At 62.1% G+C, this 88036-nt stretch carries 75 protein-coding genes and 5 pseudogenes (1 of these 80 cut by a window edge); 43 read left to right on the top strand and 37 right to left on the bottom strand.

Translation table 11 applies throughout. The features are described 5' to 3' along the window. From SX1_RS07730 to SX1_RS07685, 9 genes are all read right to left on the bottom strand, one after another. Nucleotides 1-2962 (bottom strand): conjugal transfer protein TraG N-terminal domain-containing protein (locus SX1_RS07730; RefSeq protein ID WP_019052521.1); only part of this gene is annotated, 2962 nt, incomplete at its 3' end. An 11-nt stretch (nucleotides 2963-2973) separates the two neighbouring features. Then, a complete protein-coding gene (locus SX1_RS07725; protein WP_019052520.1) occupies nucleotides 2974-4398 on the bottom strand; it encodes a conjugal transfer protein TraH in 1425 nt (474 codons plus the stop codon). 315 nt (nucleotides 4399-4713) lie between these two features. Beyond that, on the bottom strand, nucleotides 4714-4944 hold the full coding sequence (locus SX1_RS07720; RefSeq protein ID WP_019052519.1) for a hypothetical protein: 231 nt from the start codon (nucleotides 4942-4944) through the stop codon (nucleotides 4714-4716). Between the two features lie 47 nt (nucleotides 4945-4991). Continuing rightward, nucleotides 4992-5774: an IS21-like element helper ATPase IstB gene (gene istB, locus SX1_RS07715; protein WP_019052518.1), complete on the bottom strand. Its 783-nt coding sequence runs from the start codon at nucleotides 5772-5774 to the stop codon at nucleotides 4992-4994. Further along, nucleotides 5764-7287, bottom strand: coding sequence for an IS21 family transposase (istA, locus tag SX1_RS07710; RefSeq protein ID WP_019052517.1), 1524 nt, complete (start codon nucleotides 7285-7287; stop codon nucleotides 5764-5766). Before istA ends, istB begins: the two co-directional genes overlap by 11 nt. Before the next feature lie 107 nt (nucleotides 7288-7394). Further along, nucleotides 7395-7718 carry a hypothetical protein gene (locus tag SX1_RS22465; protein ID WP_019052516.1) on the bottom strand — a complete coding sequence of 108 codons (324 nt, stop codon included), beginning with the start codon at nucleotides 7716-7718 and terminating at the stop codon, nucleotides 7395-7397. Nucleotides 7719-7739: 21 nt separating this feature from the next. After that, nucleotides 7740-8048 (bottom strand): type II toxin-antitoxin system TacA family antitoxin, encoded by a 309-nt coding sequence (locus tag SX1_RS07700; protein WP_026149574.1) that lies wholly within the window; start codon nucleotides 8046-8048, stop codon nucleotides 7740-7742. A gap of 40 nt (nucleotides 8049-8088) precedes the next feature. Further along, a protein-coding gene (locus tag SX1_RS07695; RefSeq protein ID WP_086012663.1) for an IS3 family transposase occupies nucleotides 8089-9230 on the bottom strand; the annotation gives its coding sequence in 2 pieces (ribosomal slippage) (nucleotides 8089-8990 and nucleotides 8990-9230; 1143 coding nt in all). A gap of 341 nt (nucleotides 9231-9571) precedes the next feature. Beyond that, entirely contained in the window at nucleotides 9572-10519 is a 948-nt protein-coding gene (locus SX1_RS07685) for an AraC family transcriptional regulator (RefSeq protein ID WP_026149573.1), read from the bottom strand. Nucleotides 10520-10881: 362 nt separating this feature from the next. On the opposite strand from SX1_RS07685, the pseudogene SX1_RS22460 reads away from it, so the two are divergent. Continuing rightward, nucleotides 10882-11631, top strand: a pseudogene (locus SX1_RS22460) (IS5 family transposase); the annotation flags it as partial. 66 nt (nucleotides 11632-11697) lie between these two features. Beyond that, nucleotides 11698-12556, top strand: a pseudogene (locus tag SX1_RS22455) (IS66 family transposase); the annotation flags it as partial. A gap of 209 nt (nucleotides 12557-12765) precedes the next feature. On the opposite strand, the gene SX1_RS07665 reads toward SX1_RS22455, so the two are convergent. The 7 genes from SX1_RS07665 to SX1_RS07635 form a co-directional block, all read right to left on the bottom strand. Continuing rightward, complete coding sequence (locus tag SX1_RS07665) at nucleotides 12766-14091, bottom strand: MFS transporter (protein WP_019052509.1); 1326 nt, start codon at nucleotides 14089-14091, stop codon at nucleotides 12766-12768. A 158-nt stretch (nucleotides 14092-14249) separates the two neighbouring features. After that, the gene (locus SX1_RS07660; RefSeq protein WP_019052508.1) at nucleotides 14250-16124 is read right to left on the bottom strand and encodes a bifunctional sugar phosphate isomerase/epimerase/4-hydroxyphenylpyruvate dioxygenase family protein; all 1875 of its coding nucleotides are present in this window, start codon (nucleotides 16122-16124) and stop codon (nucleotides 14250-14252) included. Next, nucleotides 16118-17080, bottom strand: a complete 963-nt coding sequence (locus SX1_RS07655) for a shikimate dehydrogenase (RefSeq protein ID WP_255209718.1) — start codon at nucleotides 17078-17080, stop codon at nucleotides 16118-16120. Before SX1_RS07655 ends, SX1_RS07660 begins: the two co-directional genes overlap by 7 nt. 101 nt (nucleotides 17081-17181) lie before the next feature. Next, nucleotides 17182-18660 carry a tannase/feruloyl esterase family alpha/beta hydrolase gene (locus SX1_RS22450; protein WP_019052506.1) on the bottom strand — a complete coding sequence of 493 codons (1479 nt, stop codon included), beginning with the start codon at nucleotides 18658-18660 and terminating at the stop codon, nucleotides 17182-17184. Nucleotides 18661-18692: 32 nt separating this feature from the next. Continuing rightward, the gene (locus tag SX1_RS22445) at nucleotides 18693-20270 is read right to left on the bottom strand and encodes a carboxylesterase/lipase family protein (protein WP_019052505.1); all 1578 of its coding nucleotides are present in this window, start codon (nucleotides 20268-20270) and stop codon (nucleotides 18693-18695) included. A gap of 64 nt (nucleotides 20271-20334) precedes the next feature. Next, a complete protein-coding gene (locus SX1_RS07640) occupies nucleotides 20335-22911 on the bottom strand; it encodes a TonB-dependent receptor domain-containing protein (protein WP_019052504.1) in 2577 nt (858 codons plus the stop codon). A gap of 193 nt (nucleotides 22912-23104) precedes the next feature. After that, nucleotides 23105-24475, bottom strand: a complete 1371-nt coding sequence (locus SX1_RS07635) for an IS1380 family transposase (protein WP_019052503.1) — start codon at nucleotides 24473-24475, stop codon at nucleotides 23105-23107. A 345-nt stretch (nucleotides 24476-24820) separates the two neighbouring features. On the opposite strand from SX1_RS07635, the gene SX1_RS22440 reads away from it, so the two are divergent. The 8 genes and pseudogenes from SX1_RS22440 to SX1_RS22435 form a co-directional block, all read left to right on the top strand. Beyond that, nucleotides 24821-25426 (top strand): TetR/AcrR family transcriptional regulator, encoded by a 606-nt coding sequence (locus SX1_RS22440; RefSeq protein WP_157410119.1) that lies wholly within the window; start codon nucleotides 24821-24823, stop codon nucleotides 25424-25426. A gap of 96 nt (nucleotides 25427-25522) precedes the next feature. Further along, nucleotides 25523-26713 (top strand): MFS transporter, encoded by a 1191-nt coding sequence (locus SX1_RS07625; RefSeq protein WP_019052501.1) that lies wholly within the window; start codon nucleotides 25523-25525, stop codon nucleotides 26711-26713. Between the two features lie 330 nt (nucleotides 26714-27043). Continuing rightward, nucleotides 27044-27259 (top strand): annotated as a pseudogene (locus tag SX1_RS07620) (transposase); the annotation flags it as partial. Nucleotides 27260-27341: 82 nt separating this feature from the next. Next, complete coding sequence (gene tnpA, locus SX1_RS07615) at nucleotides 27342-27689, top strand: IS66-like element accessory protein TnpA (protein ID WP_019052499.1); 348 nt, start codon at nucleotides 27342-27344, stop codon at nucleotides 27687-27689. After that, nucleotides 27686-28027, top strand: a complete 342-nt coding sequence (gene tnpB, locus SX1_RS07610) for an IS66 family insertion sequence element accessory protein TnpB (protein ID WP_019052498.1) — start codon at nucleotides 27686-27688, stop codon at nucleotides 28025-28027. Before tnpA ends, tnpB begins: the two co-directional genes overlap by 4 nt. 71 nt (nucleotides 28028-28098) lie before the next feature. Beyond that, entirely contained in the window at nucleotides 28099-29763 is a 1665-nt protein-coding gene (gene tnpC, locus SX1_RS07605) for an IS66 family transposase (RefSeq protein ID WP_019052497.1), read from the top strand. A gap of 17 nt (nucleotides 29764-29780) precedes the next feature. Then, complete coding sequence (locus tag SX1_RS07600) at nucleotides 29781-30026, top strand: hypothetical protein (RefSeq protein WP_019052496.1); 246 nt, start codon at nucleotides 29781-29783, stop codon at nucleotides 30024-30026. Nucleotides 30027-30082: 56 nt separating this feature from the next. Continuing rightward, nucleotides 30083-30708 (top strand): annotated as a pseudogene (locus tag SX1_RS22435) (IS3 family transposase); the annotation flags it as partial. A gap of 213 nt (nucleotides 30709-30921) precedes the next feature. Here the strand turns inward: SX1_RS22435 and SX1_RS07590 are convergent. After that, nucleotides 30922-32214 (bottom strand): IS110 family RNA-guided transposase, encoded by a 1293-nt coding sequence (locus SX1_RS07590; RefSeq protein WP_019052494.1) that lies wholly within the window; start codon nucleotides 32212-32214, stop codon nucleotides 30922-30924. Between the two features lie 153 nt (nucleotides 32215-32367). Here SX1_RS07590 and SX1_RS07585 point away from each other — a divergent pair. The 5 genes and pseudogenes from SX1_RS07585 to SX1_RS07565 all read left to right on the top strand — a co-directional run. After that, nucleotides 32368-32706, top strand: a pseudogene (locus SX1_RS07585) (integrase core domain-containing protein); the annotation flags it as partial. A gap of 49 nt (nucleotides 32707-32755) precedes the next feature. Further along, the gene (locus SX1_RS24790) at nucleotides 32756-33649 is read left to right on the top strand and encodes an AraC family transcriptional regulator (RefSeq protein WP_228227147.1); all 894 of its coding nucleotides are present in this window, start codon (nucleotides 32756-32758) and stop codon (nucleotides 33647-33649) included. A gap of 136 nt (nucleotides 33650-33785) precedes the next feature. Then, nucleotides 33786-34931: a sulfotransferase family protein gene (locus SX1_RS07575; RefSeq protein WP_228227148.1), complete on the top strand. Its 1146-nt coding sequence runs from the start codon at nucleotides 33786-33788 to the stop codon at nucleotides 34929-34931. Beyond that, complete coding sequence (locus SX1_RS07570) at nucleotides 34918-36093, top strand: hypothetical protein (RefSeq protein ID WP_228227149.1); 1176 nt, start codon at nucleotides 34918-34920, stop codon at nucleotides 36091-36093. The genes SX1_RS07575 and SX1_RS07570 overlap by 14 nt, the downstream gene beginning before the upstream one ends. A gap of 106 nt (nucleotides 36094-36199) precedes the next feature. After that, entirely contained in the window at nucleotides 36200-36955 is a 756-nt protein-coding gene (locus tag SX1_RS07565) for an SDR family NAD(P)-dependent oxidoreductase (RefSeq protein WP_019052489.1), read from the top strand. A 9-nt stretch (nucleotides 36956-36964) separates the two neighbouring features. Here the strand turns inward: SX1_RS07565 and SX1_RS07560 are convergent, their stop codons facing one another. The 3 genes from SX1_RS07560 to SX1_RS07550 form a co-directional block, all read right to left on the bottom strand. After that, nucleotides 36965-38455 carry an aldehyde dehydrogenase family protein gene (locus SX1_RS07560; RefSeq protein WP_019052488.1) on the bottom strand — a complete coding sequence of 497 codons (1491 nt, stop codon included), beginning with the start codon at nucleotides 38453-38455 and terminating at the stop codon, nucleotides 36965-36967. Continuing rightward, entirely contained in the window at nucleotides 38452-40074 is a 1623-nt protein-coding gene (locus tag SX1_RS07555) for a GMC family oxidoreductase (RefSeq protein ID WP_019052487.1), read from the bottom strand. The genes SX1_RS07560 and SX1_RS07555 overlap by 4 nt, the downstream gene beginning before the upstream one ends. Before the next feature lie 92 nt (nucleotides 40075-40166). Next, nucleotides 40167-41078 (bottom strand): SMP-30/gluconolactonase/LRE family protein, encoded by a 912-nt coding sequence (locus tag SX1_RS07550; RefSeq protein WP_019052486.1) that lies wholly within the window; start codon nucleotides 41076-41078, stop codon nucleotides 40167-40169. A 348-nt stretch (nucleotides 41079-41426) separates the two neighbouring features. Between SX1_RS07550 and SX1_RS07545 the strand changes: the two genes are divergently transcribed. The 9 genes from SX1_RS07545 to SX1_RS07505 all read left to right on the top strand — a co-directional run bounded on the left by SX1_RS07545 (nucleotide 41427) and on the right by SX1_RS07505 (nucleotide 55842). Further along, nucleotides 41427-43799, top strand: a complete 2373-nt coding sequence (locus tag SX1_RS07545) for a TonB-dependent receptor (RefSeq protein WP_019052485.1) — start codon at nucleotides 41427-41429, stop codon at nucleotides 43797-43799. Nucleotides 43800-43917: 118 nt separating this feature from the next. Continuing rightward, nucleotides 43918-45312 carry a phosphotransferase gene (locus SX1_RS07540; protein ID WP_019052484.1) on the top strand — a complete coding sequence of 465 codons (1395 nt, stop codon included), beginning with the start codon at nucleotides 43918-43920 and terminating at the stop codon, nucleotides 45310-45312. A 296-nt stretch (nucleotides 45313-45608) separates the two neighbouring features. Beyond that, entirely contained in the window at nucleotides 45609-48041 is a 2433-nt protein-coding gene (locus SX1_RS07535; protein WP_019052483.1) for a TonB-dependent receptor, read from the top strand. A gap of 165 nt (nucleotides 48042-48206) precedes the next feature. After that, nucleotides 48207-48455 carry a hypothetical protein gene (locus SX1_RS07530; RefSeq protein WP_019052482.1) on the top strand — a complete coding sequence of 83 codons (249 nt, stop codon included), beginning with the start codon at nucleotides 48207-48209 and terminating at the stop codon, nucleotides 48453-48455. Nucleotides 48456-48828: 373 nt separating this feature from the next. Beyond that, nucleotides 48829-50112: a spinster family MFS transporter gene (locus SX1_RS07525; protein ID WP_019052481.1), complete on the top strand. Its 1284-nt coding sequence runs from the start codon at nucleotides 48829-48831 to the stop codon at nucleotides 50110-50112. An 84-nt stretch (nucleotides 50113-50196) separates the two neighbouring features. After that, nucleotides 50197-51081: a helix-turn-helix domain-containing protein gene (locus SX1_RS07520; RefSeq protein WP_019052480.1), complete on the top strand. Its 885-nt coding sequence runs from the start codon at nucleotides 50197-50199 to the stop codon at nucleotides 51079-51081. Nucleotides 51082-51233: 152 nt separating this feature from the next. Further along, entirely contained in the window at nucleotides 51234-52649 is a 1416-nt protein-coding gene (locus tag SX1_RS07515) for a long-chain-fatty-acid--protein ligase (RefSeq protein ID WP_019052479.1), read from the top strand. Nucleotides 52650-52657: 8 nt separating this feature from the next. Further along, entirely contained in the window at nucleotides 52658-54115 is a 1458-nt protein-coding gene (locus SX1_RS07510) for an acyl-CoA reductase (protein WP_019052478.1), read from the top strand. Nucleotides 54116-54129: 14 nt separating this feature from the next. Beyond that, the gene (locus tag SX1_RS07505) at nucleotides 54130-55842 is read left to right on the top strand and encodes an N-acyl-D-amino-acid deacylase family protein (RefSeq protein ID WP_019052477.1); all 1713 of its coding nucleotides are present in this window, start codon (nucleotides 54130-54132) and stop codon (nucleotides 55840-55842) included. On the opposite strand, the gene SX1_RS07500 is transcribed toward SX1_RS07505, so the two are convergent. The 3 genes from SX1_RS07500 to SX1_RS07490 are packed head-to-tail and all read right to left on the bottom strand — an operon-like array spanning nucleotide 55843 to nucleotide 59724. Then, nucleotides 55843-56910 carry an aldo/keto reductase gene (locus tag SX1_RS07500; protein WP_254908159.1) on the bottom strand — a complete coding sequence of 356 codons (1068 nt, stop codon included), beginning with the start codon at nucleotides 56908-56910 and terminating at the stop codon, nucleotides 55843-55845. A gap of 8 nt (nucleotides 56911-56918) precedes the next feature. Continuing rightward, a complete protein-coding gene (locus SX1_RS07495) occupies nucleotides 56919-58331 on the bottom strand; it encodes an acyl-CoA reductase (protein WP_026149568.1) in 1413 nt (470 codons plus the stop codon). Between the two features lie 16 nt (nucleotides 58332-58347). Beyond that, a complete protein-coding gene (locus SX1_RS07490; protein WP_019052474.1) occupies nucleotides 58348-59724 on the bottom strand; it encodes a hypothetical protein in 1377 nt (458 codons plus the stop codon). 220 nt (nucleotides 59725-59944) lie between these two features. Here SX1_RS07490 and SX1_RS07485 point away from each other — a divergent pair, with 220 nt between their 5' ends. From SX1_RS07485 to SX1_RS07465, 5 genes are read left to right on the top strand one after another with little or no spacing between them, the layout of a single operon-like run. Then, complete coding sequence (locus SX1_RS07485; protein WP_254908160.1) at nucleotides 59945-60319, top strand: limonene-1,2-epoxide hydrolase family protein; 375 nt, start codon at nucleotides 59945-59947, stop codon at nucleotides 60317-60319. 12 nt (nucleotides 60320-60331) lie between these two features. Next, on the top strand, nucleotides 60332-61354 hold the full coding sequence (locus tag SX1_RS07480; RefSeq protein ID WP_019052473.1) for an LLM class flavin-dependent oxidoreductase: 1023 nt from the start codon (nucleotides 60332-60334) through the stop codon (nucleotides 61352-61354). After that, nucleotides 61347-62405, top strand: coding sequence for a class I SAM-dependent methyltransferase (locus SX1_RS07475; protein WP_019052472.1), 1059 nt, complete (start codon nucleotides 61347-61349; stop codon nucleotides 62403-62405). The genes SX1_RS07480 and SX1_RS07475 overlap by 8 nt, the downstream gene beginning before the upstream one ends. Before the next feature lie 49 nt (nucleotides 62406-62454). Further along, entirely contained in the window at nucleotides 62455-63261 is an 807-nt protein-coding gene (locus SX1_RS07470; RefSeq protein WP_017183049.1) for an SDR family NAD(P)-dependent oxidoreductase, read from the top strand. Nucleotides 63262-63304: 43 nt separating this feature from the next. After that, the gene (locus tag SX1_RS07465; protein WP_043145396.1) at nucleotides 63305-63742 is read left to right on the top strand and encodes a nuclear transport factor 2 family protein; all 438 of its coding nucleotides are present in this window, start codon (nucleotides 63305-63307) and stop codon (nucleotides 63740-63742) included. 5 nt (nucleotides 63743-63747) lie between these two features. Here SX1_RS07465 and SX1_RS07460 read toward each other — a convergent pair whose 3' ends face one another. From SX1_RS07460 to SX1_RS07450, 3 genes are read right to left on the bottom strand one after another with little or no spacing between them, the layout of a single operon-like run. Further along, on the bottom strand, nucleotides 63748-64005 hold the full coding sequence (locus tag SX1_RS07460) for a cytochrome C oxidase subunit IV family protein (RefSeq protein WP_019052470.1): 258 nt from the start codon (nucleotides 64003-64005) through the stop codon (nucleotides 63748-63750). 12 nt (nucleotides 64006-64017) lie between these two features. Beyond that, entirely contained in the window at nucleotides 64018-64599 is a 582-nt protein-coding gene (locus SX1_RS07455) for a cytochrome c oxidase subunit 3 (RefSeq protein ID WP_019052469.1), read from the bottom strand. Next, entirely contained in the window at nucleotides 64599-65300 is a 702-nt protein-coding gene (locus SX1_RS07450) for a hypothetical protein (protein ID WP_019052468.1), read from the bottom strand. The genes SX1_RS07455 and SX1_RS07450 overlap by 1 nt, the downstream gene beginning before the upstream one ends. Before the next feature lie 165 nt (nucleotides 65301-65465). On the opposite strand from SX1_RS07450, the gene SX1_RS07445 reads away from it, so the two are divergent. The 4 genes from SX1_RS07445 (at nucleotide 65466) to SX1_RS07430 (ending at nucleotide 68968) form a co-directional block, all read left to right on the top strand. Continuing rightward, entirely contained in the window at nucleotides 65466-65858 is a 393-nt protein-coding gene (locus tag SX1_RS07445; protein ID WP_017183044.1) for a nuclear transport factor 2 family protein, read from the top strand. Next, entirely contained in the window at nucleotides 65855-67228 is a 1374-nt protein-coding gene (locus SX1_RS07440) for a phosphotransferase (RefSeq protein ID WP_019052467.1), read from the top strand. The genes SX1_RS07445 and SX1_RS07440 overlap by 4 nt, the downstream gene beginning before the upstream one ends. 80 nt (nucleotides 67229-67308) lie before the next feature. Beyond that, a complete protein-coding gene (locus SX1_RS07435) occupies nucleotides 67309-68151 on the top strand; it encodes an SDR family NAD(P)-dependent oxidoreductase (RefSeq protein ID WP_019052466.1) in 843 nt (280 codons plus the stop codon). A 34-nt stretch (nucleotides 68152-68185) separates the two neighbouring features. Continuing rightward, nucleotides 68186-68968, top strand: coding sequence for a hypothetical protein (locus SX1_RS07430; protein ID WP_019052465.1), 783 nt, complete (start codon nucleotides 68186-68188; stop codon nucleotides 68966-68968). 4 nt (nucleotides 68969-68972) lie between these two features. Here SX1_RS07430 and SX1_RS07425 read toward each other — a convergent pair whose 3' ends face one another. After that, nucleotides 68973-69605 (bottom strand): glutathione S-transferase family protein, encoded by a 633-nt coding sequence (locus SX1_RS07425; protein WP_019052464.1) that lies wholly within the window; start codon nucleotides 69603-69605, stop codon nucleotides 68973-68975. Nucleotides 69606-69761: 156 nt separating this feature from the next. Here SX1_RS07425 and SX1_RS07420 point away from each other — a divergent pair, with 156 nt between their 5' ends. From SX1_RS07420 to SX1_RS07410, 3 genes are read left to right on the top strand one after another with little or no spacing between them, the layout of a single operon-like run. Continuing rightward, nucleotides 69762-70574, top strand: coding sequence for an SDR family NAD(P)-dependent oxidoreductase (locus SX1_RS07420; RefSeq protein ID WP_255209717.1), 813 nt, complete (start codon nucleotides 69762-69764; stop codon nucleotides 70572-70574). Nucleotides 70575-70590: 16 nt separating this feature from the next. Beyond that, the gene (locus SX1_RS07415; RefSeq protein ID WP_019052462.1) at nucleotides 70591-70971 is read left to right on the top strand and encodes a VOC family protein; all 381 of its coding nucleotides are present in this window, start codon (nucleotides 70591-70593) and stop codon (nucleotides 70969-70971) included. A gap of 59 nt (nucleotides 70972-71030) precedes the next feature. Next, nucleotides 71031-71858, top strand: a complete 828-nt coding sequence (locus tag SX1_RS07410; RefSeq protein ID WP_019052461.1) for an SDR family NAD(P)-dependent oxidoreductase — start codon at nucleotides 71031-71033, stop codon at nucleotides 71856-71858. Between the two features lie 15 nt (nucleotides 71859-71873). Here the strand turns inward: SX1_RS07410 and SX1_RS07405 are convergent, their stop codons facing one another. After that, complete coding sequence (locus SX1_RS07405) at nucleotides 71874-72968, bottom strand: phosphotransferase (RefSeq protein ID WP_019052460.1); 1095 nt, start codon at nucleotides 72966-72968, stop codon at nucleotides 71874-71876. A 141-nt stretch (nucleotides 72969-73109) separates the two neighbouring features. Between SX1_RS07405 and SX1_RS07400 the strand changes: the two genes are divergently transcribed. After that, a complete protein-coding gene (locus SX1_RS07400; protein ID WP_019052459.1) occupies nucleotides 73110-74324 on the top strand; it encodes an aromatic ring-hydroxylating oxygenase subunit alpha in 1215 nt (404 codons plus the stop codon). 67 nt (nucleotides 74325-74391) lie between these two features. Here SX1_RS07400 and SX1_RS07395 read toward each other — a convergent pair whose 3' ends face one another. The 5 genes from SX1_RS07395 to SX1_RS07375 all read right to left on the bottom strand — a co-directional run bounded on the left by SX1_RS07395 (nucleotide 74392) and on the right by SX1_RS07375 (nucleotide 80375). Further along, nucleotides 74392-75540 (bottom strand): protein kinase family protein, encoded by a 1149-nt coding sequence (locus SX1_RS07395; RefSeq protein WP_019052458.1) that lies wholly within the window; start codon nucleotides 75538-75540, stop codon nucleotides 74392-74394. 139 nt (nucleotides 75541-75679) lie between these two features. Beyond that, nucleotides 75680-76822, bottom strand: coding sequence for an epoxide hydrolase family protein (locus tag SX1_RS07390; protein ID WP_019052457.1), 1143 nt, complete (start codon nucleotides 76820-76822; stop codon nucleotides 75680-75682). A 15-nt stretch (nucleotides 76823-76837) separates the two neighbouring features. Beyond that, nucleotides 76838-77932 carry a phosphotransferase gene (locus SX1_RS07385; RefSeq protein WP_017183031.1) on the bottom strand — a complete coding sequence of 365 codons (1095 nt, stop codon included), beginning with the start codon at nucleotides 77930-77932 and terminating at the stop codon, nucleotides 76838-76840. Between the two features lie 3 nt (nucleotides 77933-77935). Beyond that, on the bottom strand, nucleotides 77936-79513 hold the full coding sequence (locus SX1_RS07380) for a phytoene desaturase family protein (protein ID WP_019052456.1): 1578 nt from the start codon (nucleotides 79511-79513) through the stop codon (nucleotides 77936-77938). Nucleotides 79514-79538: 25 nt separating this feature from the next. Beyond that, nucleotides 79539-80375, bottom strand: coding sequence for an SDR family NAD(P)-dependent oxidoreductase (locus SX1_RS07375; protein WP_017183029.1), 837 nt, complete (start codon nucleotides 80373-80375; stop codon nucleotides 79539-79541). A 226-nt stretch (nucleotides 80376-80601) separates the two neighbouring features. On the opposite strand from SX1_RS07375, the gene SX1_RS07370 reads away from it, so the two are divergent. The 3 genes from SX1_RS07370 to SX1_RS07360 are packed head-to-tail and all read left to right on the top strand — an operon-like array spanning nucleotide 80602 to nucleotide 82950. After that, on the top strand, nucleotides 80602-81852 hold the full coding sequence (locus SX1_RS07370) for an acyl-CoA dehydrogenase family protein (protein ID WP_241763637.1): 1251 nt from the start codon (nucleotides 80602-80604) through the stop codon (nucleotides 81850-81852). 17 nt (nucleotides 81853-81869) lie between these two features. Next, the gene (locus SX1_RS07365; RefSeq protein ID WP_017183027.1) at nucleotides 81870-82235 is read left to right on the top strand and encodes a nuclear transport factor 2 family protein; all 366 of its coding nucleotides are present in this window, start codon (nucleotides 81870-81872) and stop codon (nucleotides 82233-82235) included. Between the two features lie 7 nt (nucleotides 82236-82242). Beyond that, nucleotides 82243-82950, top strand: coding sequence for a TetR/AcrR family transcriptional regulator (locus SX1_RS07360; RefSeq protein WP_017183026.1), 708 nt, complete (start codon nucleotides 82243-82245; stop codon nucleotides 82948-82950). A 54-nt stretch (nucleotides 82951-83004) separates the two neighbouring features. Here SX1_RS07360 and SX1_RS07355 read toward each other — a convergent pair whose 3' ends face one another. Next, the gene (locus SX1_RS07355) at nucleotides 83005-83451 is read right to left on the bottom strand and encodes a hypothetical protein (RefSeq protein WP_244917290.1); all 447 of its coding nucleotides are present in this window, start codon (nucleotides 83449-83451) and stop codon (nucleotides 83005-83007) included. A gap of 109 nt (nucleotides 83452-83560) precedes the next feature. Here SX1_RS07355 and SX1_RS07350 point away from each other — a divergent pair, with 109 nt between their 5' ends. The 3 genes from SX1_RS07350 (at nucleotide 83561) to SX1_RS07340 (ending at nucleotide 86750) form a co-directional block, all read left to right on the top strand. Then, on the top strand, nucleotides 83561-84280 hold the full coding sequence (locus tag SX1_RS07350; RefSeq protein WP_255209716.1) for a GntR family transcriptional regulator: 720 nt from the start codon (nucleotides 83561-83563) through the stop codon (nucleotides 84278-84280). Nucleotides 84281-84282: 2 nt separating this feature from the next. Then, the gene (locus SX1_RS07345) at nucleotides 84283-85446 is read left to right on the top strand and encodes an acyl-CoA dehydrogenase family protein (RefSeq protein ID WP_017183023.1); all 1164 of its coding nucleotides are present in this window, start codon (nucleotides 84283-84285) and stop codon (nucleotides 85444-85446) included. A gap of 80 nt (nucleotides 85447-85526) precedes the next feature. Then, the gene (locus SX1_RS07340; protein WP_019052452.1) at nucleotides 85527-86750 is read left to right on the top strand and encodes a cytochrome P450; all 1224 of its coding nucleotides are present in this window, start codon (nucleotides 85527-85529) and stop codon (nucleotides 86748-86750) included. 44 nt (nucleotides 86751-86794) lie between these two features. On the opposite strand, the gene SX1_RS07335 is transcribed toward SX1_RS07340, so the two are convergent. The 3 genes in view from SX1_RS07335 to SX1_RS07325 are tightly spaced (at most 10 nt apart) and all read right to left on the bottom strand, a layout consistent with a single transcriptional unit that may run on beyond the window. Then, entirely contained in the window at nucleotides 86795-87394 is a 600-nt protein-coding gene (locus SX1_RS07335; protein WP_019052451.1) for a malonic semialdehyde reductase, read from the bottom strand. Nucleotides 87395-87404: 10 nt separating this feature from the next. After that, nucleotides 87405-88019 carry a gamma carbonic anhydrase family protein gene (locus SX1_RS07330; RefSeq protein WP_241763635.1) on the bottom strand — a complete coding sequence of 205 codons (615 nt, stop codon included), beginning with the start codon at nucleotides 88017-88019 and terminating at the stop codon, nucleotides 87405-87407. Beyond that, nucleotides 87994-88036 carry the 3' portion of a quinone oxidoreductase family protein gene (locus tag SX1_RS07325; RefSeq protein ID WP_019052450.1) on the bottom strand. It continues 878 nt past the right edge of the window, so the window shows 43 of its 921 coding nt (coding positions 879-921); the start codon falls outside the window, past its right edge; it ends in the stop codon at nucleotides 87994-87996. The genes SX1_RS07330 and SX1_RS07325 overlap by 26 nt, the downstream gene beginning before the upstream one ends.

Below are 88036 nucleotides of genomic sequence, written 5' to 3'. Positions count from 1 at the left end.
AGCCACTGAGGCGGGCATGACCGCCCTTGGCAACCGCGCCAAGCTGGCTCTCGTTGAGCAGGCCCGCCTTCCACATCTGCGCCGCAGTCGCGGGCGTCAGGTTGAGGTTGAAGTCGCCATTCTGGTCCATGGCGATCTGCCGCTTGCTCATCTCGATGCCATTGGCACGCAGCAGCCCCCGCATCCGCGACAGGCGCTCGCGTTCAACGATGCTGGTAATCCGGGCGTTGTGCGCCCGGTCGGCAATGCCATCAGCGCCGCCTTCCGCCATATCGAGCTGGTTACCGCTGGCGTCGGCCAGAGTCCGAATGAAGCTGTCGAGACGGGCGGCTTCACGCGTGGACATACCGGCTGCTTCTGCGCCTTGCGCAAAGCCAAAATTCTCCGATTGCCGCCGCTCTTCGCCGATCCGGGCAGCGCTGCGCGTGCCGTCATGGCCGACCTCACGTTGGGCATCGAGCTTGCCTGATCGTTCGGCAAAGTCGTAGCCGGCGGCCTCCCTGGTTCGACCATAGACCCTTGTGCCCTCACGCGCCGCCTCGGCAGTCATCCCGTCTGCGGTGCCGAGCTCTGTCGCGGCCTTGTAGGTTTCAAGCGCCCCGGCGACCTGGGCCTCATTGCGGCCAGTGGCGCGGGAGAGCTGCGTGATGGCAGACGAGCGCGCTTCGCCGGAGAGGGCGTTAATAAAGGCGATGCGGCGGCTCATCTCGTAAACGGGGAGACCCAGCATGGCAGCGGCGTTGCGCTGGCCTTCATTGCCGCCCGTGCGGTGGGCCTGTTCGGTCGCGACATTGCCGCGCTCCACCCGTGCGACCCTGTCTCCCGCATAGTCGCGGCGCCCTTCCATAGCACCGACCTGCACCTGCGCTGCCGTCAGGTCATTGCGGAGCATCGCCTCCTGGGCGAAGCTATTGGCGATCAGTTTCGCGAACGTCGGATCGGCGCTGGCCTCGGCCACGACGCCGCTCGCCTTGAGTTCGGCATCCTGGGTTCCGTATCCGGCCCGTTCGAATTGTCGGGTGGCCGCCTGCATCATCATGCCATAGGCGCGGGTGTCCCCAAACGCCCGCCACTGAACAAGCCCCTGGGTGAAAGCGCCGAACGCCTTTTCGCCGGCCTCACCCGCGCCAAAATAGCGGGTGCCGAGGGTCCGCAGCGCGTCCTTCTCCGCAAAATTGTGGATGGCGCTGGTAGCCGCTGCTGCTCGGACCGCGCTGATCGTGGCCGGGTCACCCAGGTCCCGGCCATGAAGCGCGGGCGCAAGGCCGCCCATCTCGCGGGCGGCATCGAGCGCGCCAAGCCCCATCGCCGGGCCGCCGGGCGCGCCAGTGCCATGGGATGCTGTGACCGCGCCCGCCGCGCCGAAACTACGGTTGGTGCCGAAGCTCGATCGCTCGCCAAAATCCCCGAAGTTCGACGCTGCGCCACGGCGCGCGCCCGTTCCCATGGCCGAGGCCTGCGCTTCCAGCGCGGAGGCGAGGCCCTCGGAGGTGGACACGCCAGCGGCGGCAGCCGAGCCTTGCGCCTGGACGCCGAGCGACCCGCCGGTGAAGGAGGAGAAGACATTGCCCGAAAAGCGGAAGACGGTGAACACGAACGCGCCAGCCAGGCCCGCCGCCGCGGTGCGGAAGCTCCCGAAGATCGCCAGCGCCTTCATGGCGGAAGAGGGAGCCAGCATCCAGGCATTGGCCGCCAGATGGTTGGACCGCATCTCGGCCAGCACCGCCATCGCTCGTCCGAGGGTTAGCTGGTAGATGCCCGCATCGATGACTCCCCAGAGCGCCACGAACACGAACAGCCCCAGCGCGAAGCTCGCGACCCGAAGGTTGATGGGGGTGAGAATGAACAGGAGGGCGATCGGCATCATGAACAGCATGATCCCGAACACCGTCGCGCGGATCGTCGGCATCCATTCATTGGCGGTCGACATGGTCGCCAGGCCGCCCGCGACCACGGCCCGGTTGGCCATCACCCGCGAGGCCGTCGCCGGACTGTCCTCGAACAACACATCGCCGACACTGGTTCCTAGCAGCACATCGGTGAGGAAGGCCTGGGCGGTGAGCGGCGTGCCCAGCATCATGTCGCCCATTTCGGAGAGGTTGCTGCGGCAGCGCGCGAGCTGGTCGGGCTTGTCGATGTCATAGCCGGTGCGTTGGCAGACCTGCGCCGAATAGCCTTCGAACACGGCAGGGTCGGACAGCCGGTCCGCGATATGCTCCCAGGCCTCGTTGCAGCTGACCGTCGTCCCGCCCTTGTCGGCAGCGGTGAAGACCGTGCTGAACGTCGCTGGCCCCGCCATCGCCGCGAAAGCGGCGGGGAGGTCGGTGCTGGTCCGGAACAGTTGGTCGTCGTCGATCCCGTAGGCGGGCGAGACCCGGGCGACCGGATAGCATTGGCGGACATAATCCTTGATCGTCGCATCGAGAAAGGCGTCGGTCATGGGACCGCGCGGGCTCACCGCATTGAGGAACAGGTCGAAGGCATGGCCGCCCGCACCGAACTCGAGCTTGGCGTGGGGGTCGAGCGTATTGTCGTCGATCGTCTCGGCGAGCGCCCGCTCCATCATGTTGGTGACGCCCGCCACAAGCACAATGAGATTGGGGACATCGCCGACCGGCTGATAGGCATTGCGCACCCGGTCATAGACATGGACGGTGCCGGTGGTCGCAACCAGGCCGACGAACAGGCCGATCCCGACCAGCATCTGGAGGCCGAAGGCGACAAGGCCCATGCCGGTGCCGCGGATCATGGCGAGCACGGCGCCGAGCGCGAGGCCCACCACCGCGACGATCAGCACCAGCGTCTCATACCGGGGATCGGCGAAGATCATCGAGACGAGGCGGAAGGCATCGACCGTCTCGGCAAAGCCGTCATAGGTGTGGAAGCTCGTCTCCAGCGCCAGGGCGGGGGAGGTGATCGAAATCGCCGTCAGGCTGGCGAGGGTGCGGGCAAGGCGTTGCATCGACTGCCCCCTCAGCGGTTGCGGTTGGCGGCTGCGCCGGCCGCATCGCGCGCATCGCGGTCGCGCTGGCGGATCAGGCCCGCATAGCCAGTAGAGAGATCGGCCTGGGAGAGGGCGGCCAGATAGGATTGGCGCATCTGCGCCCGCTGGCGGAGCACCTCTTCGCGCAGATCCCGCAGTTGCTCGATGCCTTTGGTCAGAATGCGGGTCTGGCAGATATTGGCGCTTGTCCCGTCGCTGGCGCCCGCGGCATTGGTGCCGTGCTCGGCATTGGAGAGGGCGAAATCGATGCTGCGCGAAAGATCGTTCAGCATCTGATAGGCAAGGGTCAGCGCAACCAGCTCGTCAGTATCGCCGATCACCGAATCCACCACATCCTGGCGCACGCCCCATTCGAGCATCCGGTAGACCGGCAGGGTGCGGACATTGGCGACGAACTGCCGTTCCTCGGCCGAAAGCGCTGCGCGGGTGCGGATTTTCTCGGCGATGGCGGTCATGCGCTCGCGGGTGAACGCCAGCGCGCCCTTGCCGCCATCCTGGGTGCAGTCGGCGGCGGTCGGTGGCATGGCGAGCGCACGGCGCATCACCCGGCCGCTCAGGAAATCATCGGAGGATTCGGTATCCTGCGCCGCGCAGGCGGGGATCGCGGCAAAGAGCGGCACCTTGTCGGTCGCGTCCCAGCGCATATAGACGTCGCCCACCCGGGCGCGCATGACGCCTGCCCAGTCAGACGCGCCAACGCGCGAGGCGGCATGGGCGAGTAGCGATCCAGTGCGGAAGATGTCGGTCACTTCGGCCGGGCAGTTGGCGAGCGCGTCCTTCAGATCCTCGGTCGGGCTGTTGCCGTTCGCCTGGATCTTCTCGCGGCTCTGCTGATAGCTTTTGGCATAGCCTTCCTTCACCGACTTGTAGCCGGTCATTTCCTCGATGATCCCGGACATATTATCGTCGCCTTTGACGATCTGAACCATTCGATTGGCAAGACGGCAGTCGTTGACCTGGATGGAATTCAAAAAATTGGTGGCCGCCTCCATCTTTGAGATGATGTTGCCCATCTTCTCGTCGAGCGTCTCGAGCAGATATTGAAAGGCGACGGCGGGCGCGGCCTGGAGGATGCTTTCGAGCTTCTGGACGAGATAATCGGGGTCGAGGAAGGACATGCCGCCCAGAAACATGTCGATGCCTCCGCAGCCCGCCTTCACTTTGGGAAGGGTGAGGCTGGTCAGATAATCGCTATGGACATCGATCCGGCCCGACATGCCGCCGGCGGTCACATAGCCGCGGGTCTGGTCCTCGAAACTGCCGGGGCTGGTATAGGTCACATTGTCGAACCAATGTTCGGCCCAGCTTTGCGCATGGGCCGGCGCTGCGGTGAGGCCGCAGGTCGAGAGAAGGGCGATTACGGATAAGGCCGGGCTAGATATGAAGAGGCGCATGGCGGTTTCCCTGGTAAAGAAAGGACAGGAGAAGCCGGCCCGCCATGCGCGGACTTCTCGATATGTGAGGTGGAAAATCCGAGGGATCATCCTCGCAAATTCGGAATAGAGATACGAATTTGAGAGGATGAAGGAGCGCCAGACTAAGCGCGAACCTATTGCATGTTTGCATGAAAGCTCCGCTGCCGCCCTGCTGGCACCACAGCAGGCCGCCAACGTTGCCCAGACAGTCGCGGCTTGTTCGTTGGCGGAGACAGACAGACTGTTCCTGGCTTTGCAGCGATGTCGCGACCGCAGTGGGAGTGAACGGAATGGTCATTGCCTCGCTCGACTGGCCACCCTTGCAACAGGCGCCACGATCCCGGTGAACTTGGCCATGCCCCGTACGCCGACGGCTGGACGCACACCGGTCTGCATCTTGATGCCAAGATAGAGATTGCGCGCGATATTGACCGCATGATCGGTCCCGATCGCCATCGGCAGGGTGCGGCCGCTGTCGGAGACCGGGCTGTTGATTGCCGTTGAGAACTGACCCGGGGTTTTCATCGAGAAGTGACCCACCTTTCGATTATGTTTCGGATGTCAGGGGTGGGTCAAGATGGGGGGTTCTCCTTCCTGGTTTTGGGCCGCTGGGCCGAGCTGTTCTTGAACCGGAAGCTGTCGTTCCCGGTTTCGAGGATATGGCAGTGATGGGTGAGCCGATCGAGGAGCGCGGTTGTCATCTTGGCGTCGCCGAACACGCTGGCCCATTCGCTGAAGCTGAGGTTGGTGGTGATGATGACGCTGGTGCGCTCGTAGAGTTTGCTCAGCAGATGGAACAGCAGCGCGCCGCCTGAAGCGCTGAACGGCAGGTAGCCAAGCTCGTCGAGGATAACGAGATCGGAGTGGGCGAGCCTTGCGGCGATCTGGCCTGCTTTGCCCTGGGCCTTCTCCTGTTCGAGGGCGTTGACCAGCTCGACCGTCGAGAAGAACCGCACCCGTTTGCGGTGATGCTCGATAGCCTGGACGCCGAGCGCGGTGGCGATGTGGGTCTTGCCGGTGCCTGGACCGCCGACCAGCACGATATTGTCGGCAACGTCCATAAACTCGCAGCGATGGAGCTGGCGAACCAGCGCCTCATTGACCTCGCTGCTGGCAAAGTCGAAGCCCGCCAGATCGCGATAGGCCGGGAACCGCGCGATCTTGAGCTGATAGGATACCGATCGCACCTCCCGTTCGGCGGTCTCCGCCTTCAGAAGCTGGGACAGGATCGGGACGGCCGCATCGAACGCTGGCGCTCCCTGTTCCATGAGATCGGTGACTGCCTGCGCCATGCCGTGCATCTTGAGGCTGCGCAGCATGACGATGATGGCGCCGCTGGCGGGGTCATGACGCATGGCGGTTCTCCCCGCGCAGGGCGTCATAGCGTTCCACATTGGCAAGAGGCTCGCTGACCAGTCTCAGTGCCTGCGGCGCCGTGATCGGCGATGTCGTCAGCGGCCTGCCATCGATCAGCCGGTGCAGCAGGTTGAGGATATGGGTCTTGGTCGGAACACCGGCCTCCAGCGCCATGGTGACCGCCATCAGCACGACCTGCTCGTCATGGTGCAGCACCAGGGCAAGGATCTCGACCATCTCCCTGTCGCCGCCAGGTGACCGCAACAGATGGCGCTGCAACCGCAGGAAGGGCTCGGGCAGTTCAAGGAACGGTGCGCCGTTGCGCAGGGCGCCGGGCTTACGCTGAACCACCGCCAGATAATGGCGCCAGTCATAGATGGTGCGCCCTGGCTTGTCGTGGGATCGATCGATAATCCGTTGATGCTCACATAAGATCTGGCCTTCGGCCACGACGAGGAAGCGGTCAGGATAGAGCCGCACGCTCACAGGACGGTTGGCGAACGATGCCGGCACGCTGTAGCGATTACGCTCCAGGTGGACGAGGCAGGTCGGCGAGACCCGCTTGCCATACTCGACGAAGCCGTCGAACGGGCGTCCCATCGGCATCAGGCTTGCCACCTCCTCGGTCCAGGCATCCGCGACAGAACCTGGCTCTATCCCGTGCGGGATATCGTGCCACAGCGCCTTGCAGCGATCCTCCAGCCAGATGTTCAGGGCGTCGAGAGTCTCGGTCTGCGGGACCGGCTGCCATAGCCGATGACGCGCATCCTGAACGTTCTTCTCGACCTGGCCCTTCTCCCATCCCGCTGCCGGATTACAGAACTCGGCCTCGAACAGATAATGGCTGACCATCGTCAGGAAGCGGGCATTGACGGTCCGGTCCTTGCCGCGTCTGACCTTGTCGACCGCAGTGCGCATGTTGTCGTAGATGCCTCGCCGCGGCACCCCGCCCAGCACGCGGAACGCATGATTATGGGCATCGAACAGCATCTCATGGGTCTGGAGAAGATAAGCCCGCACGAAGAAGGCGCGGCTGTAGCTGAGCTTGAAGTGCGCCACCTGCAGCTTGGTGCGCACACCGTCGATGATCGCCCAGTCCTCGCTCCAGTCGAACTGGAACGCCTCACCCGGCGCAAATGACAGCGGCACGAACGTACCCTTGCCACTCATCTGCTGCTGACGGCGATAATCGTCACGCCAGCCTCGGGCGAAGGCCGCAACGCGCCCATAGGAGCCATCAAAGCCCAGGCTCACCAGATCGGCATGGAGCTGCTTGATGGTGCGCTTCTGCTTGCGAGATCGGCCCATCTCTCGCCTGAGCCAGACCGTCAGCCGCTCGACGAACGGGTCCAGCTTGCTCGGCCGCTCCGGCACCTTGAACCGTGGCTCGACTGTGTCCGATCGCAGATACTTACGGACGGTGTTGCGGGATAGACCGGTGCGCCTGGCTATCTCACGGATCGACAGATGATCGCGGTAATGCCAGCGCCGGATGACGCTCAATAATGCCATGTCCAACACTCCATGGTCCCCCGCTCGTCAAAGCCAGGGGCGTGTTCAAACATGGGTCACTTCTCAGCGGAAATTACTGGCCTCCCCGGGTCAGTTCTCAACGGCAATCAACACCCAATACCTTGAAATCTCGCATCGACCGCGAGTCGGGCAACCAGTAGCAACGGCACTTGCTCGGGCATTCCGCGGCGCAGCTTTGCGGATGGCAGCGCCACGCGCTGCTCCATCGCAGTGGTGATCGTGTAGTAGCCGACCACCCTTTGGCGCTGTGCCGCGTCGCACACCACGTAGGTACGCGCCGAATTGCCTTCGCTTGCGAGCGCCCGATCATGCAACCATGCATCGAGCGATTCATGCACGCCATTCGTGAAGTCGTTGACTTCATGTTGTGCGGCCAAGCGCTCAGGCGCGGTGACGCGAATTTCTGCCATGGATCGCTCGCGAACCGACCGTCAGCGTTCCCAGGACGGCTTCCGCTGCATCAGCTTTTTTAGCTGCTCTGACGGCGCCGGGGAAGAATCTAGCGTTGCCAGGAACTGCTCGTGCTGCTCTGCGTCCAGAAAGAACGTGCGCTGGTCCAGGATCGCATCTTCGGCTTCTCGGCGTGCGCTGTCGAGCATGAACTCGGAGAGCTTCTGACCACGTAAAGACGCAGCGCGGGTGAGGATGGCTTTCATGCTTGCAGAGGCACGAATCTGAATGACATCATTCTTGGGCGGTGGAGTACGGCGGGTAGAATGAGGTTGTGCGGTCTGTGCCATGGTTCCAAGCTTTCTTTCAGATTGAGTAGCCCCTAGTTTTCTAGACGCCTTCAGCTTTCAGAATCTGCTGCCGTTCGAACTGGTTGGGTGACAGCATCCCGTTCCTAACCTGCTTGCGCACCGGGTTGTAGAACATCTCGATGTAATCGAACACGTCCTGCCGGGCTTCCTCGCGTGTTTTGTAGGTGCGGCGCCGAATGCGCTCACGCTTGAGCGAGGAGAAGAAGCTCTCGGCGACGGCGTTGTCATGGCAGTTGCCGCGCCGACTCATCGAATGCTCAAGATTGTGAGCCCGGATGAAGGCCGCCCAGTCCATGCTGGTGAACTGCGAGCCCTGATCCGAGTGGATCAGCACCCGTTGCTTCGGTTTGCGCCGCCATACCGCCATGTGCAGCGCCTGCAGCACCGCATCGGTGGTCTGCCTGCTCTGCATCGACCAACCCACCACGCGGCGGGAATAGAGATCAATCACGACGGCCAGATAGGTAAAGCCCTCCAGGGTCCGGATGTAGGTGATGTCTGTCACCCAGGCTCTGTCGGGTGCGGCCACGTCGAACTGGCGATCCAGAGTGTTGTCGACCGCCAGGGACGGCTTGCCGCTATAGTTCCCGGGTCGGCGCTTGTAGCCGACCTGCGCCTTGATACCCGCCAGCCTGGTCAGCCGGGCAACGCGGTTCGGGCAGCAGGTCTCGCCCTGCTCCAGCAGGTCGTCGTGCAGCTTGCGGTAGCCATAGACCTTGCCGCTGTCGTTCCAGGCTTGCCGGATCAACTCTGTCTGTCGAGCATCTTCCTGGGCCCGCGTGCTCAGTGGGCTCTTCTGCCAAGCATAGAAACCGCTGGGCTGGATGCGCAGGCATCGACACATCGATCGAACCCCGAACTGGTCACGATGCTCGGCAACAAATGCGTATCTCACTTTGCATCCCTGGCGAAATACGCGGTGGCTTTTTTTAGGATGTCGCGCTCCTCGGTCACCCGGGCCAGCTCGCGCTTCAACTGGCGGATCTCGGCATCCTTGCTGGCATCCCCAGGCACCACCTTCGCCAGTTGTCGCTTCCAGGCATACAGCGAATGCTGACTGACGCCGAGCCGCTCGGATACCTCCGCTACCGGATACCCACGTTCCGTAATCTGGGCCACCGCATCACGCTTGAACTCATCGCTGAAATTGGACTTCCCCATCGTTGTCTCCTGTCCTCAAAATTAGGATAGAAGGCGTCCAGAAATCTAGGGGCTACTCAGATACCCGATATGTCGATCCGTCATGACAATGTCAATACACGTCGCCGAGGTCGTGGAACCACGATCCAGTCTTACCGACGAACACTGCCCGGCTATCATGAGCGCCCACCTTTATCCAAATCCCTTCTTTCCGGCGCAGTGCAGCTTGAAAGCGCCACGTTGCTGAAAAGGGATGAGGTACAGGCCCTTCGGATTGACGCCGTCCTTGGCGAGACGGTCCTATCTGTCGACCGCACGGCCAAGGTTCTCATCTGCAACAGCGGCCGTCACCATGAAGCGCGCTATTTGCGCGCTGTGCGCAATGTCTCGGAAGGCCGTTCGCCGAAACGCGCCCGATAAGCATTGGAGAACCGGCCCAGATGTACGAAACCGACGTCCAGCGCGATTGACGTAACATTATCGGTTTTGCGTGCCTCCAGGTGCGTGCGCGCTAGATCGAGCCTTAGGTCGCGGACGAATTGCATCGGCGTCGTTGCACGAAATCGCTGAAAACTGTCGAGCAATGTGCGGACAGGGACGCCCGCCGCGCCAGCGATCTGATCCAGGTTCAGCCTTTCGGTGAGATGACTGTGGATAAAGGCTTCGGCACGTTTTACCGCCACTGGCGCAATACTGGATGCCTTTGCTTCCTCAATGCCGTGGCCATGCAACAAGGTTCTGACGAACATGCTTTCATAGTCCGACTGAAGGCGCCTGTCCGTGCGCAGGAGCTCGATGCCGTTCGCATCCCCCAGCATCGACTGCATCAGGCCCAGCCAGGGTTTGAGCGCCGGCTGGCGCAGGTCGATCTGGGACTTCATGGATGGTCGCCCCCCATCGCAAGCCTGCCGCATGACATTCGACTCAACGCGGATGACGAGTTGTTCGCAATCCTCGGAAAATTTCGCTCTAACCGGTGTGCCGGGGGCCAGATATACGCCCTTATCCGGACCGATGCTCGCCTCTTGATCCCACGCTGTTACTCGAGCCTGTCCAGCGAGGCAGAAGATCAGCAGATGATAATCCTCGACGTGATCGATCCTCAGATTGGTGCGGCCAAAGCGGATGGTGCCAATCCCCAGGCCACCGACGGGCAAAAAGTTCATTTCCGCCTCGAACAATTCCGTATCGCCGACCGGATCGAGTTGGTGCGGTTGCATCACCGCCGCTATTCTCGCTCTTGTATCTTCCACATCTCGTGATGTGAAAAGCCTGCATGCCTTATGCTTCGATAGTTGACGACCAATCATGTAGATACCCCGACGAGATTTCTCTGATGCTCCTCATCCTGCTGAACCCCGCGACAGTTCTTTATGAAAATTGCGTGAGTGCTAGGGAACCTTTGAGTCGTCTAAAGTGACCTCCTACGAATATGCACGAAATGGATAGTCCATCAAGTCGTCAGATAGATCTAGATGTCGTAATCGTCTGATTGTCACTGCGGCTTATGAGACTTGAAGCGCGCGGCGAGCTCGGGATCGTCGACAAAATCATTGAGGAATTGGTGCCAGGCCTTGGTCGTGAGACGTGTCTCGCTTAGAGCCTGATCCGAAGGTTGTTAAGCAATACCAGTATGTTGTGATTCACGCCTCTTAGCGAAGAGATGGAGTGAATGGTGGCAGGGACTGGTATTGCCCGGCGGGAGCATAGCCGGGATGGATTGCGATATCCAAGCGATATGACGGATCGCGAATGGCTTTTGGCAGCGCCGTTCATTCCGCCCGCGAATCGAGGTGGTCGGCGGCGTGCAACTGATATGCGCGAGGTTCTCGATGCGATGCTCTACATTGCGGCGAGCGGTTGTGCGTGGCGTCTGCTGCCAAAATGCTTGTCGACGGTGCGACGCTACTTTTACGCCTGGCGGGATGCTGGTCTGTTCGACACGATCAACACGGTGCTGGTAATGAACCTGCGTGAGATTGAAGGGCGTGAGGCGTCGCCCAGCGCCGGGGTGATTGACAGTCAGTCTGTCAAAACCACCGAAGGGGGCGGAATTTCCGGCTTTGATGCAGGCAAGAGGGTGAAAGGCAGGAAGCGCCATATTCTGACTGACACCTGTGGCTTCCTGATCTTCATCCTCGTTCATGCTGCCGATATTCAGGATCGAGACGGTGCCGTTGATGTGCTGGTCGCGATCCGCAAGCGGTTCCCCTGGATGCGGCATATCCTCGCTGACAGGGGCTACGCCGGTGACAAGCTCAGGTCAGCTCTTGCCTCCATGGGGCGCTGGACCATCGAAATCATAAAGCGATCCGACAAGGCGACTGGCTTGGAGGTCTTGCCCTGTCGGTGGGTGGTCGAACGGACTTTCGCTTGGCTCGGTAGGTGCCGTCGTCTCGCCAAAAATTGGGAAAGGTCTATGTAATTGCTCAGGGGGTTGGCAGAAGGAGGTTGCACGGGGGGGGCGAATGCCTGATTTGTCCTGTGCATGCCGCCGCCGCCTCTTCATGTCATGAGCGAAGCCGAGAAGAGCGAGCTTCTGCTCGCGCAGCACGATATGATCGAGCGTATGGCTGCACGGATTTTCGAACTGGAGGAACTGGTCGGCAAGACGTCGAAGAACCCGCATGTGCCGCCCTAGAAGGATGATTTTGGCAAAGGTGGAGGCAAGGGCCGCAAGGCAAAGCCGGGCAAGCGTTCTTCTCGTGAAGGCAAGCATCGCCCACTTGCGGAAACCCCAGACAAGATCGAGCGGGTCATCGCTGCAGCCTGCGGCCATTGCGGAGGCGACGTTTCCGGCCAGACCCAGAGATGGCGGCATCGTTACGATCATATCGACCTGCCGCCGATCCGCCCGGTCGTGACCCGGGTGAAACTGCTGGGTGGGCGCTGCCGGGGATGTGGACACCGTTATCGTGCGCAGGCTCCTGCCGGCATGGAGCCGGGAACCCCGTTTGGACCGGGCATCCGCGCCTTGCTCGCCTGTCTGCACCACAGCCATCATGTCAGTTTCGAGCGCCTGTTCCGCATTGCATCGGAACTGTCCGGCCTGAGCATCTCCCAAGGCGCCATCGCTAACGCCTTCCGGCGAATGGAAGCCGGCATGGCAGCCGCGACCCACGCGATCACCGACAAGGTGCTGACCGCACGGGTCATCGCATCCGACGAGACGACGATCCGCACCCAATGGTATCATCCACTGGCAGTGGGCCTTCCTCTCGAAAGAGGCCGTCCTGCGCAGGATCGCCCCGCGCCGGGCGCGCGGTGTCGCTGAGGAGGTTCTGGGCGGACACCAGCCCGATGTGTGGATCTCCGACCGCTATGCCGGACAACAGGAAATGGGCAAGGAGCGTTCAGCGCCGCGATGGCCTCGTCCGGACCGGTGTTGACGCTGACAATGGCGCCGTAGGTAAAGTTATCGTGTTTGAAATGATGGCTTCGAGCAACTCCACGTTCTCGTCGAGTACCTGAAAGCCCCAGGAGACCTTATCGTGCTATCGGGCCTCTCTTGTGTTATTGTCCCAATATTGCGCGACCGGGCATCGACCGTGAAATTTCATCGCGCACGCTTGCGATAGCTGTTCCATCCGATCGCCACCGTCAAAATGGCCGCAATCAAAGCCGGTATGGCGTAAATCAGGAAGATCGCGGGGATTGGCACATTTGCCTGCATGAGCAATCCACCCGCGATCGGCCCCAGTACCGCGCCGATGCGCCCTACGCCCAATGCCCAGCCAATTCCGGTGCTGCGCATCTCCGCGGGGTAGAGTTCGGCAGCGAGGGCCCAATATCCATTGAAGCCGCCCTGTACTGTCACGCCGATCAGCAGCGCGATCAGCAATACCAAGCTAAGAGGCGAGGCAATGATCCCAAACATGATGAGTGCTCCGGCGGCAAACAAAAGAAAGAAGGCGATCACAGAGGGAAGGCGACCTTGACTTCCGAGCCAGCCGACCAACAAAGTTCCAATGAAGGCGCCTAGATTGTACAGTGCACCGGCCAGAATGGCGTCTTTAATGCTTAGTCCGCGTTCCGCCTCCATTTTCGGGATCCAAGATATAGCAAAATAAAGTACGAAATAGGCCATCGTCACCGCCGACCACAACAAGGCGCTGGTGGTGCCGCGATCATTGTCAAACAGGGCGCGCAGCGTAAAACGCGTCCGACTTCCCTTGGGGACCGGCATCACGGCAAGCGGTTCCAGAGCAAGACGGCGGCGAATGCGGTTGACCCGATCCAGATCGCCTGGTCTGCCTCTGGCGGTGAGGAAGGACACTGATTCCGGCAACAGGATCAGGATTGCGAGCAGCAGTATTCCACTACAGATCCCGATTGCAGCCAACATGGGGCGCCATCCATAAGCAGGCAGGAAGGCAGCAGCACCGAAAGAAACGAATATCGCGCAAAGCGGCCATCCTGCCTGCACGAAACTCACCGCGAGACTGCGCCTGTTCGCCGGCGCGAACTCCGCTGCCAGGGCGGTCATACAAACCCCGATCGTGCCCACACCTATGCCAGTGAGAAACCGAAGAATCATCAGTTCCGGTACAGTTTGGACCGCGGCGGATGCACCGATCGCACCGGTGGTGACAATCAACGAACCGACGATCAGCGCCCGCCGGCCGAAGCGATCGGCAAAGGGAGCCACGGCAAGGCAGCCAATGGCCATGCCGGCAAGACTGGCGCTCAAGATGAGGCCGAGGCTGGCTGGCGTGATCAGCCATTCACGCGAAATGGCCGGCGCGATCAGAGACATGGCGAGGATATCGGCGCCATCGAGCATGCTGAGCAGGAAGCAGCACGCGACCACGGTGACACGAAGCGCCGTCCAGCGTTCGGTACCCTTTTCAGCGGGGATATCCGTAAATACCGCCGGGGCCATCAGAGCGATCCTCGCCCGCCATTGGGGGAACACCGCCAGTGCCCTGCTCCACTGCCGTCGCGCCGATTTGCCATCACTCTCTCCTGGTCTGCTGAGCCTGTCTGTGTAGCCATGCTCATTGTTGGGTGGCTATATGCGCGGTTCATACGCGCCATCGCTTAATAAGGCCCATCGGTTTTGAAACCTGATTGTGCCGCAAGTCTGATCGGGGCATTCGCCGCCCCGTACCCATTGTAATTGCGCCGCTCGACTATCTCGAAGAAGACGCGCTTTTCGACTGCGCGACTATAAAATTGAAAATATTCGGCTTCACGATCGCGGTCGTAAAGGATGTGCAGCGCCGCCATGTGGCCGATCAGTTCATCGTCCAACGCAAAACGCGCCGCCAGATCATCATAATAGTTACGCGGAATTTCGAGCGTCTCTAGCCCATTGTCGCGCGCGCGCTCAGCAGCAGCAAATATGTCGTCGCACGATAGCGCGATGTGCTGGACACCTGCACCCGAATATTTCGACAGAAAACGTCCGGACAATGTTCGCTGGGTGCCTGAACTGTTGAGCGTTATCCGCAGCGTCTTGTTTGCGGATTCTACAGCCTGGCTCTGCACTAGACCCAATGGATCGCTGATATGGATTTGCGACGTTTTTGTGACGTCGAACAAAGTCACATAATAAAGAATCCAGCTCATAAATTCTTCATAGAATGTTGTCTGGGCAATATGATCGATCTGATTGAGGCCGATTTCGCGCGCTGTGGCCGACGTGTCGCCGACAGCCGCAAATTCCTTGTCCCAGACAGTTTCTTCGCTGCCCGCCTCGATGAAATAGATCAGACTACCGCCAACCCCGCGAACGGCAGGAATCCGCAGTTCACCTGGTCCGACAGATTGTTCGAAATCAGGAATCGACAGCGCCTTGGCGCGGGCCAGTGCGGCTGCGACGTCCGGTACCACTAATCCGATGGCGCAAACCGAAGAGCCATGCACGACATCGAAACTGCGTGCGAACCCGTCGGGTTCGCGGTTAATGACAATATTTATCCCGCCCTGCGACCAGCGTTCCACGGCTTTTCGTCGGTGGCGACCCACCGCTGCGAAGCCGAGCTGGGTTAGCGTCTGCTTCAATGCCTGCGCCTCAGTATCGTCGGCGGCAAATTCGATAAATGCGATACGAGTGGGCGTCACCCGCGGCGTCAGGGTGGGACGCGCCGCTGCCCGCGGCTGGCGTCCGACATTGTCCTTCAGCGCGATCAGCGACCGATGGCCGTCCAGCGCGACACCTGTACAGGAGCCCTGGCGGAAACGGTCGTTGAAGATTTCCAGCGACCAATAGCCATCATAACCGATGCGCTGTAACTGCGTAGCATAGTCGGTCAGCGGGAAATCGCCCTGACCGGGCATATTGCGAAAATGTCGCGCCCATGTGAGATAATCCATTTCCAGCCATGGCGCATCGGCCATCTGGACCATGAACAGTTTGCGTGCATCGATGTCGCCGATGCTCGCCGACGGTATCCGGCGCGCCAGCGAGTGGAAACTGTCAAGAATCAGCCCAAAGGCGGGATGGTCGACGTCGCGCACAATGCCCCACGCATCGCGATGGTCGTTGACGTGCAGCCCCCATGCAAGCGCTTCATAGCCGATACGCACCCCGCATCGTTCCGCCCGCTCGGCCAGCGCGGCAAAGTCGTCGATTATGCGACCTCTATCGAACAGGGAATGCGGAGAACAATTCGAGCAGATCAGCAGCAGATCCGTGCCAAGTTCATTCATCAACGCAAATTTGCGTTCGGCGCGATCGAAGGCGCGCGTGCGCCACGGCTCTGGCATTCCCTCAAAGTCTCGAAATGGTTGAAATAGCACGCATTCCAGCCCGAGATCGCGGATCTTTCCACCGATTTCCCTAGGTGTTCGGGGGGAGGTGAGCAGATCGGCCTCGAAAATCTCGACCCCGTCATAGCCAGCAGCGGCGATTGCCTGGAGCTTCTCGTCGAGCGTACCGCTGATCGATACGGTGGCGATCGAGGTCAGCATTTCCGCGCTCCTGCCTCATTCGCCATTCCCTGCTGGAAATTGCGCAACATTCGTTCGAGGTCGGCGGTCAGGCCGGTAAAGATATTGAAGGCAGCGCCTGCCTGGAAGACAACCATACCTGATCCGCCGAGCGTCCGGCAGCCTCGGTTGCGTGCGGCCCGCAACAATTCCGTTTCTAGCGGGAAATAGATGATGTCGGCCACCCAAAGCTCCGGCCGCAAGGCGGCGGCGGGTAGAGGGATGCCTGGATGCCCGGTCATGCCCATCGGGGTTGCATTCAACACACCGCTCGCTGCAGCGAGTGAGGCGACCAGGTCACTGCCGATGCGGACCCGGTGGCTCCCATGCCAGGCGCGCAGATTTTCAGCCAGGCTTTCGGCACGCTGGAGATCCTGATCGTGAAGTAGCAAGAGGCCTGCGCCCATTTCGAGCAATGTGTGGGCTGTCGCCGCGCCAGCACCGCCCGCCCCGATCTGGACCACGACATCCAGCGCAGCGCCCGGCAAGCCCCTTATCAGGCTTTCACCAAAGCCGAAGCCGTCGGTATTATATCCCTTGGCAATACCGTCCCTAAAAGCGATCGTATTGACTGCGCCGATCCGCCGCGCTTCGTCGCTCAACTCATCAAGGAAAGGTATGACCGCCTGCTTATAAGGGTAGGTAACGTTCAGACCGGAGAATTTCAGGTTCCGCGCGGACCTCAAGAAGTCCGAAATATCCCCGACAGACAGGCCAAGCGCATTGAAATCATAAAGCGTGTAGATCAGCCGCGCTCCCTGCGCGTCGCCCTCGCCTTGATGAAGCATCGGCGAACGCGATCCGCCGATCCCACTGCCAATGAGGCCGGCTAGAAAGGCATCGCGAGAGTGGTTCTCCGCTGGCGCGATTTGTTGCTCCGCAATAGCGAAGATATCGGCTTGGGTTTCATGCATAGGAATATCCGTTTCAAGCCTCATGCTGCGATGTCACTGCGTTTGTTCGATGCCGAAAAGAGCGGCTGGCGACGATGCCGCGTCGGATCGGCCTGGATGCGATGCTCTTGCAAGTTCCTCGCATGTCAACGCACCGCATGGGGAGCGACCCGTGCGCCGACCTGGCCTGTTCCTGGCGCCGCACGGATGTCGATCGCATCGGGAACAACCGCATCCTCGACCCACGCCATCAGCGGCGTCAGCAAATCCATTATGCTCGGGCCGCGCCCGCCGCCGCAATGGCCGACGCCAGGCAGCATGTAGAGCCTGAGCATCCGGTCGGCGGCTTCGCCACCCATGGCTGCGCGGACGGACGAGACGTAGTCGAGCGTACTCGACGATGGCACCGATGCATCGGCCCAGCCATGCCACAGCAGAACCTTTCCGCCACGCGATGCAAAACCGCTGAGATCGCCATCGACTGCGTTCAATTCGTCGGCGAAGTGATAAAAGCGGCTGATTGAAGCAGGATCGAACCCGACGCTCCTGACATCGACCGGCGATGTGAACGGTTCGCCGGTCATGTAGGTGATGAAGTTGCGTCCGAACAACTCCGACACCTTCGCCTGCTGGTTCCAGCTATATTCCGATCCGACTGGCGCGCCGAAATAGAGCGGGCGACCGTCTGTTCCCGATGGACCGCGATACACAGCGAGAATGTCGGCGAGGCCATCTTTCGACAAGCAAAGAGATTTTTGCTGGCTGCGGCAGATGACGCGCGCGAGCCGAGGTTTACACCGGGCTGGATCGACGACCATCTTGGCAGGGCCGGGAGAACCGCATTGCCTTAGAATTTCGGCATGGACCAGTTCCAACGTGGCGTCGTCATAGCGCGGCGCGCTCCGCTCATCGATCAGATGCTGAACCAACCAAGCATGATAGATGCTGTTGTTCGCGGTCTGGTTCACGACGGGAGCCCCGGCGATGATGCCGTCGAAATCCTCAGGGTGACGCTGCGCCTCCATCAAGCCTTCGCGACCACCGTCGGAGCAGCCGCTGAAATAGGCGAACTTCGGGCCTTGGCCATAATAGAGTTGGATGATCGCGCGCGCCGCCAGAGTGACGACGTGCACGCCGCGGTTGCCGAAATCGCGAACGCCTTGCGGATTTCCTGATGCCCAGACCCCGTCCATCAGATCAGCGGAGTGCCCAAGGTCGCTGCCGACGAGGGCCAATTCACCATTGGTCAGCGGCAGGCAGCCGTGCGCCGCAGGCGCGCGGATGGTCACCTCGCCGCAAAACCCGCCGCATCCGGCAAACAACAGCCGCTGGTGCCATTTGTCGACTGGCAAGCGTAGTTCGAAGTTCACTTGTGGAGCGACATATCCCTTGATCTGGCAAAAGGCGGCGGTGCCATTTTGCTGGATCGTGGCCGTCACGATTCGGGCAGGGGCACCATCAGCGGACACGACTTTATTCACCAGCGCGCCGCACGCAACGACCGGCATGACGCGCGGCAGGCTCCGCGCCTGGGCGGTCCCGATTAGCGCAGGCGCTCCCGCAGTCATTACGAGGAGCAGGAGCACAACGCGGTGCATCGCGGCGATGGAAAGATAAGACTTCATAAAAGGCCTTCATCAATACTGACAGAGTGAAGTCAGGAGGCGATGTGCGAGGCGAACCAAGGGGTTGGCATCAGAGTCGCCGTGCCGATGCTATCCTCGCGGTCGATTGTCAGGACGCAACAGGTTTCTGGCGTCCATGTGGGCCAATCAGGCGCTCCCCTCGCGGCGGGATGGCCAAAGCGGATGAAGTTGCACCAGCGCCGATGGACGCGCTCTGCAAGCACCGCATGGTCGGGGGCTGGATCGACGCCGCGAAAGGCAATCGACCTGGGAGTGTTCCAGACGAAGGGCTGTTCGATACCATGGAAGGCCTTGCCGGCTAACGGACCGCTTGCGGCGGCCCAGTTCCATTCATAGACATGCACCTGCCCGCCGGACCGCGCGAATGCGTTCGCAAACAGTAGCGAAGGCACGCCGAACGTCATCGCTGTTCTGAAGCTCATCATGTCATGTTCGATCCGACCGCTGGCAAACATAGCCCGGAACCTCTCGAACGCCAGTTTCTGGTCTGCGCTGAGCTGCTCTGGACCGATAGCGTCGAACAAGCTCATTTCGTCGCGGTCGTATCCGATCAACAAGGACCGACCCGCTTTGCCGATCCACTTCGCCATTTGATAGGGATGGCCCGGCAGGATATCGTTGTCGATTACGCCGTTGGCGGAACCATAAGCCAGTGCCCTGGCCTGAAATGCGATCAGGTCGCTTGCCGGAGCGGCAGGCCAGTCAAGTGGGGCGAGGCCGGTCGCGCGGGCTTCGCGCGCCAGTGTTTCCGCACTGGCGTTCGCGTCGGCGAGCGATCGAATGCCGTGACCACTGCCGCTTTGCACGATCGCTCGGTGGAAAAGGCCGTCTGCAGCCGGCGAAGCGCATAGCGAAACGACATTGAAGGCGCCAGCCGACTGACCGCCCAGCGTGACATTGTCGGGGTCGCCTCCAAATTCGGCGATGCAGCGCCTGACCCATCGCAGCGCCTCGATAATGTCGCGCAGGCCGTTGTTTCCGCTGCCGACGTAACTCGGCCCCAGGACATGTCCTAGTTCGACAAAGCCGAGTAGGCCCAGGCGATAGCCGACGTTGACGCAGACGATGCCGTCCCGGGCGAATTGGGCGCCATCGACCCGATGCTCAAGCGCATAGCCCGAAACGTTGCCCCCACCGTGGACGTACACATATACCGGGTGCGGTCCGGGCGTACTCGGTGCCCAAATGTTGAGATACAGACAGTCCTCGCTCTTGCCTGGAGCCTCGTTCCAGACCTCGATTTGAGGCGCTGCGTTTGGGTTGCGTGTCGCGTCGCGGACACCATCCCATGGCGCTATAGATTGGGGATGTTTGAAACGCAGTTCGCCGATCGGGGGCTTGGCATAGGCGACGCCGCGAAAATAGCGCACACCCTCGGCTTCCGTTCCACGCAGTCGCCCTAGCGGCGTCGAAACGACGGCTGGCGCGCCCGCCGGAACGGGCGGGGCCGCAGGGATATAAGGTGCGTTAGCCCCCATGCCTTCACCTCGAATACCGGAGCCGATTGTCTGTGCGGCCAATGCCTTCGCAACGGTCGCACCGGCAACTGAGCCGAGCATGGCCACAACCGCCCGCCTCGTGAACATCATTGGACTTCTCCCCGTTTCGGGATGTGTCACTGTCCCGGCAGGAGGCAGTGACGCATTTCCGACCTTAAAAAGCGCCGCGAAGGCTCATGGAGAAAGAACGACCCGTGATTGGATAGACCAGGCCGTTTGCGGTATAGATGCTGTTCGCCTGTGCCGGGGGCAATTTGTTGAATATGTTCAGCACGCCCAGATTGACGACCCACTGATCGCGCAATGGGATTGAAGCGGCGAAGTCGAATGTCGTGAACGATCTTTCTTCCGTGATGCCTGCCAGGCCGGGCGTGCTCTCCGTGAACTTGCTTTTGTAGTTCACGGTAAAGCCTGCGCTTACGCCGCCCACATTGACGCCAGCCGCTCCGCGCAGATTGAGTTTCGGCACCGGCGCGACGGCGGTGTTGTAGGTGCCAAGGACGTCGTTCGACACACCGGCAGCGTTGGTGAAGTCGTATTTGAACATCCAGGTCCCGTCGATCGACAGGTAAGGCGTGGCGCTGCCGACACTGCCGCCGAGCCGAGCATTGAAGTCCAGGCCGCTCAACTTGAGCCGATTAGCGTTGAAGAAGCCTGGAACCGTCACAAGCTGAATCTGTTGGCTGACCGGATCGCGCCGTATTGCAGGGTTTGTCGGATCGGCAAGGATGAAGCCGGTGACATCCGTTCCGGTAATCAGATGCTTGAAGTCGATGTTGAAATAGTCGGCACCGAATTTGAGGTTGCCGATTTCGGTCTGGGCCGAGTAGTCAGCGGCCAGATTCCAGCTGACGGCGCTTTCGGGGTCCAGCCCAGTCGATGGCAGCAGCGTGACCGCAAAACCGTTCTGCGCATTCTGGGTAATTGGATCGACCGGGATGCCGCCCAATCCCGATCCCCCGATGAACTGAAGCAGTCCAGGTGCGCGTTCGGATCGACCGATCGAGCCTGAGAAGGACAAGCCGGTCAATGGGCGCCATCCGAACGCGGCCTTGGGATTGAACGTGCCGCTGCCGGGGTTTGAATCTTCGTACCGGCCGGCGAAATTGATGTCCAGTGTCGCGGCGAGCGGGATGTGTAACTCGGCATAGGCTGCGTTCACCGTTCGCGAAACATCATAGTCGATCGTGGGACCGCCGAAGCTGACATCGGTGCTCTTGCTTTGCGCATCGTTCGTCTGGGTCGCGCGCTCCGACCGACGCTGGACACCCAGAGCGAGTTGCACCGGCATCCCGTTCCACAACTCCAGCAGCTTGCCGGTGACGCGCGCGTCGAACGTCGAAAGGCGGAACTCGCTGTTGTTGGTTCGCGCAACGGCGATATAGTCGATCAGCGCCTGAGAGTTGTAGAGCGCCGAGCCGGGCTGGGCGAGGTAGGAACTTGCGAAGGGATTGAAGCACAAAGTGCCGCTTGCGCCCCCCTTGCAGTTCAGCGCCGCTTGCAGACGGCTGTTGCTGGCGTAGCCACCGTTGTTCACCGCTGAATTGTTGATGCCATAATAGGCGCTCGCTTCGGCCTTCCAGTTACCGTCGATGTTCCAATTTAGCGCGCCTCGGGCCTTGTATGTGTTGGATCGTGTAGCGGTTACCGACTTCAGCCCGAGATAGGCCGAGCCCCAGCGGTAATTCATTGTGGCAGGCGCTCCGAACGGATTGCCGGGGTTGTTGGCGGGGACGACGAGAGTCGCCGTGTTCACAGGAAAGCCGACTGAGTTGAACCGCCGGAGCTGGACCATAGAAGCTCCGCCCTCCACATTGAGCGTCAGCGCGTCCGACAGTTCGTGCTTCACGTTGACATAGCCGACGCCGCGATCGATCTGGGCAATCATGCCCCGCAGCAGGGTCAGATCCTGGCGGCACTGGCCGTTCACCGGCAACCCGGCGACCGGGACTCCACCGATCTGACTGCTTCCGCACAAGGGGTCGGGCCTCGCTACACCGTTGACAAAAAACGTGGCTGGATTGGCGAAGGCGGACGTCTGACCGAACTTTGCGATTCGCGCCGGGCCGTAGATGTCGGTCGTGAAGACCTGATCCTGATGGGCATATTCAAACGCTGCGACGACCGAGGTTCGCTCGCCTTGTGAGCCGAACGCGACGGAAATGTTGCCGTTCTTGCGCGACCGCCCATCGATCAGGTTGAGCCTGGCACTGAACTTCAGGCCGTTTAGCTTGGTGTCGGTGATGAAGTTGACGACGCCGGCCACCGCATCGCTCCCGTAGAGCGCGGAGGCGCCATCCTTCAGCACATCCACGCGCTGGATGAGAATGGCAGGGACAAGGGTGTTGACGTCGACCGAGAAGCTGTCCTGGCCACCAGGTTCCGCTACCGAAACCTGCCGCTGTCCATTGAGGAGGACGAGCGTGGCGCGCGGGCCAAGACCGCGAAGGTTGATCGCGGAGACGGGACTGTTGCCCTGATCATTGCTGCCACCGGTTACAATGTTACCGGAGGTCGAGGGTAGCTGCGCAAGCGTCTCAGCAACCGACGCCCGGCTGCTGTTGAGTAGATCCTCGCCCGAAACTGCGGTCAACGCGCCTTGCGACTGGACATTATGGGTGAGGTACGAGCCGGTAACGACGATATCGATGATTTCATCGTCTTTGGCCGCCGTTGCGTCAACGCCTGCTTGCGGCGTCTGCGCAACCGCGTGCGTAGCGCCTGCGATCAATGCAAATGCGCTGGCACTGGTGCGGATCGCTTTAGCCCGGATTATTCGTGACGTTGTTCGCTTCGGCGGTCCGCGTTTTTCGGTGCCAGCCTGTATGTGATCAGGACGAGGGATTTCGCTGCGTCTATTTCACCGCGGATATTTGATAGGCTTGCGAGTTGGAGGGAGCGGTTCTGGCGTGCGGCCGGGGCGGCTATGTCGGGGCAGGCCTGAAGGCGGCCGCAATGGCCCGGAAGGTGCTGGCCTCGGGACAGGCTGACGCGAAGGCGATGCGGATGCGGGTTGCGGTTTCGATCACGCGGGCGGCGACCTTGAGGAGCCGCAGGCGCAGCGTGGCGAACTCGGCGGCGGCGAGCGCGCTTGTCTTGGGTATCGCCTGCTGGATGCGCCACATCAGCCAATAGGCGGCGGTATGCAGGATCAGCCGCATCTGGTTTGCGTTGGCCGATCGGCATGAAGTTCGATCGCTGCTGAGCTGGCTCTTGTGCCGCTTGATCAGGTTTTCGGCCTGACCACGGGCGCAGTAAAGGCTGTCGTAGATGTGCTCGGCCGAGCCTTCTGCCAGGGAAGTGACGACGTAGCGGATGTCCATGCCCAAGGTGCTGGCTTCGATCCGGGCGACGACGCGGCGCTGACACTTCCAGCTTTTCGCCCCATAGCGGATTTCGGCATAGCTGCGCAGCACCACCCGGTTTTCCTCGGCACGCTGGACGGCACAGGCATCGGCGGCGGCCACGATGTCGGGATTGGCACGCAGGGCGGCGTTGGTGGGAAGGCCGAAGACATAGTCGATGCCATGTGCCTCGCAGAAGGCCATGACCTCGGGCCTGCCATAATGCCCGTCGCCACGGACGGTGATGTGCGTAGCGGGCCAATGCTGGCGGATATGCCGCACGAGGCGCCGGATGTGCCCGGCGGCCTCCGCACCCGAGGGCGTCTTGCCGGTGCGCAGCAGCATGGCGACGGGGCGGCCCGTCGCCGTATCGTACACGTGGATCGGCAGAAAGCATCGCTCGCCATGGTGACCGTTCCAGAACGAAAGTTGCTGGTAGCCGTGCACGACGTCGCAGGTGTCATCGATATCCAGCGTCACCGCTTTGGGCGGTTTGGAATAGCTGGCGCAGTAGATGCCGACCATCGCAATCATCATCCGTGCCAGTTCGCGCGTGGTCGGGGCGTTCTCCCACCGGCTCATCGTCGGCTGGCTCGCCAGACCGACCCCTGCCTCCGGCGACTTACCCAGCGCCAGGCGAAACCCCGGATCGTCACGCAGGGCGTCGAGGTCGTCGGCGTCCTCGTAGCCGCAGGCGATCGCCAGAACCCGCGCCCGCAGGATATCATCCACTCTATGGATCACCCGCGCAGGGTCGCGCGGGTCGGCGATGCAGGCGGCAAGGCGCTTGCAGATACCCATCTCCCGCTCGGCCTGGGCCAGCAGCACTACACCACCGTCCGAGGTCAGTCGCCCTCCGTCGAAGGCGCCCGTCACCTTCTTGCGCAACACCGCTGGAAACGAAATCACCGCCGCGCTATCGTGGCTCTCGGCGGGTGTGGCCTGTGGCATTTTTTGCCTCGCTGCAGGTTGGTCTAGACATCCAATTTCCTACAGCAAGCCAAAGGCTTACGCCACTCCCGCCAACCCTCAAAGCCCCACCGCTGAATAAGACGGGTTAGAGAAGCTTGCCATTCTATATTCCCTCCTTTTTACGCCTGCGGCTTTCGAGCCTGCTTGGCGGATAAATGGACCAAATTGTCCATTTCATATGGACCGTTTAGTCCATTGTTTGACATTGTCAATAGCGGGCGTATAGGATCCGACAGATGTGAAGGATGGAGAGGAATTGCGGTGGCTCGCCCAAAGCGCACAGGTGCTGACGCAGGGGTGGCCGACCAAGTGCGGAGCCGTATCTTGGATGCTGCTTTGAGCGAGTTCGCGTCAAAGGGCCTCCAAGGGGCGCGTGCCGAGGAGATCGCGCGACAGTCCGGCGCGGCGAAGCGGATGATCTATTATTATTTCACCGACAAGGAGGGGTTGTATCGCGCCGCCATACAACATGCGTTCAGTTCACCCAGCGCCCTGGGTAATCTGTCCGATCTGGAAGACATGGCGACCTTGCCGGCTCTGGAGGAGATGATTGGACGTACCTTCGATATGCATGTCGAACGTCCAGACTTTGTAAGATTGCTGCTGCAAGAAAACTTTCAGCACGGCGAGCATATAAGAACGATACCCGAAATCAGCCAAGGCACTCGCTCCACGATCGCGACGTGGAGGAAGCTGCTTGATCGAGGCATCCGCGAGGGCTTGGTCAGGGAAGACGTCGATCCAGTCAAAGTGCACCATTCGATCAGTGCGCTTGGTCAATTTTACATTTCGAACCAATATTCTCTCAAGGCCAACTTCGACATCGATTCAAGCCTGCCTGAAACCGTCGCTCTACAGAAGAAGCATGTCATTGACATGATTTGCAGGTGGATTTTGCGCCCAAGTACGAAATTCGGGCCAAGTGAATAGGTCATGAGGCCGCCGTCCGCCTATCGAACAGGCACAGCCAATCAGAGCGTTGCAGCAACTGGCTGCAAGACTAGTACATTGGTCGCGGCAACAGGAATGTCCCCGATATTCTACATCGCGCTGCCACTGATTCTGTTCGTCCATGCGCTAGATCGGGGTGCTTTGGCGACGTCGGGGCCTCAACTCTTCCTTGAACTGGGTTACACGAACACCGCCTTCGGCCTACTACTGTCTGCCTATTTCTTCACGAACATTCCAGGTCAGTTTGCAGCGGGGTGGTTGATCGACAGGATCGGTGCATATCGCACCTTGGCAGCGGGGCTGCTGGTCTTCTCGATGGCGACGCTGCTGACCGGTTTGGCGTCCAGCTTTATAGCTTTGCTGGGTCTTCGATTGCTTGTCGGGCTGGGCGAGTGCGCCAGCTTTCCCGCCAGTTCCAAACTGATCGCTCAATATCTACCGGCGCACAGGCTCGGCATTTCCAACGCGCTGGTCGGCACGGGACTGATGCTTGGCAACGCGGGTGGCTTATTGCTCGGCGGGTTCATCATTGCTGCAGCAGGATGGCGCGCCATATTCTATGTCTTTGGCGCACTATCACTGATGGTTCTGGTAATCTCGGCTCTCATTGTCCCACTGGGGGCGAAGAATCCTGCAGTGGGGGAGCTCAAGGACCGGATCGAATATTCTTTCATCCTGCGCAAACGCGAACTTTGGGGTGCTACCTTCGGTCATTTCGCATTTAATTATCCTTATTTTCTGCTGCTATCCTGGATGCCGACCTATCTCGTCCGGCAGCATGGGCTTTCGTTCGGTACGATGGGCCTCGTGGGTGGAGCTTTCTATCTGCTTTCAGCCATCATGGGGATTGTAGTGGGCGTATTGTCCGATCACCGCATCGCTGCCGGCGCTGATCCAAGCCGATTGCGCAAGCAAATGCTTTGTACCGCCGGCGTCATCATGATCGCGTGCATGCTCGCTTGTGCGCTCGGAACCGCGGGGGTCGTGATAGCAGCCTTGTTGCTATATTCGGTAGGAAGCGGCTTGTCTGGGGTGACCATCTTCGCTGCGGGTCAGACGCTCGCAGGCCCTCTTGCGGCCGGAAGGTGGATGGCATTGCAGAACGGCTTGGCTAGCTTTGCTGGAGTGCTCGCGCCAATCCTTACTGGTTTGATCATTGATCTCACGGGGTACTTTCAAGCGGCGTTTGTCGCAGCTGCGGTCGCGGTCTCGCTAGGGATCATCTGCTGGACGCTGATAATCAGACGTATTGAGCGGATCATGTGAGTGTCCAAAGCGGATGAGGTCGTCTAATCGCAGCCAGTTTTGCACGCAGATATTGAGCTAATCGTATGCCGGGTTCAGGGTCGTCTTCGCGGTCAGCATGAGCCGCCGCATGTTGGGTCTTCGTAGGACGGGACTTTCCAATGTGGACGGCGCATTCGGACAGTGTCCGATGCATCTCATCAGTCGGAAGGGTCCAGCCCAGGTCCCGGCAGGGACGAGTCCGCTCGCTGGCTGGCTGCCAGCGAAATTGCTATGCTGGGGCGCCGGTGATCTGCCCCCTGCGGAGTGGCCCAGAGACTATGATAGTCTGGACCACGAAAGGGACATCGAATGCCAAGCAAGAAGCACAAGCCGGAAGAGATTATCGGCAAGCTGCGTGAAGTTGAGATCGTGCTGGCGCAGGGGGCATCGACCGCCGAAGCGTGCCGCCGGATCGCGGTTAGCGAACAGACCTATTACAGGTGGCGCAAAGAATATGGCGGCCTGAAGACCGACCAGGCACGGCGGATGAAGGATCTTGAGAAGGAGAACCTGCGGCTACGCCGTATGCATCCGGCGAGACGCGCCTTGTCGTGAGGTAGGGGCCTGCTCTTAAGAACGCTCTCGAGAGCACGCTTAGGAGCAGTGGATGCGGCAGATCACGGTGATGACTGGGCCGGAACGGCGGCGGCGCTGGAGCGACGAGGAACGGCTCCAGATTTTGGCAGAAGCCTTTGCGCCTGGGGCCAGCGTTTTGGCTGTGGCGCGTCGGCACGATATTTCCACGGCGCGCATTTACACGTGGCGCAACAAGCTGCGGCAGCCGCCCGCCCTGACGGAGTTCGCCCAGGCGGTGGTTGACGATGGCGAACAGCAGAATGCGCACCAGGCCGCAATGCCGGTAATCATCGTGGATCTGGGTGGCAAAGGGCGCGTGAGCATATCTGCGTCGGCACCAGCTGCCTTGGTGTCGGCAGCGCTCAAGGCCCTGCGATGATCCCAGCTGGCGCGCGGGTGTGGATTGCGATGGGCCACACAGATATGCGGCGCGGCATGCAGAGCTTGGCAGCAATGGTGCAGCAGAGCTTCTCGCGAGACCCATTTGCCGGCGATCTTTGGGTCTTTCGCGGGCGCAGCGGGGCGCTTGTGAAGATAATCTGGCACGACGGCCTGGGGATGTCGTTATATTCGAAGCGATTGGAACGAGGGAAGTTCATTTGGCCCGCCGCGAAGGACGGCGTGGTGTCGCTGACGAGCTCACAGCTGGCCTGTCTGCTCGACGGAGTGGACTGGCGGAACCCGCAATATAGCTGGCGCCCACAGAGCGCAGGATAGGCGCAGATTTTCTCGGCGGAGGCTGCATTTTCCGCTTCATCCGGGAGGTTTTCTATGATTCCATCCAAGTTGTGGACGCCGCCGTTTCGCCCCTGCCTGACGATATCGAAGCGCTCAAGGCGTTGGTACGGCTCAGTGCGCAGCGCGCCGATGAAGCCGAACAGCGGGCCACGAGCGCTGAAGCAGAACTGGCCAATGCCCGTGCCCGGGAGAGCGCCACCGAGGCGTTGATCTCGCACTACAAGTTGCAGATCGCCAAGCTCAGGCGCGAGCAGTACGGCCCCAGCGCCGAACGCACCCGCCGGCTTCTTGCGCAGATGGAGTTTGAGCTCGAAGATTTGGAGGCCGACGCCGCCGAAGATAATCTGGCCGCCGAGACCGCCGCGACAAAGGCGACGAACGTCACCGCCTTTGAGCGCAAGAGGCCAGTTAAAAAACCGTTCCCCGACCATTTGCCCCGCGACCGCGTCGTCGTTCCGGCGCCCTGTTCCTGTCCGGCCTGTGGCGGCATGCGCCTGTCGAAGCTGGGCGAGGATGTAACCGAGACGCTGGAGGTAATCCCGCGTGCCTGGAAGGTCATCCAGACCGTACGCGAGAAGTTCTCCTGCCGTGACTGCGAGAAGATCACGCAGCCGCCCGCGCCATTCCATGTCGTGCCGCGTGGCTGGGCAGGGCCAAGCTTCCTCGCCATGCTGCTGTTCGAGAAGTATGGGCAGCACCAGCCGCTCAACCGCCAGGCGGAGCGCTTCGCTCGCGAAGGCGTGCCGCTGAGCGTCTCCACGCTTGCCGATCAGGTTGGTGCGGCGTCCTTCGCCTTGATGCCCATCTTTCGGCTGATCGAGGCCCATGTCTTTGCCGCCGAGCGCGTGCATGGCGACGATACCACCGTGCCGGTCATGGCCAAGGGCAAGACCGATACCGGTAGATTATGGGATTATGTCCGGGATGACCGCCCGTTCGGCGGCGCCGATCCGCCGGCGGTGGTTTTCTATTATTCGCGCGACCGGCGCGGGGAACATCCCCAGGCGCACCTCGCGTCCTGGTCCGGGATTCTGCAGGCTGATGCCTATGCGGGCTATTTTGAGCTGTACGCTCCCAACCGCCAGCCTGGTCTCATCCTGGAGGCAGGATGCTTTGCTCACGCGCGCAGGAAGTTCTTCGAACTTGCTGACGTCGAGGGCGCTGCGCGCAAGAAGAGCCGCGGCGAGCGGACTGGCCCGATCTATCCGATTGCGCTGAAGGCGGTGCAGAAGCTGGACGCCCTGTTCGACGTTGAGCGCGGTATCAACGGCAAGACACCAGCGGAGCGGCTTGCCGCCCGTCAGGAGTTGAGCGCGCCACTGATCGCCGAACTGCACGACTGGTTGAACGCCCAACTCGCCAAGCTGTCGCGTAACCATGATCTCGCCAAGGCTATCAACTATATGCTCCGGCGCTGGGACTCCTTCACCCGCTTCCTCGTCGATGGCAGGGTATGCCTCACGAACAACGCAGCGGAACGGGCGCTACGCTGTGTGCCACTCGGGCGGAAAGCATGGCTATTTTGCGGCTCCGATCGCGGCGGTCAGCGCGCCGCCATCATGTTTTCACTCATTCAAAGCTGTCGCCTCAACGACCTCGATCCCCAGGCTTGGCTCGCCGACGTCCTTGCCCGCATCGCCGGTCATCCGGCTAATCGGCTTGGCGATCTGCTCCCATGGAATTGGAAACCAACAGCGTTGAAGCTGGAGCCGTGACCTCATAGCATCACGGCATGGAATTTGACCCGCAACCCGAACTGATTGAATCCTCTCTCTGCCGGTCCATCGAACAGGCGGGCGTACGGCTGACCATCAACATCGTGCGGCTCGCCACCGAACGTGGTTGGTCCCTCGAGGTCGTCAACGAGCACGGCACCTCGACGGTCTGGGACAATCTATTCCCCACCGACCGCGATGCCGATGCTGCATTCCGCGATGTGCTCGCTCAAGAAGGCGTCGAGGCCTTCCTCGGCAAGTAAGATGCCAAAACCCCCAGCAAACCGTCAGTAGCCGCGGTCCTCACCGGATGCGTACGCTACGCCGGGCGATCTCCGACCTGACGTTGGACAAGCTGATCCTGCAGGAGGCTGCCAGGGGAAACTTCTGAGCCCCGCTCGGCGGTGACGCTGCATCGATCATGTTCGACGAGAGCTTCCGGTGTCCGAACGACGGATCTGCCGGGTGCTGGGCCAGCATCGATCGACGCAGCGCAAGGTCCCGCGCGGGGCAGATGATGAACAGGCGCTCACGGAGGACATCATCGCGCTGGCAAAGCAATATGGTCGCTACGGCTATCGCCGGGTGACAGCATTGCTGTGTCATGCAGGATGGACGGTGAACCATAAACGGGTCGAGCGTATCTGGCGGCGTGAGGGGCTGAAGGTCCCGCTACGTCAGCCGAAACGTGGCAGGCTCTGGCTCAACGACGGATCATGTATCCGCCTGCGGCCGGAGTATCCAGGGCATGTGTGGGCCTACGACTTCGTCGAAGGTCGCACGCATGACGGCCGCAAGTTCCGCATCCTGACGATCATCGACGAGGCCAGCAGGGAATGCCTGGCGCTCATCGTCGCGCGACAGCTCAAGCATGAGGATGTGCTGGCAGCCTTGGCGGACCTGTTCATCTCGCGCGGCCCGCCAGCCAATATCCGGTCCGACAACGTCCTAGGTTGGGAAGCAGCGGCGGGAAAAGGCCAGCAGGTCTCGTTGCGCCGAGCGTGATCGGCGCTGATGACTTTTTGATCCAGATGGCTTCCATCGTCAAGGAATGCGCTCTCGGCCATAGCAAACACAGGATCCAGCGACCGCACCGGTCGTGGTCCTCACCGTCCTTAAAATGAGATGCGGATGCCAGATGGAAGGCCCGAACATTATCTACAGGGTCGCGGCTGCGCCCTCACGGCTCCACAGAGAGGGGTCCTTCCATCTGGTGTCCGTCCGTTCGACGAACGGACGGTACTCGGTTCCCGTCTTGATGACGGCGTGCGCGACGCGCGCCATCTTGGCGGTGAGTGCGGTCATCGCCTTGCGGCGGCGATCAGGGTCGTTGCCGTGGCCGGCCACATAGCGACCAAGCTTGTCGCGGAAACTGTTGTCGCGCTGGCGAATGGCGACCTGGGTCGCCATCCAGAAGGTGCGGCGTAGCCGGGCATTGCCGTACTTCGAGAGCTTGGTTCGGCCTCGGAAGGTGCCTGACTGACAGGTGGCCAGGTCGAGCCCGCAAAACTTCAGGAACTGGCGATGATGGTTGAAGCGCCGAAGATCGCCAGCCTCGGCGAGGATCGTCAGCGCGTTGATCGGGCCGATCCCGGGGATCATGCGCAGGAGCTGATAGTCGCGGTTCTCGCTGAGCATGGCATTGGCGGTCCGCTCGATCTCATCGCGTTGCCGGATCAGGCTGCGGGCTTGTGCGATGACCATGCGGAACATGGCGACCGCGACGGATTCCTCGTCGACCGGCAGTGCAACCGAGGCGCAGGCCGTCTCGTAGATATCGTTGATTAAGCGGGCCTTGGAGACCTTGCGGCCGACCAGTGACCAGGCCTCGCGCGTGAAGGCCTCCTGACCGAGCGTCGTCATGCTGGCCGGTGTCGGAAACCGTTCGAGCAGAGCCAGGAACCAGTCGGACCGGCTGTTGCCCGCAAAACGTTCGATCTCGGGAAAATACAAAGGCAGGTAATGGGTCAGGATGCGGTGCCAGGTCTGCGTCTTCGCCTTGGAAATGGCCTCGTGCGTCTTCGACATCTCCTGCAGGTCGTTGATGCCGGCGGCCAGCGGGTCGACGTAGCGCTGAGTGGCGCCGATCTGGAGCATGTGCAGAATTACCTGGGCGTCTTTGGAATCGTTCTTGTCCCAGCCATTATGCAACGCCTCACGCGTCCGTGCCAAGGCGACCGACGAAATCAGGCGCAGCTCGAAACCCGCAGCTAGCAGTCGGTGCGCCAGCGTACGGTGGTAGTTGCCGGTGGCCTCAAAGCCAACGACGATAGGTCTGCCGATGGCTGCCAGATCGTCCGCGAGGCGGTCGTAATCAGCCTTGGTAGCCATGACTGTCATGCGGCGACGTCGTCCGCCCTCCGGGCGTTCGATCAGCACTTCCTGGCGGTGCTTGGACATATCGATGGCTACCAGCACGGCATCGGCCGGAGTAGAACTGCGCTTGGTCATGGTCGGTCAGTCTCCAAAGTGTTGAGTCGACAACTTCACTTTAGAGACCTGCTGGCCGGTCATGGCCGCCTTGATGAAGCCGTCGGGCGCTACGCGCCCTTGTCTCCATCAAGGCGAATGCTGCCTTCGAGGGGCAGCTTCCCAATGTGCTATGGCAGCGAGTTTATCGCGACGGCCGTCCAGCAATGGCTGGGGCAGATCGGCGTGAAGACGCTCTACATAGCACCGGGATCACCATGGGAGAATGGCTATAATGAAAGCTTCAACGGGTCGCTTCGCGACGAACTGCTCAATGGCGAGATCTTCTACAGCCTCGCGGAGGCCAAGGTGCTGATCGAAGCCTGGCGGCGGCATTACAACACCGTGCGCCCGCACAGCAGCTTGGGTTACCGACCGCCGGCGCCAGAAACGGCGACACCGCCATATCCGGCCTCCGGTTCCGCTTCGCTCCACCTCCATCCGGATATGGCGGCGGCGCGAATAATCCACTAACAAAGAAACCGGTCCACTCGGTGGGGGCAGATCAGGAGCAACAGCTGATATGCTTACAAGACCTTATGATTCTGACCGTCATCCTGAGGGTACAAGCCTGGACTTCATATTCCCGCAGGAATTCGAAACGTCTCTCGAAGCGGCGAGGGCTACAGTTGGTGCGCGCTTTGAAGTCCGGCGGTTTTTCTGGCGAGAACGAAACGAGATCGTCTTCACGCCGCCCTGCAGCTATTTCGAATTGACCCGCTTCCCGTCTATGGGCAGATATCTCGCATCTGCTCGCGACTTTTGCGAGCAGGGCGAGGTACGCTTTTATCCGGCCGCGTGTCCGTTCCAAATGCATTGGCAGGAACGCGAGCAAAGATCGCTATTTTGCAGAATAGATATTCCCGCGATCACTGGATTGCCCATGGAACTTTCCAATCAACAATTGCGCGACACCATAGACATGCGCAATCCCCATGTCAGAGCACTGCTTCTAAGGGCCCAGCAGGAACTGGTGGCGCCGGGGCTGTGTTCGCAACTCATTCTGGATTCGATCAGCGTCGGCCTCGCAGCCGAAATGGTGCAGCAATTCGGTCCAGAAAGCCAACCAGAGTTCACCAGTCGCCGGACGTTCGACCAGCGCTATCTGGCTGGCCTTGTTGCACATATCCGGGAGCAGCCCGGCAGGGTCGAGATCGGGCAGTTGGCGGCGGAACGCGGCATCAGCGTCCGTCATTATGAACGCCTGTTCCGCACCGCGACGGGCGAAAGTCCCGCAGCCTTTTGTCGTCGTCATATGCTCGCTCTGGCGAAGGACCTACTGATGGACCGATCGCTTCTGGTCAAGGAGATCGCCTATCGCTGTGGTTTCGCCAATACGGCAAGCTTCAGTGTGGCGTTCCGCCAGATAGAAGGGTGTTCGCCGCGGCAATTCCGTGACCGGCTTTTGATCCACTGAGCGCCCACTGATGTAGCCGCAATTTTCGACATCTGTTTCCGATAGGCGACATCGATGGCACCTGGGCTTTTCATCGGTGTCTGGACCAGTCATCCTGCCCAAAATGGTCGTCAGACCAGTTTGAGAGAGGATGGCAATGACATTTGAATTTCCGGACGCGGACGCGCTGTTGGCGCAGTATCCGCTGCCCGATTATTTACGCGACAATGTGCGGCCGGGGCTGGAGCAACTGCTTGCCTCAATGGCGGAAGACCGGGCACTTAACGCCAATGGCCATGTGCGTGCACTGCATATCATTGCCGATGACTTGTCCCGGCTGAAGGCGATCGCCGACGACCGAGCGCGCTATCCTGACATTGCCGATGTCGAAATCAGGCAGCCGCTTTTCATCCTCGGCCTCCCCCGGTGCGGCACCAGTTTCCTGCACGCCCTGATGGAAGGCGACCCGCAGATCCGCACGCCGCTGATGTGGGAAGTGGCCGAACCATCGCCTCCTCCCGAAGCGGCAACCGCCGACACGGACCCGCGCATCTCCCGGTTCGACGAACATTTGCGCGCGCAATTGGGCGGTGATGCCGACGAATTGCTCAAAGCCCATCCGCTGGGCGCCAAAATCCCGCAGGAATGCGGATCGTTCATGACGACCTCCTTTCAGAGCAGCAATCCGTGCATGTTCCAGCATCTCCCGCGCTTCTACGACTGGTTCAAGGGCATCGACGCGACCTTTCGCTACGAGGTCCACAAGATGTGGCTTCAGCATCTGGGTTGGCGGCATCCCGGCAGGCATTGGGTGCTCAAGATTCAGGAGCATATGTATAAGCTCCCCGCGCTGCGTAGCGTCTATCCCGATGCGATCTTCATTCAGCCCCATCGCGACCCGACCACCGTCATCGCCTCGATCTCCCAACTGATCAGCGTCATTCGTGGACCGTCCTACGACCAACTCGATCTGCATGCGCTGGGCGCCGAGTTCCTGCAACTCTGGTGGGATGGGGTGAAGTTCTGCATGGATTATCGCAGGGCGCATCCGGACCTGCCGATTTACGACATGCGATACAAGGACATCGTCGCCGACCCGGTCTCGACCATCCGGGCCGCCTATGACCATTTCGGCTGGGATTTCACGCCGGAGTCGGAAAAGGGCATGCTGGGCTGGCTGCGGGAGAATCCGGCGGGCAAGCATGGGCCGCGCAGCTATAGTCTGGCCGATTACGGTCTGACCGCCGAACAGGTGAGCGACAGGTTCGCCGAATATATCGAGACCTACCATGCCTATCTCTGAAACGTCCCAGTGGCGCGCCTGGCTGGAGCGGATGGTGGGGGCGGAAGGCATGCTGGACAGGCTGGCCGATCCCGATGATCCACAGGCCCGGGCCGAGGCGCACCGCCTGTTGTTCGCTATCCTCGCCACCGGCTATCAGACGGCCTTCGCCGATCCCGATCATCCCGATTTCGTACCCTCGGTCAGCAGCATCCTCAACACGGTCGGGGTCAATCCCGATTTCATCTATGGCGCGGCGCGGATCGACGGCAGCGGCGTCTACAGGCTGTCGGGCACGCGGGGGGACGGGGTTTTCGTGTTCCTTGATCTGGTCGCGGGCGGTCTGGGACCGATGGAAGATCTCGGGCCTTCGGTGGGCATGATCGATCTGGATGCCTGCACATTGGGACCGGACGGGGCGTTCGACATCGTGTTGGGCGGGGAGCGGCCGGATCATGCGGGCGACTGGTTTCCGCTAGACCCGCGCGCGGTCACGATCGGCTTGCGCCATGCCTATTATGACTGGGGCGTGGGGCGCGATCTACGCATCGCGATCGAACGGGTCGACCGGCGCGTGGGCGGCGGTCCGGTGCCCGCAGCCGAGATCGTCCATCGGCTCGATCGCCTGTCAGCGTTCGTCGAACGCTATGCCGCATTCGCCCTGGGTTATGGCCAGCGGCAGCGGGCGCAGGGCTTCGTCAACAGGCTGGAATATGATGACTGGGCCGGTCGCGGCGGCGTGGCCGGGCAGCATTATTATCAGGGCATCTTCCGGTTGGAGCCGGGGGAGGCGATGATCATCGACACGGCGGTGCCCGATCAGGTGCGTTACTGGAACGTCCAGCTCAACGATCCGCTGTGGAACACGATCGACTGGATGAACCATCAGAGCAGCCTCAACGCGGCGCAGGCGCGTCTGGACGGCGACGGCCGCTTCCGGGCCGTCATCGCACTGGACGATCCGGGCGTGCCCAACTGGCTTGATCCGGCCGGACGCAATGAAGGATCGCTGATGCTGCGCTGGACCGGCGCGAGTTCCGGGCCGGAGCCGACGCTCAGGATCGTGCCGGCTGCGGAACTCCGTTCGCATCTTCCCGCCGACACGCCGCTTGTCACGCCGGAGCAGCGGGATGAGATGATCCGTAACCGTCGGCGCGGCGCGCAATGGCGACGGCGCTGGTGAGGGGATCAACCCCATCCGGGGAAAGGTTGGCCACGCCTTAATCACCCTTATGGCAGACATCAGCGTGGCATTCTAACCCCGCCGACGGCCCGTTTTGGAAGAGGATATGCGGATGGACTTTGCAGGCAAGGTCGTACTGGTCACCGGCGCCGGGTCGGGCCTGGGCTGCGCGGCGAGCCTCGCCTTCGCGCGGGAAGGCGCGGCACTGTGCCTTGTCGGGCGCAGCCGAGCCAAGCTGGAAGAGACCGGGCGGTTGATCCGCGACGCGGGTGGCCGGTGTGTCGAGCTGGCTTGCGATCTTGGCGAGCCGCATGGCTGTAGGGAGGCTATCGAAGGGGCGATGACGGCATTCGGCCGGCTGGATGTGCTGTGCAATATCGCCGCCGATGTCATGTTTCACCGATTGGCGGACATCAAGGAGGAGGAATGGAACCGGACCATTGCCTCCAACCTGTCCGGCCCCTTCTTTCTCATGCAGGCGGCCATGCCGCACCTGATCGAGAGCGGCGGGAATATCATCTGCGTGGCCTCCACCGCCGGTTTCATGGGGCAGGCCTATCTGGCGCCGTATACCGCCTCCAAATTCGGACTGGTCGGTTTGACGTTGTCGCTCGCGATGGAGATGATGGACAGTCCCGTGCGGATCAACATCCTCTCGCCTGGCCCGATGCGGACGGAAATGACACAGGGCATGTCCTTCCCCGATTTCGCCGATCCCCGGCTCCTCGCGCGCTACACCGGCATGCGGCCGCCCTGTCCGCCCGAGGATGTGGCCGAGCCGCTTCTGTTCCTGGCTTCCGATCGGGCGCGTCATGTGCATGGCGCCTGCTGGGCGGTCGACGGCGGCATTACCGCAGGTTAGGCAGCGGCTCTATCCGCCGATAGGATAGAAGACCGACTTTTGATTTTGATATTCGTGCAGCCAGTCGGGACCATATTCCCGGCCCACGCCCGAGCGTTTGTAGCCGCCGATGGGCGCATAGGTCATACGCCCAGTGCCACCATTGAGCATGACGCTGCCCGCACGGATATGCATCGCCATCTCATAGCCTTTGGCAGCGTCTGCGGTTTCGATGCCACCATTCAGGCCATAACGGCTGTCGTTGGCGATGCGGATCGCCTCTTCGTCGGTATCGAAGCCGATGACGCAGCCGACCGGACCGAACACCTCTTCCTGGGCGATCGTCATCTTGTTGTCGACATCGTCGAAGATCGTGATGTCGGTGAAGAAGCCCTTGTCGAGACCGGCCGGACGCCCGCCGCCATGCACGATCCGCGCGCCCTCGTCGCGGCCGATGGTGATCAGTCTTTCGACCTTTTCCCGCTGGGATTCGCGGATCAGCGGCCCCATCGCCACGGTGGGATCGGCAGGATCGCCGATTTTGAACTGGCTGGCGATGGCACAGGCGGTTTCGACGAACGCTTTCCTGATGCTGTTATGGACGACGAGGCGCGTGAGCAGGGCGCAGCCCTGGCCCGCATTGACCGAGAGCACTGCAACCGCCATGCCCGCGGCGCGGGCGATGTCGGCATCCTGGCGGACGATCAGTGCGGACTTTCCACCGAGTTCCAGATGCACGCGCTTCAATGTGGGGGCGGCTTGCGCCATGATAGCGGCGCCTACGCCTTCGGATCCGGTGAAGGTGACGAGATCGACGCGCGGATCGCAGGTCAGGGTCGTGCCAACCTCCGGTCCGCCGGTAACGATGTTCAGCACGCCTTTGGGCAGGCCGATCTCTTCGGCGATCTCCCCGAACAGCAGCGCGGAAAAGGGTGTGAAGGGCGACGGCTTCAGCACCATCGTATTGCCGGCCAGCAGCGCGGGAACGATCTTCGCCAGATTGATGAGAAAGGGGAAATTATAACCGGTGATGGCCGCGACCACGCCCACCGGTTCGCGCACCACGGTCGTCCCGCCTATTTTCTTCGGCCCGTCGGGATTGAAGGGATCGGGGGTGATGTCGATGGGCAGGCGAACGCTGTCGTCGCGCGTCGAATGTTCGACCGCGGCCAGCAGATGGTCGAGCGGATTAGCGACCTGCATGCCTTGGGTGATGCCCTGTGAACAGCCGACTTCCGCGATGATCAGCGCCGCGATCTGCTGCCTGCGCGCATCCAGTGCGGCATGCATCCGGCGCAGACAGGTCGCGCGTTCGGACATGGCCATGCGTGGCCAGATGCCCGTGTCGAACGCATCGCGCGCGGCTGCGATCGCAGCGTCCACGGCGGCGGCGTTACCCACCGGCGCGTGGCCGATCACCGCTTCGGTGGCGGGATTGATGATGGCGTCGCGTTCGCTCCCGCCATCGACCCAGGCGCCATCGATATAAAGCTTGTCGAACGTCGTGAACGGCACGGTCATGGCATGGTTTCCTGTCTGGGCCGCAGGATCATGTCCGCGGCGTTGAGCGCGATGGCCATGGCCGGCGCATTGGTGTTGCCCGATACGATCGTCGGCATGATGGAGGTATCGACGACGCGCAGGCCGGTGACGCCGCGCACGCGAAGCTGGGGGTCGACGACGGAGGTTTCATCCGCGCCCATGCGGCATGTCCCGCAAATGTGAAAGGATGTGCCGCCAAGGGCCATCGCGTTGGCAAGAATGTCCTCGTCCGCCTCTATGTCGACGGTCTTGCCTGTTTCCTCGACGATCCAGTCCTTGAGCGCGGGCTGTTGCGCCAGGCGACGGAGCCAGCGAAACAGGGCAACGAAATGGCTCCTGTCGGCATCGGTCGCCAGATGATTGGCGTCGATGACCGGCGGGACGTCCGGATCGGCCGAACTTATCCTGACATGGCCCTGGCTGTCGGGCCGCATATAATAAGCAATGATGGTCATGCCGGGATAGGGGTCGAGCGCCACCGCGCCCCTGTCGTCCGTGTGGAAGGAGTAGAGGCCCATGCCGACCTGCGCGTCGGGCCGGTCGAGCGTGGCATCGGTCTTGACGAAGCCGCCCACTTCATGCGCTGCATGGGTCAGCGGCCCAGTCGACCCGAAGGCATAGCGCAAAGCTGACAGGATAAGGCCGACACCGGACAGTTTCTGGTTCAGGCTGTTCCCCCGGACCCTGTAGTTGAAACCCAAATAGCGATGTTCGCGAAGGTTGGCGCCGACACCCGGCGCATCAACGACGATCGGGATGCCAAGCGATTCGAGCAAGGCGCGGGGACCGATGCCCGACAATTGCAGCAGCTTAGGGCTCTGCACCGCGCCTGCGGAAAGAATGATCTCCCGCCGGGCGGCGACCTCCTGCACGCCATCCTTGTTGCGCAGCAGGATACCGCCCGCTCGCTGTCCGTCGAACAGGATACGCAGGGCGTCAGTCTGCGGCAAAACATCCAGATTCGGGCGGCCGCGCACGGGCTTCAGAAAGGCGCGGGAGGCGGAGAAGCGCTTGCCGCGATAGGTGGATGTCGGCTGATAGCCCATGCCGCCCTGGGTCACGGCCGGCATGTCGTTCATGTCGTCCACCCGTTGCGTGCCGGCCTGCTCGGCGGCTGTCAGGAAGGCTTCGCACAGCGGGTCGCCGGAAGGGTGGACGCTGACCTTGAGGGGGCCGCCGGCACCGCGCCACGCCTTGGCGCCCAGCGCATGGTCCTCCAGAGAGACGAAATATCGGCCTATATTCTGCCAGCCCCAGCCTGTGCAGCCTGCCGCTTCCCAGCCATCATAATCGGCCGGAGCGCCCCGCACATAGACCATGCCGTTGACCGAACTGGACCCGCCAACCGCGCGGCCCTTCAGCCATATTTCCTGGGGTGCGTTGCCGCCGGGCGATACGGCGTAATCCCACACATGGGGATTGCCCGGCGCCAGCAGTTTGCCGATACCGCGCGGCATGGCGATCAACGGACTGCTGTCGTCCGGTCCCGCCTCCACCAGCAGTACCTTGACGGTCGGGTCTGCCGACAGTCGATTGGCCAGCACGCAGCCGGAAGACCCCGCCCCGACGATGATATAGTCATAACAATCAGCTGACATGGTCGCTCTTTTCCGGGGCATGGCGCGAGAGAACAACAATGGCTGCCTTGCTTGACCTGTCGGCGGGCAGGAGGCGCTATTTAAGAGGAAGGTCAGCCGAATGCGAGAGGCAGGCCGGGGGCGTCCCAGTCGATACATATGACCTTGCCGGAACTGCCCAGCGTGACGAAGGCCACCCGCCCGTCCTTGCCGCCAAAGCAGATATTGGTCGTGAGGAAATCGCCCGTTTCGATCTGCTGAGGCGTTCCGCCCTCGGGAGGAAAGATCAATATGGCGCCTTGGCCGGGCGAGGCGCAGCAGATGTGTCCGGCGCTATCGACAGCCAAGCTGTCGAGAAATTGACCAGGTCCGGCCCGACCGACGATGCTGTGCCCGTCCGGGGTCGGCGACGCCGTCGTGTCGATTATACCAGGCGCTGACAATCGATAGCGCAGCAGATGCGCTTCATAGGTGAGGGCGACGTAGAGGGTGCGTCCATCTGGCGATAGGCCGACGCCATTCGCCCCATCCAATGGTCCGGCGACCAGTCGGATGTCCGACCCGTCGGCCTTGGCATAATAAAGGCCACCCCGCATTCGCGCCGCGCCGCGATCCCTGCCGAAATCGGTGAACCAAAATCCGCCCGTTTCGTCAAAGACGAGGTCGTTCGGTCCCCAGAAGGGAGTAGCTTCGGTGGATGCGTATAAGGTTTCGAAAGCGCCGGTGACGGGATCTACGACTTGAATAGTGCCGGGTGGCGTATCAAGAGGCGCCTCGATCGGCAGGAGGTCGCCGTTCGGCAGGATCATCTTTTCGAAACCGCCATTGTTGCAGACATAAATCCGCCCGTCGGGACCGATCGCCGCGCCATTGGGACCGCCGCCCAGATCGGCGAGGGTGGTGCGCGCACCGTCCGGGCCAAGGCGGGACAGGCGACCGCCGAGTACTTCCACCAGCAGCAGGCCGCCATCCGGCCGCGCAATCGGTCCCTCAGGCATCAGCAGCCCGTTTGCAAAGCAGGTCATCTCGTCCTCTCCCCACATGACCGAAGGTATCTGCGGACCGTCCTTATCCTCATATCTGGTGGATATCGGCGTGATCGGACATCGGACCCACCTTTCGACAGGTAATTGAAAGCGCGGATTGGCGTCTAATCCGCCTCACACCTGATCCATCGGGGAAATGCGGAGGGGATGGCGGCATAGTGCCCAGACAGATCGGCATATTCAACTGCCAGAAAAGCGCGATCGTCGAGCATTGGCGCGCGGGGCAGGGCGTCAGCTATCCATCGTTGATCTCATGAACAGGACAGGCTGGCGACAGACCGGCTTTCAAAGACAATGGTCATCCTTTGACCGCCAGGGAGGAGAAAAATGAAGATAACCGGTTTCATGCTGCCGATAGGGTTGCTGCTGACGACATCGGAAATGGCATTGGCGCAGTCGTCGAACGCCGCGCCGCAGGAGGGCGCTACCAGCGACATCGTGGTGACGGCGCGCCGCACCGCCGAGAATATTCAGGAGACGCCGGTTTCGGTCGTGGCTTTCGGCGCGGATTCGCTGCGGCAGGCCAATATCCGCGATACGCAGGATCTGCTGATCAAGACGCCGGGCGTATTCCTGGCGGGTTCGGGCGGGCGCGAGAACAGCAATTTCTCCATTCGTGGCCAGTCCAAGGCGCTGGCCGGCAACAGCGCCCCGGGCGTCATCAGCTATTTGGCCGAAGTGCCGTCTCCTACGGTCGGGTCCAGCATTCCGACCTATGATCTCTCGTCCGTTCAGGTGCTCAAGGGGCCGCAGGGGACGCTGTTCGGCCGTAACACCACTGGCGGCGCGATCCTCTATTATCCGATGGCGCCGGACTATAAGCTGGGGGGATATGCCAAGGCGTCCTACGGCAATTACGACGCCCGGCTGCTGGAAGCCGCCGTCAATATACCGCTGACGTCCGACACGCTGGCCATCCGCATCGCCGGCCAGATCCAGAAGCGCGATGGCTGGACCAAGAATATCGGCATCGGCGGCGACCCCGACGACCTCAATTCGCAAGCGATCCGCGGCTCTATCCTGTTCGAGCCGAGCGCCGCGTTCCGCAACACGCTCATCGTCGATTATTACCATAATGATGCGGTCGGCGGCGCGTCGGTGTTGACGAATGTGCTGCCCGGTCCCAACGGGCTGACGGCGACGGGCACGGCGGCGGCGGCTCTGGCGCAACTGGCCTTGCAGCGCGCGCGCGGGCCGCGCGTAATCAATTCGGACGTCGACGCGTTCGAAAAGGTCAAGCGTTTCGGCATCACCAACCGGACCGAGTTCGATCTGTCGGATGACTTCACCTTCGTCAATATCTTCGGCTATCGGCGCACCAAGGTCGACTATTATTCCAGCGTGGATGGACTGCCCACCTTGATCGCTGATGGAAGCGGCGCGATCCCTGCCGGGCTTCCGGTGACGATCGTGGGTGGGCGCCAGACATCCGACGTCCGGCAGATCAGCGACGAAGTGCAATTGAAGGGATCGGCACTCGGCAATCGTCTCGACTGGCTGGTCGGGGCCTTCTACCTGGACAGCAAGCCGCTCGGGCCGTCGGGCACTTATATTCCGGTCTTCACCCTACCCGGTATTACCGATGCTCGCTTCAACTATAGTTTTTACAGCGAAAAGAGCCGGGCGCTGTTCGGCAATGTCAATTATGAAATCGCCGACGGCCTGCGCGTCAATCTGGGCGTACGTCACACCTGGGACAAGATCGAGGCCTGCGTTGGCGGCGGCCTGAGCAATCAGCCTGTCGTTTCACCGGAAGAATGCGCGGACGGCGCGGCAACGATCCGCAATTCGAGCGTCAACAAGACCTCGTCCAAGGCGCTGACCTGGCAACTGGGCGTCGACTGGAAGGCGTCGGATGCGATCTTCCTCTATGCGATCACGCGCCGGGGCTATCGAGCTGGCGGCATTAACAGCCCGACGCTGGCCGGGCGGCTGGCGCCCTTCCAGTCCTTCGCCCCGGAAAAGGTGACGGATGTGGAGGTCGGTATCCGCTCCGACTTCACCGTGGGCGACGTCAAGCTGCAGTTCAACGCATCACCCTTTGTCGGCTGGTATAATAATGTGCAGGTGCCGATTTCGGGCCTCAACACCCAGGCGAGCTGCAGCACGACCACGCCGGGCGGGATCAATCCGCCAAAATCACCGGACGGCGATTGCGACGCCAGCAACGATCCAAGCGGCGGGACGCTGCTCGTCAACGCCGGCAAGACCCGGGTGGCGGGCATCGACCTTTCGACCCGTATCCAGCCGACATCGACCTTGTCCCTCGACGCCGGTGCGACCTTCCTGGACCTCAAGTCGCGGTCGCTGACGGTGCCTGCGGATCTCCAATCCTATCTTGCAGCGCTCAAGGTGCCGTTCAATCTGGTTGCAAAGACGACGGTTACGGCTGGCGTGCGCTGGACGTTGCCAGTGCCGCCATCGCTGGCGGAAACCGTGTTCAGCCTGGACTATTATCATTCCAGCAAGGTACGGTCTTCGGACCAGGTCCTGCCCGCCTATGACTTGGTCAACGGACGGCTGGACCTGAACGGCGTTGGCGGCAGCAACGCCGACATCAGCTTTTTCGTGCGCAACCTGTTCGACAAGAAATATCTGGCGTCGAGCAATGTCGGATCGGCCGCGCTCGGGATATTCAGTGGATTCTATGGCGCGCCGAGGACCTATGGCGTGGAGGTTCGCTATCGGTTTGGCGATTGAGGGCAGGCACTAAAAACGGTGCGTCAGCCCGATCTTTCCGCAACGGCCGCCCGGCCCATAAAAGGCGCATGGCGCACCGGCCATAATGGACAGAAAAAGACTATGGAGAGGACCGTCGATGGCGCAGACCGAAGCCGATCAGGATCAGGCCGAAAGCCGCGAACAGCTCAGCCGATGGCTTGAGGATGTCCTGGGTTGTTCTGAAGTCGTGCTCGAAAAACAGCGGCGCTGGCGCCCGGTCTGGCGCGCCAGCGCGCAGCAAAATGGTGTGAAGCGCGACTTTCTGCTCAAGGGCGACCGCACCTGGCCGACCCATCCCTATCCGCTTGTGTATGAAATGGGCATGCAGCGCGCACTGCATGAAAATGGCATTCCCATTCCCGCCATATTGGGCATGTGCGACCAACCCAACACCATCGTGATGGAATGGATAGAAGGCGGCCGGGATCCCGGCCTGGTCCAGGAGGCGATCGAAAGCGCGTCGGTGATGACCGAGGATCGGTGGGCCGCATCGCTACGCTATATGGAGATATTGGCTGACATCCACAGCCTGCCAAGTCAGGCTTTCATCGAAGGCGGAGCCCATTTGCCGCAGAGTGCGCGCGAGATCGCCCTGCATAATTTCGAACGCTTTCATGCCATGACGGTCGAGCAGGGCATCACCGATCCGCTGCTGGAATTTTGCGCGCGATGGCTGCGCCGAAACTATCCCCGACATCGGGAATCCATCTCCTTCGTCACGGGCGATTGCGGCCAGTTCCTTTCGGACGGTACTCAGGTTACCGGCATATTGGATGTGGAAATCGGTCATCTAGGCGATCCCATGCGCGATCTCGCGTGCTTCCGGGGGCGCCACCCGATCGAGAATATGGGCGACGTCGCCGCTCTATTCCGTCACTATGAAACGGCGATCGGCGTACCTCTCGATTTTGACGCGATCGCCTATCACACCGTGTCCTTCCTCGCCGAAGCCATTTACGGTCCCCTGTTCGGGATGCACGAAAAGGGGCGCGGCGGCGATTGGGTCGAGGCAGCGGTACAGGTGTCGATGATCGGACGGCGATGTATGGAGGCGTTGGCCGAGATATTGGGCGTGGCGCTCGACGACATTGCGCTTCCGCCGCCCGCCGCCGTCGACCAGAATGATCTGGCACTTCATAAATTGCAGGCGGAGATCGAACGTCTGCCGGAAAGCGGATCGCTACAGGGCTGGCAACGTAATATCCTTGCCTCGATCCCTCACTATCTGCGGAACCAGCTGCGCTATCGCGATTGGCTGCGGGAAGAGGATGGCAAGGACGTCGAGGCGCTGCTGGGTACGGCCTATGCCGATGCCGCCGCGGGTGAGGCCGCATTGATGCGCTTCATCGAAAAGAGCACGCCTGCCGACCATGCCGCCCTGACGCGCTTCTTTCACCGGCGGATGCTGCGACAATGCCTGGTGATCGCAGGTCCCGATGCGCCTGCCGATCATCTTGTTCTGGTGCCCATGGAGCCCTTGCTACGGGGGTAAGTGCGTGGGCCTCTGGGTCAGGATACCTATCCGACGGTATGTGTCTTCTGCGTATGAAACGATAAAATTCGGAGGGTGAAATAACCGGCGACGGCGAAACGGTAAAGTACTTAATATACTGCCCAATATCGCACTGATCTAGTTTTCAAGATCATATTCGCGGCCTTAGATCGGTAATATAATATAAGTATATAATATTTCTTCTCTTAGTGCCATTAATATAAATGCATAAAAATAATAATAAAAATGGTAATTAAATTCCGTTATTTAATAATATTAATAGTGGAGGGGATGAAATGGTTAAAATATTCCGCGCAATCCTGATGGCCGGCACGGTATTGGGTGTCGGTGGTGCAGGCGTAAGCCACGCGGCAGAAGCGGTCGAGCAAAGTGCGAGCGGTGATGACAATAGCGGCGTGCGCGACATCATCGTGACGGCTCGCCGCACGTCGGAAAATCTTCAGACGGTTCCCGTTGCCGTCACGGCGCTCGATCCGACTGCGCTGCTTGAACGGCAGATTGTCGAAGTGGCGGATGTGGGCCGGGCGGCGCCGGGTTTGTCGGTGCAATCCGGTGGCACCGGCAACGCATCGCTCATATATCTCGCCATCCGTGGCAATGCGCAGAACAGCCCTAACTCATTTTCCGATCCTGCGGTCGGCATCTATGTCGATGGCGTCTATTATGGGCGACCTATCGCCGGGAATCTCGGACTTCTCGATCTGGCTTCGGTCGAGGTCTTGCGCGGAACCCAGGGAACCTTGTTCGGACGCAACACGACGGGTGGCGCCCTCAACATGACAACTGTGCAGCCGGATGGAAATTTCGGCGGCTATGTAACCGGACGTATCGGTAACTATGAAAGCTGGTCCATCGAATCCGCGCTGACCTTGCCGATTTCGGGCGATGAATTGTCCTTGCGCTTGGCTGGCCGCTATGGCGAGAGGGGCAAGGGTTTTGGCGACAATCCGATAAGAGGGGTCGATGCGGCCCGTATCGATCACGACATCGCGGGCCGTGCCACGCTGAACTGGGAGCCGTCCGCGATCCCGATGACCGTATCCCTGTCGGCCGACTATGCCAATATCAAAGATACATACAATAACGTCGCTCTGCGCGGTATCAACCCGACCGGACCGGCGCTCGCACTATATTCCGGTCAATTCGACATCGCCAGCTTCCTTCAGAGCAAGAGCCGCTTTTACAGAACATATAATGATCCCGACACGGGCAACGCCAACATCGATACGCCATATAATTATAACAAGACGTGGGGTGTCCGTGCGACCATCGAATATGATCTGGGCGACGTTAAGATCAAATCGATAACGGCCTATCGCGAGGCGGATACCGGGGATGGTACCGATCTTGACGGCACGCCCGCCAAGATCGCATCTTATGCGAGCGACTATTCGCAAAAGCAGCGTAGCGAGGAACTGCAATTCTCCGGTAACCTGGGGAAGCTGGAGTTCATTTTCGGCGGTTTCTATTTCAAGGAAACGGGCGATGAGCAGTCCCAGTCGCTCGTCTTCCAGGATACCGACTTCGGTTTCAACCTGGCCCCGGCCAATACCAACCTGGCCACATACAAGTCGGAATCGAAAGCCTTGTTCGCCCAAGTCAACTACAGCCTGACCGAACGGCTGCGCGTGACCGGCGGATTCCGCTATACCTGGGACAAGCGTTCGATCAACCGCATGGGCTATATCGGAGGAATTCCGGGCTTTTCCGGTTCGTTCCTCTCCAACGGCCGACTGATCACGTTGCCCGCTACGGGGCTATGCGCCGTGGGTGCTAATGCAAATCTGGTCGCCCCCGGTCCGGATTGCACGGATCCTGTGACGGCCAAATTTGATTATCCCGCCTGGCTTGCCAGCATCGACTACGAACTGGGAGACGGCAAGCTCATCTATGCAAAGACGGGTGGCGCCGCACTGGCCGGCGGTCTCAATTCGCGTCCGACCCCGCCCGATGCGAGTTCCTTTGCGCCGGAAAAGGTGAAGGATGCCGAGATCGGCTTCAAGGGCGACTTTTTCGATCGGCATCTGCGAACTAATTTTGCTGGATTCTACATTTGGCGCAACGGCGCCCAGAATGTCGTCAATGCCCTGGTTGGCGCTAATCTGACCCAGTTCGTTCAGAATGCAGGCGATGTGAAGGCCTATGGCCTTGAATTTGAAGGTACGCTCATTCCGTGGCAGGGCATGGAATTGAGCGGCGCCTTGTCCTGGCTTAAGCCGAAATATGCTGCGGGATCATTCACTGCGGCGGGCCTGGGCGGTACGGTAGATCGTAGCGGTGAGGTCGTTCCGCGCGCGCCGCGCTGGACCTGGAACATCGGCGCGACGCAGCGTTTCCCGGTCAAAGGCGGCGAAATTGCGCTGCATGCCGACTATGCCTACACTTCTGCCGTTTACCAGGACTATGCCACTGCGGATTTGACGACACCGGCGCTCAACGATGGTGTGAACGATGCGGCGGAGCGTGCGGCGGCTATCAGCTTCATCGATACGCAGAACAGCTTCAGTCGGCTCAAGGCCTATGGCGTGCTGAACGGAAGCCTGAATTTCAAGCTCGACGGCGGAATGGAGTTCACCCTTTGGGGGCGCAACCTGACGCAGGCAAAATATTATAACGCCATATTCAACGGTTATGGCACCTTCGGCACCGCGATCGGCTTTACCGCAGCGCCGCGCACATGGGGCGCAACGGTTTCCTATCGCTTCTGACATAGGGGCATGGGTGATGTGGCTTCGTCCACTTCACTCATGGATCCGATCCGGCCTGTGTGAACGATCCTATCTTTCGTCAGGAGTTCCATCGCTGATCTGCTGCATAACTGCCCGGTCAAGAAACGAGCAGTTATGCCGTATTTCAAGGTCCAGGGTCGAAAAATGGATATCAGTCAATCGGTGGACAGTGGCGACAAGGCTTTGATCATATTGCAAAGCCTGGTCTGCTATTTGCGTGAAAAGAACATTCTTTCACGATGCGATATCGAAGAATTGTGCGAGCGTGTCGAGGCGCGTGAAAAGGAATTTCCCTGCGAGCAACACCAGGCTGCAGCTGCTGCGAAGGATATGCGCGATCTGGGCGAATATTGCGGGAAGCGATATGGCGGGAAACGGCGTCGCTGCCTGTAAGATGCCGATCGACTGGATCATGATGCGGTCCTGCGTGGCGCGACTTTGCCAAGCGGCGGCCCGCAGATCGACATGGCGGGCGCGCGGACTGCGATCATCGTAAATCCCCCTTTGCCAGCATTTTGCGCACTATCCGGGAAATCGACGGGGAGCCATATGGGAAGGAATATGTCTCCGGCGCGACATCCGTCGTCCCGGCGATAGTCGTGGCGGAGGCATAGTGTGCAGTGTTGGCATAGCTTTCATTACAGTCGATAAAAATGAAATAGGATGAGTGATGCACAATCCGTCAATAGTGGATGCAGGTCCGCAACCGATAGCGGAAAACGCATCGCTTTCCGCCGGCAGGCGACCACTGTTATCGTGGACAATTGTGGCGCTGTTTCTACTCAATTGCCTCAATTATATTGATCGACTGCTCTTCTCGGTCGCCCAGGAAATGATCAAGGTCGATCTCCATCTCAGCGATTTTCAGCTGGGCTTGATTGGCGGACCCGCCTTCGCCATACTCTACACGGTCTTCAGTTTCCCGATCGCGCGCGCGGCGGACCGCGGTCGCCGGGTGGGGATCATCGCCATTTCGCTGACATTGTGGAGCGCCATGACGGCCTTTTGCGGAATTGCAGCCAATTTCGTCCAGATGCTCGTCGGGCGAGCCGCCGTCAGCATTGGCGAAGCAGGATGCACGCCGGCATCGCATTCTCTGATCTCCGACGCATTCCCCGCGCGACGTCGAACGACCGCCATTGCCATCTTCGCGGTCGCTGGTCCCTTCGGCGCCATCGTCGCAGCGGTGGGCGGGGGTGCTCTGATCGCCGCTTATGGGTGGCGCACGGCTTTCCTAATCTGCGGGATGGCAGGCATCGTCATCGCTCTACTGTTCCGCGCCACCGTGCCGGAACCGCCGCGCAGCCAGCTCCGATCGCATCATGCCGCGTCTTTCATCGACACAGTCCGCCAGTTGCTGGCCCGGCGCAGCTTCGCCCTGGTGGCCGTCGCGGGGGGCGTCGCCGGGATCGGCAGCTATGCCAATCAACAATATATGGTATCCTTTCTGATGCGCGGACATGGTCTGTCCCTGGCCAATGCTTCGGCACTGATGGGGTTGGTGATCGGTGGCGTCGGCATCGTCTTCACGCTGCTGGGCGGCCCGATGATGGACCTGGGTGCGCGCCGCTGCCCGCGAATCAAGGCCTGGTTGCCTTCCTTAGGATTGCTCTGGTGTGGGGCGCTATATGCCTTCGCTTTTCAGATTCCGACGGTTGGCCTTGCGGTGGCGTTGATGGTGCTCGGATCCATGGGGCAGCATTTCTACATGCCTGCCATGTATGCGCACGGACAGGATGTGGCGCCCCCGCATATGCGCGCCATGGCCTCCGCCGTGATTATCGCCACAAGTTCCATATTAGGCTATGGATTGGGTCCGCCGCTGATCGGCCTTACCAGCGACATATTGGGGGAAAGTGCGCGGGTGTCGGCAGGCCTCAGCCTGGCCGAATGCGCCAAGCGGGCCGTCGCGGCCTGCGAGGCGGCAAGCGCGCAGGGGCTGCGCCTGTCGCTCAGCCTGGGATCCTGCTTCTTCATACTGGCCGCCGGTCTGTTTGCATTGGCGAGCCGATGGGTAGTCGCGGACGTGCACGACCATGATCGGCACTGACTTGCCATTCGCGATCTACAGGGAAATAATGATCCTGCGCTTCAGGATCGAGCCAAGATTTGATCGATGGCGAGGAGGTTGAGGATGCGACATGAAGCCGATCTTGGTCCGCCGCTTTGTGCCCCGCACACTGCATCGCATTTCCATGTGGAACGGCGGTTCCATGCGAATGGCATTTTCGCCGATATCCGTCACTTCGGATGGACCCAGAGCAGCCGATCGGTTTTTCAACCTGATTCCTACTATCTGGATTTTTCCATCGGCCCGCGCTGCCCCACTGCTCGTTTCTTCAACAGCGAACGCGAACTGGCAGACCCGCCAGGCGATGTCGTCTTCCTGCCCAAGGGTGGCGCATTTGCGACCCTGAGCGAACCGGGCGAACACAGCCTGCTGTGTCTGACATTTGAAAACGACCGGGCGATGCAACTGTTCGAGGATGACAGCGTCGCCGATCTGGCTGCATGTCAGGATGTTCAGATCGGTCGGGTGCGTCAGGGACTTGCCCGTCTGGTGGAGGAATTGCGCAACCCTGGCTTTGGGCAGGATATATTGCTCGAAAGTATGGCGCTGATGCTCGTCGTCGAACTGTGCCGGCATTTTCGCCACGCCCAATATGATCGTAGCGCACATGGACAGATGCCCGGCTGGCGCTTGCGTCGCATCAAGGATAAGATAGAGGCCGATCTGGCCGAGATGCTTTCGGTAGCCGATCTGGCCGCCGAAATTCGTACCAGCCCGCGCCACTTGATTCGGACTTTCCGGGCCACCACCGGCATAACCCTGACCGATTATATCGCCAGCCGCCGGATCGCGCGTGCGCAAGACCTGCTTGTCCGCGACGAGGCGATGATCAAGGTAATCGCCGGCAAATGCGGCTTCCAGAGCGCCGCCGCTTTCTCGGCAGCCTTCCGCAAGGCGACCGGCATGACGCCACGCGAATATCGCGAAGACCGTGGCGCATCGCGTTGAGCCCGCCTCTCAACTAATACTCCATCCTCAACCCATCTGTTGCATCATGTCCCCCTGGCGATGTTTGGGCGCTCCGGCGGTAGGCATCGGCATTGCGGGGAGCGCCCCGCCGTCGCCACAATCCGTCCCCGACAGAAAGGCGGATTTTCTCCATGACCAGCTATCTCGATCGACTGATCGCCGATCCCACCAGTTTCCATGACGCGCCCTATGCGCAGGCTTTCACGCTCAGCCGCGAGGAGATCGACAGGCTGCATTTGGAAGGCGCGCGCAAGCGCTTTGCCGAATTGCGGCCGGGCCTGTCGGTGCTGGACAAGCTGGCGCGGGAGCAGGGCATCGAGACCATCGAGACGATCGACGATCTGGCGCCACTTCTGTTTCCGCACACCGTCTACAAATCCTATCCGATCAGCTATCTGGAGCGCAGCCGCTTCGACAAGCTCACCAAATGGCTCGCTGGCCTGACGACCAGCGACATTTCTCATGTCGATGCCAGCGGTATCGAGACGATCGACGACTGGATCGACCTGCTCGACGCGGAAACAGACCTGACCGTCCAGCATACGTCGGGCACCACAGGTAAGCTGAGCTTCGTCCCCCGCAGCAAGAAGCAGTGGCGCGAGACGATCGTCCATTCCGGGGTCATCATCCGCGACTGGTGGCCGGACCGGGGTCGGGACATTGTGAAGGACGGGATGCCGATCATCATTCCGGGCTATCGTTATGGCGCGGCCGCGATGCAGCGCGGCAACGGCATCCAGGTCGATCTCTATGCCAAGGGCGAGGAAAACACCTTGTTCCTCTATCCCAATGCCCGGTTCAGCGCCGACATCGCGTCACTGGGCGGCCGTCTTGGCGCGGCAGAGGCGCGGGGTGAGGCGGGCATGATCGACATTCCGCCGGTCCTGCTGGAACGGCGGGAGGCGCTGCTGGAGCTGGAGCGGCGTCGGCCCGACGATCTCAAGCATTTCTTCAGCGAGGCGCAGCGACGCTTCGGTGGGCGCGACGTCTATGTGACGGCGATGTGGGCGATCCTCTACGACTGGGCGGAGGAGGGGCTGAAGCGCGGCCTCAAGAACGTCTTCGGCAAGGGCAGCGTGCTCCTGACCGGCGGTGGCAAGAAGGGCAAGGAACTGCCCGACGACTGGCGCGAGCGCGTGCTCGAGTTTCTGGGTTTCGATACCATCTATGAAATGTACGCCACATCCGAACAGATGGGTCTGTCGATGATGTGCGAGCATGGCCATTATCACATCCCGCCGATCCAGATCCCGTTCCTCCTCGACCCGGCGACGGGCAAGCCCTTGCCCCGCAAGGACGGCCTGACCGGCCGCTTCGCCTCGTTCGACCTGATGCCCAACACCTATTGGGCCGGGCTGGTGACGGGGGACGAGATCACGCTGGCGGGCTGGGAAAAGCCCTGCGCCTGCGGCCGCACCGGGCCGCACGTCATTCCGCCGGTACGCCGCTACAGCGAGAAGGAAGGCGGCGACGACCGCATCGTCTGCGCCGGCGCGCCCGAAGCGCACGACCGCGCTCTCGAATTTCTTGCCGAACTGTCGATGTGAGTAGAGCCATGACTGATCCATTCCGCGTGCCCCTGATCATCCGGGGCCAGATTATCGATGATGCCGACATCGATTATGGCGGCCGCCGGGGCGGTGTCAGCTTTTCGGCGCCGGACATCGCCAGGCATGTCGCGCACCTGCCCTTGCGCACGCCTTCGGCCATGGCCGATCTCTATGCACTGAGCTTTGAGGAGATACTCGATTTCCTCGTTGCTTTGGGACAGCGGCTCGATTTCGGTCAGAACCGGCATTTGCAGGAGGCGTTTCGCCTGTCCTGCCTGACCTCCGGTCTGTCGGAGAGCATATTGCGCGTCCATTTCCAGCATATCGGCGCGGCTTTCGATCGGACCGAAATGCGGCGGATGATGGAACGCTCCTGCGGCGTCGAATATCTGGAAGGCTGGGTGGATCAGGGGGCTGGCAGATTTTCCGGCCTCACCGCCCGCACGCGCGCCTTCGGTGCGCGGACCGTGCATGTCATCGCCGGCAATGCACCGATCGTGTCGATCCTGACGGTGATCCGCAATGCACTGACCCGGTCCGATGCGATCATCAAGCTGCCATCCAACGATCCGCTGACGGCCGCTGCACTGGTGCGCACCATGGTCGAGATGGACCCCGACCATCCGCTGTCGAAACATGTCTCCGTCGCCTATTGGAAAGGCGGCGACGATCAGGTGGAGTCGGCAATCTACGATCCGCGCGGCGTTGAGAAGATCGTTGCCTGGGGCGGGTTCGATTCGGTCAAGCATATCACGCGCTATCTGCAACCGGGCATCGACCTCATCACCCAGGACCCCAAGCTGTCGGGGACGATCATCGGTCGCGAAGCCTTCGCCGATGAGGAGACGCTAGAGCAGGTGGCGCGCCGTCTGGCGCTCGATATCGGCGCGCAAAATCAGGAAGGCTGCGTGTCCGCACGCGTCATCTATGTCGAATGCGGCACGGACGAAGCCGGGCTGGAGTGTGCCAATCGGCTGGGGCAGATGACCTTCGACGCGCTCCAGCGCCTGCCCGATCATCTGAGCACGCCGCACAAGGCGTTCGACGGCGCGCTCAAGGCCGAGATCGACGGCATCCGCCTCAACGACGAGGATTATCGCATCTTCGGGGGCCGCACCAACGAAGGCGCGGTGATCGTGAGCCAGGAAGAATATCCGGTCGATTTTTCCCGCACGCTCGCATGCCGGGTGGGCAATATCGTGCCTATCGACAGCCGGGAAACGGCCGTCAGCGCTGTCAACGCCTATACCCAGACGATCGGCATCTTTCCCGAAAGCCTCAAGGACGAGCTGCGCGACCGCCTCGCCTTTCAGGGCGCGCAGCGGATCGTATCGCTGGGCGGGGCTGCGACGATGCAGCATAATATGGAAAGGCAGGACGCGATCGAGCCGGTCCGCCGCATGGTGAAGTGGGTCACGGAAGAACAGGCATCGGGCGAGATGCTGGCTGCGCTGGCAGGCTGAGAGGAGCGACGGACATGGTGAAAGCTGATCTGGTGATCCGGGGCGGCACGATCGTCGACGGGCAGGGCGGCGATCCGTTCGAGGCGGACATCGCCATCGTTGATGGACGTATCGCGAGAATCGGTGTTGACGTCGGGCGGGGGCGAGAGGAGATCGACGCCCGCGACCTCCTCGTCACGCCCGGCTTCGTCGATGTTCATACCCATTATGACGGGCAGGTCACATGGACGGATAGTTTGGTGCCGTCCACCGACCATGGTGTCACTACCGTCGTTATTGGCAATTGCGGTGTCGGCTTCGCGCCGTGCCGGCCGGAGGACCGCGAGGCGCTGGTCAACGTCATGGAGGGGGTGGAGGACATTCCCGAAGCGGTGATGGCCAAGGGTCTGCCCTGGAACTGGGAGAGCTTCCCAGACTATCTGAAATCCCTGGAAGCGCGCGCATGGGACGCCGACGTCGGCGCCTATATTCCCCATTCCCCCCTGCGGGTCTATGCGATGGGCCAGCGCGGGCTGGATCGCGAGCCGGCGACGGCGGCGGATGTGGCGCGGATGGCGCAACTGGTGGCGGAGGGGATGGCGGCCGGGGCGCTTGGCTTTGCCACATCCCGTTCGCTGGTGCACCGGCGCGGTGACGGGGCGTTCATCCCGTCCTTTCAAGCGGACAGCGACGAACTGGTGGCGATCGCCCGATCGGTCGGGGATGCGGGGCGCGGCGTGCTGCAGATGATCCCCAATCTCGATACCGCCGACTGGGCCAGCGATCTCGACCTCATGAAGCGCATGACCAGCACGTCGGGGCGTCCGCTGACCTATTCGCTCGCCCAATGGTCGACCGATCCGCAGGGCTGGCGGCGCACCATGGATGCGCTGGCCGAACATAATCGCAGCGGCGCGGCGCCAGTGCTGGCGCAGGTTTTCCCCCGGCCGATGGGCGCGATGTGCGGGTTGTCGACGTCGGCCAACGCGTTCAGCCATTGTGCAAGCTATCGTGCGATCGCCGACCGGCCGCTGGCGGAAAAGGTCGCCATCATGCGCGATCCCGCCTTCCGCGCCCGGCTGATCGCGGAGGAGCCCGACGAGACGCCGACGCCGCTGCATCGCTTGCTGCGGACATGGGACAATATCTATCCGCTGGGAGCCGAGCCCGATTATGAGCCGTCACCCGACCAGAGCATCGCCGCGCTGGCCGGACAGCGCGGCGTCAGCCCGGTCGAACTGGTCTATGATCTGATGCTGGAGCAGGATGGCCATGCGCTGATCCTGATGCCCTTTTCCAACTATGCGGAAAGGTCGCTCAACCCTGCCCTGGCCATGATGCGCGATCCCTACAGCATCGTGGGACTGGGCGACGGCGGCGCGCATTATGGCATCATCTGCGATGCCAGCTATCCGACCACGATGCTGGCCTATTGGACCCGCGATCGGGCTGGCGAGCAACTAACGATCCCGGCGGCGGTCAAGGCGCTGAGCGCGGACAATGCCGACTTCCTGGGATTGCGGGACCGGGGGCGGCTGAAGCCGGGATTGAAGGCCGACATCAACCTGATCGATCATGGCGCGCTGCACTTGCATGCCCCCCATGTCGTGCATGATCTGCCCGGCGGCGGGCGCCGTCTGGCGCAGCAGGCCACCGGTTATCGCGCCACGATGGTCAGCGGGGTCATCACCCGGCGGGACGGCGCCGATACCGGCGCGCGTCCCGGAAGGCTCATCCGCGCCGCCTGATCAAGCGCGCGGCCGGATGTTTGTGCCGCCCGTCAGCCCATGGCGGATGAAGGGTGAGGCGAGGAAATCATGCGGAAAGCCGAGCGGCGTGCGACTTACCGCGTCCAGCCGTTCCAGCTGCGCGGGCTCCAGCCTGACGCCAAGCGCGGCGACATTGTCTTCATATTGCCGCATCGTCCGCGCGCCCAGCAGCGGAGAGACGACTGCCGGATTGGCAAGGGTCCAGGCGATCGCCACTTGCGCCGAGGTGACGCCCATCTCGTCGGCGACGGCCTTCACCGCGTCCGCAATGGCCACCACGCGCGCATCGAGGCGGCCTGCCGCTTCGAGCAGGGAGCCACGGCCGCCAGCCTCGCCGGCATGGGCGCTGCCACCCGTCGCATATTTGCCCGACAACATGCCGCTCGCCAGCGGTGACCAGGGCATGACGCCGATACCCAGCGCCTTGGCGGCGGGGATAAGGTCGCGCTCGGCCGTGCGCTCAACCAGATTATATTCGGACTGCAAGGCCACCAGCTGGCTCCAGCCACGCAATTCCGCCAGGGTCTGCAACCGGGCCATCTGCCAGGCGGGAGTGTCCGACAGGCCAAGATAGAGGATTTTGCCCTGCCGCACCAAGTCGTCGAACGCGCGCAAAATCTCGTCCGCAGGCGTCATATCGTCCCAGACATGCAGGAAGAACAGGTCGATCCGATCCGTCTTCAGCCGCTTGAGGCTCGTTTCCACCGTCTGCACCATGTTTCGGCGGCTGTTGCCAGCGGCATTGGGATCGCCGACTGAGCGGGTCAGCGAATATTTGGTGGAAAGAACCAGCCGTTCGCGCTTCGCCTCCGCGAACTTGCCCGTCAATATCTCCGATGCGCCGTCGGCATAATAGCCAGCCGTGTCGATGAAGTTGCCGCCCTGGTCGACATAGCTGTCGAAGATAAGGCGGGATTCCTGCTCGTCGGCGCCCCATTCTTCGCCAAAGGTCATGGTTCCGAGCGTCAGCGGAGAAACGCGCAGGCCCGAGCGGCCGAGCAGGCGATAGCTGTCGAGCGACAGCGCCTGAAGAGTCGTCTGTGTCATGATCTGGTTCAATCTTTCGCTGCTTCCGTGACGACCCAGTGCATCATCTTGTGCACGGGCCATCCCCCATCGTGCGGCAGGCCGCCGAATTTTCCGGTGTTGATGTTGCCGAGGCCGACGATGCGCTGGGCGCCCGCCGAGGCAAGCCCGTCGCGCACCTCGGCGATGCGGGAGGGGGGATAGACGCCGACCGACTGGGTCGCGACGGTGACATGCTGGATCGCGTCCGCAAGCCGATCGACGGTGACGACATTGACGAGCTTGCCGCCCGGATTGAAAGACACCGGTTCGCTGGAGCGGATAACCATGCCCCGGCCGTCGGGCCGCCCGAACAGGCGATAGATGGGCTCCAGATTGCCCAGCATGTTCACTTCCTCGATCAGCATGGCGGGGGGCAGCGGGCCGTCGGGTCCCGCGCCATAGCGGATGTCCTGGCCCATCGCCTCCACCAGCGCTTCGCAATAGCGGTCGACCTGATCGTCCGATCCCTCGATGAACTGGAAGCGAGCGCAACTGCACGCATCCTGGTTGAAGGCGATGATGTCGGCCGCGCTTCTTTCGGCGACGGTCGCGAGGGGGATGCCGTCAAAGGCTTCGCGACCGATCAGCGAGATGGACACCTTCGGATCGAAGGACATGATCTCGAAGCCCGGCGCGGCATATTGCATGGCATGGCGCACCGCCGCCTCGCCGCCCCAGACGGCGAGCTTGTCGAAATATTGCGAGCGCAGGATGTGATTTTCGATGCTGGCATCCCCGCCGCGCCAGTAAGCGGCGGAAAAGGACCGCGTCACCGGATGGTTGGGGCCGACATCGGCCATAGTCCGCAAAAGGGCGGTCGCGGTGAACATGTCGTTGGACGGCATTTTCAGCAGGTGGACGCCCTTGCTGATCGCCCCTCGGACGATCGTGACCGGCGGCACGATCGGGGCGTTGCCGGCCAGAACATGCACCATGCGCGGCGGGAAGGCGCGGATGTCGAAGGCCGTGCCCTGAATGTCGCGTCGCCCCCATCCATCCAGCAGGTTAAGCGATCCCAGCGACTGTTCAGCCTCCGCCTCGACCGCGTCGCGGGCGAAGAACCAGGCGATGTCGCGGTAGCAATTCTCAAGGATGCGCGCTCCCAGGCTGTTACAGCGCAGATTATAGGCGGCGGCCTCCTGAAGATGGATATTCCGGTCGAAAACGAGCGCCTTGCCGACCTCGACGAGGAAATCCACGATCTCCGCAAGCGGCGTGTCGAAGGCGGGACCGGGCTGACTTCGCGGCCAGATCAGCGAGTCCAGATCGATCGACGGGGTCATGACCGTCGAGCCGCTGGCCCGCGACCGGTGCTCCACGGCGGCGTCGAGTTGAACCGCGCCCTTGATCACATGGGGAACGAGCAGCCGATCATTGTCGGCGATGATTTCATGCAGCATGTCTGCCTCCTGTCGTTCAGGCCGCGACCGGCTGCGGTGCGGTGATCGATCCGCGCACATAGGAATCGATCGATCCAGCGCAGCTGAGCTTGTCCTCCCCCTCTTCCAGATCGGCGTAGCGGGCGATGGCATGGACGACCGGCGTCTTCACGCCTTCCAGGCCGGACCCGAATTCCACCTGCACCTTGTCGCCGGAGATGATGCCGCCCCACCGGCCGTCCGCCAATATGTCGAAGAACGCCATGCGGCCTTCGACCCGGCCCGCATCCTTGGTCGTGCCCAGCAGCGTTTCGCCCGGCTTGTCGAGGATGAGGGGAATGATCCAGGGCGGCACCGCATAGGATTCGGTCGGCTGGATCTTGGCGCAGAAGCCGCTCATTTCGACCATCGCATAGGAACTGGTTATGCGGTCCGGCGTGACGCCGAAAAATCCCATAATCTGTTGCTTATAGTCGGCTGGGACCGCTGCCCCCTTGGTGCCGCCGCCAAAGCTCATCAGCGTGTCGGGGTGGAAATCGCCATCCTTAATCCCGCGCGCGCGCAGGGCGTGCACGATCTGCCAGGCGACGCCATACATGACGCCGATATAGAGCGGGCGATCCCGGCGGCTGACAAGCAGGTCCATCCATGCGTCGAACTCGCCTGCCCGCGCCTGCTGGCGGGCTTCGACCTCCGCCTCGTAGGCGGCGACCTCGCCGGGACCGACCCTGCCGGCCGCGAGCAGGCGGCGCAGCTGCGCGGGACGCATGGCGTCGAAGGCGCGCATCGGATAGTCGCTCAGGCGATGAAATTCGCCCGGCGCCGCCCAGCGCGGGAAATGGACGTTGCAGAAGTCGATCATCTTGTGGGTGCCGCGCGGCGGCATCATGGTGAAGACCGAACGGCTATGATCGGGGACATAGGCCGGCGTCGACAGGTCGGCCGCCGCCAGACAAGCGGCGAGCGACAGGTCGCGGTCCTGCGTCGACTGGTTGAGGAAGGAGGATTTGCCCGACGTCCCACTCGACGCGAAGACATGGTGGCCCGCTGCCCTGGCGCGATCCAGCCATTCGTCGATGTCGCGCACGTCCGCAACGTCGATATTGTCGGTGGCATGGCTGCTCAGCGTACCGAGCCATATGTTCATATGCTTCCACTGGCCGTTGTCGACGAACGCTTCGGGATAGCTCTTATAGTTGGTGTGGGCGAACAGGAGCGGGACGAGGTCGGCCAGGCTGTCGATGCTGTCGACGCCAGCTTCCTTCGCCCGCTTGTCGAGCACCCTGATCTGCTGGCGGCGCTCCGCGAAGCGCTCCCGCGCCGCTTCCAGTTGCAGTTCGGCCAGATTGTCCGGGGCATTCCGGAACGGATCCGGTGATCGGGCAAGGGCTATCAGTTCGTCGACGGCGCTCATCAATGAAAACTCCTCTCAGCTTTGCCGCGAAGTATAGGCGACGCCCGATATTTGGCCGCTCGATTCACTGTTATGGGGAGGACATACTATTCTCAGAATGACCTTTCCGCCCGATGGCGTGCCGATCCCTCCATCAAAATCCAATGGCTATCTTTCGGCAGGGCAGAAGGGGACCGCCCCGCGCCATGATGCCCGCGCAACAGAGAAGCAGGGGGGTGACATGCCCGGTCCACTGGACGAAGCATTGGCGTTTTTTCGGGAAAGCGGCGGCTCGCGCGACGACATGCTGTCCGCCATGGAGCGCCGGTTTACGGCGGATACGCGTTGGGAAAATGTCGGCGTGGCGACGACTGTCGGGTTCGATGAGGCGAAGCAGTTCGTCGAGGGCTTTCTGGGCCGGATTCCTTTCGAACGCTGCGAGGTCGTAATCCATCATGCAGCGGCCGCGGGCCATGTCGTCCTGACCGAGCGCAGCGATATTTTCTACGGGCCGGACGGGCAGGAAATGCTCTCGCTGCGGCTGATGGGCGCGCTGGAAATGGACGGCCCCCATATCGTCGCCTGGCGCGACTATTTCGACACAAGCGGCTTTTGAAGGGGAATGGGGATGACCGATCGCAAGGCTGTCTGGGCGCAGATCGTCCCGATGCCGGGCGCCGATCTGTCGGCGCTGGCGCAGAGCTACGAAGCGGCGGGCGTGGAAGGGGTGTGGGCGCCCCAGATGTTCGGCGCGCCCTTCACGACATTGGCCGCCGTCGCCCCGGCCACGCAGCGCATCAAGCTGGGGACCGGCATCGCGCTGGCGTTCGTGCGCAGCCCGCTGGAAACCGCGTGCAGCGCCATCGACCTGGACCTCATCAGCAACGGCCGGGTGGTGCTGGGGCTGGGATCCAGCGCGCAGAGCCAGATCGAGGGATCGTTCGGCAGCGCCTATGGCAAGCCGCTCGCCCATATGCGCGAGATCGTGGGCATGATCCGCGCCATTGTCGCGCGCGGGCATACGGGGGAGCTCACAGAACTGGCGGGCGACTATCACCGCCTCGACCTCTCGCACTTCCGCCTGCTGCATAAGCCGGTGCGCGGCGACATTCCCATCGTCCTGCCGGCGGTGTTCCAGAAGGCCTGCGCGCAGGCGGCGGAAATTGCCGACGGGCTGCTCGGGCACCCGCTGTGGAACGATGCCTGGATCGAGCGGGAAGTAGCCGCCCAGATCAAGGCCGGGCTGGATCGGGCCGGGCGGACACGCAAGGACTTCTCGCTCAACATTTCGATATTTACGGCGATTTCCGACGACAGGCGCGAGGCGATTGAGGATTGCCGAGGGACCGTGGCCTATTACAGCCAGTCACCCCAATATCTGCGCTATTTCGAGGAAATCGGTTTCGGCCGCGAGGCATCGGCGATCCAGGCCGCCTTCGCGCAGGGCGACATGGCGGGTATGGCGGCGGCATGCTCCGACGAGATGGTGGAAAGCATTGCCGTGGTTGGAACGGTTGATGAGGTGCGCAGCCGGGTCGCGCGGCGCGCCGCCCTGGCCGACGCGATTACGCCGGTGATCCCCCATTATGGCCTGTCGCCCGAAAAAAGCGCGATCTACACGCAGCGCATCGCGGAGACATTCTATGGCTGATCCCGCTGCTGTCGCGGCCATGGCGGGGGACGGGCTCTACAACCGCCATTCGGGCCTGCAACAGGCCAATCTGCAATCCGCGCTTCCCCTGCTGGAGGCGGCGGCGCGGGCCATTGGGGTCGGTTCTGTCGGTCCCGTCAGCATTGTCGATTATGGCGCGTCGCAAGGACGCAATTCGATGGCGCCGATGGCGACAGCTATCGATCTAGTTCGCGCGCACGACGCGCAGAGACCGGTGCAGGTCGTGCATACGGATCTGCCCTCGAATGATTTCACGTCGCTGTTTGGTCTGCTGGACTGCGATCCGGCCAGCTATCTGAACGGTCGACAGGGTGTCTTTCCATCCGCGATCGGCCGATCCTATTTCGATGCGATAATGCCGCCCGGCAGCGTCGACCTGGGCTGGTCCTCCAACGCGCTGCACTGGATGAGCTGCAATCCGGTCGATGTCGCAGATCATGGCTGGGCGATTTTCAGTCGGTCCGCGCAGGCGCGTGCCGCCGTCGAGGCCGTGCTGGCGAAGGATTGGTTGGCCTTCCTGAAGGCGCGCGCTGTCGAATTGCGGCCGGGAGGACGCCTGATCTGTCAGTTCATGGGCAGGGGGCCCGACAGCCACGGCTTCGAATGGATGGCCGGAAATTTCTGGCAATCGATCGTCGACATGGAGGGCGAAGGACTACTCAGCGCCGATGAGACGCTAAGGATGACAGCGCCCTCTGCGGGGCGTTCACTCGATCAGATACGAGCGCCTTTCGATGCCGGCCTGGTGCCCGAACTGGAACTGGAGCATCTCGCCGCGATCCCGTCCCCTGATCCCTATTGGGATGCTTATCAGCGATCTGGCGATGCGGCCGAACTGGGGCGGCTGTGGGCAGCCATGATGGGCGCGGCCAACGGCCCCAACTTCCTGACGCGGGTCGATGCGTCCCGCGACCGGGACGCGTTGTTGGCCAGTCTGGTGCAGCGGGTCGCGACCCGTGTAGAGGCCGATCCTCAGCGCAGCCGTGCCTTTATCCTGATCCTGTCGATCAGGAAGCGTGATCTGCGCTGATGCCAACGTGCAGCAGCCGATCATGAATTAACAAGCGAGAGGAAGCAGAATGACCCGCCTTGCCAACAAGATTTGCATCATCACCGGCAGCGGGAGCGGCATCGGACGCGCCAGCGCGTTGATGTTCGCGCGGGAAGGCGCGACGGTGATCGTCGCGGACATTCGCGCCGAAGCTGCCGAGGCAACCGCGCAGGCCGTCGTCGACGCCGGCGGATCCGCGCGCGCGATGACCGTCGATGTCGGCGAACAGGGCGATCTGGAAAAGATGGTCAGCCAGACGATCGCGGATTTCGGCCGCATCGACGTGCTCTTCAACAACGCCTTGTACGTCAATCAGGACCACGCCATTCGCGACATGGATTTCCTGGCCTTCGATCCCGACATCTTCCTCGCCAATTTGAGGGTGAATGTATTGGGTGCCGTTCTGGCGAGCAAACTCGCCATTCCGCACATGCTGGAGCGCGGCGCGGGGTCGATCATCTCCACTTCATCGGGCAGTTCCATGGGCGGGGATATCACAGCCTATAGCTATGGATCGTCCAAAGCTGCGCTCAACTGGTTCGTGCAGGCGATCGCCGCCACCTACGGCAAACGGGGCATCCGCAGCAATGCGATACTACCCGGTCCGACGCAGACGCCGGCCAAGCTGCAATGGTCCACGCCCGAGATGGATCGGCTGTTTCTGGAGGTGCTCAACACGCCATTTATTGGGGAGCCGGAAGACATTGCCGCCATGGCGCTGTTCCTCGCGTCCGACGAGTCCCGCTACGTCAACGGCATGCTGTATCCGGTGGATGGCGGTCAGAGCTGCACCGTGCCGTTCATCAGCGTCACGCGGGCCTTGTCCCACGGATGAACGGCAAAATGAGCCAGGATGAAATCAGAAAAAGGAGAGGATGATGAGCGCGGAACTGGAACGGAAGGTACGGGAATTTTGCGATGCCTGGGGCGATGGCAGCGATGCCAGCAGGCCCGACGTCGAGAAGATCCTGTCAATGATGGCGGAGGATGCCGAATGGCAGCTCTGGGTTCCCGGCGGTCCCGTGGTGAAGGGCAAGACGGCATTGCGCGCCGAGATCGAGCGGCAAATGGCCTTCGCCACGAACAACAAGTGCAATGAGGTGAACATCCTCTCCAACGACCGGATGGTGATGCAGGAGCGGTCCGATACCGCCATCATCATGGGACGGCCCTGTCCGCACCAAATGGTCGCCATCTATGAGTTTGACGACGCCGGGCTGATTTCGCGTTGGCGCGAATATCTCGATATGGCTGACCTCACGCGCAAGATGGGCATTGACGAGGCCGCGGCAGGCGGGACGGAAGTGACGGCCTGATCGCGTCAGGTGCGAAACAGGGCGATCAGGACCAGGCAGGTCAGGATCGCCCAGGTCTGGAATCCCCAGAGCAGCCAGCGCGGCGCGTGCCGCAACTCCATAAACTCGCGGCCGACGAGCAGAACTTTCGTGAAGGCGATGACGAGGATGACGGAGCGAAGCAGAAAGGCATTGCCCAACGCCATCGTTTCGAATGACAGAAAGGTTGCGGCGATCAGCATCGCCCAGACCCATGTGATGCGGCTACGCCAGATCATGGCCATGAAACAGCTTTCCTAGAGCAGGTAGAGGAGGGCGAAGAGGATGATCCAGAGCAGGTCCACCAGATGCCAGAAGGCGCCGCTCCCCTCGATCAGGGCGACGCCCCCCTGCATCCGCCCGGCCCGGTCGAATCGCGCAAAGGTGAAGCACAGCACGCCCAACCCGATCAGCACATGCACCAGATGGATGCCGGTAAACATATAATAATAGATCGAAAAACTGTTGCTGTTGAGCGTGAAGCCCTGCGCGATCTTGGCCGAATATTCGAACGCCTTGACGATCACGAAGCCGCTGCCGAGCAGGATCGCGCCCAGCAGCAACCGGCGCGCCCTGCCGTCGCCACGGCGGACGGCCGCGACGGCCTGTGCGACGAACAGGCTGCTGGTCAACAACAGCAGCGTGTTGAGCAGGCCGAGGCGCCGGTCGAGCAGCGCCTGCGCGCTTTCGAACAGCGCCAGTTCCTGCTGCCGGGCGAGCGCATAGGTGACGAAGAAGACGGCAAAGACGATGAGGTCGCCGCCGATGAACACCCATACGCCTTCCTCGCCCGGCACATGGCCGCGCGGAGACGAGGCAACCGCTTGCGATGCCGCCATTATTCGCCACCCAGCGCGTCGCGCTTGATCGCGCCGAGCATGGCGACAATCATCAGGTTGAACCAGATGCCGAACACGACGGCGGGCAACCAGAAGGCCAGGGCGCCATTCCAGGCGAAAGGTCCGGTCTTGAACAGGCCGATCGCCAGTCCGGGCAGGAGCAGCACGCCGGTCCACAGGTTCATATAGCCTAGCCAGCGCGGCAGGATGGGTTGCGCGCGGCGATCCCCCAGAATGACAAAGCCGGTCAGCAGATTCTGCACGAAGGCAGGTACGGCGGGCATGACGAACAGCAGGAAGGCGATATCGCTCAGCGCGCTGACGACGGCGTCCGGCCGGTCGAGCCGATAGGCGGCCGCCGTGAAGATCAACCCGGCGAAGAACAGGGTAACGAAGCCGAAGGCCACGACCATCACGAAGGCCCAGGTCAAGGGCGCAATCGGCCCTTCGATCTTCTTCATGAAGGTAGCGATCGCGGCGAGGAAGGGGAAAAAGAGCACGGAAGAAGAGGCGATCAGGATGGCCCCCGCCAATATGCCGATCTGGTGGCTGCGATAATAAGCTGCCACCTCTGCGGCCGGCATGGACGGGTCGAGCGGCGGGAACATGTGCGCGACCGGCCATATGCCAACAAACATCATCGTCCCGGCTATTGCGCCCATATAGGTACATAGCTTCATCGTCATGCTCTTGGTCGTCATGCGCTCTCCCCCTCCACTTTCTTGTACGAGCGGAGAGTGTGGAGCGATCGCGCCAGGGCCACCCGCCCATGGATAGGGTTCCTGACGGCGGTTGCGCCTGCACAAGAGCAATAGTCCGCGACGACCGTCGGCGAATTCGGCGGCATAGAAGCATCGGAGAGGGTGATGAGCGATATCGAAGCGAACAAGGCAGTGGCCCGCAGCTACATGCGGGCAGTGGAGGAGGGCGATGTCGAGACGATCGAGGCCCTTCAGCATCCCGATTGCCAGTGGTGGATATTGGGTCACGGCGACATGAGCCGGGCCGACTTCATCGCCAGCGTGAAGGGCGGACTGCTAAGCGCGCAGAAGCGCACGGCCGAGGTGATCGCGATCACCGCTGAGGGGGATCGGGTGGCTGTGGAAGTCCGGGGCGAAATGGTCTTTCCGGACCGGGTCTATCGCAACGACTATCATAATCTGCTGATCATCCGGAACGGGCAGATCGTATCCGGCAAGGAATATATGGACACCCGTGCCGTGGCCGAGGCCTTTTCCGCCGGGGAGGGCGGGCAGTGACGACCGCCGCGCCGCTCAACAATTATGACGATGCCGGAGTCGGCCGAATCACCGCCTTTGTCGAGCAACTGACCGGCGGCAAGGTCGTCGGGCTTGAACGCCTCGTCCGCTGGCGTCCCTCCTGGTTCGTCGACGTCGAGAGGGAAGGGACGGTGCGCCGCCTGCACCTGCGTGGCGACCGGGGCGGCGACGTATCGATCTTCCCCGACCTCAAGCGCGAAGCGGATGTTATCGCCGTGCTGCACGGCCAGGGGCTGCCGGTGCCGGAGATCTACGGCTATCTCGCCGATCCGCCCTGCATCGTGATGGAGGCGATCGAAGGAACGCGCGATTTCTCGGCGCTCGATGCTGCGACGAAAAGCGCTATCGGCCGCGTTTATATGCAGGCCGTTGCCGCGATGCACCGGCTGCCGGTCGAACCCTTCATGGCTGCGGGCGTGCATCGGCCCGAGGGCGCGGAGGCGATCGCGCTGGTCGGCCTGGATGCCTATATGCCGCATTATCGGCGGACGAAGAGCCGACCCGAGCCGCTGCTGGAATTCGTCATCGGCTGGCTGCGCCGCAATGTACCGCGGCACCGCGATCGCGCCAGCTTCATCCAGTTCGATTCGGGCCAATATCTGGTTGATCGGGGGGCGATGACCAAGCTCTACGATTTCGAATTTTCGATGATCGGCGATCCACTGGTCGACATCGCCACCATGGGGATGCGCAACAGCTATGAGCCGCTGGGTGCGCCGCTGCCGGAACTGGTCCGCTATTATGAGGAAGCGACGGGCGAACCGGTCGATCATGACGCGGTGGTTTTCCATGTGCTGCAATTCTCACTGCTCGGCACGATGCAGTTCACAGGGACGGTCGGCAAGCCATCCCCCGGCGATCCGCATTCGGTCTATCTGATGTTCGATCTTGCGCTGCGCCGTTCCATCTTGCTGGCGCTCTCGCACCTGACCGGCGATGCGTTGCCCGAACTGCCGCCGCTGGAACAGCGCACGGGCGACAATGCGCCGCTTCTGGCGAAACTGGTCGATACGCTCGGCGCGTTGCCGGTGACGGGGGAGGCGGCGGAGACGCACAAGGCGCAGGTCGCCGAACTGATCGAATGGGTACAGCGCGCCGACGATCATGGGGCGGACATGGTCGCGCGCAACATCGCCGATGTGTCCGCGCTTCTTGGCCGCCGCTTCGACCGCTGGGCTGACGCCGCCGAGGCGCTGGAAGCCTATATCCTCGAAGCGGGACCGGAGGAGGACACAGCGCTCATCGCTCTGCTCGCGACCATCGAGGGGCGGCGGCTGCAACTGTTCGGACCCACCGCGCTGGGCGAGGCGGCGCGCCATGTCGTCCTGCCGGCGACGCGCTCCGACTGAAGGGCGGTCGCGCCTCTGCCATTGGACAGGTCAGGCCCCGTCCCTCGTGGCCACATCAATATTGAGGAAAGGAGCAGGATATGAGCGAAAAGATAGTGCTGGTGACAGGCGCGACGCGCGGGCTGGGGCGCGGCATGGCGCGGGGTCTGGCTTCGCGCGGTCATGTGGTGGCGATCACCGGACGCGACCAGGCGCAGCTTGACGCGGTGGTGGAAGAAATCGAACGGTCGGGCGGCAAGGGCATCCCGCTGTTGTGCGATCACCGGGATGATGATGCGGTCGAAAGAGCGTTCGCGCAACTGGCCGAGCGGACGGATGGCAGGCTGGACCTGCTCGTCAACAATGCCGCCGCCGTTTACGGCCTCGACCTGGTCGCGCCGGGCGGCTTCTGGGAAAAGCCGCTCAGGTTGGCGGACATGATCACCATCGGCCTGCGCTCCAGCTATGTCGCGGCCTATCATGCGGCGCCGTTGATGGTGGCGGCGGGCAGGGGGCTGATCGCCAGCATTTCCTTCTATGGCGCGGTATCCTATTTCCACGGGCCGGCTTATGGCGCGGCCAAGGCGGGAACGGACAAGATGACCGCCGACATGGCGGTCGATCTTGCGCCGCACGGCGTATCCGTCGTGTCTTTCTGGCCGGGCTTCATCCTGACCGACGCGGTGAAGGCCATGCCGCCCGACATGATCCCCGAAGACCTGCGCGCCGCCATGCCCCATTGGGAAACGCCGGAATTTTCGGGCCTGGTCCTCGATCGCCTGGCGCAGGATCCGGACCTTGCCGCCCTTTCGGGCCAGGCGCTGATCGGCGCGGAACTGGGGGAGCGGTACGGCATCAGGGATACGGACGGGAAGCAGCCCCTGTCCTATCGGGCGACGATGGGGGCGCCGACGCCTTTCGCGCTGCCCGTCCGGCAGGGCTGAGAGAACGAAAATCAGGAGAGGAAAGGCAAAAGCGATGATCGATGCCGTGCTGGTCGTGCTGACCAAAGCCGTTCCGGGCCGGGAGGCCGATATGGAGGATTGGTACAGCAACATCCATATTCGCGATGCGCTGCGTTTCCGGGGATCGGTCACGGCACAGCGTTTCCGGCTTGCCGGGGAGCAACCCTGTCCGCCCGAAGGCTTCGACTGGCAATATCTCGCCCTCTATGACGTATTCGATCCGGTGCGCTTCAGTCGCGAGCATCTGGACAATGCGCTGACGTCGCGGATGCAGGTATCGGACGCCATTGATGACAGCCTGCTCTATGACTTTCATTATTATCCGCTGCTCTTTCAGGACAATGATCCAGACGTCGGGCATTCCGGCTGCGTCATCCTGGAGGAACTGAACCCGGCTGCGGACAGCGACGACCATTTCAGACGCTTCTATGCGGAAAGCTATTTTCGTGAAGCGGCCGTCCGACCCGGCGTCAAATCGGCTGCTTTCCTGACCTTTCGCACCTTCGGCCAGATGATCCCGACGACGCCAGACCATCGCCATGTCGCGATCTACAGGATCAACGATCCGGCGGCGGCCCTAGACGCATGGCGAGGCGCCGACACCCTGCTGGCGACCAGCGGCCTGCTCCAGCCTGATGGGATACGCGTCACTCAATGGGATCGCGCGACCCCCCGCCTTACCAAGGACGATGTCCAGCATCCGACCGCCGTCGGCCTGGCGGAGGAGGAGCGCGCCCGCGCGCATATGGGAGGTCGGGTACGCACGGGCGGCGCGGAAAAGCTGGCGATGCGCTGATCCGTCAGGCGATCGGGGGATGGTCGACAATGGCGCGCATTCGGCAATAGGCTGGACGCGCCGTCATCCGCCCGACATAGGCGGCGATGTTCTTATGTCCTTCCACGTCGACGGACATGAACAATCGCGTGGTGGTGAAGGGAAAGGTCATCATGATGTCGGCCGCCGTGAACCGGTCGCCCGCCATATAGGGGGCATGCGTTAGCCGGTCGTCGACAAGTTTCAGCAGGCGCGCCGAATGAGCCCGACCTGCGACGCGGGAGGGATGATCCTGCGCGATTCCTGCCCGTTCGGCCATGATCTCCGTCACCAGCGCCGGCATCAGGGAGGATTCGGCGAAATGGAACCAGAAAAGATAATCGGCGTAGTCCGGGTCGCCGGGATTGGCGCGGAGCGCACCGTTCCCCTGCGTCGTGGCGAGATAATCCATGACCGCCCCGCTTTCGGCGATGCGTTGTCCGTCGGCCTCGACCACTGGCGATGAACCCAGCGGATGCAAAGCCTTGTAGGCCGGCTCCGCCGCGAGCGTTTCCAGCCGCACAAAGAAGCGAATGTCATAAGGACATTCCACTTCCTCCATCAGCCAGACCGCACGTTCAGAGCGGGATCGGTCGAGTTGAAAGATGGTGACGCTCATGAAGGCTCTCCGCTTGAGGAGCGCCATAGATGCGCGGCTTAGCAATTGCGCCAAACCTATCTTTGTCTAGGTATCCCCGGACGCCTGCCGTGGCAGCGTCCCGCCGCGGCGGAAGCCCGATGGCGCCGCCCATGACAGACAGGAGAGAAGATGCCCATGACGGATTTATCGGGACGGGTCGCTATCGTCACCGGGTCGGGGGCCAATATCGGGGAGGCCTGCGCAAGGGCTCTGGCGAAGGCTGGCGCGACGGTGATCCTGGCGGATATCGCAGCTGAACGGGCAGAAGCCGTCGCCCGGTCCATTCAGGCGTCGGGGGGACAGGCGCAGGGGATGGCGCTCGATCTGGCGCAGGAGGACAGCATCACGGCGCTGGTCGCAGATGTGATGCGGCAGCATCGGCGCATCGACATCCTCCACAACAATGCCGCCGACACGCGGCTGGAGCAAATGGCGGCCGATGGCTCGCTCCTCGATCTCGACGCCGCGACCTGGGATCGCGCCTTTCATGTCAATGCGCGGGGCACGATGCTGATGATCAAGGCGGTCGCGCCGCACATGATTGCGGGCGGCGGCGGCTCCATCATCAACACCTCGACCGGTGTGGCGCTGACCGGCGACATCAACAATCCGTCCTATTCCGCGTCCAAGGCGGCCGTGAACGCCCTGACCCGCAATGCGGCGGTGCAGTTCGGCCGGTTCAACATCCGGGTCAACGCGGTCGCGCCGGGCCTCGTGCTCTCCCCGCTGGCCCGGGACATGATGACCCCTGATCAGATCGCCATGATCCAGCGGCATGTCCTGCTCCCGCGCGAGAGCGTGCCGGAGGATATTGCCGGTGCGGTGCTGTTCCTGGCGTCGGATGGCGCGGCCTTCATAACCGGGCAAGTGATCGGCGTGGATGGCGGGATCGTTCATCACACGCCCTATGTCGCCGATATGCTGGAAGGCATGAGCCGGGCACAGTGAGCAGATAGAGGGCGCGATGGGCATCTTCACGCATGTCTGCCTTGGCAGCAACGATCTGGAGCGGTCCGCCCATTTCTACAATGCGGTGCTTGCGCCGCTGGGGATCGTCAATCTCGGTCCGTTTCTGGATCAGGGCGTGGGCTATGGGCGGCGGGTGCCCGAATTGCTGATCCTGCGCCCGCTGCACGGTCGGGCGACATGCAGCAATGGCGCGACTTTGGGACTGAAGGCGCCGGATCGCCGCGCGGTCGATGATTTTCATCGCGCTGGCCTGGCCGCGGGCGGCGAGGATGCCGGGCCGCCGGGGCCGCGCGGCGCCGTGCCCCACGCCTATGGCGCCTATCTGCTGGACCCGGACGGCAACAAGATCTGCGCCTATTGTTTCGATCCGCCCTAAGGCGGTCGGGAATCGCTAGTTGGCGCTCAGCGTTTGTCACGTGGATAGAAGGAAGCGAAATGGTGGGATCATTGGATGGTCGCGTAGCGATCGTGACGGGCGCGGCGCAGGGCATCGGCCTGGAGGTGGCGACCGTGCTGGCCGAAAGGGGGGCGACCGTGATCCTTTCCGACATATCGGCGGATCGGGTGGAGGCGGCGGCGGACTCGCTACGCGGCAAGAATCTCCGTGCCGAAGCGGAGACGTTCGACCTGACCGACGAGGACAGCGTTTCCGCTGCGGTTGCGCGGATCGCCGGCCGGCACGGGCGGATCGACATCCTCCACAATAATGCCGCCTATCAGACGACCGAGCAGCGTGGGCTCGATCGCGATGTCGTCCATCTCGACACCGGCGCCTGGGACAAGGCCTTTGCCGTCAATGCCCGAGGGCCGATGCTGCTGTGCAAACATGCGCTGCCGGTTATGATCTCGGGGGGCGGCGGGTCGCTCATCCATTCCGCGTCCGGTTTCGGCCTGCTGGGGGAAACGACGCTGACGGCCTATGGCGCGTCCAAGGCGGCGCTCATCAACCTCAGCCGCTTCGTCGCGACCCAATATGGCAAGCAGGGCATCCGCTCCAATGTGATTGCCATCGGCTTTGTCCTCAGCGAGACGGCCGTCGCAACAACGCCGCAAGCGGTCAAGGATGTGCTGCTCGACCATCATCTCAACCCGGAGCTGGGCAGTCCGCGCGACATCGCCCATGTCGTCGCCTTTCTGGCGTCGGACGAGTCCCGCTTCATCAACGGCGCGATGATCCCGGTAGACGGCGGTTTTACCGCGCATCAGCCCACGATGGTCGATTTCCAGCGGCTGTTCGCCGCATCGGGGAGCAATCAGTTGTAGCCGGTCAGCGCGCCGTCAAAGCAGCGCGTCGACCAGCCTAGCGGTTTCGAGATCCTCATAGGCGGTGGTCAGCCGCAGATGGTTCATGACGTTGATCTCCCAGCCGTAATTGACAACGGGGGTCGTCAGCCAGCCGATATAGACGCCCCATATCAGGGTTCGCCGATATTCGGCCCAGGCATCGTCGAAGGCAGGAGGGCTGGCGACGCCTTCCTGTCCCAGGCGATCCAGATAATAGCCCAGAAGATCGCGCTCATGCGCCCGCCGGTCTGCGATCGAAAGGCCGGTGGTCACGATATAGTTGACGTCGTGCATCGCATAGCCGCGCACCATGAGCTGCCAGTCGAGCAGGCCGGCTCCGCCATCGGGCAGGCGGTAGCTGTTGCCAAGATGCGTGTCGCCATGCAGCAGCGTCTGGGGTAGGGTCGATTGATGCCGTTGCACCGCCTGCAACCCAGCAAGCAGTTTGTCGGGCGTGGTGCGGAGCCGCTGCACCATTTCCCGTTTGAAATTTTCGGTCTCGACCTCATGCGCGATATAGGCGGGCGCGAGTTCGTTCATCATCGTTGCGACCGCGCCTTCCACATGGGTTTCGACCCAGGCAAGATCCGCGCCGAAGCGGGGCGACTCCCAGAAGCGCGCGTGCAGCCGGGCCAGCTGATCCAGCAAGGCCCGCACATCGTCCGGCCCGGTCCGCATGGTCGTGTTGGGGAAGGTCGCGCCCCGCGCGCCCAGATCTTCGAGCAACAGCCCGAAATGCGTGGTGGAGGCATTGAAGTCGCCACCGAAACAGCGCGGCGCCTCGATTGCGAGTTCCGGCCGAATGTCCCGGTAGAAGGCCACTTCGTTGGCGTAGAAGGGGGCCATGATCTCATCGACCGCCCGGGTCAGCTTGAGCACCAGGCGGTTGGGCAGGGCAGGGGCCGTGTCATCGCTATAGTCGACCTCGATCGCCACGCGCCCCGCCGTCGACACCATCTGCTCGCCATAGGTTTTGGCGTCGATGATGCGCATGTCGGTGACAGTTGCGCCCGTGTCCGCCGTGGCCAGTAGCTGGTTGATATAATCGACGGTGATTCCGTCCGTGGATGTGGGATGTTTCAGGGCCATAACCATACTCATTGGAACCGAGGGCGATCAGCTTGCCGGGACTGTGACAGTGATGACCCTATCCAATTGCAGGTTCCTTGAACCGCGATGTGGCCAGTCTGATTGAAAAGGAGCCTGCGGGCTTTGATTCAGGAGAGAGCTATGCGTGAAGCTGCGTTGGAATTGCTCAACCGGACAATGGACGAGCAGTTGAAGCGATCCGAGCATCCCAGCGATTTTCCGGCCCTTCCTCCGATTCCAGCCGGGCGCTACACCGACCCGCGTTTCGAAGTGCTGGAAAAGGACAGGCTTTGGAACCGCACCTGGCTGCTGGCCGGCATTGCATCCGACCTCCCCGCGCCCGGTTCCTACCGCCTGTTCCAGCACCTGGACCGGTCGGTCATTCTTTCTCACGGCAAAGACGGTCGGATCCGGGCCTTTCACAATGCCTGCCGGCACCGCGGTTCCCCGCTTCTGCTTGAGCCACAGGGGCGCGCCATGCGCTTCATCTGCCCCTATCACGCCTGGGGCTACGACCTTGAAGGCACTCTCAAATCGGTTCCCAGCCAGCATGATTTCGCTTGTCTCGACAAAGCGAAAAGCGGTCTGATCGAAGTGAAGTGCGATACCTATCGCGGCTTCATCTTCATCAATTTCGATGATGACGCTGAGCCGTTGCAGAATTTCCTGGGGGAATTCGTGGCGCTGACGGAAGGATATCCGCTGGAACGCATGGTGGTGAAGGATCATTTCTTCATCGAAATGGCGTGCAACTGGAAGATCGCCTATCATAATTTCCTTGAGATCTATCATGTCAACACGGTCCATCCCAAGACGTTAGCGCCGCATCTGGATTCGCGCAGTTTCGTGATCGCGCTTTACGAAGGCGGTCATATGCGGTTCGGAACGCGGAAGAAGGGCGGGGAGTCGCTGTTCCAGACCCCGCCGGTCAAGCCAGACGACATCGCGCCGGTATTTCTGGAAAATACGGTTGCGCTGCCAACCTTCCCCAACACATTTTTCTCGCTCGATCCGGTGGGATTCAACCTGCAATGCTTCTGGCCGATGGGGTCTGACCGGTCGATCATGGAAGTGCGCCAGATGGGATGGGCGACCGATAGCGAGGAGGACAAGCTCTACTGGCAGGGGATGCGCGCAGCGACGGAGCATATTCTGTCCGAGGATCTGTGCCTGTTCGAAAATATCCAGCAGTCGCTGCGCAACGGGACGATCCCATCGATCTGGGCGGGCTATCAGGAGCGCGCGCTTTACTGGTTCGAGGAAGAAATCGATCGGCGCATCGGGCCGGACCATGTGCCGGCGGACTTGCGCGTTCAGCCCCGCATCGCGTCCTTCATGGCGCCGCGCAGCGCCTGACCGCGCCGGAACGGCGGCGTGTAATCGACGCCCCTGCCGCGGTTCGAGCGTGGCAGGGGCATGATCGTCATTCGCCCAGCAATTTCCAGCTGCCCAGATCCTCGCCCGCAGCGAAGAACCGTTCGTTCATCGGCAGGCCGTTCTGGCCCCAATAGTCCATGTTCGCCACCCAGGCCTGGATGCCGTACATCGCCCAGCGCGGCACCTGTTCCTTCCAGATGGTGTCGAGATCGATGACATTCGTCGCGCCTTCCCGGATCAGGCAGTCGCGGTAATGGGCGATCAGGTCGCGATGATTTTGGCGACGCTCCTCGATGGTCAGCGATCCGATGGTGAAATAGGTGAGGTCGCGCCATGGCCGCCCGCGCCGGCCCAGTTGCCAGTCGACCCACATGCGCTCGCCATTGGGCAGGATATAGGTGTTGCCCTGGTGGCAGTCGCCCAGGATGATGCAATAGGGCGCGTCGAAGGCGCGCTCGAAGGCGACCAGCCGGTCATAGGCGCGCTCGACCCGGCGCGCGTCGTCCAGATAATGTCTGGGCGCGATGGCGCGGAAATTGGGGTCTTTCAGATTCTCTTCGATCCAGTGCCACATGATTCGAACCTGGTCATAATCGACCGGCACCGCCATGGATGTCGGCAGCCAGGGCGCCGCTTCGGGCGTGATCAACGGGCTTTCCCACAGGCCCGCATGCAGCTTTGCCAGGTCCGCCAGCGCGGTCGCGACCCCGTCGACGCCGGCATGCTGGGTCGAGTGACCGAACGTGCCGCCCCGATCGATGAGGTCTTCCAACACGATGACGCCCCGCGCCGAGCCGTCATCGTCCCAGTCGGCATAATAGCATGTGGCTGTATTGGCCGTGAGTTTGTCGGTCAGGAACTGATAGAAGCGCGCTTCGAGGGCATGGATGTCGACATTGTCGAACATGCCCGACCAGTTCGATTTGATGCACAGATTGCGCGGCAAGCCGGCGGCCCGCCCGGCATCATTCCAGTCCACCGCGACGCGCAACTTCGTGGTGTGGCTGTCGAACAGCTGCACGACCTCCATCGATTGCGCGACGACGCCCGGGTATTTGTTGGCCAACAATGATCCCAGCCATGCGGCGTCCGGCGTGAAGCGGCCGTGGGGCAGGGACGCGGTGCGGGCGGGATAGGGACGGGGGACAAGATGCCGATCGATGACGGCAGGGGGGGCGATGGCAGGCTCGCTCATGCATTATCCTCTCTCTCTTTTAGGCCGCGCCGCCGCTCTGCATCTGTGCAGTCAGCCGGCACGATCCCGATGCGGAGGCAATTTTGATCGACGGAAGACGAGTTGAGCCTTCCGGGTGGTAGGGAGATTGCAGCAGGCGCTATCTTCGCATCGCGCCAAAACAGGCCCGCAATTCCGCGACAAACAGCGCCGGCTGCTCGAAGGCGGCGAAATGGCCGCCGACATCCAGCTCATTCCAGTGAATGAGACGCGGGTAGCTGCGTTCGGCCCAGCGCCGTGATGGACGGAAAATCTCCTGCGCGAAGATGCTGACGCCGACCGGCAGGTCCAATTGACGCGCCTGAAACGCATTGGCGCTTTCCCAATAGAGCCGCGCGGACGACGCGCCGCTGTTGGTGAGCCAGTAGAGGCTGATCACGTCCAGCATTTCGTCCCGTGTCAGAGCATTCTCCGGCACGCCGCGATTGTCTGTCCATGCCTGGAACTTCTCATAAATCCAGGCGGCTTGCGCCACGGGCGAGTCCGCCAGCCCATAGCCGATCGTCTGCGGTCGGGTGCCCTGCAGCTTGGCGTAGCCGGAATCATGTTCCTGATAATATTGCATCCGCTCGACCGTTTTGGCCTCGGCCGGGGTCAGGTCGGCAAAGTCGCTTTCCTCCGGGAATACCAGCGGCATGTTGAGATGGACACCGATACATTCGGGCGGCGCGGCCATGGCGATGGCGGTTGTGATCGCCGCGCCCCAGTCGCCGCCCTGCGCGGCGAAGCGGTCATAACCGAGGCGGCGCATGAGCTGGATCCAGCTTTGCGCGATCCTCTCGACGCCCCAGCCTGCGGCCGTTGGCTTGTCCGAAAAGCCGTAGCCTGGCAGCGAGGGGATGACGACATGGAAGGCTGGCGCGTCCGGCGCGCCATGGGCGGCGGGATTGGTTAGCGGGCCGAGCACCTTCAGAAACTCCAGCACCGATCCCGGCCAGCCATGGGTCAGGATCAACGGCAGCGCGTCCGGCCGGGGACTGCGTACATGGATGAAATGGATCGAAAGATCATCGATCGCGGTGGTGAACTGGGGCAGGGCATTGAGCGCCCCTTCGCACCGCCGCCAGTCATAGCCGTCCGCCCAATAGGCGCACAGATCGCGCAGCGCCGCCAGCGGGACGCCCTGACCCCAGTCGCTGACCGTCTCCGCCTCGGGCCAGCGCGTACGGCGCAACCTGAGGCGCAGATCGTCCAGTGCCGCCTGCGGAACATCGGCGCGGAAAGCCGTGACGGCGTCGCTCATCCGGTCATCCCTGCGTCAAAATTGCACGCCGAGCGCGGCGACGGTGCCCAGATCCTCGCCCGCCACGAAGATGCGCTCGACGATGTGCATGCCCTTCTGCCCCCATTCGTCCATGTTCGCGATCCACGCCTGCATCGCATAGGGCGGCCAGCGGCGATAATATTCCCAGAGCGTGTCGTCATCCGGCACGCCCAACGCCCCCGTTTCGACCAGGCAGTTCCGGTAGTGGCGCAGCAATTCGCGGTCATGGGCGCGCCGCTCCTCGATCGTGAGCGCTCCCAGAATGAAATAGGTGAAGTCGCGGATCGGCCGTCCCTTGCGGACCAGCTGCCAGTCGAGCCACACGCGCTCGCCATCGGGGCGGACATAGCTGTTGCCCTGATGGCTGTCGCCATGGACCAGGCACCATGGGCCCTGTTCCTTGGTCTGCGCGAAATCGATCAGTGCGTTGTAGACGCCATGCAGGCGCGAGAGATCGCCCTTGATCCAGCCCGGCAGGAAAGCCTGATAGTCCGGCTTGGCATGGTTTTGCTCGGCAAAGCCGTACATCATGGTCAGCTGCTGCGTGTCCACAGGTGTCGCCATGGAGACAGGCAGCCAATCGGCCGCGTGAAGGACCGGACTGTCCCAGAAGGCGCCATGAATGCGCGCTAAGCTGGCGACGCCGCGCGCGGCTTCCTCCACGCCCATATGGTCGGTGCTGATGCCGAAATGACCGCCCTCAATGGACAGATCCTCCATCACGACCAGTCCCTGGCCGCTGTCGGGGCGCGGATCCCATGCCTCGAAGTAGGAGCGCGGGGCGGGGAAGGCGACGTGGCGGCGGAAATCCTCATAGAAACGTGCTTCGAGGCGGCAGATGCCCTGGCTGTCGAACTGCGCCCAATTAGCCTTGAGGCAGACATTTCCGGGGATGCCGGCCGCCTTGCCGACGTCGTTGAGGGTCAGTTTCACCTGATATTTGGTGGTGTGGCTGTTGCGGAGGAATACCTCCTCCATCCCCTCGACCACGATGCCGGGATAGCGCGGTTGCATGATCTGGGTCAGCCATTGCGCCGTCACATCGTCGAGATGGGCGGGGATGCCGACAGGATTAGGTTTGCTCGACATCGCTTATTTGATCTTCTTGAGTTCGCGCAGCGCGCGGTTGGCCGCGATCCGCCCGGCAATGCCGGATACGCCCCCGCCCGGATGCGCGCCGGCGCCGCCGATCAGGAAGCCAGGGAAGGGCGGCTTGGGACCGCCGAAACCAGTGGCCGGGCGATGGACGCCCGAACGCAGCGCGCCGAAATCGATATGGGTCACGCAGCCATTGGTGACGTTGAGCCGCTTCTCCCGCTCCCGCGCGGTCTCGACGAAGCGGCCCACTTCCGTATCCAGGCCGTCGTAAAATTCACCCAGATGACTGATGACAGATGTCATGGTCCGATCTTTGAGCGCGGGCGACCAGCCCTCCCGCGCGTCCACGGCGACGCCCGGCAGATAGACATAGGCGAGCGACCCGCCGGGAGGCGCCTGCGTCGGATCGGAATTGGACAATGGGCTCAGCGACATGGCGTGCCGGTGAGGGATGTCGCCGCGCCGCGCCGTGGCGAAGGACTCGCGCACTTCTTCCGGCGTGCCGATCAGGCCGACCGCCTTGTTGAGATCGGCGTCGTCATGCCGCAAATCCTGATGCTTCTTCAGGCGGAGCGGCCCGGACATGGCGATATTGGCAAGGAAGGGCGCCGCGTTCGAGCGGTTCGCGGGGGCATGTTCGATCCGCTGGGTCAGCGCCCGCGGAACGCCGCCGGGCGTCGTGAGCCGCATGGCGGTCCGGGGATCGCAGGCGGCGATGACCATCTTCGCGCGGATGACCCGGCCGTCCTCCAGCCGCACACCCTTCGCCGCGCCGTCATCGACGATGATCTCCGCGACGGGCGCATTGAGCTCGATCGTTGCGCCCGACGCCTCGATGCTGCGCGCGAGCGCGTCGGAGAAGGATTGCAGGCTGCCGATCGGCTTGCCGGTGCCATATTTGTGGGTGACGGCGAAGATCATGTAGGCGGCGGCATTGCCGTCGTCATCGACCGGACCCGCCCCCGCCGCGATGCCCAGCAGCAGGGCGATCGTCGCCGGATGCTCGAACCGTTCGCAGGCGATCTGGTCCGCCGTCGCCTTCGACATGGCGACCAGCTCGTCCTTCAGGCGGACATTGCGGACCGCGCTGCCGATCATCTTCGACAGGTTCTTCACGTCCGGCCGCCCCGGCTCCGCCATCATTAGCGGAAAACCGATGTCCATCATGACGTTCAGCGTCTTCATGAACTCCAGATAGGCCTTGCCATCATTGCGGTTGATGCGGGCAATATCCTCCGCCGTGCGGTGATAGTCGTAGAAGAGCGCGATCGAGCTGCCGTCGGGATGAAGATAGGCGTAGGTCGGATCGGGATCGACCGTGCGCAGCCCATATTTGGGCAGGTCGAAATCCTCGATGATGCCCGATTTACGGGCGAACAGCAGCTCGACGGCGCAGGGCGTCACCAGATGGTCGGGGGCTTCGGGGATCATATAGCCCGAACTGGTCATGCCGCCGACCTTGGCCAGACGCTCGACCACGACGACCTTCTTGCCGGCCTTGGCCAGATATCCAGCGGCGGCCATGCCATTATGTCCTGCGCCGATGACGACGACGTCGACCTGATCCGTCATTATCTCTTCCCCTTTTTTTGCCCGGTCAGCCATTCGCTGCGGCGGTATAGGCCTTGCCCCATTCGGCCAGCGCGACGAGGCGGGTCTTGCGATCGGCCTGGATCTGTGGGATTTTCTCCTCGTCCGGGCCATCGGGAACGATCACCAACGGTTCCTTGCCCAGGCTGGCTAGGGCGAGCGCGCAGACATCGGCCGGATCATAGGCAATGGAATAATCCATCCCGAGCCCCTCGGTCGCGCGGCGCAGGGTCGGCGTATCCATGATCGGGGCGGCGACGCCGACGATATCGACATTCTGCCCTTCCAGTTCGGCCCAGAGCGATTCGACGAAATTGAGCTCGAACGCCTTGGTCGCGGAATACATGACCAGCCAGGGCTGCCCGCCAAGGCCGGCGCCGGACGACATGACGACGACGCCACCCTTGCCGCGCTTCAGGAAGCGATTGCCAAAGCCATGCACCGCTTCCAGCACATTGGCCGCGTTCATGGTGAGCAGCCGAAGCGAACGATCGACGGGTTCGCCGAAGAAACTGTTGCCTGCGCCGTCCGCGCCGGCATTGGAAATGTAGAGGCCGATGTCCAGATCGGCGGTCGCCTCTACCAGTCGGCTTCCGGCGCCCTGTTCGGTGAGGTTGGCGGTGATGGCACGATATTCGACGCCATGCTCGGTTGCCAGCCGCTGACCCAGCGCATCGAGCGCTTCCTGCCGACGCGAGACCAGCACCAGATGGATGCCCATGGCGGCCAGCTGTTCCGCATAGCAGGCGCCGGTGCCTTCGGACGCGCCCGCGATGATGGCCCAGGGACCATATTTGTCGGCGAAAGCAGCGCGGTCAAAGGGCGGAAGGTCGATTTTGCGCATCGGGTGCAAGTCCTCTCTTGGTGCCGGCCTTACCGGCGCGGTTTGCGATTGCGCAGACCCTAGAAGAGGAGCGTCTGCCAACAGCCTATCGGGAGGCAGGGCGCGTCGAAACGAAAAGGCAACGGTCCGCAGGATGGCGGGACGGCCAAGACCAGTCGGACCGCGCTTGCGGTATAATGACAATAACGTCATTATACTGGGGAACGGGAGAGGAGCGATGATTCGGATGCGATCTGAAACGGTGGAAGAACGTCCGGCGTACGTGCGGCCCGTGGCCTTCGTGGCGGACCCTGTAGTCGTCGCCGCGTCGCTGCGGCCCTTGCTGGAGAACCATGCCGCCGCCTGCGAGCGCGAGCGGCGGATCGTTCCGGCGGTGATGGAGGCGTTGCGCGCATCCGGCCTGTTCCATATCACGGCGCCTGAACGCGCCGGTGGGCCAGGCCACAGGCTGACCACCCATATCGAGACAGTTGCCGAACTGGCCAAAGGCTGCGTCGGCACTGCCTGGTCCTATGGGCTGCTGTCAGGAATTACCGGAACGGCGTTCGCGCTGCCGCCGGCCATGACGGAGCGGCTGTTCCAGACCGGCGAGGAACTGTTTTGCAGTGCCTCCGCGCCTTCGGGCAAAGCGGTTGCGGTGCCGGGCGGCTATCGCGTGTCGGGGCGCTGGGGTTATGGATCGGGGTGCCTGCACGCCGATTGGGCGCTGAACGGCGTCATGATCGAAACGGATGCGGGTGTTGAACCGGCTCTGGCATTTCTGGATCTGCGCGACCCTGCCTGTTCGATCGAGGACAATTGGCATGTCGCGGGCATGGCCGGTTCCGGCAGCAACATGATCGTCGCGCGGGATCTGTTCGTGCCGGACAACCTGATCCTCTGGTCGTCGCGCACGCCGCCGGCCGAGGCGATCCTGGCGATGGAGGGGCTGGAGCCGCGCGACCGATGGCCGATGGAGCCGCTATTCCCGCTGGGCGTGCTCGCGCCGATGCTGGGTGCGGCGACGGCATTGCTCGAAGGCGTAGCCCAGGCGATGCCCAGGCGGCAGATAGCGGGCTGGACCTATGCCGGGCAGAGCGGTTCGGAGGCTCTGGTTGGCATGACCGGCCGCGCGGCGATGGAGATCGATTCGGCCTGGTTGCATGTTCGCCGTGCCGCCGGGATGTTGGACGAAGCGGCGCAATGCCGCGGGCTCACCGGCTTCGACAAGGCGCGGATCCAGGCCGATTGCGGCTATGCGATGGAATTGCTGCGCGCGGCGGGCAACCGGTTGATGGATGTCGCCGGGCCGGGCGCCTTCGCCCTTTCCAACCCCTTGCAGCGGATCTGGCGCGACCTGAGCGTCGGCACCCGTCACAATGCGTTGAACGGACAGCTTTCCATCGAGCTATATGGCCGGGCGATCACCGGTCTGCCATCCAATATCGCCCTGCTGCCCGATATCACGCCGGCCCCGACCTGGGCGAGACCGAAATGACAGGAGAAGCACATATCATGACACAACCGACCGCACAGGAAATCGCGACATTCCTGAAGGCTCAGGCCGAGATGTTCAGCGAGGGCCGTATCGACGATTTCATGGCGGCCTTCCGCGCGATCGCGCCGGGCGGATTCAAGGTGCAGGACCCGGCCACCGGCCCGGTGCAGGAAGGATGGGACAAGCTGGAGGCTCTGTGCGCGCAATATGTCGGATGGAAGCTGTTCGTCGAGGATGTGAAGGTGAGCGGCAACGAGGCGGTCATATATGTCCGCAACGAAGGCGAATATGAGGGGCATCCTGTCTGCGTGCACAGCATCGAACATTATATATTCGGGGAGGATGGCAGCCTGCTTGCGCGCTATTTCCACCCGATGCAATAGGGCGGCGATGTCCGACGCCGCGCCTGCACCCGCTGATGTCGATCCGCGCACGGCGGCGGCTGCGATCAGGCGCGCCCGGATGCGCGAGCGGCTGCTCGACGCCGTGCTCGACCTGTATCAGCCGGGGCAGGGCAGCGGTAGTCTGGTGATCGAAGACGTGATCCGCGCAGCGGACGTATCGCGCGGCAGTTTCTACAAATATTTCGAGTCCCTCGACGCTGCGGTGAATGAACTGGGCGAGCGGATGACCGCGGACCTGATCGCCGATTTCCGCAGGCTGTTCGACGATGTGACGGACCCGCTGGTCCGGGCGGTCGGCGGCGCGGCGATGGCGATGGCGCGGGCCTGGCATGATCCGCGATGGGGCGGCTTTACCTGCCGCGTCGACTATGTCGATTATTTTGCGCGGGCGAGCATGTTCGACCTGCTGGTGCGCGATGCGCTGAAGGCCGCGCGGGATGGCGGGCGGATGCAGTTCCGGTCGATCGACGTGGCAGTGGACCTGATCGTCGGCATGACCATCGAGGCGCGGCGGCGCCTGATGCTCCGGTCGGTCGAGCCCCGCGCCTATATCGACGAGATGGTCGAACGCACCTTCGCCGGTCTGGGAGCGGAACCAGCCGCCATCGCAGCGGCGAGCGTGCTGGCATGGGATATGATGATGCGGGCCGCGCCCGGCCTTGGCTGGTGGCGGAGCGGGGAGGGGCTTGGCTGACCGGCCGACCCGGACTGCAACCAGAGAGCATCGACTCCAGAAAAGGCCGAGGCGCTAGAGCTGGGTCCAGCAGGGCGTGCCGGCCTTGTTCAGCGGACCGCAGCTCGCGATGCGCGTCGCGCCGTTGGACGCGATCAGGACCAGCCAGTCGCCGCTATCTTCGCAGCGCAGCGCCCAGGCCGCGTTAGGGCCGATATCTCCCCTGAACAGGGATTTGGACGTGCGCGAACATGTCTGCCCTGCATCATGCATGAGCTTGGCAAAGGCAGCGCTGCGGCCGCTCGCATTCTGGGTTTCGATGGCGTTACTGTAGCTGTTGCGGCTGCTGCCCTGCCGCGTGATTTCGGCATAGCCGATCCGCGCGAGCAATAGGGCCGCGATCATCGATGTGGGTATCAAAGTCCACAGCATCGCCCGGCGAACATTGCCGCCAGCATGGCCGCAAGCGCGGCACCACCCGCCATAACCGTTCTGCGGCGTTTTGCATTTCGGGCATTTCATGCAGTGGCCCTATAGCGGTTCGCTGTCCCGACACCCTATCCTTGGAGAGGAACGGACCGTGTCCCCGTGCTGCATTCTATAGAATATGGAATCGCAGGATACAGCCTCCATGGACTATTGGGCATCGGCCCTTGACCGGCTTGCGTCGCCCGAGATTTTGCAATCCCCGGCGACGCGGCGCCAGGCCGTAGCGGCGGTGTTGCGATCAAGGATCGTGGCGGGTGTCATTCCGCCCGGCGCGCTGCTGCGGGAAACGGCGCTGGCGCAGGATTTGAATGTCAGCGCGACGCCGGTCAGGGAAGCGCTGGGCACATTGGCGTCCGAAGGGCTGGTGGAAGTCGAAACCCACCGGTTGAAGCGGGCGACGCCGATCGACCCTGACGTGACCCGCGACCTGGTCCGTGTGCAGGCCGAACTGTGGCGGCTGGGTTATGGCTGGGGCATGCCCCGCATCGGCGCAGCGGAGATCAAGGCGCTGAAAAGGGCGATCGCGCGCTATAGCGCGGCATTGGCGAGCGGCGAATATATGGCCGCGATCATGGCCGGGCTCGATTTCCACACGATCTTCATCAAGGCCTCGGAAAGCCGCGAACTGTTACGGTCGACGCTGGACCGGCGCGGGCTGATCGCTCGCTTCATTTTTCTGCATGGCATCACGACCCTACGCGAAAGCGGCCTTCGCGAGCATGAGGCGATACTACAGGCGTTTCTAGCGGGCGATCGGGATGCCGTGCTGGCCTGCCTCGACCGGATGGCGGCGCGCCTGATCGCCCTGTGCGATGCCGAGGCCATGGCGGGCGCCGATCTGGACCGACTCCAAAAGGATTGACAATGGATTTCGAACTGCCCGAAGAATATCGCTCTTTCCGCGACATGGTGCGCCGATGGGTGAACAGTGAAGTGCCCAAGGACTGGGCGCGCGCGCTAGAAAAGGACGAGCATCATTATCCCTTCGCGCTGTGGGACAAGTTCACCGAAGCGGGTTTCCACGGCATCGGCATAGCGGAGGATTATGACGGGCAGGGCGGCGATGTCGTCATGCAGATGCTGCTGGCGCGGGAACTGGCCCGGTCGCTCGGCGGGCTGGCGTGGATATGGGGCATCACCAGCTTTGCGGGGTCCAAATCCATCGGGCTTTACGGATCGGCCGAACAGAAAGCGAAATATCTCCCGCTGATTGCGACGGGCCAGCTGAAGGCCGCGATCGCCTTTACCGAGCCGGGCGGTGGCACGGACCTGCTCGGCGCGATGGCCACCACGGCGGACCGGGTCGATGGCGGGTGGAAACTCAATGGCGAGAAGATCTGGTCCTCCTCCGCGCACGTCGCCGATTATCTACTGGTGATCGCGCGCAGCAGCAGGAGCGTCGAGAAGAAGCATCAGGGGTTGACCCTCTTCTGGGTGCCGACGAAGACGCCGGGCGTGACGATCACGCCGCTGGCCAAGCTGGGTATGCGATCGATGGGCAGCTGCTCCGTTCACTTCGAGGACGCGTTTGTCGCGGAAGAGCATGTTCTGGGTGAACCCGACAAGGCCTGGTACATGCTGCTGCCCACGCTCAACAACGAGCGCATCATGGTCGGCGCCTTCTGCCTGGGCGTCATCGATGGCGTGCTGGAAGACGCGCTCGACTATATGAAACAGCGCAAGGCCTTTGGCGGGATCATCGGCCGGTTCCAGAGCTTGCAACATTATGTCGCCGACATCGCGACCATGCAGAAGACGACCGAACTGATGCTGCATTATTGCGCCGACAAGCAGAGCCGGGGCGAGAATGTCGGCGTCGAGGCCAATATGCTGAAGCTCATGGCGTCCGAAAACGCCAATGCCGCAGCGGACATGGGCATCCAGATATTGGGCGGCATGGGCTATTCGGCGGAGACCGACATGCAGCGTTACTGGCGAGACAGCCGCCTGTGGCGCATCGGTCCCATCACCAACGAAATGGTGCGCAACGGCATCGCGGAAAGCCTGGGGCTGCCGCGATCCTTCTGAAGGACAGGTGCCTTGCGGGTGGCGGGCGGCCCAATGTCCGCCCGAAATTTCCGGCAAAGACGACAAGGAGAGCAAGTGCGATGATGTTTCCCGAGCAACCGATCCCCGATCATGTTCCGCCCGAACTGGTGAGCCGGGATTTCCCCTTCATCTTCGGCATGACGACGACAGAGGATCCGTTCGACGATCTGGCGATGCAGGTGCATGAGGGGCCCGACATCATCTATGCCGCCCACGCCTATCCGGGGGGCACGCCCGCCTGGGTGCCGCGGCGCATGGCGCATTTGCGCGAGATATATCTCGACACCGATCATTTCTCCTCGACCGACTTTTCGCCTTACTCGAAGCTGGTGGGGGGGAACTGGATCAACTCGCCAGCGGAACTTGATCCGCCTGCCCACGGGCCTTTTCGCCAGATGGTCAACCCGGCCTTCACGCCCAAGGCGATGGCGGCGCTGGAAGACAAGATCCGGCACTATGCGGTGGAATATATCGACGCCTTCGCCCCGCGCGGCCAGTGCGAGTTCATGGGCGATTTTGCCTTTGAATTCCCCATCAAGGTGTTCATGGAACTGATGGGCCTGCCGCACGATCGGATGAGCGAGTTCATGGAGTGGGAAATGAACCTGCTCCACAATCACGACCTGTCCAAGATCGCGGAGGCGACGCGTAGCGTGCTTGCCTATCTGGGCGGAGAGATTGAGGACAGGCGGGCCAATCCGCGCAATGATCTCATCAGCTTCGGCGTGCAGGGGCGGATCGATGGTCGGGCGCTGACCGACGACGAACTGCTGGGCTTCATGTTCAATCTGTTCATTGGCGGGCTGGACACGGTTTCGACCAATATGGGCCTACACTTCCGGCATCTGGGCAGCCATCCGGAGGATCAGGCCCATCTGCGGGCCAATCCGTCGGAAATCCCGCACGCCATAGATGAGCTGATGCGGGCTTATGGCGCGGTGACCACCTTCAGAACCTGCAAGAAGGAAACCGAAGTGGCCGGCATCCGCTTCATGCCCGGCGACAAGGTGGCGATGTCAACCACGCTCGCCGGCCGCGATCCGGCCGAGTTCGACGCGCCTGCCGAGGTTCGGCTCGACCGGCGGCCACGGCATGTCGGTTTCGGCTTCGGCATCCATACCTGCGTTGGCATGCATCTGGCGCGGCGCGAGCTGCGGATCGCGATGGAGGAGTTTCTCGCCCGCATTCCCGACTTCCGCATCGCCCCCGGCCATCAGGTGGAATGCCATCTGGGGATGATCCAGCCGGTCGCGCTGCCGCTGGTGTGGACGCCAGCAAGCTGAACGGGGAGGAGGCGTTCGCCTTGCGGCGGACGCCTCGCTCGGCATCAGAGGTCCAGGCAGGCCTCTTCGAAATCCAGCCGGGGGTTGCGGGGAAAGAGCCCGTCCGGGTTGCCATAGCCGATATTGCACAGGAAATTGCTCTTCCACCGGCCGTCCGGGAAAAATTCCGCGTCGGTGCCGACCTGATCGAAGCCGGACATCGGGCCGCAATCCAGGCCTAGCGCCCGCGCCGCCATGATCAGATAGGCGCCCTGGAGCGTCGAGGAGCGCGCCACCGTATCCGCAATCAGCGCTGCCTTGCCCTCGAACGTGCTGCGCATGTCGCGGGAGGGGAAAAGTTTGTCATAAAATTCGTAGAACCGGGTGTCGCCCGCGACGATCACGGTGCAGGGCGCCTGCATCACCTTGTCCACATTGCCCGCGCTTAGATGGGGTTTGAGGCGTTCTTTGGCGGCGGCGGAACGGACGAACACGAAACGGCCCGGATTGCTGTTTGCCGTCGTCGGCCCCCATTTGGCGAGATTGTACAGGCGCCGGACGGTCTCGTCCGTAACCGGCCGGGCGGTCCATTGATTATGGGTGCGAGCATCGCGGAACAGCAGGTCCAGCATGGCGTCTCTGGCAATATCGGTCGTGTCCGGCATGATCGCTCTCTTATCCTGTGGTGGCTTCGCCGATGCCCCGGTTATCCCAGCCTGCAGCTTCGCGTGCAAGAATGGCATCGGCTTCGCCACCCAGCTTCGCCATGTCGGCATGCTCCCAGATGCGATGGGCGCCTGTGGCATAAGCGCGCCCATTGTCCCGATAGAGCAAGGCATCGACGACGTTCGCGCGCAGCTTGTCGATGCGGCGGACAACACGGCCGGGCGTGCCCATGACAAGCGAATGGGGTGGGATCACGCTGTCGGGCGGCAGGAAACTGTGTCCGGCGACGATCGAGCCGTGCCCAACGACGCAGCGCTCCATGATGGTCGCGCCGATACCGATCAGGCAGGCAGGCTCTATGGTGCAGCCATGGACCACCGCGCGATGGCCGATGGTGCAATAATCGCCGATGATCGTGGGATCGTCCCAGCCGATATGGATCATCGCATGATCCTGTACGCTGGCGCAGCGCCCGATCGAGACATGCGCCCGTTCGGACCGGAGGACGGCATAGGGCCAGAGGCTGCAATCGTCGCCCAGCCGCACATCGCCGAAAATGCGGACGGTAGGGTCGATAAAGGCAGGCGCGTCCATGGGATCAGCGGGTGATGACGATCTTGCCATGGGGACTGCCGGCCTGC

The sequence above is a fragment of the Sphingobium xenophagum NBRC 107872 genome (genome assembly GCF_000367345.1).
Lineage (GTDB): Bacteria > Pseudomonadota > Alphaproteobacteria > Sphingomonadales > Sphingomonadaceae > Sphingobium > Sphingobium xenophagum.
Note: the sequence above shows the minus strand (reverse complement) of the source record. Positions and strands in the feature narration are given on the sequence as shown.

Bases quoted from the DNA above. Each gene is read 5' to 3' on its own strand.
- SX1_RS07490 (WP_019052474.1), bottom strand. From the start codon at position 59,724: ATGAGCGCCGTCGACGAACTGATAGCCCTTGCCCGATCACCGGATCCG.
- SX1_RS07480 (WP_019052473.1), top strand. From the start codon at position 60,332: ATGACCGATCGCAAGGCTGTCTGGGCGCAGATCGTCCCGATGCCGGGC.
- SX1_RS07355 (WP_244917290.1), bottom strand. From the start codon at position 83,451: ATGAAATGCCCGAAATGCAAAACGCCGCAGAACGGTTATGGCGGGTGG.
- SX1_RS07625 (WP_019052501.1), top strand. From the start codon at position 25,523: ATGTCCCCGATATTCTACATCGCGCTGCCACTGATTCTGTTCGTCCAT.
- SX1_RS07485 (WP_254908160.1), top strand. From the start codon at position 59,945: ATGCCCGGTCCACTGGACGAAGCATTGGCGTTTTTTCGGGAAAGCGGC.
- SX1_RS07475 (WP_019052472.1), top strand. From the start codon at position 61,347: ATGGCTGATCCCGCTGCTGTCGCGGCCATGGCGGGGGACGGGCTCTAC.
- SX1_RS07665 (WP_019052509.1), bottom strand. From the start codon at position 14,091: ATGGCCCCGGCGGTATTTACGGATATCCCCGCTGAAAAGGGTACCGAA.
- SX1_RS07700 (WP_026149574.1), bottom strand. From the start codon at position 8,048: ATGGCACAGACCGCACAACCTCATTCTACCCGCCGTACTCCACCGCCC.
- SX1_RS07470 (WP_017183049.1), top strand. From the start codon at position 62,455: ATGACCCGCCTTGCCAACAAGATTTGCATCATCACCGGCAGCGGGAGC.
- SX1_RS07420 (WP_255209717.1), top strand. From the start codon at position 69,762: ATGACGGATTTATCGGGACGGGTCGCTATCGTCACCGGGTCGGGGGCC.
- SX1_RS07570 (WP_228227149.1), top strand. From the start codon at position 34,918: ATGCCTATCTCTGAAACGTCCCAGTGGCGCGCCTGGCTGGAGCGGATG.
- SX1_RS07400 (WP_019052459.1), top strand. From the start codon at position 73,110: ATGCGTGAAGCTGCGTTGGAATTGCTCAACCGGACAATGGACGAGCAG.
- tnpA (WP_019052499.1), top strand. From the start codon at position 27,342: ATGCGGCAGATCACGGTGATGACTGGGCCGGAACGGCGGCGGCGCTGG.
- SX1_RS07495 (WP_026149568.1), bottom strand. From the start codon at position 58,331: ATGCTGCATGAAATCATCGCCGACAATGATCGGCTGCTCGTTCCCCAT.
- SX1_RS07330 (WP_241763635.1), bottom strand. From the start codon at position 88,019: ATGGCAAGATCGTCATCACCCGCTGATCCCATGGACGCGCCTGCCTTT.
- SX1_RS07410 (WP_019052461.1), top strand. From the start codon at position 71,031: ATGGTGGGATCATTGGATGGTCGCGTAGCGATCGTGACGGGCGCGGCG.
- SX1_RS07545 (WP_019052485.1), top strand. From the start codon at position 41,427: ATGAAGATAACCGGTTTCATGCTGCCGATAGGGTTGCTGCTGACGACA.
- SX1_RS07445 (WP_017183044.1), top strand. From the start codon at position 65,466: ATGAGCGATATCGAAGCGAACAAGGCAGTGGCCCGCAGCTACATGCGG.
- SX1_RS07430 (WP_019052465.1), top strand. From the start codon at position 68,186: ATGATCGATGCCGTGCTGGTCGTGCTGACCAAAGCCGTTCCGGGCCGG.
- SX1_RS24790 (WP_228227147.1), top strand. From the start codon at position 32,756: ATGCTTACAAGACCTTATGATTCTGACCGTCATCCTGAGGGTACAAGC.
- SX1_RS22445 (WP_019052505.1), bottom strand. From the start codon at position 20,270: ATGATGTTCACGAGGCGGGCGGTTGTGGCCATGCTCGGCTCAGTTGCC.
- SX1_RS07415 (WP_019052462.1), top strand. From the start codon at position 70,591: ATGGGCATCTTCACGCATGTCTGCCTTGGCAGCAACGATCTGGAGCGG.
- SX1_RS07405 (WP_019052460.1), bottom strand. From the start codon at position 72,968: ATGGCCCTGAAACATCCCACATCCACGGACGGAATCACCGTCGATTAT.
- SX1_RS07500 (WP_254908159.1), bottom strand. From the start codon at position 56,910: ATGACACAGACGACTCTTCAGGCGCTGTCGCTCGACAGCTATCGCCTG.
- SX1_RS07555 (WP_019052487.1), bottom strand. From the start codon at position 40,074: ATGTCAGCTGATTGTTATGACTATATCATCGTCGGGGCGGGGTCTTCC.
- SX1_RS07565 (WP_019052489.1), top strand. From the start codon at position 36,200: ATGCGGATGGACTTTGCAGGCAAGGTCGTACTGGTCACCGGCGCCGGG.
- istA (WP_019052517.1), bottom strand. From the start codon at position 7,287: ATGGCATTATTGAGCGTCATCCGGCGCTGGCATTACCGCGATCATCTG.
- istB (WP_019052518.1), bottom strand. From the start codon at position 5,774: ATGCGTCATGACCCCGCCAGCGGCGCCATCATCGTCATGCTGCGCAGC.
- SX1_RS07335 (WP_019052451.1), bottom strand. From the start codon at position 87,394: ATGCCGGACACGACCGATATTGCCAGAGACGCCATGCTGGACCTGCTG.
- SX1_RS07360 (WP_017183026.1), top strand. From the start codon at position 82,243: ATGTCCGACGCCGCGCCTGCACCCGCTGATGTCGATCCGCGCACGGCG.
- SX1_RS07460 (WP_019052470.1), bottom strand. From the start codon at position 64,005: ATGGCCATGATCTGGCGTAGCCGCATCACATGGGTCTGGGCGATGCTG.
- SX1_RS07520 (WP_019052480.1), top strand. From the start codon at position 50,197: ATGCGACATGAAGCCGATCTTGGTCCGCCGCTTTGTGCCCCGCACACT.
- SX1_RS07455 (WP_019052469.1), bottom strand. From the start codon at position 64,599: ATGGCGGCATCGCAAGCGGTTGCCTCGTCTCCGCGCGGCCATGTGCCG.
- SX1_RS07725 (WP_019052520.1), bottom strand. From the start codon at position 4,398: ATGCGCCTCTTCATATCTAGCCCGGCCTTATCCGTAATCGCCCTTCTC.
- SX1_RS07435 (WP_019052466.1), top strand. From the start codon at position 67,309: ATGAGCGAAAAGATAGTGCTGGTGACAGGCGCGACGCGCGGGCTGGGG.
- SX1_RS07540 (WP_019052484.1), top strand. From the start codon at position 43,918: ATGGCGCAGACCGAAGCCGATCAGGATCAGGCCGAAAGCCGCGAACAG.
- SX1_RS07515 (WP_019052479.1), top strand. From the start codon at position 51,234: ATGACCAGCTATCTCGATCGACTGATCGCCGATCCCACCAGTTTCCAT.
- SX1_RS07600 (WP_019052496.1), top strand. From the start codon at position 29,781: ATGGAATTTGACCCGCAACCCGAACTGATTGAATCCTCTCTCTGCCGG.
- SX1_RS07340 (WP_019052452.1), top strand. From the start codon at position 85,527: ATGATGTTTCCCGAGCAACCGATCCCCGATCATGTTCCGCCCGAACTG.
- SX1_RS07575 (WP_228227148.1), top strand. From the start codon at position 33,786: ATGACATTTGAATTTCCGGACGCGGACGCGCTGTTGGCGCAGTATCCG.
- SX1_RS07395 (WP_019052458.1), bottom strand. From the start codon at position 75,540: ATGAGCGAGCCTGCCATCGCCCCCCCTGCCGTCATCGATCGGCATCTT.
- tnpB (WP_019052498.1), top strand. From the start codon at position 27,686: ATGATCCCAGCTGGCGCGCGGGTGTGGATTGCGATGGGCCACACAGAT.
- SX1_RS07350 (WP_255209716.1), top strand. From the start codon at position 83,561: ATGGACTATTGGGCATCGGCCCTTGACCGGCTTGCGTCGCCCGAGATT.
- SX1_RS07655 (WP_255209718.1), bottom strand. From the start codon at position 17,080: ATGAGGCTTGAAACGGATATTCCTATGCATGAAACCCAAGCCGATATC.
- SX1_RS07660 (WP_019052508.1), bottom strand. From the start codon at position 16,124: ATGCTGACCTCGATCGCCACCGTATCGATCAGCGGTACGCTCGACGAG.
- SX1_RS07505 (WP_019052477.1), top strand. From the start codon at position 54,130: ATGGTGAAAGCTGATCTGGTGATCCGGGGCGGCACGATCGTCGACGGG.
- SX1_RS07375 (WP_017183029.1), bottom strand. From the start codon at position 80,375: ATGCGCAAAATCGACCTTCCGCCCTTTGACCGCGCTGCTTTCGCCGAC.
- SX1_RS07385 (WP_017183031.1), bottom strand. From the start codon at position 77,932: ATGTCGAGCAAACCTAATCCTGTCGGCATCCCCGCCCATCTCGACGAT.
- SX1_RS07510 (WP_019052478.1), top strand. From the start codon at position 52,658: ATGACTGATCCATTCCGCGTGCCCCTGATCATCCGGGGCCAGATTATC.
- SX1_RS22465 (WP_019052516.1), bottom strand. From the start codon at position 7,718: ATGGCAGAAATTCGCGTCACCGCGCCTGAGCGCTTGGCCGCACAACAT.
- SX1_RS07685 (WP_026149573.1), bottom strand. From the start codon at position 10,519: ATGATTGGTCGTCAACTATCGAAGCATAAGGCATGCAGGCTTTTCACA.
- SX1_RS22450 (WP_019052506.1), bottom strand. From the start codon at position 18,660: ATGAAGTCTTATCTTTCCATCGCCGCGATGCACCGCGTTGTGCTCCTG.
- SX1_RS07370 (WP_241763637.1), top strand. From the start codon at position 80,602: ATGCGATCTGAAACGGTGGAAGAACGTCCGGCGTACGTGCGGCCCGTG.
- SX1_RS07345 (WP_017183023.1), top strand. From the start codon at position 84,283: ATGGATTTCGAACTGCCCGAAGAATATCGCTCTTTCCGCGACATGGTG.
- SX1_RS07450 (WP_019052468.1), bottom strand. From the start codon at position 65,300: ATGACGACCAAGAGCATGACGATGAAGCTATGTACCTATATGGGCGCA.
- SX1_RS07365 (WP_017183027.1), top strand. From the start codon at position 81,870: ATGACACAACCGACCGCACAGGAAATCGCGACATTCCTGAAGGCTCAG.
- SX1_RS07560 (WP_019052488.1), bottom strand. From the start codon at position 38,455: ATGACCGTGCCGTTCACGACGTTCGACAAGCTTTATATCGATGGCGCC.
- SX1_RS07530 (WP_019052482.1), top strand. From the start codon at position 48,207: ATGGATATCAGTCAATCGGTGGACAGTGGCGACAAGGCTTTGATCATA.
- SX1_RS07720 (WP_019052519.1), bottom strand. From the start codon at position 4,944: ATGAAAACCCCGGGTCAGTTCTCAACGGCAATCAACAGCCCGGTCTCC.
- SX1_RS07590 (WP_019052494.1), bottom strand. From the start codon at position 32,214: ATGACCAAGCGCAGTTCTACTCCGGCCGATGCCGTGCTGGTAGCCATC.
- SX1_RS07380 (WP_019052456.1), bottom strand. From the start codon at position 79,513: ATGACGGATCAGGTCGACGTCGTCGTCATCGGCGCAGGACATAATGGC.
- SX1_RS07635 (WP_019052503.1), bottom strand. From the start codon at position 24,475: ATGCCACAGGCCACACCCGCCGAGAGCCACGATAGCGCGGCGGTGATT.
- SX1_RS07390 (WP_019052457.1), bottom strand. From the start codon at position 76,822: ATGAGCGACGCCGTCACGGCTTTCCGCGCCGATGTTCCGCAGGCGGCA.
- SX1_RS07465 (WP_043145396.1), top strand. From the start codon at position 63,305: ATGAGCGCGGAACTGGAACGGAAGGTACGGGAATTTTGCGATGCCTGG.
- SX1_RS07535 (WP_019052483.1), top strand. From the start codon at position 45,609: ATGGTTAAAATATTCCGCGCAATCCTGATGGCCGGCACGGTATTGGGT.
- SX1_RS07550 (WP_019052486.1), bottom strand. From the start codon at position 41,078: ATGACCTGCTTTGCAAACGGGCTGCTGATGCCTGAGGGACCGATTGCG.
- SX1_RS07425 (WP_019052464.1), bottom strand. From the start codon at position 69,605: ATGAGCGTCACCATCTTTCAACTCGACCGATCCCGCTCTGAACGTGCG.